At 71.6% G+C, this 115343-nt stretch carries 78 protein-coding genes and 1 pseudogene (1 of these 79 running past the window's edge); 33 read left to right on the forward strand and 46 right to left on the reverse strand.

The features are described 5' to 3' along the window. The 3 genes and pseudogenes from OG767_RS20345 to OG767_RS20355 all read right to left on the reverse strand — a co-directional run. Window positions 1–1320, reverse strand: the 5' portion of a protein-coding gene (locus OG767_RS20345; RefSeq protein ID WP_405090012.1) for an ATP-binding protein. Its footprint begins 1113 nt before the window's first position; the window shows 1320 of its 2433 coding nt (coding positions 1–1320); the start codon lies at window positions 1318–1320; the stop codon falls past the left edge of the window. A 13-nt stretch (window positions 1321–1333) separates the two neighbouring features. After that, entirely contained in the window at window positions 1334–2692 is a 1359-nt protein-coding gene (gene tnpB, locus OG767_RS20350) for an IS607 family element RNA-guided endonuclease TnpB (RefSeq protein WP_405090013.1), read from the reverse strand. Continuing rightward, window positions 2689–2949, reverse strand: a pseudogene (locus OG767_RS20355) (IS607 family transposase); the annotation flags it as partial. The pseudogene OG767_RS20355 and the gene tnpB, both read right to left, overlap by 4 nt. Window positions 2950–3370: 421 nt before the next feature. Here OG767_RS20355 and OG767_RS20360 point away from each other — a divergent pair. Together OG767_RS20360 and OG767_RS20365 are read left to right on the forward strand one after the other, a co-directional pair. Then, window positions 3371–6127: a glycosyltransferase gene (locus tag OG767_RS20360; RefSeq protein WP_405090014.1), complete on the forward strand. Its 2757-nt coding sequence runs from the start codon at window positions 3371–3373 to the stop codon at window positions 6125–6127. Next, on the forward strand, window positions 6127–7581 hold the full coding sequence (locus OG767_RS20365; RefSeq protein ID WP_405090015.1) for a radical SAM protein: 1455 nt from the start codon (window positions 6127–6129) through the stop codon (window positions 7579–7581). The genes OG767_RS20360 and OG767_RS20365 overlap by 1 nt, the downstream gene beginning before the upstream one ends. A gap of 4 nt (window positions 7582–7585) precedes the next feature. Here the strand turns inward: OG767_RS20365 and OG767_RS20370 are convergent, their stop codons facing one another. The 10 genes from OG767_RS20370 to OG767_RS20415 are packed head-to-tail and all read right to left on the reverse strand — an operon-like array spanning window position 7586 to window position 18990. Further along, window positions 7586–8827: an MFS transporter gene (locus OG767_RS20370; RefSeq protein ID WP_405090016.1), complete on the reverse strand. Its 1242-nt coding sequence runs from the start codon at window positions 8825–8827 to the stop codon at window positions 7586–7588. Further along, on the reverse strand, window positions 8824–10587 hold the full coding sequence (locus OG767_RS20375) for a carbamoyltransferase (protein WP_405090018.1): 1764 nt from the start codon (window positions 10585–10587) through the stop codon (window positions 8824–8826). Before OG767_RS20375 ends, OG767_RS20370 begins: the two co-directional genes overlap by 4 nt. A 37-nt stretch (window positions 10588–10624) precedes the next feature. After that, the gene (locus OG767_RS20380) at window positions 10625–11983 is read right to left on the reverse strand and encodes an acetyl-CoA carboxylase biotin carboxylase subunit family protein (protein WP_405090019.1); all 1359 of its coding nucleotides are present in this window, start codon (window positions 11981–11983) and stop codon (window positions 10625–10627) included. Continuing rightward, a complete protein-coding gene (locus OG767_RS20385) occupies window positions 11971–12216 on the reverse strand; it encodes a hypothetical protein (RefSeq protein WP_107155089.1) in 246 nt (81 codons plus the stop codon). Before OG767_RS20385 ends, OG767_RS20380 begins: the two co-directional genes overlap by 13 nt. Window positions 12217–12227: 11 nt before the next feature. Next, the gene (locus OG767_RS20390) at window positions 12228–13154 is read right to left on the reverse strand and encodes an ornithine carbamoyltransferase (RefSeq protein ID WP_405090020.1); all 927 of its coding nucleotides are present in this window, start codon (window positions 13152–13154) and stop codon (window positions 12228–12230) included. Further along, window positions 13151–14209 carry a hypothetical protein gene (locus tag OG767_RS20395; protein ID WP_405090021.1) on the reverse strand — a complete coding sequence of 353 codons (1059 nt, stop codon included), beginning with the start codon at window positions 14207–14209 and terminating at the stop codon, window positions 13151–13153. The genes OG767_RS20390 and OG767_RS20395 overlap by 4 nt, the downstream gene beginning before the upstream one ends. After that, window positions 14206–15126: a diiron oxygenase gene (locus OG767_RS20400; RefSeq protein WP_405090022.1), complete on the reverse strand. Its 921-nt coding sequence runs from the start codon at window positions 15124–15126 to the stop codon at window positions 14206–14208. The genes OG767_RS20395 and OG767_RS20400 overlap by 4 nt, the downstream gene beginning before the upstream one ends. After that, a complete protein-coding gene (locus tag OG767_RS20405) occupies window positions 15123–16133 on the reverse strand; it encodes a pyridoxal-phosphate dependent enzyme (RefSeq protein WP_405090023.1) in 1011 nt (336 codons plus the stop codon). Before OG767_RS20405 ends, OG767_RS20400 begins: the two co-directional genes overlap by 4 nt. A gap of 4 nt (window positions 16134–16137) precedes the next feature. Then, complete coding sequence (locus tag OG767_RS20410) at window positions 16138–17541, reverse strand: amino acid permease (RefSeq protein ID WP_405090024.1); 1404 nt, start codon at window positions 17539–17541, stop codon at window positions 16138–16140. A 3-nt stretch (window positions 17542–17544) separates the two neighbouring features. Further along, the gene (locus OG767_RS20415; RefSeq protein ID WP_405090025.1) at window positions 17545–18990 is read right to left on the reverse strand and encodes a coproporphyrinogen-III oxidase family protein; all 1446 of its coding nucleotides are present in this window, start codon (window positions 18988–18990) and stop codon (window positions 17545–17547) included. 472 nt (window positions 18991–19462) lie between these two features. On the opposite strand from OG767_RS20415, the gene OG767_RS20420 reads away from it, so the two are divergent. Then, a complete protein-coding gene (locus OG767_RS20420; protein WP_405090026.1) occupies window positions 19463–19954 on the forward strand; it encodes a YbaK/EbsC family protein in 492 nt (163 codons plus the stop codon). Window positions 19955–19957: 3 nt separating this feature from the next. Here the strand turns inward: OG767_RS20420 and OG767_RS20425 are convergent, their stop codons facing one another. Together OG767_RS20425 and OG767_RS20430 are read right to left on the reverse strand one after the other, a co-directional pair. Next, window positions 19958–21169, reverse strand: a complete 1212-nt coding sequence (locus OG767_RS20425) for an MDR family MFS transporter (protein WP_405090027.1) — start codon at window positions 21167–21169, stop codon at window positions 19958–19960. Further along, window positions 21166–22131 (reverse strand): GNAT family N-acetyltransferase, encoded by a 966-nt coding sequence (locus OG767_RS20430; protein WP_405090029.1) that lies wholly within the window; start codon window positions 22129–22131, stop codon window positions 21166–21168. The genes OG767_RS20425 and OG767_RS20430 overlap by 4 nt, the downstream gene beginning before the upstream one ends. A gap of 494 nt (window positions 22132–22625) precedes the next feature. On the opposite strand from OG767_RS20430, the gene OG767_RS20435 reads away from it, so the two are divergent. The 7 genes from OG767_RS20435 to OG767_RS20465 are packed head-to-tail and all read left to right on the forward strand — an operon-like array spanning window position 22626 to window position 31859. Next, complete coding sequence (locus tag OG767_RS20435) at window positions 22626–23642, forward strand: hypothetical protein (protein ID WP_405090030.1); 1017 nt, start codon at window positions 22626–22628, stop codon at window positions 23640–23642. Further along, on the forward strand, window positions 23639–24247 hold the full coding sequence (locus tag OG767_RS20440; RefSeq protein ID WP_405090031.1) for an anthranilate synthase component II: 609 nt from the start codon (window positions 23639–23641) through the stop codon (window positions 24245–24247). Before OG767_RS20435 ends, OG767_RS20440 begins: the two co-directional genes overlap by 4 nt. Further along, window positions 24240–25646 carry a coproporphyrinogen-III oxidase family protein gene (locus tag OG767_RS20445; RefSeq protein ID WP_405090032.1) on the forward strand — a complete coding sequence of 469 codons (1407 nt, stop codon included), beginning with the start codon at window positions 24240–24242 and terminating at the stop codon, window positions 25644–25646. The genes OG767_RS20440 and OG767_RS20445 overlap by 8 nt, the downstream gene beginning before the upstream one ends. A 7-nt stretch (window positions 25647–25653) precedes the next feature. After that, window positions 25654–26976 (forward strand): chorismate-binding protein, encoded by a 1323-nt coding sequence (locus tag OG767_RS20450; protein WP_405090033.1) that lies wholly within the window; start codon window positions 25654–25656, stop codon window positions 26974–26976. 14 nt (window positions 26977–26990) lie between these two features. Continuing rightward, a complete protein-coding gene (locus OG767_RS20455; protein WP_405090034.1) occupies window positions 26991–28787 on the forward strand; it encodes a carbamoyltransferase in 1797 nt (598 codons plus the stop codon). Beyond that, entirely contained in the window at window positions 28777–30576 is a 1800-nt protein-coding gene (locus OG767_RS20460; protein WP_405090035.1) for an anthranilate synthase family protein, read from the forward strand. Before OG767_RS20455 ends, OG767_RS20460 begins: the two co-directional genes overlap by 11 nt. Then, entirely contained in the window at window positions 30561–31859 is a 1299-nt protein-coding gene (locus OG767_RS20465) for a hypothetical protein (RefSeq protein ID WP_405090036.1), read from the forward strand. The genes OG767_RS20460 and OG767_RS20465 overlap by 16 nt, the downstream gene beginning before the upstream one ends. Here OG767_RS20465 and OG767_RS20470 read toward each other — a convergent pair. Genes OG767_RS20470 through OG767_RS20485 form a run of 4 tightly spaced genes read right to left on the reverse strand, consistent with a single transcriptional unit; the run spans window position 31824 to window position 40511 of the window. Continuing rightward, window positions 31824–33371, reverse strand: a complete 1548-nt coding sequence (locus OG767_RS20470) for an amino acid adenylation domain-containing protein (protein ID WP_405090037.1) — start codon at window positions 33369–33371, stop codon at window positions 31824–31826. The genes OG767_RS20465 and OG767_RS20470 overlap by 36 nt on opposite strands. Next, window positions 33368–34129, reverse strand: coding sequence for a hypothetical protein (locus OG767_RS20475; RefSeq protein WP_405090038.1), 762 nt, complete (start codon window positions 34127–34129; stop codon window positions 33368–33370). The genes OG767_RS20470 and OG767_RS20475 overlap by 4 nt, the downstream gene beginning before the upstream one ends. 14 nt (window positions 34130–34143) lie before the next feature. Further along, the gene (locus OG767_RS20480; RefSeq protein WP_405090039.1) at window positions 34144–37119 is read right to left on the reverse strand and encodes a type I polyketide synthase; all 2976 of its coding nucleotides are present in this window, start codon (window positions 37117–37119) and stop codon (window positions 34144–34146) included. Next, window positions 37074–40511, reverse strand: coding sequence for an amino acid adenylation domain-containing protein (locus tag OG767_RS20485; RefSeq protein WP_405090040.1), 3438 nt, complete (start codon window positions 40509–40511; stop codon window positions 37074–37076). The genes OG767_RS20480 and OG767_RS20485 overlap by 46 nt, the downstream gene beginning before the upstream one ends. 295 nt (window positions 40512–40806) lie before the next feature. Here OG767_RS20485 and OG767_RS20490 point away from each other — a divergent pair, with 295 nt between their 5' ends. Further along, complete coding sequence (locus OG767_RS20490; RefSeq protein WP_405090041.1) at window positions 40807–42003, forward strand: MFS transporter; 1197 nt, start codon at window positions 40807–40809, stop codon at window positions 42001–42003. Between the two features lie 87 nt (window positions 42004–42090). After that, window positions 42091–43146 carry an alpha/beta fold hydrolase gene (locus tag OG767_RS20495; protein ID WP_405090042.1) on the forward strand — a complete coding sequence of 352 codons (1056 nt, stop codon included), beginning with the start codon at window positions 42091–42093 and terminating at the stop codon, window positions 43144–43146. Window positions 43147–43205: 59 nt separating this feature from the next. Here the strand turns inward: OG767_RS20495 and OG767_RS20500 are convergent, their stop codons facing one another. Together OG767_RS20500 and OG767_RS20505 are read right to left on the reverse strand one after the other, a co-directional pair. Then, entirely contained in the window at window positions 43206–43745 is a 540-nt protein-coding gene (locus OG767_RS20500) for a copper resistance protein CopC (RefSeq protein WP_405090043.1), read from the reverse strand. After that, window positions 43742–44215 (reverse strand): hypothetical protein, encoded by a 474-nt coding sequence (locus OG767_RS20505; RefSeq protein WP_396773445.1) that lies wholly within the window; start codon window positions 44213–44215, stop codon window positions 43742–43744. The genes OG767_RS20500 and OG767_RS20505 overlap by 4 nt, the downstream gene beginning before the upstream one ends. A 252-nt stretch (window positions 44216–44467) precedes the next feature. Between OG767_RS20505 and OG767_RS20510 the strand changes: the two genes are divergently transcribed. Beyond that, the gene (locus tag OG767_RS20510; protein ID WP_405090044.1) at window positions 44468–45820 is read left to right on the forward strand and encodes an FAD-dependent oxidoreductase; all 1353 of its coding nucleotides are present in this window, start codon (window positions 44468–44470) and stop codon (window positions 45818–45820) included. A 73-nt stretch (window positions 45821–45893) separates the two neighbouring features. On the opposite strand, the gene OG767_RS20515 is transcribed toward OG767_RS20510, so the two are convergent. The 8 genes from OG767_RS20515 to OG767_RS20550 form a co-directional block, all read right to left on the reverse strand. Next, on the reverse strand, window positions 45894–46742 hold the full coding sequence (locus tag OG767_RS20515; protein ID WP_405090045.1) for a maleylpyruvate isomerase N-terminal domain-containing protein: 849 nt from the start codon (window positions 46740–46742) through the stop codon (window positions 45894–45896). 220 nt (window positions 46743–46962) lie between these two features. Further along, window positions 46963–48018, reverse strand: a complete 1056-nt coding sequence (locus tag OG767_RS20520; protein WP_405090046.1) for an enediyne biosynthesis protein — start codon at window positions 48016–48018, stop codon at window positions 46963–46965. After that, window positions 48015–49985: a CRTAC1 family protein gene (locus tag OG767_RS20525; RefSeq protein ID WP_405090047.1), complete on the reverse strand. Its 1971-nt coding sequence runs from the start codon at window positions 49983–49985 to the stop codon at window positions 48015–48017. Before OG767_RS20525 ends, OG767_RS20520 begins: the two co-directional genes overlap by 4 nt. A gap of 87 nt (window positions 49986–50072) precedes the next feature. Further along, window positions 50073–51401, reverse strand: a complete 1329-nt coding sequence (locus OG767_RS20530) for a cytochrome P450 (RefSeq protein ID WP_405094258.1) — start codon at window positions 51399–51401, stop codon at window positions 50073–50075. Window positions 51402–51430: 29 nt separating this feature from the next. Continuing rightward, the gene (locus tag OG767_RS20535; protein ID WP_405090048.1) at window positions 51431–51964 is read right to left on the reverse strand and encodes a flavin reductase family protein; all 534 of its coding nucleotides are present in this window, start codon (window positions 51962–51964) and stop codon (window positions 51431–51433) included. Next, the gene (locus OG767_RS20540; RefSeq protein WP_281942478.1) at window positions 51961–52401 is read right to left on the reverse strand and encodes a thioesterase family protein; all 441 of its coding nucleotides are present in this window, start codon (window positions 52399–52401) and stop codon (window positions 51961–51963) included. Before OG767_RS20540 ends, OG767_RS20535 begins: the two co-directional genes overlap by 4 nt. 2 nt (window positions 52402–52403) lie before the next feature. Next, window positions 52404–58190: an SDR family NAD(P)-dependent oxidoreductase gene (locus OG767_RS20545; protein ID WP_405090049.1), complete on the reverse strand. Its 5787-nt coding sequence runs from the start codon at window positions 58188–58190 to the stop codon at window positions 52404–52406. Further along, complete coding sequence (locus OG767_RS20550) at window positions 58187–59182, reverse strand: DUF1702 family protein (protein ID WP_405094259.1); 996 nt, start codon at window positions 59180–59182, stop codon at window positions 58187–58189. Before OG767_RS20550 ends, OG767_RS20545 begins: the two co-directional genes overlap by 4 nt. A 948-nt stretch (window positions 59183–60130) precedes the next feature. Between OG767_RS20550 and OG767_RS20555 the strand changes: the two genes are divergently transcribed. The 4 genes from OG767_RS20555 to OG767_RS20570 all read left to right on the forward strand — a co-directional run bounded on the left by OG767_RS20555 (window position 60131) and on the right by OG767_RS20570 (window position 65024). Continuing rightward, on the forward strand, window positions 60131–60958 hold the full coding sequence (locus tag OG767_RS20555) for a helix-turn-helix domain-containing protein (protein WP_405090050.1): 828 nt from the start codon (window positions 60131–60133) through the stop codon (window positions 60956–60958). Between the two features lie 888 nt (window positions 60959–61846). Further along, window positions 61847–63391, forward strand: a complete 1545-nt coding sequence (locus OG767_RS20560; RefSeq protein ID WP_405090051.1) for an MFS transporter — start codon at window positions 61847–61849, stop codon at window positions 63389–63391. Beyond that, window positions 63369–64019 carry a MerR family transcriptional regulator gene (locus OG767_RS20565; RefSeq protein WP_405090052.1) on the forward strand — a complete coding sequence of 217 codons (651 nt, stop codon included), beginning with the start codon at window positions 63369–63371 and terminating at the stop codon, window positions 64017–64019. Before OG767_RS20560 ends, OG767_RS20565 begins: the two co-directional genes overlap by 23 nt. A gap of 129 nt (window positions 64020–64148) precedes the next feature. After that, entirely contained in the window at window positions 64149–65024 is an 876-nt protein-coding gene (locus OG767_RS20570) for a S41 family peptidase (protein ID WP_405090053.1), read from the forward strand. A gap of 202 nt (window positions 65025–65226) precedes the next feature. On the opposite strand, the gene OG767_RS20575 is transcribed toward OG767_RS20570, so the two are convergent. The 6 genes from OG767_RS20575 to OG767_RS20600 form a co-directional block, all read right to left on the reverse strand. Beyond that, the gene (locus tag OG767_RS20575) at window positions 65227–66819 is read right to left on the reverse strand and encodes an alpha/beta hydrolase (RefSeq protein ID WP_405090054.1); all 1593 of its coding nucleotides are present in this window, start codon (window positions 66817–66819) and stop codon (window positions 65227–65229) included. 196 nt (window positions 66820–67015) lie between these two features. After that, window positions 67016–67735 carry an enoyl-CoA-hydratase DpgB gene (dpgB, locus tag OG767_RS20580; RefSeq protein WP_405090055.1) on the reverse strand — a complete coding sequence of 240 codons (720 nt, stop codon included), beginning with the start codon at window positions 67733–67735 and terminating at the stop codon, window positions 67016–67018. After that, window positions 67729–68919 carry a 3,5-dihydroxyphenylacetyl-CoA synthase DpgA gene (gene dpgA / locus OG767_RS20585; RefSeq protein ID WP_405090056.1) on the reverse strand — a complete coding sequence of 397 codons (1191 nt, stop codon included), beginning with the start codon at window positions 68917–68919 and terminating at the stop codon, window positions 67729–67731. The genes dpgB and dpgA overlap by 7 nt, the downstream gene beginning before the upstream one ends. Before the next feature lie 490 nt (window positions 68920–69409). Further along, a complete protein-coding gene (locus OG767_RS20590; RefSeq protein WP_405090057.1) occupies window positions 69410–70570 on the reverse strand; it encodes an epoxide hydrolase family protein in 1161 nt (386 codons plus the stop codon). A gap of 124 nt (window positions 70571–70694) precedes the next feature. Continuing rightward, complete coding sequence (locus tag OG767_RS20595; protein WP_281942499.1) at window positions 70695–71876, reverse strand: acyl-CoA dehydrogenase family protein; 1182 nt, start codon at window positions 71874–71876, stop codon at window positions 70695–70697. A gap of 137 nt (window positions 71877–72013) precedes the next feature. Beyond that, window positions 72014–73396 (reverse strand): FAD-dependent oxidoreductase, encoded by a 1383-nt coding sequence (locus tag OG767_RS20600; RefSeq protein ID WP_405094260.1) that lies wholly within the window; start codon window positions 73394–73396, stop codon window positions 72014–72016. A gap of 479 nt (window positions 73397–73875) precedes the next feature. Between OG767_RS20600 and OG767_RS20605 the strand changes: the two genes are divergently transcribed. Continuing rightward, the gene (locus OG767_RS20605; RefSeq protein WP_357299445.1) at window positions 73876–75438 is read left to right on the forward strand and encodes a hypothetical protein; all 1563 of its coding nucleotides are present in this window, start codon (window positions 73876–73878) and stop codon (window positions 75436–75438) included. A 533-nt stretch (window positions 75439–75971) separates the two neighbouring features. Continuing rightward, window positions 75972–77093, forward strand: coding sequence for a pyridoxal phosphate-dependent aminotransferase (locus tag OG767_RS20610; RefSeq protein ID WP_405090058.1), 1122 nt, complete (start codon window positions 75972–75974; stop codon window positions 77091–77093). Window positions 77094–77167: 74 nt separating this feature from the next. On the opposite strand, the gene OG767_RS20615 is transcribed toward OG767_RS20610, so the two are convergent. Then, the gene (locus tag OG767_RS20615) at window positions 77168–82162 is read right to left on the reverse strand and encodes an amino acid adenylation domain-containing protein (RefSeq protein ID WP_405090059.1); all 4995 of its coding nucleotides are present in this window, start codon (window positions 82160–82162) and stop codon (window positions 77168–77170) included. A gap of 822 nt (window positions 82163–82984) precedes the next feature. Between OG767_RS20615 and OG767_RS20620 the strand changes: the two genes are divergently transcribed. Then, window positions 82985–84712, forward strand: a complete 1728-nt coding sequence (locus tag OG767_RS20620) for a hypothetical protein (protein ID WP_405090060.1) — start codon at window positions 82985–82987, stop codon at window positions 84710–84712. A 93-nt stretch (window positions 84713–84805) separates the two neighbouring features. On the opposite strand, the gene OG767_RS20625 is transcribed toward OG767_RS20620, so the two are convergent. Both OG767_RS20625 and OG767_RS20630 read right to left on the reverse strand, forming a co-directional pair. Then, on the reverse strand, window positions 84806–86560 hold the full coding sequence (locus OG767_RS20625) for a hypothetical protein (RefSeq protein ID WP_405090061.1): 1755 nt from the start codon (window positions 86558–86560) through the stop codon (window positions 84806–84808). 437 nt (window positions 86561–86997) lie between these two features. Continuing rightward, window positions 86998–87153 (reverse strand): hypothetical protein, encoded by a 156-nt coding sequence (locus OG767_RS20630; RefSeq protein ID WP_405090062.1) that lies wholly within the window; start codon window positions 87151–87153, stop codon window positions 86998–87000. 428 nt (window positions 87154–87581) lie between these two features. Here OG767_RS20630 and OG767_RS20635 point away from each other — a divergent pair, with 428 nt between their 5' ends. Both OG767_RS20635 and OG767_RS20640 read left to right on the forward strand, forming a co-directional pair. Continuing rightward, a complete protein-coding gene (locus OG767_RS20635) occupies window positions 87582–88766 on the forward strand; it encodes an NAD(P)/FAD-dependent oxidoreductase (RefSeq protein WP_405094261.1) in 1185 nt (394 codons plus the stop codon). 106 nt (window positions 88767–88872) lie between these two features. Further along, entirely contained in the window at window positions 88873–89670 is a 798-nt protein-coding gene (locus tag OG767_RS20640) for a hypothetical protein (RefSeq protein WP_405090063.1), read from the forward strand. A 413-nt stretch (window positions 89671–90083) separates the two neighbouring features. Here the strand turns inward: OG767_RS20640 and OG767_RS20645 are convergent, their stop codons facing one another. Further along, entirely contained in the window at window positions 90084–91079 is a 996-nt protein-coding gene (locus OG767_RS20645) for a DUF1702 family protein (RefSeq protein WP_405090065.1), read from the reverse strand. A gap of 57 nt (window positions 91080–91136) precedes the next feature. Continuing rightward, entirely contained in the window at window positions 91137–92216 is a 1080-nt protein-coding gene (locus OG767_RS20650; RefSeq protein ID WP_405090067.1) for a carboxymuconolactone decarboxylase family protein, read from the reverse strand. Between the two features lie 311 nt (window positions 92217–92527). Between OG767_RS20650 and OG767_RS20655 the strand changes: the two genes are divergently transcribed. Both OG767_RS20655 and OG767_RS20660 read left to right on the forward strand, forming a co-directional pair. Continuing rightward, the gene (locus tag OG767_RS20655) at window positions 92528–93340 is read left to right on the forward strand and encodes a TIGR03084 family metal-binding protein (RefSeq protein WP_405090068.1); all 813 of its coding nucleotides are present in this window, start codon (window positions 92528–92530) and stop codon (window positions 93338–93340) included. A gap of 349 nt (window positions 93341–93689) precedes the next feature. Continuing rightward, a complete protein-coding gene (locus OG767_RS20660) occupies window positions 93690–94586 on the forward strand; it encodes a helix-turn-helix domain-containing protein (RefSeq protein WP_405090069.1) in 897 nt (298 codons plus the stop codon). A gap of 74 nt (window positions 94587–94660) precedes the next feature. On the opposite strand, the gene OG767_RS20665 is transcribed toward OG767_RS20660, so the two are convergent. Beyond that, window positions 94661–95110: an SCP2 sterol-binding domain-containing protein gene (locus tag OG767_RS20665; RefSeq protein ID WP_405090070.1), complete on the reverse strand. Its 450-nt coding sequence runs from the start codon at window positions 95108–95110 to the stop codon at window positions 94661–94663. Between the two features lie 298 nt (window positions 95111–95408). Between OG767_RS20665 and OG767_RS20670 the strand changes: the two genes are divergently transcribed. From OG767_RS20670 to acs, 7 genes are all read left to right on the forward strand, one after another. Continuing rightward, window positions 95409–95939: a DUF5987 family protein gene (locus OG767_RS20670; RefSeq protein ID WP_405094262.1), complete on the forward strand. Its 531-nt coding sequence runs from the start codon at window positions 95409–95411 to the stop codon at window positions 95937–95939. Then, window positions 95936–97573 (forward strand): FAD-dependent oxidoreductase, encoded by a 1638-nt coding sequence (locus tag OG767_RS20675; protein ID WP_405090071.1) that lies wholly within the window; start codon window positions 95936–95938, stop codon window positions 97571–97573. The genes OG767_RS20670 and OG767_RS20675 overlap by 4 nt, the downstream gene beginning before the upstream one ends. A 70-nt stretch (window positions 97574–97643) precedes the next feature. After that, a complete protein-coding gene (locus OG767_RS20680) occupies window positions 97644–98732 on the forward strand; it encodes a carboxymuconolactone decarboxylase family protein (RefSeq protein ID WP_405090072.1) in 1089 nt (362 codons plus the stop codon). Window positions 98733–99164: 432 nt separating this feature from the next. Next, entirely contained in the window at window positions 99165–99605 is a 441-nt protein-coding gene (locus tag OG767_RS20685; RefSeq protein ID WP_405090073.1) for an SgcJ/EcaC family oxidoreductase, read from the forward strand. A gap of 275 nt (window positions 99606–99880) precedes the next feature. Continuing rightward, a complete protein-coding gene (locus tag OG767_RS20690) occupies window positions 99881–101221 on the forward strand; it encodes an extracellular solute-binding protein (RefSeq protein ID WP_405090074.1) in 1341 nt (446 codons plus the stop codon). Window positions 101222–101678: 457 nt separating this feature from the next. Continuing rightward, window positions 101679–102497, forward strand: coding sequence for a methyltransferase domain-containing protein (locus OG767_RS20695; protein ID WP_405090075.1), 819 nt, complete (start codon window positions 101679–101681; stop codon window positions 102495–102497). Window positions 102498–102638: 141 nt separating this feature from the next. Continuing rightward, a complete protein-coding gene (gene acs, locus OG767_RS20700) occupies window positions 102639–104618 on the forward strand; it encodes an acetate--CoA ligase (RefSeq protein ID WP_405090076.1) in 1980 nt (659 codons plus the stop codon). Between the two features lie 238 nt (window positions 104619–104856). Here the strand turns inward: acs and dpgD are convergent, their stop codons facing one another. Beyond that, on the reverse strand, window positions 104857–105648 hold the full coding sequence (gene dpgD / locus OG767_RS20705) for an enoyl-CoA-hydratase DpgD (protein WP_405090077.1): 792 nt from the start codon (window positions 105646–105648) through the stop codon (window positions 104857–104859). Further along, on the reverse strand, window positions 105645–107117 hold the full coding sequence (locus OG767_RS20710; protein WP_405090078.1) for an FAD-binding oxidoreductase: 1473 nt from the start codon (window positions 107115–107117) through the stop codon (window positions 105645–105647). The genes dpgD and OG767_RS20710 overlap by 4 nt, the downstream gene beginning before the upstream one ends. A 479-nt stretch (window positions 107118–107596) precedes the next feature. On the opposite strand from OG767_RS20710, the gene OG767_RS20715 reads away from it, so the two are divergent. Continuing rightward, window positions 107597–109207, forward strand: coding sequence for a condensation domain-containing protein (locus OG767_RS20715; RefSeq protein WP_405090079.1), 1611 nt, complete (start codon window positions 107597–107599; stop codon window positions 109205–109207). 262 nt (window positions 109208–109469) lie between these two features. Here OG767_RS20715 and OG767_RS20720 read toward each other — a convergent pair whose 3' ends face one another. From OG767_RS20720 to OG767_RS20730, 3 genes are all read right to left on the reverse strand, one after another. Further along, entirely contained in the window at window positions 109470–110459 is a 990-nt protein-coding gene (locus tag OG767_RS20720; protein ID WP_405090080.1) for an LLM class F420-dependent oxidoreductase, read from the reverse strand. 66 nt (window positions 110460–110525) lie between these two features. After that, entirely contained in the window at window positions 110526–112076 is a 1551-nt protein-coding gene (locus tag OG767_RS20725) for a 4-hydroxyphenylacetate 3-hydroxylase family protein (protein ID WP_405090081.1), read from the reverse strand. A gap of 731 nt (window positions 112077–112807) precedes the next feature. Next, window positions 112808–114100 (reverse strand): MFS transporter, encoded by a 1293-nt coding sequence (locus OG767_RS20730; RefSeq protein ID WP_405090082.1) that lies wholly within the window; start codon window positions 114098–114100, stop codon window positions 112808–112810. 584 nt (window positions 114101–114684) lie between these two features. On the opposite strand from OG767_RS20730, the gene OG767_RS20735 reads away from it, so the two are divergent. Further along, window positions 114685–115272 (forward strand): dihydrofolate reductase family protein, encoded by a 588-nt coding sequence (locus OG767_RS20735; RefSeq protein WP_405090083.1) that lies wholly within the window; start codon window positions 114685–114687, stop codon window positions 115270–115272. Window positions 115273–115343 lie beyond the last annotated feature (71 nt).

Consider the following 115343-nt stretch of genomic DNA (forward strand, 5'->3'; position numbering starts at 1 on the left):
GTCGTGCGCCCTGGTCCGGGAGCCCCGGTGCTCCTCGGCGTCGAGGCGCTCGGAGGCGTAGAGCCGAACCAGGTCGTGGAACTGGTAGCGGTCCCCCACGGTCAGGAGCACCCCGGCCTCGACCAGCTCCTCCAACGCCGCCGACGCGGTCTCCTCGTCGGTGCCGGCCACGGCGGCGACCAGCGCGGCGGCGAAGTCGGCGCCGGGAATCAGCGAGGCACGTCGGAACACCCGTGCGGTCATTGGGTCCAGTTGCCGGTAGGAGACCTCGAACGCGGACCGGACGTCCAGGTCACCGGCGGTCAGCACGGTCAGTCGCCGACGCTGGTCGTGGAGCAGGTCGACGAGCCGGCCGACCGTCCACTCCGGTCGGCTGGCGAGGCGGTTGCCGGCGATCCGGAGGGCCAGCGGCAGCCGGCCGCAGAGCTTGACGAGTTGATCCGCGGCGGCCGGCTCGGCGGCGATCCGGTCGGCGCCGACGATCGCCGTGAGCAGCAGTCGACCGGCCGCCGGCGAGAGCAGGTCGAGCGGCTGCCGGACCGCGCCGGCCAGACCGGTCAGCGGACGCCGGCAGGTGACCAGCACGAGGCACCGGTGCCCGGCCGGCAGCAGCGGACGCACCTGGGCCTCGTCCGCGGCGTCGTCCAGGACCAGCAGCAGCGGCCGGTCCCGCGAGAGGGTGCGGAACAGCCCACCCCGTTCGGCCGGTGACACCGGCACCCGGCTGTCCGGCACCCCGAGCGACCGCAGCAACCCGGCCAGCGCCTCGGCCGGGTCGACCGGTCCGGCCGGTGGGCCGCCCCGCAGGTCGACGAAGAGCTGCCCGCCGGCGAAGGCCGGACCGAGTCGTTGTCCGGCCGCGACGGCGAGGCTGGTCTTGCCGATCCCCGGCGGGCCGTGCACCACCACCACCACCGAGGCGGTGTCCGGCCGCCCGGCGGCGACGTCGGCGGCCAGCGTCGCGAGCCGGTCCAGGATCTCCGCGCGACCGGCCAGGTCCGGCAGGGGCGCCGGAAGTTCCCCCGGCACGGCCACCGCCGGGTGGTCCTCCGGCCCGACCGGACGGTCGGACGACTGCCGCTCGGCCCGGGCCAGGGCGACGAAGCGGTCACGGTCCGCCCCGGCCAGCCGCAGCGCGTCGGCGAGCAGCACCACCGTGCGCCGTTGCGGGTTGCGGACCCGACCGCGTTCCATCTCGCGGATGCTGCGGACGCTGGAGCCGGCCGCCTCGGCCAGCTCCTCCTGGGTCAGCCCCCGCTCCCGACGGAACGCCCTGAGCACCGCCCCGAACCGGTCACGCTGCACCTGACTTGTCGGCATGTTCCGTTACCTCTCAGTGCGCTCTAGCGAGCACACGAGTAGTAGTCCCGCCTTGCGGTGGGACGGTCCCGGTCTTGCCCGCCGTGGCGGTGCCGGGTTGACGCTTCGTCGCCGCCTGCCCCGCGAGCGGGGTCTTACGGTCGGCTCCACGTCCAGCCACCGGGCCACTCCCGGCGGTGTCGATCTCAGCCGCGAGCGCGGACAGGTTACGGGCGGCGTTGAGATCCCGATCGAGGACCAGGGCGCACGCCTCGCAGGTGTACTCACGCTGGGACAGGGCGAGTTTGGCTTTCACCGCGTCACAGCCCGAACACGTTTTCGATGAGGGGTACCAACGGTCGGCGACGATCAGCCGGCCGCCGTTCCACGAGGTTTTGTAGGCGAGTTGCCGGCGGATCTCGGCGAACGCGGCGTCGGCGATGTGTCGGGCCAGCCGGCGGTTACGCAGCATCCCGGCGACGTTGAGGTCTTCCACCACGACCGTGCCGTGTTCGCGGGCGAGGCGGGTGGTGAGCTTGTGCAGGCCGTCGCGGCGTAGGTTCGCCACCCGGGCATGAGCGCGGCCGAGCCGGTCGGCGGCGCACTGCCACCGCTTCGACGGGCGGTGCCCGGTTCGCCGGTTCGGGCCAGCCTTGCGGGTCATCGCCCGGCCGAGCGCGCGTAGACGCCGCTGGGCGTCGCCGAGGTGCCGAGGGTTGGGCACCAGCTCGCCGGTGGACAGGACCGCGAGGTGCTTCACGCCGACGTCCACGCCCACCACCGAGGCGGGGCGGGCTGGTTGGCGCTCGGCGCGTTGCACCTCGACGCAGAACGACACGTGCCAGCGTCCCCCGTCACGGCGCACCCTCGCGGACATGATCCGGGCGGTGCCGTTTTCGAGGCGGCGAGCCAGCTTGCGCGCCGACTCGTACAACGTCAACCGACCCAACCGAGGCAACACCACATGCATGCGGTCAGGCTCGACGCGGATCGCGCCCGTGGTGAACCGCACGGTCGGGGTGGCGCGGCGGCGGGACTTGAACCGGGGGAAGCCGACCAGCCGGGAGTCCGCCCAGTTCTTCAACCCCCGGGCGAGGGCGTCCAGGCCGGTGTTGAACGCCTCCTTGGAACACTCCCGCCACCACGGCGCGACGTCGTCCTTTGCCGCGTTCCAAGCCCGGCGCAACGCCGGCAGCGTCCATGACACACCCGGAGTTAGTTGGTGATCAGAAAGGCCGTAGGTGCGTTCCGCCGCCCGCTGGTCCATCACCGCTTTGACCCGGGCAAGCGCCCAGTTGTGGGCGACCCGGGCCGCCCCGGCGTGCGCGAGCACTGCGCGTTCCTGCGTGGGGGTGAGATCCAGGGCGAACCGATACGCTTGGATCGTCTTCACGCCGGCCCCTCGATGGCGGCCTCGACCGCGCGACGGGCGCGGTTCACCGAAGCGCGGCGGCCGTACAGGCGGACACAGAGGGATGTCAGGATCTCGGTGACGTCACGCACAAGGTCGTCGTCCACCTCGGCGGTGTCGACCACCAGGAGGCGGCGACCCTGCGCTTCGAGGGCGGCCTCGACGTACTCCGCGCCGAAGCGGGCGGATCGGTCCCGGTGCTCAACCACGATCGTCGACACAGCAGGGTCGCGTAGCAGGGCGAGCCGGTACGCAGGAACAGGCAACGTCCCGGACTCGTACCGCCGCCGTGCGGTTGCGTACGAGATGCCGGTGGCCACTGCCCACTCCTTCAGGTTCATCGTGCCGACTATTGCGAACTATTGAGCGCTCATGACGCCTGGAACGGCATCAGCATCCAGCCCTCACCACCCGACGCCCCACAGTGACGTAACGCGGATCGATGATCCCACGGTGGTGACCCTCCGCAGGGCACTGTGGACGGACTGTGATCATTGCCATGTCGGACAGCGCACCACCCGTAACGCGTCCTAGGAACCTGGTTCACCTGCTGGCCGATCGGCCGCAGAGCATCGGTCGGTGGGTCGTCGTAGGCTCGGCGGAACGCCACCGCTGCGGGGCGTGATCGCCGTCCGTGCCGTTCGGACAAGGGAGATCCGGATGCACCTGCCCCTCGACGCACCACTGTCGAGCGCGCCGAAGACCGCCGTCCTCTGGGGTGTCTCCTTCGACGGCACGCCGATGTCCGGAGTCGTGGTCGAGTTCGTCAAGCTCGCCGACGTGTTCCGCCAACGCGGCCACCGCGTGCTGCTGGACATCGGGTACGACATCAAGGAGGACAAGAACCGCTTCTTCGACCCCTACACCGACGAGGCCCGATACCTGCCGTCCTGGATCGAGCTGACCCGGGTGGACGGGCTCGCCGACGTCGCCGGCTACGACCCGGCGTTCGTCCGCGACACGCTGCACGCGGTACGCCACGGCGAGCCCCTGCCGTCCCGGACCGACGCGGTCAGCGACGCGATCGCCGACCGGATCGTCGCCACCTGGCGTCGCCACTCGGTGACGGCCGTGCTGGTGGAGAACGGCACGCTGCCGGAGAACGTCGCGTACACCCGGGCGCTCTACCGCGCCATCGAACGGTACGGCCGGGAGACGGGCCTGGGCACCTACGTGCTGTGGCGTGACCACGACCTGATGTGGACCAGTGAGCCGGCCAGCGGGAAGTACGGCGTTCCGCCCTACCCGCACGCGGTGCGCCCGGTCGACTCGCCGCACATCCGCTACCTCGCCCTGCACGAGCAGGCCCGCCGACGCACCCTGGACTGGTCCCCCGGGCTGCGGGACATCCGCGTGCTGCACAACTCGTTCCGGTTCGAGCCGGCGGAGCCGGACCCGGTCGACCGCCGGTTCCGGGCGCACCACGGGATCCCCGACGACGCGGCCCTGATCGCGCGCTTCACCCGGCTGGTGCCGCAGAAGCGGATCGACCGCGACATCGACCTGCTCGCCCGGCTGATCCGGTGGTTCGCCGACCGAGGGGTCGACCGGCCGGTCTACCTGTTCGTCGCCGGCGATCCCACCGAACACCCGGCCACGGCCGCGGCGCTGCGGGCGTACGCCGCACACCGGCAGGTCGCCCACCGGGTGGTCTTCGGTGGCCGGCTGGCGCCCCGTGACGTGCCCCCCGGCCCGGAACGCGGCCACACGGTGGGGGACCTGCTCGCGCAGGCCGACCTGACGTCGTTCCTGACCTCGTACGACTACGAGAGCTACGGGAACCCGATCGGCGAGTCGATCGCCTCCGGGGTGCCCTACCTGACCACCCGCTACGAGATGTACGACGCCGTGTACGGCAGCAAGGGGCTGCACGCGCCGGTGCTCGACGTGACCCCCACCGATGAGGCGCCGATCACCGACGCCTTCGTCGCCGAGGTCGCCGAGCTGCTCACCAATCCGGTCCTGCACCGCCGGGTGGCGGCCTTCAACCACGCCCGCGGCAAGCACTACTTCGCCGCCAACCGGGCCACGGAGCTGGTGGACGAGTTGCTCGGCGCCGCGCCGGCGCCCGTCCCGCGGCCCGGGCCGGCGGCCCCCGAGGTGTACGGCCGGGCGGGGCGGGCCGCCGTGCCCGCCCTGACGGCGGAAACCCGGATGACGGTCGTCCTGCCGGTGCTCGACGAGGCGGCCAACCTCGCCGCGGTGCTCGGATCGCTGGCCGGCCAGCGCGGGCCCGACGGCCCCCTCGACCGAGCGCTGTTCGACGTGCTGCTTGTCGACAACAACTCGACCGACGACACCGTGGCCCGGGCCCGCCGACTGGCCGCCGCCCATCCGGGGTTGCGCGTGCACGTCATCGGGGAGTCCGCGCAGGGCGTGTCGTGCGCCCGGAAGGCCGGCATGGACCTCGCCGCCGAGCGGGCCCGCCGGCGCGACGCGGCCGACACCGGCCTGCCCCCGTTCTACCTCGTCTCGGCGGACGCCGACTGCCGCGTCGACAGGTACTGGTTGTCGGCGCTGCTGACGGCGATGGACGGCGGCAAGGCCGCGATCGGGGTCTGCGACTACCACTACGACCGGGAGCACTTCACCGACCGGCCGTTGCTCTGGGACGCGATCGACCGGACGCTGCGGTGCCGGGCGGTGACGTTCGGCCTGTTCGGCGGCTTCCCCGACGGCAAGGGATTCGCGGTGGAACGGCAGGCCTACGAGCGGGTGGGCGGCATCGAGCTGTCCTACCAGGTCAAGGACGGCCGGTTCGTCAACCACCTCTCCGACGACTGGGACTTCGGCATCCTGGTCCGGGCCAGCGGTGACGACATCACGTACGTGCCCCGGTCCCGAGTGGAGATCAACCCGCGCCGGGTCGACCACGCGATCGACGAGGTGATCGCCGGGCGGGCGTACGGCGCCGGCGGCATCATCACCATGCGCGACATCCGCCCGGACGCCGCCCACTCCCCGGCCGTCGACCTCACCGAGGACGAGGCGGTCCAGGCGTGGGAGTTCTCGATCAAGGACTTCGTGCCGAAGAACATGATCCTTCCGGTGCTGCTGACCCCGGCCCTGCTCGACGAACGCGCGGTGATCGAGTTCTTCACGCCCGCGCTGGCGGACCGGCTGGCGCGACGCATCGCCGAGATCAGGGCCGAGAGCCGGCTGATCGACTTCGTCCCCATCCACTCCTACAAGTCCCCCAGCTTCCGGCTCTACTTCGAGTTCGCGGCGGAGTTGTTCGCCCGGCTCCGCGCCACGGTCGGGCCGGACATCGGATATCCGCCACCGCTGCCGGACTGCCTCCAAAAGATCCGGGAGGAGGGCGACCCCGGGCGGTTCCGCGACTTCGTCCGCCACTACTGCGAGGACCGCGAATCCGGCGCGGCCCACGACTACTTCGGCAACGGAGGGGTGTTCTGATGAGCGACGCCTACGAGGACGCGCTGGCCTCGCTGTCCCACCTCGACCCCGACCATCCGCGGCCCGCCGTCGTGGACGTGCTCGCCGCGCCGGAGAACCGCCGGCTGCTCGAGTACGTCGCCCTCGACCCGTTCGGGTCGCACGTCTTCCCCGGCGACATCCCGGACGCCCCCGTGGACTCCTTCCTCGACGACCTGAACGCGCAACTGGCGAACACCCGGCCCATCCACCTGTGGTCCTACATCCCGACCTGCAGCTACCGGTGCCGGTTCTGCCAGTACCCGGTGGTGCTGGTGAAGGGCGACCCGACGGTCACCCGGGCGAAGGTGGACCGGTGGGTCGACCTCAACATCCGGGAGGCCCAGCTCTGGCTCGACCGGGTGCCGAACCTCCGCGACGCGCCGATCGGCGAGTTCAACGTCTTCGGCGGCACCCCGTCCCTGATGTCGCTCGACGCGGTGGCCCGGCTGCTCGACTTCTACCGCGCCAACTTCGCCTTCGCCCCGGACACCGCCGTCCGTTTCGAGGGCGACCCGACCACCTTCACCGAGCCGCTGTTGGAGTTCCTGCTGGAGCAGGGTTGCCGCAAGCTGTCCTGCGGGGTGCAGTCGTTCGACGACCCGGTGCTGCGGCTGTCCGGGCGGGAGCACGAGGCCGTCGAGTGCCGGGCCTTCCTGGCGAACACCCGCCGGCTCGGCTTCGACTGGGTGACCGTCGACCTGATGTACGGACTGCTCGACCAGACCGTCGACAGCGTGCGGCGTGACCTCGACACCGTTCGGGAGTACGAGGTGCCCGGCCTGGTCTGCACCAAGCTGCACCTGCGCTCGTACGCCGACACCCGCACCGGTGTCGCCGGTGACCGGCCCGCCGCCTGGCAGTTCGCCGGCTACCGGGACCGGCTCGCCGCCGCCGGCCACCACTGGCCCACGCTCGGCGAGCAGTACCAGATGCGCGACGTGCTGGCCGGTGGGTTGACTGCGGCGGGCTACCGGGAGCACCCGACCATGTACTTCCACCGGGCCGGGCACGCCCCGGAGATGTGGAAGGCCATCATGGTGGACCAGGACCGGCAGGACGCCGAGGTCGCCATCGGCCTGGGCGGCAGCTCCAGTTGCCGGCGCTCGGAGGCGATGACCGAGGTCAACGAGCGGCGTTACGTCGAGGCGGTGGAGGCCGGTGTGCTGCCGCTGGCCTCGGCCACCCGGTTCGGGCCACTGGCCACCGAGTCCCGCTCGATCAAGATGGCCCTGTCGACGCTGCAACCGCTGCGGGACGACCTGCACCGGGAACGGTTCGAGGGCCGGTCCCTGTTCGACGAGCCGTGGGGCAGCGCCTTCGCCGCCCTGGAGCGCCGCGGCCTGCTCACCACGGACCGCGACGCCGGCTCCGTCACGCTGACGTCCACCGGCGAGGTCCTGGTGGAAGCCATCATGCACACCGAGCTCGGGTAATGCCTCACTGATCCGCGCCTCGACGGCGGAGCCCGACGTGCGACTGGACCAGGTATGTCATCCCGGCCAGGAGGGAGAGCACGCCGGAGAGGACGACGGCCCCCCGGTAGCGGCCGGCGGACATCAGGGTCCCGTAGGCGAGGGAGGCCGCGGCGCTGCCGGCGAAGATGCCCATCCGCTGGACCCCGTTGACGAACGCGCGGGTGCCCTGCGCGGCCCGGCTGTTGGCGAAGTTGTCGAGGACCGGCATCTGGGCGTAGTGCGCCCCCTGGCGCAGCAGGTACCAGAGCACGAAGAAGCCGGCCGTGCCGGCGGTGGCGCTCAGGATCTGCAGGAACAGGGCCGCGATCATGGCGAAGCCGGCCACCCGGAGGGCGCCGCCGCGCTTCATCAGCGGGAACAGGACGAAGATGCCCAGGACGCTGGCCAGGCGGTCCGCGACCAGGAGCCAGCCCAGCGACTCGGTGGCCAGGTGCAGGTAGTTGACGGCCACCAGGTTGATGAAGCGGATGGCGAGGACACCGGCGCCGCCGACGAGGACGGCGAGGACGAACAGGCCGGCGAGGTGACCGGCGTTGGCGCGCAGGGCCGGCAGCACCGGGGGGCGGGGCTCGCCGGGCACGACGGCCGGCGCGGCGTCGCGGCGCCACATCGCGATGCGGGCCACGCCGATCAGCACCGCCAGGACGGCGGAACACAGCAGGTCGAAGCGGTACCAGCCGGCGGTCTCCGCGCCGACGCGGGCGAGCAGCACGCCGGCCACGTTGCCGACCGCGGAGGCGGTCAGGAAGGCGACGAAGCCGGTGCGGAACAGCGCGAAGCGTTCCTGCTCGTCGTGGATGGCCGAGGCGAGCACAGCGTTGACGCTGACCAGCATCAGGGCCGAGCAGACGCTGTTGAGACCGAACAGCAGCAGGTGGGCGGAGAGGCTGTCGACGAACGGGATCGCCAGCATCGTGCCGGCGAAACCGAAGCTGCTGAGCAGCATCATCGGTTCCAGACCGAGCCGGTCGGTGAAGGCGCTCAGCGGCAGCACGATCACCGCCATCACGGTGAAGCCGACCGAGAAGACCTGCCCCGCGCCGGCCGGCGGGATGCCCACCTGCCCCAGGAACAGGGCGTAGTACATGTCGAACAGACTGGTCGCCAGGCCGAAGAAGACCTGGCTGAGCACGAAGCCGGTGCGGACCCGCCGCAGGTGGTGCTCGCGGCGGGTCACGGAACCGGTGTCCGGAAGCAGAGTCACCGAGCAGAGTCTCCCGTCAGCGGGGTGCGCGCCGGGTGCGACGCGCCGAGCTCTCGCCCGGCCTTGGACACCAGGATGCCGTCGAGGTAGAGGTGGTCGAGTTCGGTGCGGACGAAGGTGCAGAGCGCGTGCAGCGGCGTCTCGACGATCGGCTCCCCGGCGTCGTTGTACGACGTGTTCAGCACGATCGGCACCCCGGTCAGCTCGTGGAAGGCGGAGATCACCGCGTGGTAGGCCGGGTTGTCGTCCGCCGAGACCGTCTGCAGGCGGGCGGTGCCGTCGACGTGCGTGATGCTGGGGACGCTCTCCCGGCGGGCCGCGACGACCTGCGGGACGAGCAGCATGAAGTTGCTGTCACCGGTGAAGTCGAACCACTCCCCCGCGTGCTCGGCGAGCGCGGACGGGGCGTACGGGCGGAACGGCTCCCGGTGCTTGACCACGTTGTTCAGGTAGTCGCGCATCGCGGGGTGCCGGGGGTCCGCCAGCATGCTGCGGTTGCCCAGCGCGCGCGGGCCGATCTCGGAACCGCCGTTGAACCACCCCACCACCCGGTGCGCGGCGAGCAGCTCGGCGACGTCCCGGGGGCCGGCCTCCCGCGAGGTCAGCTCGACCCCGGTGTGGTCGGCGACCCGGCGCACCGCGTCCAGCACCTCGTCCCGGGAATACGCCCGGCCGAACGACGCCGTCCGCATCACCGAGGGACGCCGGTTGCCGAGCAGCTCGACGCTGCCGTAGAGGGCCGCGCCGATCGCGACGCCCGAGTCGCCGGCCGCCGGCGGGATGAAGAGGTCACGGAACGGCGACTCGGTGCGTACCCGCTCGTTGGCGACCGAGTTGAGCATGACGCCACCGGCCATGCAGAGGTTGTCCGAGCCGGTCAGCTCGTGCGCCACGCCGGCGAGGTGCAGCATCGCCCGCTCCAGCTCGGCCTGCACGTGGTGGGCGACGTCCTCCGCGAACGGCGACTGCCAGCGCAGCGGGTCGGCCGGGTCGTAGTCGGCGCCCTCCTCGGCGAGCAGCCGTTGCCAGATGTCCTCGAGATCCTTCTGGGCGGAGCGGATGTCGAACCCGTCCAACGTCAGCCAGTGCCCCCAGTCGGGACGCGGCCGACCGTAGGGCGCCAGCCCCATGGTCTTGCCCGCCTCGGGATAGCCGCCGCAGCCGAACACCCCGAAGTCGGGGGTGCCGTACCGGGTGACGAAGCCCAGCCGGGCGGTGAAGAAGTCGTAGAACAGGCCGAGGCTCAGGTCGGAGTAGTCGGCCGGGTAGCGGCAGGCGGTCACCGGCGCCAACCGGTCGCCGTCGCCCCGGAAGAGGGTGTGCTTCTCGATGCTGCCGTCCGGGAACCGGGCGCCGGCCTGGTCCACGACGAGCACGGCCGCCTCGTCGTACCCGGACGGGTGGTAGGCGACGGCGGCGTGGGCGCGGTGGTGGCCGGGCAGCGGCAGCGCGCGGACCTTGCTCTTGTCCTTGATGGGCAGCTCGCGCAGGATGCGGTGGACGGCGCCGTCGCCGAGGGGTCGGTTGCCGACCACGAGGTCCACGTCGTCGATCCCGGCGCCGACCGCGTCGAGGCAGTAGGCGATCGCCTTCATCGGCAGGGTCTTGGTGATGCGTTCGAAGTGGCCCTGCACGAGGAAGCCCTCGGAGTGCTTGATGCGGTCCAGGCGCTCCTCCTCGACGGCGACGGCGATCTCGCCGTCGCGAACCAGGCAGGCGGAGCGGTCGTGGCTGAGGTTCAGACCGAGCACGAGAGACATCGGACTCCATTTCCTAAGTCGGAGCGGTGCGGGCTGGTCAGGGCGTCGTGCGGCAGCGGTCCATCGCCTCGGCGAGGCCGTCGAGGATGCGGACCGCGTCGTCGCGCAGCGTCAGCGGGTCGGTGGTCCGCAGGAAGAGCAGGCCGGCATAGCCCAGAACGCCGGTGTTCGGGTGGTAGCGGGGCATCGGGCTGCCCGGCTCCTGGGACTGGCCGCGCACCAGCTCGACGCTGGTGGCGGGTGACACGAGCGACGACCAGTCGACCCGGTCGGGGTCGAACGGCGGCAGGACGGGCCAGGGCTTGCCCGCCGAGTCGGACGCGATGACCGAGAGGGACGCGGCGGCGCAGGTGGCGTCCGAGGGCAGGAGCAGCCGCCCCGGCAGCTCGGGCCGGTCGCCGAGCGCGGCGGCGTGCTGGAGGGCGACGAGGTCGACGCCGTAGACCTCGAGCAGCTCCCGGGTGACCGCCGCACCGCCGGCGCGGGCCGCCGACTCCAGCAACCGCACCGTGCCGTCGGCCATCAGTTTGAACTCGGTGTGGGTGGCGCAGGTGTCCAGGTCCAGCGCGTCGACGGCGCGGCGGGCGACGTCCGCGATGCGCTGTTGCAGCTCCGGCGCCAGCACGCACGGCGCCTGGTTGCTCAGCTCCACGTACACCGGGATCGTCGGCAGCCGCGCGGTGATCGCCAGGGGGTGGTAGGTGCCGCCGGTCACCAGCCCTTCGACGCTGAGGTAGTCGCCGAAGCCCGGCTCGGTGTACCAGCCATCGGTGCTCGACTCGATGACCTCCTCGGCCAGGAACCGGGGTCCGCTGGAGCTGCCGTGCTCGTACATGCCCGATCTCCTCGCGGCGTCGACGGCCGCCGCGAGTTCCCGCCACACCGGTTCGACGTCGTCGCCCGGCTGGATCGTGGCCTGCCCGATCGAGCCGGCGCCCAGCACCGACTTGACGATCACCGGGCCGGCCAGCTCGGCGCAGGCCGCGGTCAGGTCGTCGAGCGAGTCGACCGGGCGGAACGCCGGGTTCGGCACCCCGGCTGCCGCCCAGGCGCGGCGCATGAGCAGCTTGTTGCGGGAGGTCGCCGCGCCCGGACCGGGCCCGGGCAGGCCGAGCCGCCGGCAGGCCGCCGCGGTGGGCACCACGCAGTACTCGGAGAAGGTGAGCACGGCGTCGGCGCGGACGGCCGTGGCGTGCGCGACGATCTCGTCGGCCAGCGGGGCGTCCGGCCGGGCGTGGTGGAGCCGCCGGCACAGCCGGAACAGGAGTTCGCGTTGCCAGGGCTGGGGCTCGCCGACCAGCAGCACGTCGACGATGGCCCGGCTGGTCAGCCTCGGCAGCAGGTATTCCAGCGCCGGGCCACCCTTGCCGTACACCAGCAGGGTCACTGGTTGCATGCGTCATCGCTCCTGTTCGCGGGGGCCGACCTGGAGAAGCCGGTCGGCGTCTGCCAGAGATGGGTACGCAGGGACGTCCGCATGGCCCGCAGTTGTCCGTCGATGGTGTGCAGGTCCTCGCGGCTGGGGCGCCGCGGCGCCGGCCCGAGCAGGGGCAGCAGCACCTCCACCGCTTCCAGCAGGCACAGCACCGCGTCCCGCTCGGCGGTGACCGGCCCGGCGTGCACCGCCACCGTCAGGCGGCTCAGGTGCCCCAGCAGGTCTGCAGGACCGCCGTCGCGCTGTCCAGTTTCATCCGGGCCTGCTGCCACACCAGGCTCCGCGGCGACTCGAGGACGGCCGCGGCCACCTCCTCCCCGCGGTGCGCCGGCAGGTCGTGCAGGAACACCGCCTGCGGCCAGCGGCTCAGGAAGGCCTCGTCGATGTGGAAGGGCCGGAAGGTCTGGCGCCACAGCGGGTCCTCCTTGACGGTTCCGGTGGTCTGCCACCGTGTGGTGTACACGCAGTCGGCGACGTCCGGCAGGTCGTCTCGTTCGTGGGTCTGGCGCACCCGGGCGCCGGCCACGGCGTCCTCCGCCGCCGCGGCCAGGGTCGCGGCGTCGAGGCCGTAGCCCGGTGGGGTGTAGAGGGTCAGCTCGGCACCCGGGATCCGGGCCAGCGCGTGCGCCAGCGCGGAGGCGGTGTTGTTGCCCTCACCGACGTACACCACCCGGATGCCGTCCAGCGGGCCGAGGTGCCGTCGCAGCGTGGCCAGGTCGCACACCGCCTGGGTGGGGTGCTCCTCCCGGGCCATCGCGTTGATCAGCGGCAGGTTTCCGGCGTCGCGCATCCGGGCCAGCTCGGCGACGGTGCGGGTGCTGCGGATCACCACCCCGTCGAGCATCAGCCCGAGGATCCGCGCGGTGTCCTCGGCGGACTCGCCGGTGTTGGTCTGCAGGCTCTCCGGCCCGTAGGGCAGCACCTGCGCGCCGAGTCGGAGCGCCGCCACGCTGAACGCGGTGCGGGTCCGGGTCGAGGTGCGTTCGAAGAGCGTCGCCACCACCGCGCCGGTCAGGCTCGGCGGCACCGCGGCCGGGTCGTCGGCGACCCGGACGGCGGCGTCGACCAGGTCGGTGAGCTGCGCGGCGGTGAGGTCGCGCAGGGAGATGAGGCTGCCCCGACGGCCGGTCATCCGAGGTCCACCGTCGACCCGAGACCGGCGCGGACGGCGTGGCGACGCACCGCCTCGATCAGGGCGACGTCGAGCACGCCCATCCCGAAGGGGTTCACCACGGTGTAGGAATCCGTGCGGACGAGCCGGTGCCGGCCGGTGACCAGGCCGCCGATCGTGCCGTCGATCGCCCGGCCGGTGGCCGACCCGGGGCGGGTGACCCGACCCTGCGCCATCAGCGCGCCGAGCGGGCGCCGGGGATTCTCCGCGACCAGGTCGACGTCGTCGACGTAGAGGGCGCCGGCGGCGAGCAGCGCCTCGACGGTCAGGTCGGCCAGCGACACGTTGACCACCAGGGCGCCGGCGGGTATCCACGCCGGCGGCAGGTAGCCCGCGTCGGCGGTGGTCGTGGCGATCGTCACCTGGCTGGCCGCGACGGCGGTGGCCGCCTCGGCGGTGACGCGTACGTCCAGCTCGGGGCGGAGCCGGCGCAGGCGTTCCGCGAGGCCGTGGGCGGAGGCGCCGACGTGGTCGTGGAGGGTGACCCGGGACAGTCGCGGGAGGGTCTCCAGGAGCAGGGCCGCGTGGGTGCCGCCCTGCGCGCCGCAGCCGAGCACGGTCAGGCTCTCCGCGTCCGTGTGTCCGGTGAGGTCCACGGCGAGGGCGGAGACGGCAGCGGTGCGTACGGCGCTGACGATCCCGACCTCCACGACGGCCATTATCCGGGCGGTCTCCGGGTCGAAGCAGAGTCCCACGCCGCCGGCGCGTTCCAGTCCGACCTCCGGATTGGAGACGCTGGCGTTGATGATCTTCATGCCGTAGGCGCCCGGCACCGCGCCGGGCATCCCGATGGACCGGGTGTACGCGCCGCGGCTGTTGTCCCAGCGCAGGTACGCCTCGCCGGGCAGCACGCACCGTCCCGCGTCGTGGTCGGCGAGGGTACGCCGGACCAGCGCCACCACGTCCAGCGCGTCGAGGCAGCGCAGGACGTCCGCGCGGGACAGCACCGCGACACTGCCCGGCCCGCGGAGCCCGGGCAGCCCGGCCGTGAACCATCGGTCGACGGAGGTGGTCACAGAAGTCCCTCCTCGTGGAAGGCGTCGAGCCCCTCGGGCAGGTCGAGGACCCCGCAGGAGCGGAACAGTCGGACGGACTGGACGGCCTGGTCGCGCGTGGTCCGACGCACCGACTCCGGTGGGTAGACGTCGCGGACCACGTCCTCGACCTGCGTGGGGGTGAGCCCGGCGGCGGCGAGGTTGGCCCGGGCGGGCCGCAGGTCCGGCCGCAGGCTGTGGCCGATCAGCCGGGGCAGACAACGCGCGGTCTCCCGGCGGGCGGCCGAGTCGAGCCCGGACCACACCTCGCGGAACAGGTGCGAGAAGAAGACGTGGTGCCTCCCCTCGTCCCGGGCGTGGTCGCGGACCGTCTCGCGGACCAGCCCGACCACGTCCGGGTCGTTCGGCAGCTCCGCCAGCAGCGTCGTCACCAACGTCTCGAAGACGACGACCTGGAGCAGTTGCGGCAGCGTCCCACGGTGCGGCATCGCGCCGGAGGAGATGTCGTCGAGGCGGTTCAGGAACGGGGTGAAGTCGTACGGCAGCGCCTCGACCCGGCTCGCGGACTCCAACTGCCGCACCACGTCGAACGAGTAGAGCGCGTGGTACGCCTCGTCACAGTAGATCTTGAACGCGTCGAGCCGCACGTCCCGGCGCAACGGCGCGTCCACCCGGCCGTTCGCGAGCATCTCCGCGGCCCGGTTGACCACCCTCGTCTCGAAGTGGGCGGTGAACGCGAAGTAGTGGTAGGCGTGCCGGGCCACCAACGCGGTCCGAGCCTCGTCGGCCAGGCCGGCCAGCAGCTCGTGGTCGAGGTAGGGGATCAACCTGGCCGGGAAGAGCACCTTGCCGCCGTCCATCTCGTCGGCCAGCACCCGGCGCGGATCCACCCGCACGCCCGCCCGGTCGAACCAGTCCCGCAGCGGATCGGCGTTCATACGGTGCTCCATTCCACCGGACCGCGGACGACAGCCGGCGGGTCGGTCCGGAACCCGTGCGCCGCCCGCCAGTGCGGGGAGTACACCGTGTCCAGGTAGTTGCCGGCGCCGTCGGCGCAGACGCAGACGACGTCGGTCAGCCGGTCCCGCTCGATCAGCCGCAGGGCCGCCGCGACCAGCGCGCCGGAGCTGGCGCCCACCCCGATGCCGGTCTGCTCCAACAGCCAGACAGCGGCGGCGACCGCCTCGGCGGGACGGACCCGTTCGACCGGTCCGTCGGCCGCCGAGACGAAGCCGGAGCACTTGCTGGAGCCGATCCCGGACAACAGTCGCGGACCGTCGGTGTGCCCCACCGCGTGCGAGCCCGGCACGTCGACCCCGACGACCGTCCACTTCGTGGCGCGGGCGGCGTAGCTGCGCAGGCCGGACAGCGTGCCGCCGGTGGAGACGGCGGCCAGGACGACGGTGTCGGCGGGAACCTGCCGGGCCAGCTCCGGCGCGGTGCCCCACTCGTGCGCGGCCGGGTTGGCGGGATTCTCGTACTGGTTGGTCCAGCGCAGGGTGGGCCGCTCGGCGAGCATCCGGTCGACCAACGCGAGGCGGCTGAGCAGGTAGCCGCCCCGACCGTCCTCGTCGGTGGCCACCACCACCGAGGCGCCGAAGCGCCGCATCTCGCGTACCGCGTAGGCCGGGGTGCGCGGGTCCACGACCGCCGTGAACGGCACGTGCGCGGCGGACGACAGCGCGGCCAGGGCCACCCCGAGGTTGCCCGACGTGGACTCGATGATGCCGGTGACCGGGTCGACCTGGCCGGCCAGGGAACCGAACAGGGCGACGGCGGTGCGGTCCTTGATCGATCCGCACGGGTTGAACGACTCGAGTTTGAGCCGCAGCGTCCCCTCCCGGCCGCCGGCCGTGACCGGCACGGAGACCACGGGGGTGTCGCCCACCAGGAGCGGGATCAGTCCGGTCCGTGGGGTCGGGACGGCGAGGTCGGGACCGGTCATCGGGTCACCGTGCCCCGACGGGCTCGGGGGCGTCCGGGTCCGGCGCCCCGGCCGCCCGACGGCGCCGGGCGTGGACCGCGTACGCCACCAGAACCCCCACCAGCAGCGGCACCCCGCTGAGCATCGGCAGGCCGAACGTGTCGCTGAACGCCATGGACACGAGCACCGCGGCCAGCACGACCATGGCCAGCACCACGGCCACGGTCAGTCCGCCGTCCGCCGGACGTTCCGCGCGCCGGTAGGCGAGGTAGGTGGCGAGGATGAGGATCCAGGTCAGCAGCGCGCCCGACAGCGAGAACCCGATCAGCGCCAGGAACGCCCGCTCGGGGGCGACCGCCGCGAGCAGGGCCGCCAGCAGCAGCCCGGCCCCGGAGACCAGCAGCGCGGGCAGCGGCACGCCGCGCCTGTCGACCCGGCCGAACAGCCGTGGCGCCTGGCCGCTGCCGGCCAGTCCGTGCAGCGTGCGGCTGGCGACGTAGACGTTGGTGTTCATGGCGGACAGTGCCGCGGTCAGCACCACCGCGTTCATCACGTGCACCGCGGCCGGGACCCCGGCGATGTCGAACAGTCGGACGAACGGGCTGGCGTCCACCGAACCACCGGCCGCCGCCTCGTTCCAGGGTACGAGCGAGACGACGACCGCGGTGCCGAGGACGTAGAACAGCAGCAGCCGCAGCACCACACCGCGGGTGGCCGCGACCAGGTCCCGGCCGCCGGCGCGCGCCTCGCCGGCGGCCACGGCGAGCGCCTCGGTGCCCATGTAGCTGAAGGTCACCAGCACCATGGCGAGCCAGATGCCGCCCACGCCGTGCGGCGCGAACCCGCCGTGGTCGGTCCAGGCCGACAGCCCGGTCGCCGACCGGCCGCCGAGACCGACGAAGATGGCGACGGCGCCCAGGCCGACGAAGACCACGATCGTGATCACCTTGATCATCGCGAGCCAGTACTCGAACTCGCCGAACACGCCGACGGTGAACGAGTTGACCACCAGCACCAGCGTCGCGAAGAGCACCGCGGGCACCCACAGCGGCAGCCCCGGCCACCACAGCTTCAGGTAGATGCCGACCGCCAGCGCCTCGCTGCCGATGTTGACGACGCCGGCGATCCAGTACCACCAGCGCTGGGCGAACGCGGGGCCCGGGCCCAGGTAGCGCTCGGCCATGCCACCGAACCCGCCCGCGTCGGGATGTGCGGCGATCATGCGGGTGAGCGCGTACGCGAGGGTCACCGCGACGGCGCCCCCGATGGCGTAGGCGACGGTGACCGCCGGACCGGCGGTCGAGATCGCCTGACCCGAGCCGAGGAAGAGGCCGGTGCCGATCGCGCCGCCGAGGCCGATCATCCTCAACTGCCGCCCGGAGAGCTCCCGCCGCAGCGATGCGCCACCGGGGGTCGACTGTGTGGTCATGGCCTAGTGCTCGACAGTCGGCAGCAGGGGGCGACGGCCGGCGGTGGCCACGCCGGCGCCGACCGGGTCACGCTCCAGCGGCGAGAAGTCGTACCTGTCGAGCGGATCCCGCTTGAGGTCGACGATCCGCGAGTTGGCGTCCTGGACCCGGGCCAGGACCTGCGGGCTCACCAGACGCAACGCGATGCTGTCGGCGACCGGTACGCCCTTGTCGGTCAGCCGGATGGCGTCGTCGTCGATCCGGATCAGGTCGTGCTCCCGGTACGGCGCCAGCTCGGCGGCGAAGTGCTCGGCGGGGTCGACGCCGTAGCGGCTGCGGAAGTCGTCGCGCCCGACGCCGCGCGAGCGCAGGTTGAACATGACCGCCCGGCGCATCCGCTCGTCGGTCGACAGGTGCACGCCGTGCCAGACCGAGGGGCGACCCGCCTCGACCCGCTGCATGTAGCCGTCCATGGTGCAGTCGTTGTAGTACTGCGTGTTCCCGACGTAGCCGAACCCGGAGACGCCGAACGGCAGCAGGTTGGTGTCCTCGATGGAGTCGTACTTGTTCTCCTGCTGGCGGGAGTGGGTGGCCGCCTTCGAGTAGTAGAAGAGCGGACCGCGCCGGAAGCCGAGCCGCCGGGTCAACGCCTCGGTCATGAAGTGCATGCGCAGCCGCTGCCGCAGGTCGGGGAAGATCCCCGGCTCGTTGCGGTAGTGCGCCGAGATCGGGTCGGCCTGCTTGAACATCAGCGGGAAGATGTTGAACTTGTCGACGCCGTACCCGATCAGGCTGGTCAGCGTGGTGTACCAGTTCTCCTCGGTCTGGTACGGCAGCCCGAAGATCAGGTCCACCGAGTGGTTGTCCAGGCCCCGCTCGTGCAGCAGGTCGAGCAGCCGGTAGACGTGGGACGCCTCATGCCCACGGTTGAGCTTGCGCAGCACCCGGTCGTCCATGGACTGCACGCCGAAGACCCACCGGTTCACCCCGGCGTCGCGCAGCGCGTCGAGCCGGTCGGTGTAGTCGGGGGCGTCGATGACCGACGGGTGCAGCTCGAAGGTGATCTCGGCGGTGCCCGGGATGTCGATGTGCTGCCGCAACCGGGCGAAGAGCGCCGTGATCTGCGCGGCGGACAGGTAGGACGGGGTGCCGCCGCCGAAGTAGACCGTTTCCGCGGTGACCCGGTGCGGAAGCATGCCGGTCACGATCTCGAGCTCACGGTGCAGCGCGGCGAGGTACCGGGTCACCCGGGGCGAGTCCGGCCGGATCTCCTTGGCGAAGTGGCAGAACGTGCAGCGCTGTTCGCAGAACGGCAGGTGCAGGTAGATGTTCGCGTTCCGGGTCAGGCCGGTGAAGGTTTCGGCCGGGGTGATCTCCCCCATTGCCTTGAGCGGCGGGTAGGTGCCGACCAGATAATAGTTTTCGATCGGTTGCAGAATGCCGATGTCGGCAAGCTGGTCGACCGGCATCGCGGCCAGGCTGCGCTCAGCTTCCGCGCGGATTTCCGAAAAGGGCGGAAAGGATTGGGACATGGGTAAGCCTCCTGTTGTCCCGGACGGGCGGAACGGCATGTGTGGCGGCTTCGGTCATGCGGTGGCCGCCACCGCGATGTGGTGGCCGTACCTGCGAGAGAGCAGGAAGAAGCTGTCGCCACGGCGACAGCCAGGGCGACGTCAACAGGTTGACAGATAACTCAGGTCTGCCGAATGGCGTGGCTCATGCGCGAGAACTCCCCGTGTCAGCGCTGCGTCGAGTTACCGCGAAGACCTCGCGGCTCACTCCGGTGGCCGGGAAATAGTTAACCCCCGCCCCTCGGGTGGTGTCAACGGAACTTCCATGATCCTTTGTCGGCATTGCCTCGCGGCACTGACACTTCCCCATCCAACATACAAGTCGGACATTGTCCGGATACTCTTGCACCGGACCGGTAGTGTCGGCGACATGACACATTCCCGCGATGCGGTACCGACGCCGATGCGCATTCTCGACCGGGCCGGGGCCACCTATGCGGTGGCCACGCATCGGGCCATCCGCACCAGCGACGACGTGGCGGCGTTGCTCGACTTCCCGGTGACACGATCGGTGAAGACCCTGGCCTTCCAGGGCCCCCCGGACACCGTGGTGCTGGCGGTGCTGCCCGGGCCGGCCCGGCTCGACTACCGAGGGCTCGCGGAAGCCGTCGGCACCTCACGGTCGCGGCTGCGCCCCGCCGACCCGGCCGTGCTCGACGCGCTCGACATGGAGCCGGGCGGCGCCAGCCCGCTCACCGACGCCGACGGCGTGATCACCGTCTTCGACGTCGCGGTCGCGGGCATGGGCCCCGTCTACTGCGGCAGCGGCCGCAACGACCGCACCCTCCAGGTCGACGGTCGCGACCTGCTCCGGCTCGCCCGCAACCCCCGGGAGGCACCCATCACCCGTGCCGCGGACTGACGCTCACCCGGGCCGGGCGAGGGCTGTCCGCCGGGCCATCGCGCCGCGCAGCGCGAAGGCCGCGGCAGCCGCCGCGAGGCCGGCCACGGCGCAGGCCACCCAGAGCGTCGTCGGCCCGGCCGCCGCCAGCACCGTGGTGCCGGTGAGCGGCCCGACCAGGCTGGAAGCGCCGTACGCCATGCCGAACAGACCGCTGTAGCGCCCCTCCGACCCCGGCGGGGCGAGCTCGGTCACCAGGGTCGGCCCGACCGTGGCCACGCCGATCTCCCCGATCGTCCAGATCAGCACCGCCAACGCGTAGACGGGCACGGTCCGCGCGGCGGCCAGCAGCCCGAAGCCCAGTCCCGTGACGGCGAGGCTGCCGGCGTAGACGGTCGACCGCGGCCAGTCGGCCAGCCGTCCGGCGAGCAGCGGCTGGAGCACCAGGATCACGATCGGGTTCACCGCGATGACCAGCCCGTACGCCGTGGGCGGCAGCCCCTGGTCGAGCATGGTCAGCGGCATCGTCACGTACGCCTGCACGAGCAGCACCGCGAACACCAGGAAGGTGCCGGTCACCGCCCACAACAGGGCGTCGGAGCCCGGGCTCGCCGGGCCGCCCCGGCCACCGTCGTGGGCGGGCCGCCGGTCGGGCGGCAGGAGTCGCGCCGCGACCAGCGCGAAGATCACGCAGCTCGCGGCGTCGACGGCGAACAGCAGCACGAAGCCGCGCGCCGCCATCAGGCCGCCGGCCAGCCCGGCCACCGCGCTGCCCAGGTTGACCGCCCAGAAGATCAGGCCGAAGGCGCGCGCCCGGTGCTCACCGGGGACCGTGGCGACGACGAGCGCGGCGAGGGCCGGCCGGTAGAGGTCCACGGTGAGGCCGTAGAGCACCACGGCGCCGACCAGCACGGGCACAGTGCCGGCCCAGGGGATCAGCATCGCCGTCACCGCGGTGGCCAGCAGGCCGGCGACGAGCGTGCGCCGCCCGCCCCAGCGGTCCGCCAGCCAGCCACCGAGCGGCTGGGACACCACGGCCCCGGCGCCGAAGCTCGCCAGCACCAGGCCGACCGTGCCGGGCGAGAGACGCCACTGACCCGACAGGTACAGCGCGAGGAACGGTTGGATCAGGTAGCCGAGCCGGTTCACCAGGCTGCCCGCCCAGAGCACCCAGAAGGCACGCGGCAGCCGGCGCCGCCCGGTGGCGGAGCTGCTCTCCTCGACCAGGTCCGTCATCGCCGCACGGTCACCCGGTCACCGCCGGTGGACTCGAGTTCGCCGATCACCCGGTCGAAGAAGTCGCGCAGCTTGGCGCGCATCGGCGCGAACCCGGCCGGATCGGCGCCGGACACCCCGCGGATGTGGTTGGCCAGCAGGTGGTACGTGTTCGCGCCGACGTCGAGCTTCTTGACCTCGTTGCCGCGACCGAGGCTGAAGACGCCGATGCCCTGGCCCTCGCCCCACCGGAAGATCTCGTAGAACGCCGCGCGGTAGACGTTCTGACCGGGCGTCACCAGGGCGGGATCGATGCCCTGGGCGAGGATGGTCAGCTCGGTGCCGGTCGGGTCGAGGAAGCAGAGCACGGCCTGGACGGTCGCGCCGTCGGCCCGTGACTGCCGCAGGAAGAGCCGCATGCGGTCGCGCAGCGGCGAGTCCAGGACCAGTTCGAGGGCGGTGGACGACAGGTGGTTGAAGCGGTGTCCGTACTTCGCCAGGTTGAGCGCGTGCAGCCGGTCGAAGTCCTTGAGCGCCGCGGGGTCGGCCGCCGCCCCGGCGCCGTCGAGGACGCGGTGGTCGTACTCGGCGGCCGCGCGGCGCACCAGCCGGCGCAGGTCCCGGTAGCGGGAGTTGCCCAGTTGGGCCCGCAGGTCGTCGTCGACGCCGGCGCGCACCCGGTACTGGGCCTCCATGAACCAGGGCAGATCGAGGAAGCCGTCGCGGGCGAGCGCCGTGGTGTCGTCGGTGGTGCGGATCTGCGGGTACAGCAACCAGTCCGCGCCGGCCTGCCGGGCGCGCTCCCGATCGGTCCGCCGACGTTCGTCACCGGGCGCCGGGATGTGCATCTCGTAGAAGTGTCCGGCCGGCACGAAAGCCGTGCCGAGATTGCAGTCGTCGTCCTGCATTCCGACATCGGCGGTGACGGCCCACCAGTGAATTATCTTGCGCAGCGGCACCGCCGGATCGGCAACGCCGTACATTCTGCAGAACATTTCCTGGAAAGCCGACCCGGCCGTTTCCCACATGGTCAGAGAACCCTTTCTCCGTACACTTTCCACGGAGCCCCCGCCGCGCGCTCCGCGTCCATGATGTCAAACCACCCTCCGACCCGCGCCCCCGCGCGGAGGGTGTTTCATCCATTTCTGCGGCTTTTTGGCTCACCGGTTGGGGTTTGCCGATCACGCTGGCGGACCTTCCCGGGCCACGACTTCGAGCGTGCTGAACTGGCGAAACCGCCGTTGCATAGATCAACGACTAACTGCCGCCCGACTATCGGGTGGACGCCGCTGCCGTCGCGTGTCAGGATGGGCGAGCCGTCGCGGCGTTGACCGGAGTGGGACACGACGACGTTCCCCACGGTTTCGCAGAGCCAGATTACTCGTTCTGGCGGCCAGCCCTGCCGCCGAACGCGACAGTCACCACGGGGGAGGGCGTCATCGTCATTCGACGTGTCCGCGGAATCCGGTACGACGAGGTGCAGGCCTACCAGCCGGCGGCCCGGGATGTCATCACGCAGGCCGAGGTCGACGCCGCCGTCGAACACATCACCAGGGAGCCGGGCGCCGAGTGCCTGCGCGTCGTGGTCTTCGGTGCCGCCGAGCTGGCGCCCGAGGGCGAACGGTCGCTGCGGGCCCTGACCGCCGGCCCCCAGTACCCGGCCACCGGCCGGCCCGGCATCGAGGTCACCGCGATCGTTCCGCTGCCCGGTGCGGAGGTGGAGGTGGTCGCGCTCGACGCCGGCACGCGCCTGGTCCGCACCCACGAGGACGGGGCCGAGGTCCGACGGCTGGTGCACGTCGCCGCGCCCGGTCGCGACGGGTCCACCTTCGAGCAGGCGCTGGCGGCGCTGCGCGGACTGGAGGCGGTGCTGTCGCGGGCCGGCATGGCTCCCGACCACATCGACCGGACCTGGTATTTCCTCGCCGACATCGAGGAGACCTACGGCGACCTGAACAAGGCCCGGGACGCCACGTTCGACAGGTGGAAACTCACCACCTACCCGGCGAGCACCGGCATCGGCGCCGGGCTGCCCCCCGGCCAGGCGGTGGCCGTGATGGCCGAGGCGGTCGCGCGGGACGGCGTGGCGGCGGCGACGCCGTTCGGCACCGACCTGCAGTGCGCGCCCTACGACTACGGTCCCCGCTTCGTGCGCGCCAACCGGTCGCGTCGCAACGGTTGCCAGGTGGTGCACGTCTCCGGGATCTCCAGCATCGACAAGCAGGGCGTCTCCCTGCCGCAGCACGACGTGCGGGCCGCCGTGGACTACGCGATGGCCAGCTTCACCGACCTGCTGGCCGGCGCCGACCTGTCCCCCGCGGACCTGGTGAGCTGCTACGTCTACTGCAAGGACGCGGAGGCGCGGAGCGCCTTCGAGGCACACTGCTCGGACGCCGGCCTCACCCTGCCGCACCTGTTGAACACCGTGGACGTCTGCCGCCCGGAACTGCGCTTCGAGATCGAGGGCCGGGCCGTACGGCGGGAACCGGCATGAGCCCCCGCGTCGTCGTGCTGGACAACTTCGACTCGTTCACCTACAACCTGGTGCAGTACCTGGCGGTCGCCGGCGCGCGACCGACGGTCCTGCGCAACACCGCGGAGCTCACCGAGATCGCCGCGCGGCACCCCACCCATCTGGTGCTGTCGCCCGGTCCGGGCTCCGTCGAGAATCCCGGTTCCTACGGCGTCTGTCTCGCCGCCCTCGCCCACTACACCGGTCGGATCCCGGTGCTGGGCGTCTGTCTCGGGCACCAGGCCATCGGCCGGTTCTACGGGGCGCGCACCACGCGACTCGCGACCGTGCGGCACGGCCACGTGTCAACGATCCGGCTGCGCCGAACCAGCCGGCTCTTCGCCGGGGTGCCCAGTGGCTTCCCCGCCATGCGTTACCACAGCCTGGCGATCGCCCCGGCCACCCTGCCGGCCGACCTGAGGCTCGTCGCCAGCGCCGACGACGACGAGTGCGTGATGGCCGTCGAGCACGCCAGGCAGCCGGTGTACGGCGTCCAGTTCCATCCGGAGTCGATCGGCACGCCGGCCGGGCAACTGATCATCGAGAACTTCCTGTCCCTGACAGGTTCGAGGAGCGACCGTGGCTGAGGAATTCATCTTCGATCTGACAGACGCCGGCCGGTCGGAGGTCGTCGACCAGCTCATCGAGGCCGCCGAACACATCCCGGGGCTGGTGTTCACCTATCCGCCGATCTCCCTCTGGGAGCCGCGGGACGCCACCGCCTCGGACCCGGACACGCTCTGGGCCGGCAGCGACACGTTCTCGCACAACCTCTACATCCACATTCCGTTCTGCCGCCAGAAGTGCAGCTTCTGCTACTACAGCGTGGCGGTCGTGCAGAACGACACCCAGGTCATCTGGGACTACCTGCACTGCCTCGAGAAGGAGGCGCTGCAGTACCTGCCGATGATGCGGACCAAGAAGATCGAGACGGTGTTCATCGGGGGCGGCACGCCCAGCCGGCTCAACCCCGAGCAGATCGACTTCCTCTTCGAGCGGGTCATCCGACGCTTCGACCTGTCCGAGTGCCGCGAGATCACCTACGAGTGCTCGCCGGACTCGGCCACCGAGGACCGCATCGCGACCATGGCGGCCAACGGGACGAACCGGCTCTCCATGGGGGTGCAGTCGCTCGACCCGGAGATCCTGCGCAAGTCGCGCCGCGCCGACACCCCGTCCAGTGTGGTGCGCACCTATTACCACATGGCCGACAGCGGGGTGCCCAACGTCAACATCGATCTCATCGCCGGCATCGAGCGCGAGGCGTTCGACAACATGCAGCGGACCATGGACGCGGTCACCGCGCTGGAGCCGATGCCCACCCAGATCACCCTCTTCACGCTCTCGGTGCGCAAGGGCGCGATCAACGACACCACGCTGCGCGAGGAGGACCACGCCAAGCTCTTCCGGCGCAGCCTCGCCCTGTTCCGGTACGCCAAGCGCCGGATGACGGCGAACGGCTACTGGCAGTACTCCCGCAACCTCTTCCCGCGCGACAACTGGATCTTCCACTACCAGGACAACCACTGGGGCAACAACGGCTACGTCCTCGGGCTCGGCGCCAGCTCCTACAGCCACTCGCACGGCTACACGTACGGCAACGCGTTCACCTTCCGCGAGTACATGCGCCGGATCCAGGCGGGCGGGTCGGCGGTGGAGAAGGCCTTCCCGCTCTCGGAGGACGAGTCACTGCGCCGGCACCTGGTGCTGGCGATGAAGCACCGCGAGCTGGACGTCGCGCGGTTCAACTCGTTCTATCCGGCGGGCTCCGAGCCGCTTCGGCAGTTCCGGCCGGTCTTCGACGCGCTCGCCGCGCTGGGCATCGTCACGGTGGAGGACGGGCGGATCGCGTACACGGAGGACTATGCCGACCTCAGCGACCGCTACACCCGGTTGTTCTACTCCAGCGGCGTCAGCGAGGCGGTCCGGCGCGGCGTCGGGCAGCTCACCGGCGCCGGCAGCAACGCCTTCAACTTCACGCTCTAGGGCGTCGATGTCGGCGCCCACGTCCACCGCCACGACCGCCCGCGTCTCCTTCGCCGGCGACCCGCACGATCTCGTCGAGCCGCTGACGGAGCGGTTCGGATCGCTGTTCTGCTATCGCCTGCCCGGGCGGGAGCGGCGCACCCTGTTCGCGTCGCTGTCGGACGTGTGGCGGGTCACGGCCGACGGGATCGAGCGGGACGGCGAACGCTTCGACGGCGACGTCGCCGCCCTGCTCGACCAACTGCTGGCCGAGGCGAGGCGTGGTCCGGGCCCCGACGTCGCGTTCGCGTTCTCCTACGACCTGTCGCTGCGGCTGCGGGCCGAGGCCGGCATCCCGGGCGGTCCGCCACCGGCCACGGCCCCCGGGCGGCTGCTCGGCTTCGCCGGGCCGCTGCGGCGCGCGGTGGTCCACGACCCGGCCACCGGCACCCTGAGCTGCGCCGCGCAGGACCGGGCGGACGTGGTGGCGGCCTGCGCCCGGACCACCGCCCGGACCGCGCCGCCGCTCACCGCGCCGCTGACCGAGGTCGTCGTCGACATCGACCCGGTCCGGTACGCGGGGCAGCTCGCCCGGGCCCGCGACCACCTGCTGGCCGGCGACGTCTACCAGGTCGTCCTCTCGGTGCCGGTCCGGGTACGCCCCCGCACCTCGCTGCCGCGCTACTACGCCGACGTGGCCGCCCGGTACGCGACGGCCGACTACTCCTACTGGTTCGACCTGGCCGGGACCCGGGTGTTCGGCAACTGTTCCCTGCCGCACGTGCTGGCGCGCGACGGCCGGGTGAGCAGCCGGGTCTTCGCCGGCACCCAGCCGGCCGCGCGGACCGACCGGGAGCGACAGGATCGGGGCGCGCTGCTGCGCGGCGACCCGAAGTACTTCGCCGAGCACATCATGCTCGTCGACCTCGAACGCAACGACCTCGGCTCGTACTGCGAGCCCGGAACCGTGGTGGTCGACCGGTTGTGCGATCCGTTGGTGATCGGACCCACCACGTATCTGGCCAGCGACGTCTCCGGCCGGTACGACCCGGCGCGCGGGCTCGGCCGGGTCCTGCTGGCCAGTTTCCCGCGCGGGGTCGTGGTCGGCGCGCCCAAGCTGCGCGCCCAGGAGGTGCTGGCCGAGATCGAGGGCGAGCCGCGTGGGTTCTTCGCCGGCGCGGTGGGGCTCTACGACGCGGCCGGCGACGCGTTGACCTCCAACACGATCGTCACCTGCGCCGAGCAGGACGGGCCGGACGTCCTGCTGCGCTGCGGCGGCGGCGTGGTGGCCGGCTCGGAGGTCGCACAGGAGCTGGCGGAGTTGGAACTCAAGCTGCGGTATCTGCGATAGCGGGGTGAGTTGGCATGATCGTCGTCGGGTTCAACGGTTTCACACGGTCCGCGGAGCTGTTCGGTCGCCTGTACCGGCGCTCGGGCCTGGACCGGTACCGGGTGCTGGGGCACGACGCGGCCGTCGCCGTGGTGGTCGACGGCGAGCTGGTCGCCGCCGTGGAGGAGGAGCGGCTCAGCCGGGTCAAGAAGACGTCGGACCTGCCGGTCAACGCGCTGCGCTGGGCCCTGCGGGAGGCCGGCGTCGAGCTGGCCGACGTGGACCGCTTCGCCTTCCCGTGGAGTTTCACCGCGGAGGTCTGGGCGACCGAGCGGGCCGGGATCCTCCGGTCGGCCGCCGCCGAGCAGGAGCGGGCCGACCGCCTGGCCCGGCTGGAGGAGCTGCGCACGACGCTGCTGACGCCGGAGGCGATCAGGGCGGACTTCGCCGCGCGGACCGGCTTCACCATCCCGCCCGACCGGCTCCGGCTCGTCCCGCACCACCTCGCCCACCTGTCGTGCGGCTACCACACGGCCGGCTGGCGGGACGCCGCGTTCCTGGTCAGCGACGGGCGCGCGGAGCGCTACTCGTCGATCATGGGAGAGATCCGGGACGGCGAGGTGACGATCCTGGCGGACGCCACCGTCGACATCGCCAACAGTCTGGCGCTGCTCTACAGCAAGGTCACCCGCTATCTCGGCTTCGTGCCGAACAACGACGAGTACAAGGTCATGGGGCTCAGCGGCTTCCATCCGCCGCTCGGCGCGGACAATCCGCTGCTGCGCGAGGTGGTCACGCTGGAGGACACCGGCGGCTACCGGCTGCGGGTCGGCAACCCGCTGCTGGACACCCAGGCGTACTACCCCTTCTTCGATCAGATCTTCGAGTGTGCGGGCGACCGCACCGACTGGGACTTCCGGTGCCGGGTGGCCCGCGCGGTCCAGGACACGGTCGAGGTGGTCACCCGACACCAGGTGGCGGCGCTCGAACGGCGGACCTCCGCGCGGCATCTGATCATCGAGGGCGGCCTGGCGCTGAACTGCGTGAACAACACCAAGCTGCTGGAGGGCTCCCGGTTCGAGGACGCCTCGGTCAGCTTCGGCGCCAGCGACCCCGGCGTGACGATCGGCGCGGCGGTGTACGCGTCGCGGGAGCTGGGTCGTCCGGTGCGCCCGTCGCCCGTCCCCTACCTGGGGCCGAGGTACACCGACGACGACGTCCGCACGGCCCTCGCCGCGGTGGGCGACCGGGTCGAGTGGCGTGAGCTGGCCGAGGACGAACTGTTCGCCGAGGTGGCCAAGCTGCTCGTCGACCCGGTGGTGATCGGCTGGTTCCAGGGCGCCGTGGAGTACGGCCCGCGCGCCCTCGGCAATCGCAGCATCCTGGCCAACCCCGCGTTTCCCGATATTCAGGACGTCATCAACATCCGCGTGAAGCGGCGGGAGCCGTTCCGACCGTTCGCGCCGGTGCTGCCCGCGGCCTCGGCGCCGCGCGTCCTGGAATTGGGCAAGAAGAAGGCCTCCCCCTACATGACATTCGTCTTCCCGGTCCGGCCCGAATACCGGACGCTCGTTCCGGGCGCCGTGCACGTGGACGGCACGGCTCGCGCCCAGACCGTCGACGAGGCGGACAATCCGCTGCTGGCGGGCCTGCTGCACGCCTTCGAGCAGGTCACCGGCGTGCCGTGTCTGATCAACACTTCGTTCAACGTCGCGGGGCAGCCAATCGTCGGGTCACCGGCCGATGCGCTAAGCTGCTTCCTCGATACGGAAATCGATTACCTGGTGCTACACCACTTTCTGATCAGCAAGGTGGCTTCCGGTGAGTCTTGACTTTGTCGGCCCTTATTGCCTCATTCATTCCGAGGGCAAGGTCAACTACGCCCGCGGCGAGACCGTACGGTCCTGGTCACTCGCCGAGGTGCCCCGCCCGGCCACGCACCCGGTGTTGACCATGGTGCCCTACGCGCAGCTGCGCGAGCGCGGCTACGTCTGCCACGACGACAACGAGCCCCTGATCTCCCTGGTGCCCAGCGAGTTCCGTGAGGTCGAGCTGGAGTCGTTCGCCGACGCGCACGCCGACGTCCGGGTGGTCTCCGACCCCGTGCACACCCCCGGCGACGAGGAGTTCGCCGCCCGGATCGACCGGGTGATCAAGGAGGAGATCCAGCGCGGCGAGGGCTCCAACTTCCTCATCTCGCGGCGCTGCGACGTGACCATCGGCGACTTCGGGCCCGACGTCGCGCACACGATCTTCGCCCGGCTCGCCCGCAACGAGATCGGGGCGTACCTGACGTTCTGCTTCTTCGACGGGGAGCGCTACTTCATCGGGTCCTCACCCGAGCGGCACCTGACCTACCGTCGTGGCACGGTCACGATGAACCCGATCTGCGGCACGCTGCCGCGGGCGGCGCTGCAGAAGCGGGCCGACCTCATCGAGTTCCTCTCCGACCGCAAGGAGGTGAACGAGCTCTTCCAGGTCGTCGACGAGGAGCTCAAGATGATGTCGCGGATCTGCGGCGAGGGCGGCGTCGTGCACGGGCCGTACCTGAAGGAGATGAGCGCGCTCGTCCACACCGAGTACGTGCTCGAGGGCACCGCCACCATGAGTCCGCTCGACGCGTTCCGCGAGTCGATGTTCGCGGCGACCATGGTCGGCAGCCCGCTGGAGAACGCCGCCCGGGTCATCCACCGCCACGAATCCGAGTCCCGCGGGTACTACTCGTCGGCCCTGATGATCCGTGGTCTCGAGGACGACGGCCAGGAGTGGCTGGACAGCGCCATCACGATCCGGACGATGGCGGTGGACACCGACGGCCACGCCGTGATCCGCAGCGGCGCCAGCGTGGTGCGCGACTCCGTGCCCGCGAAGGAGTGCCGCGAGGTCCGCACCAAGGCCGAGGGGCTGCTGAAGGCGATCACCACCGCGGCGCCGCCCGGCCCCTTCCTCGACCGGTTCGTGGACGACAAGGTCATGGAGGTGCTCAACAGCCGCAACCGCTACCTGTCGCGCTTCTGGATCAACAGGCAGTTCGACGACCGGTACGCCGCGCCCGAACTCATCGGCCGCTCGGTGCTGATCGTCGACAACGAGGACCAGTTCACCGAGATGCTCAAGCACATCCTGGAGCACCTCGGGCTCAAGGTCACCATGCGCGACTACCGGGAGTCCGGCATCGGCCTGACCGGTTACGACCTGGTGCTGGTCGGGCCCGGGCCCGGCGACCCGAACCAGCTCGACGACCCGAAGATCGCCCAACTGCACCGCATCGTGGGCGACCTGATGGCGGCCGGCACGCCGTTCCTCGCGGTCTGCCTCGGCCACCAGATCCTCTGCCGTCTGCTCGGCATGACCGTGCACCCGGTGGACCCGCCGCTGCAGGGCGTGCAGGAGACCGTCGACCTGTTCGGGCGGGCCGAGCCGGTCGGCTTCTACAACACGTTCTTCGCCGACGCCCCGGCCGAGGCCCCCGCGGGGGTGACCATCGCGGTGGAGCCCGACGGCCGGGTCGTGGCGCTGCGCTCCGAGGGCTTCACCAGCTTCCAGTTCCACGTCGAGTCCGTCCTCACCACCAACTGCATCACCATCCTCCGGGAGGCGCTGTTGTGGCTGTTGACCTGAGCCTGCCGTTGTCGGCGGGTTACGGCGATCTGACGCTGCTGGTCTGTGGGTTGTCCACGGACGGCACACGCGAGCGGTACCTCTTCGTCGACCTGGGCGCCCGCACGGTGCGGGAGACCACGATCGACATCGGTGACCTGCGCGCCCGCCAACTGGCGGTGCTGCGGGACCGGCTCGGCGACGGTCCGGTGCCGTACGGGCTGGGTCGGCTCGAGGACCTGCTCTCGTACTTCCTGCACCCGCACAGCTTCGTGCAGACCGCGGACGGCGAGGTCGTCGTCTCCTTCAAGCAGGCGCCCTACCTGCGCCGACTCGGCCGCGACGGCGGCTCGCACCTGTGGCCGCCGGCGACCGAGCTGGACTTCGCCGCGATGCAGAGCTCCACCAAGTGCGAGGTCGAGCCGGGCGTGATCGGGTTCGCGATGACCGACACCGAGGACCGCCTGCGCCGCTACCAGGACCCGGAGCAGCCGTTGCGCAGCAGCGCCTGGCGCTACGACCTGCGCACCGGCGCGGCGAGCCGGCTGGGCGACCTGCCCGAGTTCGCCTGCGACACCATCCACGAGCTGGAGGCCTCGCCGAACGGGTTCATGGTCGGCGTCGACATGGACCTGTCGGTGCGCCCCGGTCCCGACGGCCGGGTGCGGGGCACCGACGGCGGCAGCTTCGACGTCGCGCGGTACGCGGCCAACGAGTTCCCCACCGGCCGATTCGTGGTGGCGGACGAGAAGCTGACCCGCGCCTCGGTGCACACCACCGGCGCGAGCTGCTCGGCGCACGTCGACGTCGACCTGGACGACCCGAACGTCTTCTACGTCTCCTGCAACAACATCTCGAAGTGGCAGAACAACGTCGTCGTGCACGGGCCGGGCGTGCTGGAGCGGTGGCGGTACCAGGACGGCGCGGCGGTCCGGGAGGCGGCCCACACCGGGCCGACCTTCCTGCGCATCACCTCGCAGCAGCTGTTCCACCGCGACGGTCGACAGCTGATCGCGGTCACCGGCTTCCCGAACCGGCTGTTCGTCCTCGACCCCACCGACATGTCCACGGTGTTCGACCTGGAACTGTTCGCGCACGAGCCGGTCCAGCCGCCGTTCATCTGCGCGAAAAACAGCCAGTCGCCGCTCTACCTGGCGGTCGAGCCCAGTGGCCGGTACGTCTTCATGACCGGCGCCTCGACGCTCTTCGTCGTGGACCTGGACGAGGGCCGGGTCGTCGAGCAGGTGCCGTTCTGCGAGCCCGGCTCGCTAATGGCCACCGCCCACATCGGGTTCGTGCGCTGACGGACGCCGGCGCCGTGGTGGTTCCGGCAGGGCCCGTCGATCCAGCTTGCCGTTCGCGGTGAGAGGGAGGGCGTCCAGGCGCACCACCCGGGCCGGCACCATCGACGCGGGCAGCCGCTCGGCGAGATAGGCGCGCAGGTCCCGCTCGCCGGGGCCGTCCGGCGGCCCCACCACGTAGCCGACCAGACGTTCGGCGCGTCCCTCGTCCCGGCGCAGCACGACCACGGCACCGGTCACCGCCGGATGCCGACGCAGTGTCTCCTCGATCTCGCCCGGCTCGATCCGCTGCCCGCGCAGCTTGATCTGGTGATCGAGCCGACCGAGGAACTCCAGCATCCCGCCGGGCAGCCAACGCACGAGATCGCCGGTCCGGTACAACCGGGCGCCGTCGCCGAAGGGGTCCGCCGGGAACCGTTCCGCGGTGAGACCCGGCCGGCCGAGATATCCCCGGGCCAGGGCGTGGTCCCCACCCAGGTGAAGCTCCCCCGGCACGCCCTCGGGCACCAGGTTCCCGTCCGCGTCGAGGACCCGCACCACGACGTTCGCGATCGGCCGGCCGATCGGCACCGAAGCACCGTCCTCCACCGGGCGGCACGGCCACCAGGTCACGTCGATCGACGCCTCGGTCGGCCCGTACAGGTTGTCGATCCGGGCCCGGCTCCGCGCCCGGAACCGGCGCACCGCAGCCGGTGGGAGGGCCTCCCCACTACAGACGACCAGCCGCAACGCGTCGCACCCGTGCCAGCCGGGCTCGTCGAGCACCGACTCCAGCATGGACGGTACGAAGTGGACGACGGTGATCCGCTCCCGCCGCATGACGGCCATCAGGTATTCCGGGTCGCGCTGCCCGCCGGGCCGGGCCATGACCAGACGGGCGCCCTGCGCGAGCGGCCAGAACAGCTCCCACACCGACACGTCGAACGTGGCGGGGGTCTTCTGCAGGACGGCGTCGGCGCTGGTCAGGGCGTACTCGTCCTGCATCCACCGCAGCCGGTTGACGATGCCGCGGTGCGGCACGGCGACGGCCTTCGGACGCCCGGTGGAGCCGGAGGTGAACAGGACGTAGGCCAGCCCCAGGTCCGAGCGGAGCGGCACCGGCGGCGCCGGGACGCCCGCGCGCAGCTCGGTCGCCGAGACCGTCAGCACGGGACGGCTGCCGGCGACGGCCTCGGCCGCGGCCTTCAGCTCGGGTTCGGTCAGCACGAGGACCACACCGGCGTCGTCCAGCATGCCGGCGAGGCGGGGCGCGGGGTCGCCCGGTTCCAGGGGAAGGTACGCGGCGCCGCTGAGCAGCACCCCGAGCAGCAGCACCGGGAACCGGGCCGAGCGTTCGGCGTGGACCGCCACCACGGCGTCCGGTTCCACCCCCGCCGCGGTGAGCAGCCCGGCCACCACGCCGGCCCGCTGGACGAGTTCCTCGTACGTCAGCGACTCACGCTCGTCCACGACGGCACACGCCCCGGGTGTCCGGGCGGCCTGCGCCAGCACCAGCTCGGGCAGGAACGCCGTCACCGGGCCACTGCCGTCGGTTCGGCCAGCGCGCTCAGGGCGGCCCGGGTGGCGGGCGCGGTCGGCATCTCGTCGGCGGACAGGTCGAGCCGGAGCGTCTCGACGCCGGGGTGCTCGCCCGGGTAGTCCCGGCTGGCCAGCACCACGTCGGCGGGCCGGGGCGGCACCGGGTCCGCGGACGCCGAGAGCAGCACGTGCAGCCAGGCCACGTACCTGTCGACGAGTTGTTCGCGGGTGTCCTGACGTTCGTCGTCCGGCAGGTCGTTCGCCCGGGCGAACGCGTCGAGGTCGTCGTCCAGCGTGCTCGTGATCACCGCGAGGGCCCGGGCCGGGTCGGCGTCGAGCGGCACCGCGGCCGGCTCGCCCTCCCGCAGGGTGGCGCGGAAGGCGCGGAAGTCGTGCTCCACGGCGCCCCGGTCCTGCCAGGTGGGCTCCACCAGGACGAGCGGCACGCCGGTCCGCTCGGCGGTGCGGATGGCCGTCGGCGCGGCGCTGCAGTATCCCACGATCAGGGCCGGGCGTACGGGCAGCCGACGCACGGCCGCGGCGTACTCCTCGGCGAGGTCGGTGGTGGCCCGGAACCCGGGCCCGCCCAGGAGCGTCTCGACCGGGTCGGCGCGGTACACGGGCCGGTCGCGGGGCGCCGAGGCCAGCAGCTCACCGAGCCCGGCCCCGGCGGAGATGCGGATGAAGTCGATGATGACGAGCGGTGCGCCCGGACCGTCCGCGAGGACTTCCAGGGTGGGCGCCGGTGCGGTCACTGTCTCTCCCTGTGTCACTGGTTCGCGCCGGCCGGCAGGCGGTCGAGCGCCGCCCGGGTCAGCCCGCGCACGGTGGGGTCCTGCGCCAGGATGCGCAGCGGCACGCGCACGCCGCACCGCTGTCGCAGCCGGCTGAGCATCCGCACGGCGACCAGCGACTCCCCACCCAACGCGAAGAAGTCGGAGTCGGGTGCCACGTCGGTCGCCCCGAGCAGGTCCCGCCACGCCGCGATGATCTCCCGTTCCACGGTGGCGGCGGGCGTCTCGGGTTCGTCCGGCTCGGCGGGCGGCTCCGGAGCCGCGGTGTCCGCCGCCGCCTCCCCCGCCGCCGGCTCGGTGAGGTCGACCCAGTGCCGGACGCGTTCGAAGGGGTACGTCGGCAGCGGCACCCGCCGGGCGTCCGGGTCGAGCCGGAACGCGGCCCAGTCCGGCTCGACGCCGGCGGTCCAGGCGGTCCCGAGCGCCCGCAGCAGCACCGGCAGCGCGGCGGTGCCCGGCTCGGCCGGCATGGTGGGCGCCACCGGCACCCGCCCGCCGCCCGCCGCCCGGACCAGCGCGGTCAGCGCCCGGCCCGGCCCTACCTCGAGGACGACCGGGTGGCGCGTGGTCAGCAGCTCGGCGGCGGCCTCCCGGAACCGCACCGGCTCGCGCAGCTGCCGCACCCAGTGCTCCGCCGGACGGGTCGCGCCCTCGACCACCGACCGGCCGGTCAGCCCGCAGTGGACGGTGGTGGTGACCGGGTGGTGCGGCACCGCGCCGACGACCGCCCGGAAGTCGTCGAGGACGGGGTCGAGCAGGCTGGAGTGGAAGCCGTGCGCGGCGGGCACCGGGCGTACCCGGAGGCCGGCGGTGGCGCACCTGTCGGTCAGCTCCCGCACCCCGGCCGGCGAGCCGGAGACGACGGTGACGCCGGGAGCGTTGTCGGCGGCCACCTGCACGTCCGGCGGCAGCAGCGCGGCCACCCGGTCCCGGTCGGCCAGCACGGCGGCCATCCGGCCGGGCGGGGTGCGCTCCACCAGCCGCCCGCGCTCCACGAGCAGCACCAGGGCGTCGGTCAGGCGCAGGCCGCCGGCCAGGCAGAACGCGGCGTACTCGCCGACGCTGTGCCCGATCATCCGCTGTGGTCGCAGGCCCCAGTCGAGGAGTTGGGCGCCGAGCGCGTACTCCACCAGGAACAGGGCGGGCTGGGCGATCGAGGGACGGGCCGCCCGGTCGGCGGCGTACGGGTCCAGGAGCGCGGCGCGGACCGGATCGGCGGTGCCCGCCGGCAGTGCGTCCAGCCCGGCGTCGAGCCGCTCGCGGACGCCGGGGAGAAGGGCGTGGAGGTCGGCGGCCATCCCGGGGAACTGGCTGCCCTGCCCCGGGAAGGCGAACGTGAGCGTCGCCCGGCGGGGCACGACGACCGGCTCCGGATCGGTGCCGAGCTGCCGCAGCAGGTCGGCGCGGTCGGTGGCGACGATCGCCCGCCGGACCGGCCAGGCGGTACGGCCGACGCGGCTGGTGTGCGCGACGTCGGCGAGTTCCCGCCCGGGTGCCGTCGTCAGGTGGTCGGCGAGCCGCCGCGCCGCCGCCCGTACCGCCTGCGGGGTGCGCCCGCTCAGCACGACGAGGTCGGCGGCCGGCGCGGACCTGGACGTGCCCGGGGTCGGGGGCGCCTCCTGGAGGACCACGTGGGCGTTGGTGCCGCCGATGCCGAACGAGCTGACACAGCCCCGGCGTGGCCCGCCCCGCGCCGGCCAGGGCTCGGCCGTCGGGTTGACGCGCAGGCCGGCGTCGGCGAACGGGATGTCGGGGTGGGGCCGGTCGTGGTGCACGGTGGGCGGCACGACGCCGTGGCGCAGGGCCAACAGCATCTTGATCATCCCGGTGATCCCGGCGGCGGCGTCCAGGTGGCCGAGGTTCGGCTTCACCGACCCCAGCAGGCGTCCGCCCGCCGGCCCGCCCGGCCCCAACGCCACGCCGAGGCCGGCGACCTCGATGGCGTCGCCCATCTCGGTGCCCGTGCCGTGCGCCTCCACCACGTCGACGTCCGCCGGGTCGAGGCCGGCCCGGGCCAGGGCCATGCCGATCACCTCGGCCTGACCGGCGACCGCGGGCGCGGTGTAGCCGACCTTCGCGGCCCCGTCGTTGTTGACCGCGGAGCCGAGCACCAGCCCCAGGATCGGATCGCCGTCGGCCAGCGCGTCGGCGAGGCGTCGCAGCACGACGATCCCGGCGCCGTTGCCGGCCACCGTGCCGGCGGCGTCGCGGGAGAAGGCCCGGCAGTGCCCGTCCGGCGCGCCGATGCCGTTCGGTTCGTAGCGGTAGCCGCGCTGCTGCGGGGTGCTGACCGTCGCGCCCCCGGCCAGGGCCAGGTCGGTGTCCCCGCTGTGCAGGCTCTCGCAGGCCAGGTGCACCGCGACGAGCGAGGTCGAGCAGGCCGTCTGGACGCCGATCGCCGCGCCGCGCAGGCCGAGACGGTACGCGATCCGGGTCGCCGCGTGGTCCTTCTCGTTGCCGATGATCATCGGGAGCGCGCCCAGCTCGGCGAGCAGGTCCGGTCGCCCGAGCAGATGGTTCGTCAGGTAGGTGTTGACGCCGGTGCCGACGAAGACGCCGATACGGCCCGGTTCCCGGCCGGGCGGGTGGCCCGCGTACTCCAGCGCCTCCCACGCGCACTCCAGCAGCAGTCGGTGCTGGGGATCGGTGATCATCGCCTCCCGGGGTGGAAGGCCGAAGAAGGCGGCGTCGAAGTCCTCGATGCCGTCGAGCACACCACGCACCGGCACGTAGTCCTCGTCGTCGCGCTCCGGTTCGGGGACGCCGGCGGCGGCGAGCTGCTCCGGCGTGAACCGGGTGAGCAGCTCCCGGCCCTCGACCAACGCGTCCCACAGTTCGTCGAGCGACGCGACGCCGGGAAAGCGGCCGGCGACGCCCACCACGGCGATCGGTCCGCGTCCGGCGCTCACCGCGTCGCCGCCGTGGTCGCCGGGCCCGCGCCGCGCAGCCACCCGGCGAGCGAGTCCACGGTGGGGTGGCGGTAGAGGTCCAGCAGGACGATCGACCGGTCGGGCAGTTTGTCCCGCAGCAGCCGGTGCACCCTGGCCAACTGCAACGAGTCGCCGCCCACCTCGAAGAACGGCTCGTCGAAGTCGAAGTCGTCGTCGCCGAGCACGGTGGCCCAGACCTCGGCGATCAGCGACTCGAGGTCCTCCGCCGGTGCGCCGGGCGGTGTCGGGGCGCGGTGCGGCGCCGGGGCCACCTGCTCCTCGACCCGGCGCAGGATCGCCCGGGCGTCGACCTTGCCGTTGCCGGTGAGGGGAAGCGCGTCGAGCAGCACCCAGCGTTTCGGCACCGCGTACGCCGGCAGGCTCCGCGACACCGACGCGCGCACCTCCTCGACGAGACCGTCCTCCGGCGGGGCGACCAGCGCCGCCACCAGGAAGCGGCCGTTCTCCGCGTCGCCGGCGACCACGACCGCCGCGTCGGACACCCGTGGGTGCGCCGACAGCCGGTGGGTCACCTCGTCCTGCTCGACCCGGTGGCCGTCCAGTTTGACCTGCTGGTCGCGGCGGCCCAGGAAACGCAGTCGGCCCTGCTCGTCCCAGCGTACGAGGTCGCCGGTCCGGTAGCAGCGGGTGCCGTCGCCGAGCAGCCGGAACGCCTCCGCGGTCCGCTGCGGGTCGTCCAGGTAGTCCAGGGCCAGCCCGGCGCCGACGGCGCACAACTCGCCCACCGCGCCGGGCGGCAGCAGCTCGCCGTCGTCGTCGACGACGAGGACGCCGGTCCCGCACACGGGCCGCCCGATCGGGACGTCGTCCGGCAGCTCGCACGGGTCGTCGACGTGGTGCACGGTGGTGAAGACGGTGTTCTCGGTGGGGCCGTAGCCGTTGGTGACCCGCAGCCCCGGACAGGCCCGTAGCACGGCCGCGACCGGCCCGGCCGGCACGACGTCGCCGCCGGCGAGCAGTTGCCGGAGCCCGCCGAACGCCGCCGGGTCGTAGTCGGCGAGCACCCGGAACAGCCCGGCGGTCAGCCAGGCGACGGTGACCTCACGCTCGGCGAGGAAACGGGCCAGCTCACCGGGGTGCGGCACCGGGCCCGGGAAGATCTCGACCCGGCCGCCGGTGAGCAACGGGACGAACAGCTCCATCGTGGACGCGTCGAAGGCCAGCGGCGCCAGCCGCAGGAAGCCGTCCCCGGGCTCGGACCGGAACACGTCGGGGTCGTGCACGAGGCGCAGCACCGCGGCGTGGGTGATCCGGGCGGCCTTGGGCTCGCCCGTCGACCCGGAGGTGAACGCCAGGTAGGCGACCCGCTGCGGATCCGGCGCGGCCACGGCAGGGACGGCGGCGCCGGCGGGCCGGGACGGCCCGCCGAGGGCCGGGCCGACCCCGGCGAGCCGGGCGATCCGCGGATCACCCACGACGGCGGCGGGGCGGCACCGGGCCAGCTGCGCCGCCACCCGCTCGTCCGGGGCGTCGGCGTCGAGGCCGGTGTACGCCGCCCCCAGCCGCAGCGTCGCCAGTACGGCCACCACCTCGGCGGTGGCGGGCGGTGTCGCCACCACCACCGTCGATCCGGCCGTCACCCCGGCCTCCGCGAGGTCGGCGGAGAACCGCTCGGCCAGGTCGAGCAGCTCGGCGTACGTGGTGCTGCCCTCGGGGCCGCGCACGGCGATCGCCCCGGGTCGCCGGTGGGCCTGCTCCGCGAACGCCTGCCACAGCCCGGTGACCGGGGCGGCGTCCGGGCCGCGACCCCACTCGTCGAGCCGGGCGCGCTGCCGCTCGGACATCCCCCGGACCGTCCGTAGTGGCAGGTCGCGGGCCTGCGCCAGCGCCACCAGCGTCGCCTCGAACGCCTCGGCCAGCTCCGCCGCGCCGGCCGGGGAGAGCGCCGCCAGCCGGTGCTCCAGCGCGAACCGGGGGCGCTCCCCCCAGGCCTGGAGGTAGAGCATCGCGTCGAAGACCGAACCCCCGTCGTGACCCTCGTGAACGGTCGCCGTCCCGGCGGGACCCGGCAGCTCGGCGGGGATCAGCTCGTCGTGGGCGGCGAACCCGATCTGGACCAGCGGGTTGCGGTCGATCGCCCCGGCCGCGCCCAGCTCGGACACGAGCGCTTCGAACGGCAGCTCGGCGGCGGCGACCGCGTCGGCGAGGGCGTCGGCCACGGCGGGGCCCAGCGCGCTCGCGGGCGCGTCGTCGTCCCACCGGCAGCGCACCGGCACGACGCGGGTCGCGAGGCCGACCACCTCGGCCAGCTCGGCGGTCGGACGCCCGGCGGCCGGCACCCCGACGAGCAGGTCGTCGACCCCGCACCGGCGGCCGGTGACCAGCGCCCACGCGGCCAGCAGCACCGCGGGGCGGGTCACGCCGGCGTCGCGCGCCAGGTCGTCGCACGCGGCGGTGGCCCCGGGTCCGAGCGTGAAGGTCAGCCGCGAGCCCGGGCGGCCCGGCCGACCGGTGGCGCCGGGCCGACCGGGTAACTCCACCACCTGTGGCGCCCCGGCCAACTGACCCGCACGGTGCCGGCGCAGCTCGTCGGCGGGGCGGGCGTGTTCGAGCAGGACGTCAGGGGGGACACCCGGCTCGGCCGGTGGCACGGCGCCGCCGAGGTAGGCCGCGGCCAGTTCCCGCAGGAGGAGCCCGACCGCCCAACCGTCGAGCAGGGCATGGTGGGCCAGCAGCGAGACGACGTGGCTCCCGCCGCCGGGCAGCTCGGTCAGCAGCCACTCGGCGGGCGGTCGGCGGAACGGGTCCAGCCCGGACGCCAGCTCGGCGAGGTGGGCGTGGGCGGCCGCGACCGGGTCGCCGTCCGGGGTGTAGTGCCCCTGTTCCCGCAGCACCGGGCGCCACCGGCGCAGGACGCGACGCCCGGGCTGGTCGGCGTCGGCGTCGGCGTCGGCGTCGAACACGGTGCGCAGCGTCTCGTGGCGGGCGGTCAACGCGTCCAGGCAGTCCCGCAGGTGGCGGGCGCGGGCCGGACCGGGGCAGCGGAGGCTGAACAACAGGCGGTAACCGACGCCCGGCCACTGCTGCTCGTGCACCAGCATCGCGTGCTGCGCGGGCAGCAGGGGACGCCGGTCCGCCGCCGGGCGCTCCCGCCGCCCACCGCGCTCCAGCGGCCCGCTGCGGCCGAGCGCGGAGACGAGCGGCCCGGGACGCAACAGGTCGGCGAGGTCGATCCGCAGGCCGAGCTCGCGCTCGGCCCGGGCGACCAGCCGCATCGCCCGCAGCGACGTGCCGCCCAAGGCGGCGAAAGATTCCTTCGAATCAGCGGGAAACCGATTCTCGGAAATGCCGAGAACATCGCGGGACAACTCAAGGAGGGCAGGGGAAAATGCATTTTCCAAGACGTCAGAACCCCCGTTTTGACGACGCCTGCGCGAGTGTGGGCCTCCCATTGAGAGGCCCGCACCGGACCGTAGCACGCGACCGCAGCACCGAGCAATCCACGCGGGTCAGTGCCGCGGCGCGGGTGCGGAGTGCTGTTAGAATCGCTCGCGTCAATGCGCGTGTTCAGGTGTCCCGTCCCGGGGCACAGAAAGATCAATGAGCCGGGATTCGCCATCTCGCACGCGGAACACGCAGCTCAAACGGGGGAACGGCATGGCGTCACCGCAGTCCACTCTGTCCGGCGCCGGAGGCGGCGGGGTGCCGCGAGGGCGCCTGGGAGCCGCGCTCGGCGCCCTCCTCCCGGTGAGCGGCCCCGCCCGCTGGCTCGCGGCCGCCCAGTTGGCCGGCAGTGTCGGCGCCGGGCTCTACCTGGCCGGAGCACCGGTCTACTTCCTCCGCGCCGGTGACCTGACCGTCGGCCAGGTGGGAGCCGGTCTCTCCGCCGCCGCCCTCGCCGGCATCGCGGCGAGCGTCCCGGCCGGCCGGTTGGCGGACCGCTACGGCGCCCGCCGGATGTCCGTCGTGTTCGTGCTGCTCCAGGCGCTGTTCGTGCTCCTGCTGTTGGCGGCCGACCGGTTCTGGCTCTTCGTGCCGCTGGTCGCGCTGGTCGCCGTCGCCGAGCAGTCCTGGGACGTCAGCCGCGACGGCATGATCGCCGCCGCGGTCACCGGAAGCGACCGGGTGCGCGTCTCGGCGTACCTGCGGAGCGTGTTCAACGCCGGCTTCGCGCTCGGCACGCTGGCCGCCGGCCTGGTGCTCGCCGTCGACTCGCGGGCGGCGTACCTCGGCATGCTGGCGGCCGTGGCCGCGTGCTGGGTCGCGGTCGCCGGCCTCTACCTGCTGCTGCCGGCCTGGCCGCGGCCCGCCCCGACGGACGGCGCCCGGGAGCGCGTCCGGCCCCTCGCCGACCTGCCCTACCTGCTGGTGGCGCAGGTGAGCTGCCTCACCCGGATCGGGGAGACGATCCTGCTGGTCGGGCTGCCCCTCTGGATCGTCTCCGCCACCGACGCGCCCCGCCCGCTCGCGGCGTGGCTGACCGGCATCAACACGGTGCTGGTCGTGCTGCTCCAGGTCCGGGTGTCGCGGGCCGGCGACACCATTCCGTCCGCCGCCCGCCTCCAGCGGTTCGCGTTCCTGCTGCTCGCCGCCGCCTGCCCGGTGGCCGCGCTCACCGGCCGACTGCCGGCGGCGGCGGCGATCGCGGTGCTGGTGCTGGTCGCGGTCCTGCTGACCTTCGCCGAACTCGGCGGCGAGACGGCGCGGTGGACGATGCAGTTCGGTCTCGCCCCGGAGCGCGCGCAGGCCCGCTACGCCGGGGTGTTCCGGCTCGGCCAGGCGGTCCCGGCGGTGGCGGGCCCGGCCCTGGTGACCGGCCTGACCGGCGGTCTGGGCGCCGCCGGTTGGCTGGTCCTCGCCCTGATCCCGCTGGCCGGCGCCGCGCTCAGCGGCCCGGTCGTGGCCTGGGCCCGCCGCACCCGCCCGGAGCCGGCCCCCTCCTGACCCGTCGGGCCACGTCGCGGGTCCGGACACCAGCAACGCCGCGGACCTCCGGTCCGCGCCAGTCGACCGCCAACGGGGGACACCGGAATGACACAGACGACCACGGCCGTCCGGGACGGCCGACCACGAGACGCCATCGAACTGGTGCTGCTGCGCATCTGGCGCGACCACCTGCGCAACCCCGCCCTCGGCGTCGACGACGACTACTTCTCCCACGGCGGCACGTCCCTCCAGGCGGTGCGCACCCTGTCCGAGATCCGACGACGCACCGGGGTGTCCCTGCCGCTGCCCGTCATGGCGCGGGCCAGCAGCGTCACCGCGATGGCCCGGCTGCTGCGCGACGGGTTCACGGACACGCCCACCCCCGTCGTGCCGATCCGGCCCGGGGACCCCGGCGGTCCGGTGGTCGCCTGTGTGCACCCGCTCGGCGGCAGCGTCCTGTGGTACAGGCACCTCGCCGACGCGCTGCCACCCGGCCACACCTGCCTCGGGTTGCAGGCGCGGGCCCTCGACCCACGGATGCAGCCGGACCACACCATCGGCGAGATGGCCGCCGCCTACCGCGCGGAACTGGCCCGCACCTACCGCCCGGAGCAACTCGTCCTGGTCGGCTACTCGTTCGGCGGGCTGGTCGCGTACGAGATGGCGAGCCGGATGGCGGACGACGGCGAGCGACCCGCCGCGGTGGTGCTGCTGGACACCGCCGTGACCCGCCGCGCGCAACCACCGGCCTCCCGCGCCCGGCTGCTCTGGTCCCTGGTCAACCACAATCTCGGCCTCGACCTGCCGGCGGACGAGTTGGCCGGGCTCTCCCCCGAGGCGATGTGCACGCGCATCCTCGACGAGGGGACCGCCCGGGGTGTCCTGCCGCCCGGCTTCGGCGCCGAACGGCTGCGCCGCCTCGTGGAGATCTATCCCATCAACGCCGAGGCGGAACGCGTCTACCGGCTGCCGTCCTACCCCGGCTCACTGGAGCTGGTCCGCCCGCAGGAGCCCCGCGTGGACGAGGAGAGCCTGGAGATCTGGTCGGAACGGTGCCGGGGCGGCGTGCGCGTGCACCGGGTGCCCGGTTCCCACCTGGATCTGCTCGCCCCGGCCCACGCCCCGGCGGTCGCCGAGGTGATCGCCGGGCTGCGAGCCTGACGGGCCGCCGTCCCGACGCCGCCGCCCCGGGGACCGGGCGGCGCCGCCGGGTGGCCGGGTCAGCGCACCCGTGGCCGAAGCAGCAGGACCGACACCAGGCCGGCCACCAGCACCAGATCGATCAGGACGAGCACCAGGGTGCTCGTGTCCCGCTCCAGGTGGTGTTCGTGCGCCGGGGCGGCGGCCTCGACCGGTCCCGTGGGGGTCCCCGTCCCCTGGCCGACCGTGAACGTGGCGATCCCGGCGACGGGCGTGCCGTCGTCGAGTTCGACGTGGTAGCCGACCTGGTAGGGGCCGGGGCGGCTGGCCGAGACCGGGACGCTGATCCGGTTGTCGTTCAGGACCGGATCGCCGGTGGAGACCTTGTCCCCGCCGGGACCGATCACCGTGAGGTGCATGACGCGCGGGTGCGGGGCGGCGTCGAACCGCAGCGCCACCTGGGTGGGCGAGACGGCGACCGACGCGCCGTCGACCGGCTCGACGGCCTCCAGTTGGGCCGGCGCCGCCCGGCCGAAGACGAGGTAGACCACCAGCAGCGCCAGCCCGACGCCGGCAGCGCCGAGGAGCAGCCGGCGACGGGTCGGTGACACGGAGGTCATGCCGGCAGTGGACGGCAGCTGCAGATCATGTCCCGCGACTCGGCCCGCGATGGGCGCAGGTGGTAGTACATGGCGACGACCATCGGCAGGAACACCACCGTGTTGTAGAACAGGTGCAGCTCGACGCGGGGCAGCACCAGTTGCAGGATGCTGGTCGGCACCGTACGACCGGCCAGGAAGTGCCCACTCTGCGCCTGGACCAGCAGCAGGAAGTGCTCGATGTGGTGCCAGAACTGGATGGCGAGCGCGACCGTCCACCAGGTCCGGCTGCGGCCGACGAACCCGGGGCGCAGCAGGAACAGGAAGACCAGCATCACGATCGCGTACCCGTAGTGCAGCCATTCGGACTTGATGAGCCACGGGAACGGCATCCCGAGCACGCCGCGCGCCTGCGCGGGCGTCCAGCCCAGCACCCAGATCTGGTACGCCTGGGTGAGGTGCTCGGCCCAGTGCGCCAGGACGATGACCATGAAAATGGAGAGAGCGGCTCGGTGGTGGCGACCGTTGAGCCCCCAGGGGCGGCCGGTTCTGGTGGCCGGCGAAGACTCCACGAGGTTGGACACGGCGACTCCCAATGTCAACGAACACGAATCGCTCCATTGTGCTATGTCATCGACACGGAACGCTATCTTCATGCGTGCGGCCCTGACGGGCGGGGCACGCCGTCAGGTGCGCACGTCGAGAGGCGGAGGGGTCCGTCCGGTCCGCCTAGCATTCCGGTCATGGTCTCCGCAGGCGACGCCGTGGTGCTCGGCGGCAGCATGGCCGGCCTGATCGCCGCCCGGGTGCTGAGCGAGGCGTACGACACCGTCACCGTCGTCGACCGCGACCCGCTGCCCGAGGCGGCGGCGGCCCGGCGCGGGGTGCCGCAGTCCCGCCAACTGCACGTGCTGCTGGCGCGCGGCCGGCGGGCCCTCGACGAGCTCTTCGAGGGGCTCAGCGACGAACTGTCCGCCGCCGGCGCGCCCCTTGTCGACCTGCACGATCAGGTGCACTGGTGCAACGACGGCCACCCGATGCGGCGCGCCGCCTCGGACCTGGTCGGCGTGGGCGTCAGCCGCCCGTTGCTGGAGAGCACGGTGCGCGCCCGGGTACGGAACCTGGGCAACGTCCGGTTCTGCCCGCCCGCCGAGGCGACCGCGCTGCTGAGCACCGAGGACCGCAGCCGGATCATCGGCGTCCTCGTGACGCCGCGCGTCGGGGCCGCGTACCCGATCCACGCCGACCTGGTGGTCGACGCCTGCGGTCGGGCCTCCCGCAGCCCGGTGTGGCTGGCCGAACTCGGCTACCCGACCCCGCCGGAACAGCGGGTCCCGGTGGACGTCACCTACGTCACCCGCGTCTACCAGCGCGAACCCCGGCACCTCGACGGACTGCTCGGCGCGCTGACCAACGCCGTGCCGGGTCGCCCCCGCACCGGCATCGTCGCCGCGCAGGAGGACGGCCGGTTCGCGGTGGCGCTCAGCGGGATGCTCGGTGAGCAGCCGCCGTCGGACCACGAGGGTTTCACCCGCTTCGCCGAGTCACTGGGCATGCCGGTGATCAGCCGCTTCGTGCGCGACGCCGTCCCGGTGGGCGGCCCCGCCCAGATGCGCTATCCGGCGAGCGTGCGCCGACGCTACGAGCGGCTGCGCCGCTTCCCGCTCGGCTACCTGGTGGTCGGCGACGCCGTGTGCAGCTTCAATCCGGTGTACGGCCAGGGCATGACGGTCGCCGCCACCGAGGGCCTGCTGCTCCGCTCGCTCCTGTCCGGCGGCCCGGACCGGCTGGCCCGGCGCTTCTTCCGCGGCGCGGGCAAGCTGATCGACGGCCCGTGGTCCATCGCGGTCGGCACGGACCTGCGGTTCCCGCAGGTGCCGGGCCCGCGCTCGGCGCGGGTCCGGCTGGTCAACTGGTACGTGCACCGGCTGCACGCGGCGGCCCGGACCGACGCGGTGCTGGGCGAGGCGTTCCTGCGCGTGCTCAACCTGGTGGACCCGCCGACCCGACTGCTCCGACCCGCGATCGCGCGTCGGGTCCTGCGCGGTGGCGGCGCCGACCCGGTGCCGTCGGCGGGTGTCGCGGGCGGCCGGTGACCGTCGCGGGTCGCCGGGCTCATCACGGCGTCGACGCCCCCACGCCGCCGGGTCGCCGGCGGCGTGCGCACCGTCAGCTCGGGCAGCGGACCTTGCGCATGAACGCGAGCATCAGCCACGGCCTGGGGCCGCCGACGCGGACGCCGCGGGAGAGCATCGCCCGCACGGGTGAGACCCGGCCGAAGAGCATCAGGTTGAGGACCACCGGGTCGTAGCTGACCCGGACGTCCGGTCGGGTGCCCGGCTCGGCGACGCTCACCACGTTCCGGTCGAGCAGCAGGGTCACCGGGCGCGCGTGCCGCGACTCGAAGGCGACCGCCACGCGCACGTCGGGCAACGGTTTCGGGGTGTCGAGCAGGTGACCGTACCCGTCGCGGACCAGCCCGACGAAGAAGACCTCGAAGAACGCCGCCGCCTCGCCGGGCGGGATCTCGTGCGGGAGACCGGCGGCCCGGGCGATGTCCCAGCCGTGGATGTTGAACTCGTTGACGATGTGGGCGAACAGCCCCGCCATGGTGAGCGTCGAACTGCCCAGCCAGGGCAGTGGCGCCGACGGGTCGACGTCGCTCGTGGCGTCGAGCATCGCCGCGCAGTTCGCGCGGATCCGGGCCGCCAGCGCCGCCGGGTCACGCTCCTCGCACAGGCGCATCACCTCGACGTTGAGCAGGGCGAGATCGTCGACGTTGGTGCGCTGCCACTGCTCGTACAGGCCGGGGTGCGGAAACGCGGGTTCGGGGTAGGACCGGGTGATGACGGCGTCGAGGTCGGTCACCGTGACGAGGTGGACCGCGGTGTCGACGACCGACCACTCCCGGGTCGCCCGCACGTCCGCCGGGGCCTTCTCGACCAGGGCGGCGAACCGTTCGCCGGCGGCGGTGACGTCGTCGCGGATCGACTCCCACTGCTGGGTGGACACTTCCATGCCGGTGCCTCCGTCCGGTTGCCGAGCATCGTGGGAAGCCCGCGGTGACCGAACATCACGGGTACCCAGTGTGCACAGTAGACGACGGAGGGAGCATCCGGGGGGAGCTGTCCGCAATGCGCTGACGAGCACCTGTCGGTGAAGCGACCGGACCGCCCTCCGCACTGCGGTGCCCCGCAGGGTGGAGGACGGTCCGGTCGGTGTCGCGCCGGGTGGCGGGTCAGCGGGCGATCGGTAGTTCGACCGCCGCGGGCGGCGGCACCGGCTGCACCGGGGTGCGCTGGCCACGCCGCTCCATCAGCCACTTGCCCCACCAGAACAGGCCCCGGGCCAGGCAGACGATGGTGACCGCGAAGAACAGCGTGTAGACCACGTTGAAGACCATCAGGACGCCGTACACCATGGCCACCGAGGAGCCGAACATGAACTGGTTCCGCGCCTTCGACGGCGTGGTGCCCGGGTCGGTGATCATGTAGTTGGTGAACAGCACGAACGCCACCCCGGTCATGATGCTCAGCGCCGACCAGAGCTGCACGTCCCAGACGTAGTGCCGGATCAGCGCCTGGATGACGAAGCCACCGACCCAGCCCACGATCAGCGCGACCTTCTTGGTGAGCATCGCGTTGAGGATGGTGCCGGCGGTGAGGACCACCATCGGGATGAACATCCGGAACACGTCCGGCACGTTCTCCGTGAAGTGGTACGGCGGTGCCACGTTGACCCACGAGAACGTGATCAGCGCGATCGTGATGCCGAAGTTCGACGGGTTCATGAAGTGCCGCATGCGCCCGCTGATCGGCGCCTGCAGCACCGCCTTCTGACCGATGGCCACCACCACCGCGAAGGCGATCGGCCAGAACATGTCGTTGGCGTAGAGCAGCATGTTCACCGCGAGCGCGGTGATGTGGGTGGGCAGCAGGAACGTGTAGACGCCCCATGCGCCGTTGCCGCTGTAGGCCGGCCGGCGGCCCAGGGACCGGGCCGCGACCGCTTCGATCACCAGCTCCACCGTGTACCCGAGCGCCAGGACGAACAGCGGCCAGGTCCAGGGCTGCTCGAACCCGAGGATCGTGTAACCGAGGATGTTGAGGATGGACATGGAGATGGCGAAGTTCCGCAGGGCGAGGTAGCGGGGGTCACGCTTGTCCACCCGGGGTACGGGCGGCCGGGTGTCGACGCCCCGGTGGGCCCCGGCCGGGCCGGCGCCGTTGCGGGCCGCGTCGGCGGCCTCGACCGTGGTGGTCGCGCCTTCCGGGGCGCGTTTGACGTCCGTCATGGCTTGGTCAGCTCCTGGGCTCGGTCGGTGAGCATGAGGTCGTGCCACCCGGCGGAGAGGGACAGCGTCTGCTGGTGCCGGGCGCCGGAGAGATCGCGCCAGCTCAGCTCGACGGTGACGGGTGCGGCGCCCTGGGCGCCCAGCCCGAAGAACACGTCGAAGCTGCGCTTGCCCGAGTGCCCGCCACCGCCGTCGAGCTGGGCGAGCTGGGTGCGGCCGTCGGCCGTGGTCACCCGCGCCTGCGCGCCGTACGCCGGGGTGCCGGCGTCGCCGGACTGGCCGGCGCCGAGCGCGGGCCGGTGCAGCCGCAGCCCGAGGAAGTTGCCGATCTCCGTCTTGGTGTTCTTGTAGAAGGCCGGTGGCCCCCACTGCCGCGCCACCGCGAAGTCCTGGCGGCCGTCGCCGTCGGTGTCTCCCACGGCGACCCCGCGCGTCGGGGTCCGGTCGGCGAGCCCGAGCTGCGGACTCAGGTCGACGTAGCGACCATTGCCCTCCGGCGCCCAGAACGCCAGCGCGTTGGAGCCGGCGATGTCGTCGCCGGGCTGGGCGTTGGGCCACATGTCGGGCTCGCGCAGCATCAGGTCGTTGCTGGCGGCCAGCTCCTGGAGCCAGTTGAACCGGTTGATCGTGCCCTTGACGAAGCCGCAGGACTGCACCACGACGAGCCGGCCGCTGTTGTCGAAGTCGGCCATCTTCGCGTCCCAGCCCCAGCCGACCCAGGCGAGGTTCTTCGCCGCGGCCTCGTTCTCGAAGGGCGCGATGCCCTTGCTCATCCGGTCGCGCGCCTCCTGCGGGGTCTTCGCGGTGTTCAGCCAGACGAAGTTGCTCTCCTCCAGCCCCCACGACTCGGTGATGTTGCTGACGAAGGCGTCGAACCGGCCGGTGCCGGACAGGTCGGCGAAGTCGACGGACATCCCCTTGAACGAGTCGTGCCCCATCACCAGCGACTTCGGGTCCAGCGGGCCACGGCGTCCCTCGGCCAGCTTGAACCTGATCCGGCCGGGCGTCGACACGTTGTGGAAGAACCGGTCGTTGCCGAAGTCGTTGGCGAGGTACAGCTCGGGCAGCAGGTCACCGTCGAGGTCGGCGGAGGCCGAGGCCAGCGTCCACCCGGTGGCGTACCGGGGGTCGATCGCGCTCTGCACCTCGTAGGTGGCGGTCGGCTCGGCGCCGCTGGTGGCCCCGGTCCAGCGCAGGATGTGCGCCCCGCCCGCGTTCTGCGCGCGGGACATGGAGTGGTTCATCTGCACGTTGGGCAGGCCCTGCGGGTCGAGCACCTGCGAGTCCGGGAAGTAGTTGAAGATGCCGATGTCGGGTCGGCCGTCGCCGTCGAAGTCGGCGACCGCGGTCGCGTTGGTGTTCCAGAGCGGCCCGCGGTAGAGGCCGTCGGTGGTCTTCTGCTGCGGGATCAGCTCGACCGGGTGGTACGACGCCAGGCTCAGGCCCCGCGCGTCGCTCTTCTGCAGGAACAGCACGGGCGTCCGACCCCAGTAGTTGACCAGCAGGTCGGTGCGGCCGTCGACGTTGAAGTCGCCCGGCACGCATCCCATCGGCGCGATCGCCGGACCCATCGGCAGCGGCGCCGGCTCGACCACGAACGGCGCGTACGTGGCGCCGCCGCCGGGCGCGGGGGTGACGACGACGCTGTCGCTGCGCGGATCGACGAGGCACAGGTCGTTGGCGCCGCCCTTCCCGTCGAGGTCGTTGAGCGCCACACCGGCGCCGACCGACGAGATCCAGGAACGGATGTGCTTGTACTTCGGGTTCACGGTGCGGACCGTGCGCTGCGGCAGGCCCGGCGGGAACGCGATGGGCAGTTCGGTGAACGCGAACCGCGATGCCATCGCCTCCCGGTCCGCCGCGGACGCGGACGGCAGTCGCGAGATCGTGAACAGCCCCGCGACGAGCACCAGAACGAAGATTGCGGGAATGAGCCGGCGCAGCGGACCCACTGGTTTCGGTGGCAACGCTCCCCCTCGGGGTGACGCCCGTCGAGGACGGGCTCCTTGTGTGGTGCGGTCACGGGTGACGGCGGTCCGTCACCCGGTTGTCCGTCAGTCGGCCGAGCTGATGGTCATCGGCATGCCACCGCGCATGCGCAGCGACAACATCGGCTCCGGTACGACCTGGTGGGTGGCGACCTTGGTGAGCCGCAGCTCCCGGACCAGCATCGAGAGCACGAAGGCGGCTTCCATCAGGCCGAGATGGTTGCCGACGCAGAACCGCGGTCCCGCGCCGAACGGGATGTAGGCGTACCGCGGGCGGTCGGTGGACCGGACCGGGTCGAAGCGTTCCGGGTCGAACTCCTCCGGGCGGTCCCAGAAGGCCCGGTGCCGGTGCAGCGTGTAGGGACAGATCAGCACGTCGACGCCGGCCGGCACGTGATACCCGCCGACCACGTCGTCGGCGAGCGTCTTGCGCGGCAGGATCCACACCGGCGGGTACAGCCGCACGACCTCGTCGATGACCATCGCGGTGTACCGCAGCCGGCCCAGGTCGTCGAAGGTCGGCAGCCGGTCCCCGAGCACGGTGGTGGCCTCCTCCCGCAGCCGCTCGCGTACCTCGGGATGCTTGTCCACCAGGTAGAGCGCCCAGCTCAGCGTGCTGGCGGTGGTCTCGTGCCCGGCGAGCAGCAGCGTCACGAGTTCGTCCCGCAGCCGCTGCCGGCCGACCCGCGGGTCGGGCTCGGCCCGGGCGGACACGATGAGCCGCGACAGCACGTCGTCGCGGTCGCCGGAGTGGTCCCCGCGCTCGTCGACGAGCTGGTCGACGATCGTCTGCAGCCGACGACGGGCGCGCCGGAACCGCAGCTGACGCGGCAGCGGCACCCAGGGCGGCACGGCGCTCAACGTCGCCAGCTCGAACATGGCCTGGTCCTGCACCGCCGTGAAGTCACGGCCGATCGACGGGAACCGGCCGAGGTCGGTGTCGAGCAGGGTGCGCCCGAGCACCCCGAGCGTCAGCCCGGTCATCTCGTGGAACACGTCCACCGGGCCCTGGCGGCCAAGCGTCCGGAGCCGGTCGACGAGGGCGGCCGCCTCCTCGGCGACGATGCCGGCCTGCGCGGCGATGCGTCGGCTCTGGAACGCCGGCTGCACCACCTTGCGCTGTTTGCGCCACAGCTCACCCTCGCTGGTGAGCAGTCCGTCGCCGAGCGCCCGGCGGGCGTGCACCAGACCGATGCCCTTGTGGTAGTTGGCGGCGTTGTCCGCGAGCACGTGCTTGGCGTGGCCGGGGTGGTTGAAGAAATAGAGCGTCTTCGGTCCGACCGGCAGCCGGGCGGCGTCGCCCCAGCGGGCCGCCGCGGTGGTCATCATGCCGAGCCGGTCCCGGTTCATCATGATCAACATGTTGACCGCGGCGGCGCGCGACGGCCCGTTCATCGACGGCGACGCCGGGCGCACGACCGCGGTCACGACGTCACCACCGCGGACGGCGCCATCTCGAGCCGGCGGAACCGGCCACCGAGGAAGACCAGGGCCTCACCGTCGCCGTACCGGCGCATGCCCCGCGGACGACCCAGGAAGATCGTGTGGTCTCCCCCGTCGTACGACCGCCAGAGCTCGCACTCGAAGTGGGCGACGGCCCCGGCGAGCAACGGCGCGTCCGTCCGCCCGCCCGGCCGCCAGTCGGCGAACTCGAACTGTTCCGGGCCCAGTGGCCGGCGCCGGTCCGCGTAGTAGCGCGCCACCGCCTCCTGGTCGGGCGCCAGCACGGAGATGCCGAAGGTGCCGGCGCGGCTGAGCGCCTGGTGCATGAGCGCGTCCCGGTCGATGCAGACCAGCACCAGCGGTGGGTCGAGCGACACGGCGCTGAACGAGTTCGCGGTCATGGCGTGCGGCTCGTCCCCACCGACACTGACCACCGTGACGCCGGTGGCGAAGGTTCCGTAGACGCGACGCATGTGCGTCGAGTCGGTCACCTCTTCGGTGTCGAAGGTCGTCATCGCCGGGCTCCGACGGCGAGGTACGGCTCAAGGGCGTCCTCGAGCGCCTCCGGAACCCGGGTGGGCACGGTCCGGTTGTTCGGGCCACGCATGCAGGCGACGCGCTGGATCCCCCGGGCGGCGAGGACCTCGCCGGCCGGGCCGAGGCGCACGTAGTCGAAGCCGAACTCGAGTTGCGTCTGCGCCCGCTCGATCAGCCGCATCCGGACGGCGATCTCGTCGAACGCGGTGAGTTCGGAGAAGAACTCGCACTCGACCTTGAGCGTGAAGAGCTTGAGGTCGGCCTGCAGGTCGGCGAGGACGGCCGGCGCGCGGTCCTTGAGGAACATCTCCCGGCACCGGCCCTGCCACCGCAGGTAGTTGACGTAGTAGACGTTGCCGACGATGTTCGTCTCCTCGAACCCGACGGTGTGCCGCAGCTCGTAGTAGCTCTCCATGGTCATCCCTTCGCACCAGCCAGAACAGTGATCACCACTTGCCCCTCGCCGCCGCGCAGACTGGTGACGAAGGAGGCGGCCCGGGCGCCGCCGGCGCCGAAGAGCACCCAGCCGGGACGATCCGCGTCGGCCACGACGAGCGGTCCGTGCATCGGCAGTCCGGCCTTCTGCATCGCCTCCATCGCGGTCCAGACGCGGGTGGCGGCGATGTCCGGGGTCTCACCGGGCCGGCCGGCGAGAAGTTCCGCCACCCCGGCGTGCGGGCCGAGCAGTCCCTGCCACTCCTCGGGGCCGCGCGGCGCCACGCTCTCGACGTCGCAGCCGAGCACGCCCTCCGCGGCGACGGCCAGCGTGATCCCGGCGCCGTGCGCGATCGAGACGGTGCGCTCGCCGGCGACCTCGGGTCTCCCGTCGGGCCGGTACGTGATCTCGACCGGCCGTCCCAACGCGTGCCCGGCGGCGACCGCGCTGGTCCGGCGACGCGCGGCGGTCCGCTCGGCCGGGTCCGCCGGCGCGGGCGGGTCGGACTCGATCGCCACCGCCACGTCGGTGATCCCCAGGTCGCCGAGCCCACGCTCCAGGAAGGAGCCGAGCAGCGGGGGCACCCAGGGGCCGGATCCGTCCTGTTTCCGGACCGCGCGCAGCCGCAACCCCTCCCACCGCTCGACGGTGGTCCCGGCCTCGTCGCGCAGGGCGATGTCGTAGATGTACGTGTCGCCGTCACGCTCCCGTTCGGTGGCGCAGTAGCGCAGCTCGCGGGCCTCGAAGAGCTTCGCGCCGCCGGGGTGGATCCGTTCCACGCCGGCGGGCAGCAGCGTGGCGTCCGGCACGCACACCTGGTTGCCGTGCATGAGCGCGTCGCGGACGCCCGGGTCACCCAGCAACAGCGTCGGGGAGACGTACGGGGCGAACCAGGTGGTCGACTCGTCGGCCGCCACGACCGCGTCCACGTGACGGGCCGCGGCCCGGTGGTACTGCCGGAGCCGCTGGAACCGGGCGCCCTGGAAGAGGATCTCGCCGTACAGGTCGTCGGACGGCGTGATCGAGGCCGGCGCCAACCCGTCCGGCACCTGGTCCGGCGGCCCGTCCGGGGCGGCCTCGCCGCTCAGGCGCAGTCGCGCGGTGAAGTGGTCGGCGGCGAAGCCGGTCTCCTCGCTGCGGATCGCGACCTCGACGGTGTCGTCGTCCGTCACCAGCGCGGCCACCTGGATCTTCGTGTGTCCGTGCGGCGAGACGATGATGGGTCGCAGGAACTCCGCCCGTTCGATGACCGGGACCGCGTCGACGCCCGAGACGGCCGTGGCCACCTGCGCCATGGCCTCCATCCCGAACACGGCCGGGAACAGCAGGTTGCCGTCGAGATCGTGGTCCGCGAGGTAGCGGTCGGCGCCCACGTTCAGCTCCGTCTCCACCACCAGTTCGACCTGGTGGTAGCGGATCAGCACGCGGTCGACGAACCGCAGCAGCGGCAGCGACGGCAGGTCGTAGCGAACCGTGTGGACGCTCTCGGTGCGCCCGCTGATCACCACCACGCCCGGCGTCGCCGGGTCGGTGACCAGGCGCCGCAGGATCGCGATGCCCTGGTCGGGAGTGATGGGCATGACGCCCTCACGGCTGAGCGACTCGACGACCGACAGTCGCTCGCCCATGCCGACGCCCGACCAGACCGACCACTCCAGACACATGGTGCGGCAGTCGGGGTACGCCCGGGCGAACGCCGTGGTCTCCTCGGCCAGCCAGTCGTTGGCGGTGGCGTAGTGCGCCTCGCCGCGCAGCCCTGCCCGGCCGATGATGCTGCCGAGCGTCACGAGCAATCGGAGCCGGGCCGGGTCGACCGCGTCGAGCACCGCCCGCAGACCGTCGACCTTCGGCGCCAGGGCGGCGCGGAACGCGGCCGGGTCGAGGCTCGGCAGTGCGGCCGGCTCGTTGCGGCCCGCGCCATGCAGGACCGCGGTGACCGGCCCGAGTTCGGCGGAGAGGTCCCGCACCGCCTGGCCGACGGCGGCGGCGTCGGTGACGTCGGCGCGGGCGTACCGCACGGTGACGCCGGCGTCCGCGATCCGGGCCAGGTTGGCTGCCAGCTCGCTGTCCTCGGCGGGGTCGGAGCGGCCCAGCAGCGCCAGCCGGGCACCGCTGTCGCTGGCCAGGGCCAGGGCGCACTCGGCGGTGATGCCCTTGCCCCCACCGGTGACCAGCAGCACGTCGTCCGCGCCGAGCGGGGCCACCGGGGTGCCCGGCCGCACCGGCATCGCGCGCAGGGTCGGGACCCGCCGGACGCCGTCGTCGTGGTGCACCTCGGTGAAGGAGGTGGTGGCGGCGACCTCCTTCACCACCAGCTCGACCGCGGCCTCGGTGGCGGCGGGCAGGTGCACGACGGTGACCAGCACGGTCGGCGCCTCGAGGTGCAACGTCCGGGCGATCGCCGCCGCGCCGCGGCCGTGTCCGACCAGGACGAAGCGGGTGCTGCCGGCGGTGAGCGCCTGCTGGGCGCCCCGCAGCGCGGACTCCAGTTGCTCCTCCGTGCAGTCCGGCGGCAGGCAGACGAGGACTCCGCTGCCGAGCCCGGACTGTTCGAGCGTGCTCGCGAGCTCCGCGGCGAACGGGTGGTCCGCGTCGGCGTGCAGGTGCCACGGGCCGTTCTTCGCGGTGGCGTCGGCGGGCACCGCCGGCAGCGGCACCTCGTCGAGGTCGACCCGCCAGGGTCGGGCCCAGGCGGCCACCCCGGACACCACCGGGGTGGCGGCGGCATCGCTGTCCCGGGCCGTCTTCGCGAGGTTCTCCATCGTCTCGGCCAGCTCGCGGATGGTGGCGGTGGCGAAGTTGATCGGCATCTGGGCCGGCGGCACGTCCAGACGCTGGGCGAGCTGGTTCACCACCTGGCCGACCGTGATGGAGCTGAGGTGCAGGTCGTCGAGGAGCCGGCTGTCCGGGCCGACGAGCTCGAGCGGCAGCTCGGCGCGGTCCGCGGTGAGCCGCCGCAGCAGGTCCTGGGTGGATTCCCCGTCCGGCCCGGCGGAGTCGGCGACGACGGACGGCGCCGCCACGGCGGGGCCACGCTCGATCGCCGGGTCGAGCTCCGGCGCCCGCTCGCACGGGCTGGTCAGGAACGAGAACGTGGCGCCCACTTCCAGCGGCCGCACGAGCCGGCCGTCGAACAGCGCCGCCGGTGCGGGCGCGGCGCCGGTGACGTACGCGGCGCCGGCGACCCGGAGCAGACTCGCGAGCGATTCGCTGTCGGTGTCCAACGCGACCACCGGAACATCGGTGACCGTGCCGGCCAGTCCGGTGAGCACCTGCCCCGGCCCGACCTCGACGAACAGGTCGGTGTTCTTGGCGGCCAGCGCGACGGCCTGGTTGAACAGGACCGGGTCGGTGATCTGGCGGCGGAGCAGGGCCCGCACGTCGGTCCGGGCGGGGAGCACGTCACCGGTGACGGTGGAGACGACCCGGGCCCCCACCCGCTGGAACGTCTCGTCCGCGAGGGTGTCGGCGAAGGCGTCGGCGGCCGGAGCCACCAACGGGGAGTGGAACGCGTGCGAGACGCGCAGCCGCGTCGCGCTCAGTCCGGCCGCCTGGGCGTTACGGCAGACCGCCTCGACCGCGTCGACCGATCCGGAGACGACGGTGTGCTCAGGCCCGTTGTAGGCGGACACGACGACCGGCAGGTCCCCGATGATCGTGTCGAGCATCTCGGGAGGCGCCCCGATGTCCGCCATCGTGCCGGCCCGGCTGTGTCCGGCCATGGTCCGGCCCCGCAGGCCGGCCACCCGCAGCAGGGTCTCCTCGTTCATCGCGCCGGCCCACTGCAGGGCCACGATCTCACCGAGGCTGTGCCCGATCGCGGTCGACGCCTCGATGCCGAGCAGGGCCAGGGCGTGCTGCCCGGCGACGGACCCGGTGACGATGCGCGGCTGGGCGACCTCGGTCGCGACGACGTCGCTACCGGTCGGCAGCGCGGCGCGCAGGTAGACGTCCTCGACCTCGGCGAACCGCCGCCGCAGCGCGCCGCCGCTGACGCCGCGTCCGGAACCCTGCCCCGGGAAGAGGAAGCTGATCCGGGCCGGGCCGCTGACGTGTCCGAGCAGGAACCGGCCGTCCGGGCGGATCAGCTTCGCCTCGCCGGACTCGACGGCCTCGCGGGCCGCGGTCAGCAGTCGCTCGGCCTCCTCCGGCGACGAGGCGACGATCGCCGCGCGGAACGGCCGGCCGCGCAGGTCGCGGTGCAGCGTCGCGGCGAGGTCGCCGAGCTGCGCGTACGAGATCGCCGGCACGAAGGCGCTCAGCTCGGCGAGCCGCTCGGCGAGTTCCTCCGCCGAGGCGGCGTCGACCAGCAGCAGCTCGGCGTCCTGGACCGAGGTGGCGAGGGCCCGCACCCGGCGGTCCGGCACCGACCGGCGCGGCCCGTGCCGTTCGAGCACGACGTGCGTGTTGATGCCCCCGAAACCCATCGCGGTGATCCCGGCCCGCACCGCCACCTCGGCCGGCCACGGCTCGGCCTTGCGCAGCGTGCGCAGCCGGGCCCCGTCGTCGGTGAGGATCTCGTGCGGGTCGACGGAGCCGACGCTCGGGGGAAGCACCTCGTGGTGCACGGCCATCGCGGCGCGGATGAACCCGGCCACCCCGGCGGCGGCCTTGGTGTGGCCGATCATGCCCTTGACCGAGCCGATCACGGCCGGCGGCGCCTCCGGGTTCGCCGCCTCCCGGGCGCTGGACAGCGCCGTCAGCTCGGTGGCGTCCCCGACCTTGGTGCCGGTGCCGTGTCCCTCGAAGAGCCCGACGGTGTCGACGCCGAAGCCGGCCCGGGCGTACGCGCGGCGCAGCGCGAGCCGGTAGCCGTCGACCTCGGGCCTGGTGATGCCGCCGTGGCCGTCGGAGGAGATTCCCCACCCGGCGACCGAGGCGTAGATCCGGTGACCGGCCTCGACGGCCCGGTCGGTGCGCATCAGCACCACCATGCCGCAGCCCTCACCGGGCCAGAACCCGTTGGAGGTCCGGTCGTAGACCCGCATCTCACCGGTGGCCAGCGCGCCGGTCTTGGCGAAGCCGATGACCTCGAACGGGTCGATGGACAGGTCGACGCCGCCGGCGATCGCGACGTCCAGGTCCCCGTCGAGCAGCGCCCGGCACGCGGTCACCACGGACAGCAGCGACGAGGAGCAGGCGCCGTCGACGGTGTAGCCGCCGCCCTTGAGGTCGAAGTAGTTGCAGATGCGGCCGGCGATGGTGTTCGACAGCGCGCCCGCGAGGGTGTCCTCGTCCAGCGGCGGGAACGGGCTCTTGTACGCCGCCTCGTAGCTGGCGAGGAAGGTGGAGATCCGCTCGTCGTCCCAGCCCTCCGCCCGCAGCGCCGCCGCCACGGTCCGCCGCACGTACGGCCAGCGCAGGCGCATCTGGTTGGCGCGGGAGAACTCACCGGTCAGGGTGTTGCCGACGACCACACCGGTCCGCTCCTGCGGCAGGCCCTCACCCATCGGGAACCCGGCGTCGGCGAGCGCCGTCGCGGCGGTGTCCAGGGCCAGCCAGTGCGCCAGATCCGTGGACCGGTAGGTGCTGCCGGCGACCTTGTAGGCGACCCGGTCGAACTCGTAGCCCTCCAGGACGGCGGCGTTGCGCGCGTAGAAGCGGTCCGGGGCGGCCGGATCGGCGTCCCAGTAGTCGTCATGGTTCATGCGGACGTCGGGGAGCCGCCGGAACGCCCGGCGACCCGCGACGGCGTTCTCCCACAGCTCCTGCGGCGAACGGGCGTCGGGGTAGTGGCACGCCATCCCGACCACGGCAATACTGGTCATTGCTCACTCGGCTTTCGTGTCGCTACCAACGGAATGAAGGCGCTCTTGATGCGCTGGCGCCAGACTTCGTAGGCGGGCAGGACGTCGTCGGTGGGTAGCCCGACCCGCGCCTCATCGGTCACTCGTGTGGCCTCGTCCACCGACATTCCACACAGGACGCCGGTGGCCAGTTCGTTGTGCGGCATCACCAGGCCGGCGCGGACGCGGGCCGCGGCCCCGAACGCGGCGCCCTGCGCGAGTTCCAGCCGGTACTCCCCCGTGGTCCGGGCGAGCCAGTTCAGTTCCTGCTCACTCCCGCCACCGGCGTAGCAGACGGCGAGCCCGGCGCCGGCGTACAGGTCGGAGCGGCGGTGCGCGGGGAACGCGTCGAGGAGGCGGACGAGCTGCTGGGCGTCCGTTCCGGCCACGAACCAGCAGGCCCGCCCGATGCCCTGGTCGATCGCCCGCAGGGAGTAGTCCCGGGAGTAGTCCCGTGGACCGTCGGTGGGCCACGGAAACGCCGACGGAGCGTCCCGCCGGCGAACGTAGCGGTCGGTCTTAAAGTAAGCCTGGTGGAACCCGTACCCGTCGAGGACGAGCCAGCGCAGCAGGGGATCCGGGGCGTGCAGGCGCGACCACAAGGGACGCGGCAGGCGGGCCATCGCCCAGCCCACCCCGACGTACGCCATGTAGACGTGCTCGTCGTGGTCGGCGAGGAAGCGGGCGACGTGCCGCGACCGCCCGGGCAGGGCGTCGCGGATCGCGAACGCCATCGCCGCGCCCTCGTAGGCGAAGCCCCGGAACGCGGCCGGCGACGACTCGACCACCGGCGCCGCCTCCGGCGGGCCGTCCGCCTCCGCGGCGGCGGCGAAGCCGTGCAGGAACGAGCTGCCGACCGTTTCGAGGCGGTCGCGGGCCTGCTCGTCCTTGAGGTGGAATCCTCGCGTACTGAGTTTTGTCTGCCCCACATCGGGGGTCAGAATGCGGCGTCGAAGCTTGTTCCAAGCAGTCATCATCTTCTCCGGTCTGCCCACTTGAGCCTCATTGTTACGCATCCGTGGGCAGAAAATTCTCCTGCATTGCGGTCGTTCGCATTCGCCACGGCGATCGCGCCGGTAAACCGCAATAAAATCGACTCCCCACACCACAAAAACGGGAACTGGAGAGTACGCATTACGGTTTCCCGCAGATCAGCGCAATGCAGGAGACGGATGCGGAGGCTCCGCCGATACCACGATGGCCGTCGTCGGCCCCCGTCCGGAAGCGGCATCCGGAACTTGGCGAGGGAGCGTGCCGTGGATTCCGACGGAGCGGCAGCACACCGGGTACGCACGAATGGTTCTGCGGGCACCCACCATCGCGGCCAATCACGGAATGGACTTTCCGCAAATCTACGCAGCGGCCAGTGGACCGTCATCTTCAAACTTGCCTATCCGGCAACCCTCCGCAATTACGGGATGACCAGCGGAGACACCAGTCGACAGGCGGCGACGGAAGGCTCACGAGACGCACCGGACAGATCCGTCCATTCCCGAACATCCACCCCGCGACAAGGCGGCACCAAGTGCGGCGCTTCGGGGAAAATGGACCTGGCTAATTATGGCGACTGGAGATTCGTACTATCAGCAGCGGAGTGTGCCGCTATCCGCCCGCCGCCATCCGCCAATGCGGCTCTGACGTGCGAGGACAGCACTTCTGTGCATGCCACTCCATGACTGCGCTCCGTGCTCGCGTCGTCATTGACGGTGTTGCCATCGCCCGATGGCTCGGCTAACCTCGACGCCAGCAATACCGCCGGTCTCGGGAGGTGGGAATAGGCTAATTTCATGGATAGCCCGCATAAATGCCAGCGGCGGTGACCACCGCCAATATTCGCCACATCAAAGCAGACTGGACTCACGGGGGCCGTCCGCTAGGCAGTGTCAGCATGATGAGATTTGCAGGTCATTGGGGGAACCGCTGTGGACGATCCAATCGAGAAGGCTGTGCGGCGAGCGATCGCCGCCATGCACGAAAAGCTAGGCGAGCAGCTCACCGTCGACGACATGGCCCGCGCTGCCATGTTCAGCAAGTTTCACTTCACGAGGGTCTTCCAGCGAGCCACCGGCGTGACGCCGGGCCGCTTCCTCTCCGCCCTGCGTCTGCAGCGCGCCAAGCACCTGCTCGTCTCCACCTCGTTGAGTGTCGCCGATATCAGCATGCGAGTGGGATACAACAGCGTCGGGACTTTCAGCTCCCGATTTACCCGGAGCGTGGGAATGCCACCCACGACGTACCGTCGACTGGCCGGCTTCGCCCCGCAGATCGCGACCGACCCCGATTACCGGATGGGGCACTCGCACAACGCCCGGGTGCAGGGCCGCGCCTGGGCCCCGGAATCGCATGTGGACAGTCCGGTGTTCCTGGGCCTGTTCCCGGACCGCATCCCGGAAGGGCAGCCGGTCCGCTGCACGGTCCTGTCCCGCCCGGGCGCATACCAGCTCGACGGCGTACCACCGGGTAACTGGTTTCTCCTCGCCCAGTCGGTCAACGGGGAACTGGACGCCGACATGGTCGCCGACGACGGAGACCAGACCGTCTGCGTCGCCACCGTCGGTCCCCTGCACATGCGGGGCGACGGCGTGCTGCACGCCGACCTCGACCTGCAACCGGTCCGCGCGATGGATCCCCCGGTTCTGCTGGCGCTGCTCGACCAGCGCAAGTTCGCGCTGGCCCGGGTGGCCGAGGAGCGGATGGGCGCGGTGTCGTCGATCGGCGCCGCGGTCGCGGCGGGCCGCTCCGCCGCGTGAGCGGTCCGATCTGATTCCGATCCGACGAGGTCGACGGTCCAGCCCGAGCAGGTGAGGCGGGCTGGCCACGGAACGACCCGGGTGACGGTCGACCGGATCGCCGCGCCCCGACTCCCACCGCGGCCGCCCGCCGTTCACCGTCGCCGCCGCGCCCGTCGGGCCGGCCGGCGTGACCGAATGCCGCCCCGAGCGCTCGGGCCGTGGCCCGCGAGGCCGTCGCGCCTTCGCCGCGAGGGCCGCCCGCGCAGCGCGTCCGGGAGGCGGCGGCCACGCCCCGCGCATTCCGCCCGGATGGCGGACGCCCACCGTCGCGCCCTCGCGCCCTCGCGTGGTCCCGGCCCGACGAGGTCGCGCCGGCGCTCGACCGTCCACCGGTCGCGGCGGTTCGGCGGGCGACCCGGGCTCACCCTTCCCGGCGGTTCTCGCGCGACGAGTACGGCGTGGGAATCTCCCGCGCGTCAAAGACTGCCGCCTGGCGAAAAGGCGTTGTCATCCACTGTCGTCAATGGGAAGCAACCACGGAGGTGCACCCGATCCGGGCCTCCCAGACGATTGATCCGCAATTCCTGATCCCACCGACAGGGGGCGACGCCGTGACACCCGGCAGACCGGCGACGTAACCATCGCCGACCCTCGGCCGGCAGGGGCGCCGCCACGGCCGGCGCGTCGGACCGGGTCGCCGGGTCGCCGAGGCGCCACCGGTCGGCGCACGCACCCGGGTCGACGTGACGTACGCGGGCGACGGCCCGCGGGCGCGCGGCCGGGACCGCCCTCCCCGATGTCCACGGCCGGCGGCCGGGCGCCGTACCCGCGGATCCGTCGCCGAGCGGCGCGTCGAGGAGTGACAACCCCTCGGCACCGTGGCCGGGAATCGATCCGAGGAGTGACATGCCCCACCGAACGGCGCACCGCAACCCGTGGTCCGTCCTTGCCGTGCTGTGTCTGGCGAACTTCCTCATCCTGCTGGACACCACGATCGTCAACACCGCGGCGCCGCACATCATGGCGGAGCTGCGCACCCCGGTGGACGGGGCGTTGTGGGTGCTCAACGGATACCTGCTGGCCTTCGCCTCGCTGCTGATCACATTCGGCCGGCTGGGCGACCGGGTCGGCCCGCGCCGGGTCTTCGTCGTCGGCCTCGCCGTGTTCACCGTCGCGTCGGTCTGGTGCGCGTCGTCCCGGCACACCGGCGAGCTGGTCGCCGCCCGGGTGTTGCAGGGGGTCGGCGCCGCGGCGTTGCTGCCCCAGGCCCTGGTCCTGATCTCCGCCGTCTTTCCTCCCCAGCGCCGCGGCGCCGCCTTCGGCATCTTCACCGCGGTGGCCGGCGTCGCCGCGGTCAGCGGCCCCACCCTGGGCGGTCTGCTCGTCACGGAGGCCGGCTGGCAGTCGATCTTCTACCTCAACGTGCCGGTGGGTCTGGCCGGACTGCTGCTCGCGGCACGGTACCTGCCCCGCCTGCGGCCCGACCGGGCGCACCGGTTCGACGCGGTGGGCGTCGCGCTCGCCACCGGGGGCCTGCTGGCCATCGTGTTCGGCCTCGTCGAAGGACAGCGGTACGCGTGGGGTCGGGTGCTGGGACCTGTCGGCATCCCACACGTCCTCGTCGCCGGCGTGGTGCTGCTCGCGCTGTTCGTCTGGTGGGAGCGGCGGGCCGCCGAGCCGCTGCTGCCGCTGGACCTCTTCGGTGACCGGAACTTCACCATCGCCACGGTGCTGACGGCCATCAGCTCCCTCGCCCTGTACGGCTTTCTGTTCGTCTTCGTGCTGGAGACCCAGAACATGCTCGGCATGAGCCCGCTCGCCTCCGGCCTCGCCGCACTACCGTGGACGGTCACGCTCAGCGCCGTCGCGCCGGTCGCCGGCCGGCTCGCCGACCGGGTGGGCGGCCGGATCCTCCTCGTCGTCGGCCTCGCGCTGCAGGCCGTCGGCGTGCTCGGAGTCGCGCTGCTGCCCGGCCCCTCGTCGTCGTGGCGCACCTTCGCCGGGCCGCTCGTCGCGATCGGTATCGGCATGGGCCTGTCCATCGCGCCCACCACGACCGAGGCGATGCGTCGTATCACCTCGCGACGCGCGGGGGCGGCGTCCGGCCTGCTCAACACCGCCCGCCAGGCCGGTGCCGCACTCGGCGCCGCGCTGATCGGCGCCGTGCTGCAGAACCGCCTGCCCGACTCCACGCACCGCGCCGCGTTCCACGACGGCTTCGCCACGGCCAGCCGGCCGGCGCTCTCGGTGGTCGCCGGCGTGCTGTTCGCCGGCGCCGGGCTGGCCACGGCCATGCGACGCCACCCGCGGGCACCGGCGCGTATCGTTCCGCGGGAGCAAGTTGCACCAAACGCAACATCGAAGGTGACGAACATGCAGCCCGACCCTTACTCTGGTCTGGCCGGTGCTGTCGACAGCGGGGAACCTGATGCGTATCTCAGATCTCAGTAGGCAGACAGGCGTACCGATCGCAACGATAAAGTTCTACCTGCGGGAGCGCCTGCTCCCGCCCGGCACCCCGACCGGCCGCAACCAGGCGGCGTACGGCGAAGCGCATCTGCGACGGCTGCGGCTCATCCGGGCCCTGACCAACATCGGTCAGCTGGAACTCACCTCGGTGCGGGAGCTGCTGACCGCGATCGAGAACGACAAGGTGCCGCTGCCCGCGCTGTACGCGCTCGTCGACCGCGCGTTGTTTCCGCAGGAGCCGGCGCTGCACAGCGTGGACGGCGCGAAACAGGTGCGCGCCGACGTCGACCGTTTCGTCAAGGAACTCGGCTGGTCCCTCGACATGGATGCGCCCAGCCGGGACCGTCTCGCGCTCGTGGTGCTCACCCTGCAGCGGCTGGGCTGCGAATGCGGGATGGAATACTTCCTCCCGTACGCGGAGGCGGCCGAGAAACTCGCGGTCCAGGATCTCGACCTGCTGCCCGCCGACGGGGTGGGTGCCGACCGGGCCGCCGTGGTGGTGCGGGGGGTCCTGCTCGACGTGGCGCTGTCGGCGTTGCGGCGGATGGCCCAGGAGCACCACGCGACACTGCGCTTCGGCCCGAAGACGGCCGACGCCCGGCCTGCGTAGCGCCCGGCCCTGACCCGCGGTCACGCGCAGGCGCGCACCGCCGGGCACCGCCCGGCCGACCGTCCGGGCCGGTCGGCTGCGGCGACGACGCCCGGCGCCGGCCCCCCACCTCGACGAATGTGAGTTCTCATGATCGTCACCCAACCCGACACGGTGCGCGTGCACCCGGTCGAGCGGGCGATCGAGCTGCTGCGGGAGCGCTACGTCTCCCCGGAGCGGGCCGAGGCGGCAGCCACGGCGCTGCGGCAGCGACTGACCGCCGGCGCCTATGACGGCCTGGACGACTCGACGCTCGCCGAACGCCTCACCGAGGACCTGCTCGACGTGTGCCCGGACACGCACCTGTGGGTCCGGGTGCGGGACGAGCGCCGCGCTCCCGCCGGCGCCAGCGTCCGTCGGGTCGAGATCCTCGACGGCAACATCGGCTACCTGGACGTACGCCGCATGAGCGGCTCCACGAACGGCGGCCGGGCGATCATCGGCGCGATGGAGCTGGTGTCCCGCACCGACGCGCTCATCCTCGACCTGCGGGAGAACGGCGGCGGCTCACCGGACGGCGTCGTGCTCTGGAGCAGCTACCTCCTGCCGGCCGGACCGACGCACCTCAACAGCATCTACGACCGGGTCACCGACCAGACGCGACAGTTGTGGAGCCTGGCGTGGCTGCCCGGCGAGCGGTACCTCGACCGCCCGGTGTACGTGTTGACCAGCGACCGGACGTTCTCCGGCGCCGAGGATCTCTGCCTGAACCTGAAGGTGCGGGGCCGGGCCCGGTTGGTCGGCGGGACGACGCGTGGCGGAGCGAACCTCGCCACCGTCCACGAGCTGACGCCGACGATGGAGATCGCGGTGCCGCACGCCTACTCGATCAACCCGATCACGGGCGGCAACTGGGAGGGCACCGGTGTCGAGCCCGATCTCCCGGTGCCGGCGGCGACGGCGTTCGACGTGGCGTACGCGGAGTTGCTCGACGCGCCGGGTGAATCGGGGCGGCGGGGGCACTGAGCAGCGGCGCCGGGGATCGGCCATCGGCCGCGCCCCGGCGCCGCGTCGCCACCGGTCCCGCGGTGCGCCGTCCACGGCCACGGGCAGTCCTCGACCGGCCCGTCAGCGGCGGCCCGGCGCGCGGGCCTGTCCACCCGCGTCCGCGCCGACGGCCACGCCGCGGCACGCCACCCGGAGCCGCGCGGCGTCGACCGGCGACACCTCAGCGTCGCGCGCGGAACCCCGGCGCCCATGCCGCGCCGGTGTCGACCAGTCGGGACAACGTTTGCGACGACGTGGCCGTCGGGTCGGGCGGCGGCAGGGCGTCGCAGGTCGCGTCGGGTCGGTCACCGGCCTTGCGCTTCGGCAGCCGGCCCGTCGTGAGGTAGTCGGCGATGACGCCGGTGACGCACGGATTGCCGCTGAACGAGAGGACGTGCGTGGTCTGGCCGACCTCCGCCAGCAGCGACCCGTTCGGGAAGCGGCGCCGGGCCTCGAGGCTGCCCTCGAACGGCGTGGCCGCGTCCAGCGTGCCGCCGACGAACAGCACGCTCCGGACCTTCGAGCCGTCGACCTCGACCGGCGTGGAGACCTTGCCGGGCCAGAAGAGGCACGGTGCGTTGCCCCAGGCGTTGTACCAGGTGGCGAACGGTGCGCCGCGGAACGTACGCCAGTTGTCGCGCCGCCAGGTGGCCCAGCTCCGCGGCCACCGGGTGTCGGTGCACTGCACCGCGTTGAAGACCGCGAAGACGTTGTCGTCGGCCGGGCGGAAGGAGCTCTCGTACGCCGCGACCAGCACCTCGGCGTCGGGGTCGTCGACGGCGCTGACGAACAGGTCGGCCAGGGTCGGCCAGATCGCCTGGAAGTAGCCGGCGTAGATGAAGATGTCGGTGAACTCGGCCGGGCCGACGACGCCGCCGGCCGGCGCCGTACGCAGCTTGTGCTGCGTCGCGTACCAGCGCTTCCGGACCTGGTCGGCGGTGCTGCCGAGGTGGTAGACGTGGTCGAACGTCGCCACCCACGCGAACCACATGCGCAGGCTGCGTTCGAAGTTCACGTCCTGGGCCAGGGCGGCCTGGTACCAGACCTTGCGCGGGTCGATGTTGCTGTCGAGCACCATCCGGCGCACCGTCTTCGGGTACACCGTGCCGTACACCTGGCCGAGGTAGGTGCCGTACGAGATGCCGTACAGGTTGACCTGGCCGATGCCGAGCGCCTTGCGGATCGATTCCACGTCCCGGACCGTGTCGAGCGTGGTCATGTGGTCCAGCAGCGCGCCGCCGGCCACCCGGCAGGCTTCGGCGTAGTTCCTCGACCGGCGGAGCCAGGTCTGCTCGATGCTCGGGCGCCAGGGGACGTACTCCGGGCGCGGCCCGTGGAGGTAGTCCTCGTCACAGGACAACGCCGGAACGCTGGCGCCGACGCCACGCGGGTCGAAGCCGATCCAGTCGTAGGCGCCGCCGACGGCGGCGGGGACGCACACCGCCGCCGACGTGCACAGCCCGGCGTTGCCGGGCCCGCCCGGCAGGGCGATGATGACGCCCTGGTAGTCCTCGGCGGGCACCGTCGCCCTGATCCGCGAGACCGCGATCTGGATCTTCCTGCCGGTCGGCTTGCGGTAGTCCAGCGGCACGTCGAGCAGGCCGCACTCGGCGCCGCCGTCGTGCGGCTCGGGCGTCCCGCAGGGTTTCCAGGTGATCCTGGCGGTCGTCGCCGGCTCCACCGCGGGCGCCGCCGAGCCGCCCGCCGCGGGCGTGACCGCCACGATCACCGCGGTGACGACGAGGGCGAGGCCCTTCGCGATCTTTCGATCCACAATTCCCCCTCATCGCGGGACTCGTCTCTCCGCCCGGGAGAGGTCCACTGTAGATGGAGCGACGGGCCGACAATTCTCGCAGAGTGCGGCGTCAGCATCCGGAGACAGCACACGCGGTGAGTGGGGCCGGCGCCGTCTACCGGCTCCGGCCCCACTCCCACCCCGGCTCCCTTGCGTCGCGCGGGAGCGGATCCGACTACCGTGCCCCGGGGCCGGCCGACCGCCGCAGGGCTCTGTCGCAGGCCGCGAGGTGACGGCCGAGGGCGTCCTCGAAGCTGGTGGTCGGCGCGTCGAACATCAGTTGTCGGCGGACGGCCACCTCTCTGCCGGAGAGACCGCTCACCATCTCGGCCGCGGCGGTCAGGGCCATGCCCGGATCGCTTGTCACCTCGTCGACGATGCCCAGGTCGACGCTCTCGGTGGCGTCCAGATGGGCGCCGAAGAGGATCGCCCGGCGCAGCCGGGTCCCGCCGGCCTGCTGGGCGAGTCGGAAGATCGCCATGCCGGGCCAGGTGGCTTCGCCGTCGACGTACAGGGACAGCCGGACGTCGGGCGTGGCGATGCGGTAGTCCGTCGCCAGCAGGGCGTCCAGGGCGAGACCCCCGCAGTCGCCGGAGGCGACCGCGACAGTCGTGACGGTGAGCCGCTCGAGCCGGCGCAACGACCGCTCCCACTTGCTGACCAGCGCCACCTCCAGGCCGTGCGTCCAGTCCTTGCCGGGGGTGCCGGTCAGGTGCACCGCGAGCAGGGTGGTGGCCTTGGTCGACTCGGCCACCGTGCAGGCGGCGTCCACCGCGGCGACGGACTCCATCGTCAGGGGTTTCGAGCCGTCGATGCGAAGCTCGACATCGCCTCGCGTGCCGTCGCCGGCGCCACGCTCGCCCCGGCCGGTCCGGACGGTTGCCGCGCTCACCACTGGATCAACGCTGTCTCGATCGTGGAACCAGGACCCATGGTCATCAGCACTCCATAATCGCCCGGGGCCGTCACTCTCTCCTGCTGGAGCCGTTCGTACGAGAAGATGAACGAGCCGCTTGATACGTTGCCGTAGTCACGTAGCACGCTGGTGGTGTGCCGCACCTCGTGACGGTTCAGTCCGAGATTCACCGTCACCGCGTCCACGACCTTCTTGCCGCCCGCGTGCACGAGCCAGTGCCCGATGTCGCTACGACGCAGGCCGGTGTTCGCCAGCAGCCGGTCCGTGACGATTTCCGCGTGCGCGCCGACGACGTAGGGAATCTGCGGGTCCAGGAAGAAGCTGAACCGGTTCTGGACGCCGTCCCAGTCGTAGCGCATGGCGTCGATCGCCTCGGGGATGATGCAACTCGCGAACTTGAGGATGCGAGGACCGCCGCCGGCGGCGCCCGAGGAATCGCCGCCGGTGGCGTCCAGGAAGTCGCCGGCGGGGCGGCCGACAAGGGCCAGCGCGGCGGCGCCGTCGCCGAACAGACTGTTCACCACCGCGGTACGCATGGTCGAGTCCATCACGTACGCGGCAGAACACGCCTCGGTGCACAACACCACGGCGAGCTCGCCCGGATTGGCCACGGACCAGCTCGACACGACGTTCAGCGCGTTTAGCCCCGCGTTGCAGCCCATCCCCACGATGTCACTCCGGCTGCAGTGCCGGTCGATGCCCAGCTCACGGATGAGCAGGGCACTGAGCCCCGGCGTGAGGAATCCGGTGGACGTCACGCAGCAGAGGTGGCGGATGTCGGAGAGCGACGCCCCGGCATCGTCCAGGCAGGCCTGCAGGGCACGCCGCCCCATGTCCACGGCCAGCCGCTTGTGCCGGTCGAGCAGGTCCGCCTGGGTCTCCGGGGACGGCAGGCCGTCGTCTCCCGGCGACGGCAGGTCGAGGAAACGCCGGCGGATCGCGCTGTTGAGGAAGACCGACCGGATCTTCGGATCGGAGATCGCGAAGGTGTCCAGCAGGTCCTGCTGGGAGAAGGGTGTGGAGGACGAGGCCGTGCCCACCCCGACAATTGTGGACTCGCAGGGGCTGGACTGGAAAATGGGAGACTCTGCTGCCAGTGTCCGAGCGTACGGCCTCTGGGTGTTGGCGATGTCAACGGTCACGCGCAGATCTTCCTTCCGCATCTCAGCAAGCCTGGCTTTTGGGCCAGGCGCATTATGCTCGTACGCCTACGGTGCGGTCCCAGGTTGGGACGCCGCATCTTGGAGGTTGCGCGGTGTCGGCTCGAATGAGTCACGCTCGCACCTAATCAACAGCTAAGACTCTATCGTCCGACGGATACCCGATCACATCCCATAGTGCGCCGTCGAATATGACCGGCGCCCATGCCGGCGTAGTCAGGAAATGTGTTTCCGATGTCCGCCGGAGTCGCCCGAGGCTTCGGCGCGGGGATTGTCGGAAAGCCTTTCCGAACGCCCTGTCGGTCGCGTGGGCGCCACCTCGGCGACGCCGGATCGGTCAGGTGCGCAGACCCGCCGGCGCACGATCCGGGGCCCACTCGCCGAAGCGGCCACCGCGTCCCTGGTCCTTCGTCGACGTGGTCGTCGTGAAGGACCGACGCGATGGCCGCCTCTCATCCCGCCGATCCGCCCGGTCCTGGGCGGAACCGGGCGGTCAGCGTGCGAGCGAGCGGACGAACGTGCGGACGTCGTCGACCAGCAGCTGGGGCTGCTCCAGAGCGGCGAAGTGCCCGCCCCGGTCGAACTCGGTCCACCGGGTGAGGGTCGGCAGGATCTGGTCGGCGAACCGGCGCACCGGCCGCACCGCGTCCTTGGGGAACGACGCGACGCCCACCGGCATCGTCAGCGGCCACGGCCCGGCCCAGGTCCGGACGAAGTCGGCGTCCATCCGGCTGGACTCGTAGTAGAGCTGGGCGCTGGACCCGGCCGTCGCCGTGAACCAGTAGATCGAGACCGCGGTGAGGATGTCGTCGCGGCTCACGGCGTCCTCCGGCACCTTCGCCGAGTCGGTCCATTCCTTGTACTTCTCGGCGATCCAGGCGAGCTGCCCCACCGGCGAGTCGGTCAGCGCGTAGGCGAGCGTCTGCGGCCGGGTCGACTGGATCCGCTGCCAACCGGTCCCGTCCTGCATGAACGTGCCGGTGAACTGGAGGCGGGCCAGGTCGGCCTCGCCCAGACCCTCCATGGCCGCGGGGTCGGGCGGCGGGAACGCCACGCACATGTTGAGGTGGATGCCGATGACGTGCTCGGGATCGGCCAGCCCCAGTCGCAGCGAGATCGGCATCCCCCAGTCACCGCCCTGCACGGCATACCGCTCGTAGCCCAGGCGGCTCATCAGCTCCTTCCACGCGCCGGCCACCCGACCGGTGTCCCAGCCCACCTGACCCGTCGGACCCGAGAACGCGTAGCCGGGGATCGACGGGATCACCAGGTGGAAGGCGTCGGCGGCGTCACCGCCGTGCGCGACCGGGTCACTGAGCGGCCCGATGACGTTCAGGAACTCGGCCACCGTGCCCGGCCAGCCGTGGGTCAGGATCATCGGCGTCGCGCCCTCCTCGGGCGAGCGGACGTGCAGGAAGTGCACGTTCACGCCGTCGATCTCGGTGACGAACTGCGGGTACGCGTTCAGGCGCGCCTCGGCCGCCCGCCAGTCGAAGCTGTTCCGCCAGTGGTCGGCCAGCTCCTTGACGTACTCCAGCGGCGCACCGCGATCCCAGCCCACACCCGGCATCTCGTCCGGCCAGCGCGTGTGGTCGAGCCGCCGGTGCAGATCGTCGAGATCGGACTGCGGCACGTCGATACGGAACGGACGCATCTAACAACCTCCCTGTGTCGGTCGAGAGCCGCCAGGAGCGGCGCTGGGCTCAGATCGAGGACGGCGGCGCGCCGGAGCCCGAGGCGCTGACGAGAGCGCCCCGGGCGGCCGGCGAACGCGCCGATCAGATGAACGGGGTGTTCGGGCCCAGACCGCAGACGATCCGGCCGTAGAGCTCCAGGTTGGTGCTCGGGTGCAGGATGGCGTGCAGGTTGAGCGTCTGCACGTCCCGCTGGATGCGCTGGATCGGCACGTCGCGGTAGATCGACGAACCGCCACTGGCGCCGACGAGGATGTCGACCGCCTCCTTGGCCCGCTGGCACGCCGCGCCCAGGTCGAGCCGGACGCGCGCCCGCTCCTCAAGCGTCCACTGCTCCCCCGCGGCCCCCTTGGTGTCGAGCATGCGGGCCGCCCGGTGGGCGTGGAACCCGACCTCGTCGATCTTGGTGACCGCCTCGGCGATCTCCAGGTGGGTGACCGGCGCCTCGCTCTGGTTCTCGTATGCGGTGTAGGTGATCTTCCGGCCGGGCAGCCGCTCCAGGAACACGTCCTTGGCGCCCATCGCGAGGCCGAGCGCGGGCGCGCTGATCGTCGCGCACGCGGTCGGCATGAACGGCGCCTTGAAGATCGGCGAGTCCGCGTTCAGCTTGGACATGTGCTGGCCCTGGAGCACCGGCCCCATCTGGAGCACCCGCTCCTTCGGGATGAAGAGATCCTTCGCGATCGTGGTGACGCTGCCGGAGCCACGCATGCCCGAGGTGTGCCAGTCGTCGACGACCTGCAGGTCGGAGTTCCGGATGAGCGTCATGACCGGCGCCATCCCGCCGTCCTCGGTCGGCGTGACCGCCGCGTTCGTGTTCCACGTGCTCTGCTGCACGCCGCTGTTGAACGACCACTTGCCGTTGACGATGTAGCCGCCGTCCGTCGGCACGGCCACCGCGCCGGGGCTGAGGATGCCGCTGATCCGGACGTCGGGCGTCGCGAACACCTCGTCCTGCACCTCGTCCGGGAACAGCCCCATCATCCAGGTGCTGATCGCCCACACCGAGGCCGTCCAGGCGGTCGAGCCGTCGCCCCGCCCGAGCTCGGCGATCACGTCGACGACGGTCTCCATGTCGGACTCGAAGCCGCCGTAGCGGGTCGGCACCCGCATCTTGAGCAGGTCGGCGCTGGTCAGCGCTTCGATGACATCGGGATGGATCCGCCGGTTCTCGTCCATCCAGGGCGCCTTCTCCCGCAGGAGCGGAACGAGCTCGGACGCGCGCTTGACGAGTTCGGTCTTGCCCGGTGCGTGAACAGTCACCATCGTGTTCCTCCTAAACGGACGTCCGCTGACGCGGGGTCGCCTCGCAACGGGCGACGCGGGGTGGAGCTGAGCAGGTGGCTCGCTCGGAAGGGAGAAGCAGAAAATCGTGGCGCACGCGCGGACGGCACGTCCCGGCGCTAGTCGCGGCCGGCGCCGAGCGGCGCCGCTGCCGGGACCCGGTTCGGCCGGCGACCGGCCTGCCGCAGCACGCGGAGCATCCGGCCCGGGCGGAGCAGGGACGTCGGCTCGTCGATGAGGCCGGCCACCCGCATGAGGGCATTGGTGAGGCTCGGGTCGTGCACGGCGGCCCGCTGGACCTTCGCCACGTAGGCGTTGATCATGCGGATCTTGGCGGTCCGCCGGCCTTCCACGCCCGCGTAGCCGAGGTCCGCGGTCGCCGCGAACTCCCAGGGCGAGTCGATCTGGCGGGAGATCTCCTGGAAGAACTCGAGCGGATCCGGCACGGTCGTGCTGCTGAGCTTGTCCGCCAGGACGCGGGACTCGACCGCGGCGATGGCCATGCCCTGCGCGTAGATGGGATTGAAACTGCAGACCGCGTCGCCGATGACCAGGAACCCGGCCGGGAAGCGCGTCAGCCGCTCGAAGCGGCGGCGAACGCTCGCCGGAAAGCGGAACATCACCGGGTCGTTGAGCGGCTCGGCCTCGCGGACGGACTCGTAGATCTCCGGCACCGGAACCGACCGGACGAACTCGAGGAACTTGTCCGGGTCGGTCGGCGGATGGTCGCCGAGAACGCCGGTGAGCGACAGCTCGACCCGTCCGTCGTCGCCGGGCAGCCGGTAGTAGAACGCGCCGCGCGGATGCGTGGGTGTCGCCGCCGCGATGACGGCGATGTCGCTGCCGAACGGGTCGTTACGCACCCGGTAGTGGCGGGTGGTGTAGGCCAGGTCGACCTTCACCCGGTCCTCCTCCGGCCGGGAGTAGCCGAGCTCCTCCAGCCAGGTCGGCGTCCTCGACCCCCGCCCGGTGGCGTCGATCACCAGGTCGGCGTGGAGCACCTCGGGGTCCGAACCGCCGTCGCGACGTTGCACCCGCGCGCCGACGACCCGGCTCTTGTCGGGCGTCGCCTCCACCCCGACGATGTCGTACCCCTCCAGGAAGCGTATGTTGCTGACCTTCTCCACCCGGTTCCGCACCTGGTGCTCGATGACCGGCCGGGTGCACGGCACCGAAAGCAGGCCGGTATTCGCCTGGCGGAGCTGCATTCCGTTGAAGTACCAACGAATCGCGCCGCTGAAGTCGCCCGGCTGGACGCCGGCGGCTTCCATGTCGGCCGTCAGCCCGGGAAACTGCTTCTCCAGGATCTGTTGCCCGCGGGCGACCAGACCATGGGCGTGCCGACCGTGCGGAACGCCCTTCCGGTAACCCGCCACTCCGGCCAGTTCGTCGCGGTCCACGACGAGCACCTCGGGATACACCTCGGCGAGCACATTGGCGGCGAGCAGGCCGGCCAGGCTGCCGCCGAGTACCACCGCGCGGCCGACAGGCTGTTCAGGCATCGCGATCTTCCTCCTCTGCGAACCAGAAACGTGCGCCTTCCCCATGCCGTCAGCCGTGGTGTCGGACGAGCGAAGCCGCTGCCCGCTGCGTGAGCCCGGCAGGGCCGACTGGGTGTCAGAGCCATCTTCGGCGCTACCGGCACCGATGGCGTCTTTCTCATTGCGGAGCCCGCCGGGGCGGGAACGACGACCAGGTGAGCAGGGATGCGTGCACCCCAGCAAGCTGCGAGATGCCGCCCTCCCTGGTCGCTCTGAAGAATGGGGGCTTGAATACTTTCGGCCGGACAGTCCCGCGTCGGGAGACGTGACGCTTTTCAACGAGATATTCGGGACAGGGCCACAGGACCTGTGAATAGTCGGAGGTAGTGGCCATGAAAATGAGCCTCAAGCCCATTCAGGAAATCGTGGGGGCCGATCCTCGCTACCGCTGGGACTATCCCGGTCCCTCGGTGCAGGCGCCATCGAAGAAGCTTCGATCGGTGTGGTATTTCGGTCTGCCGCTCACCTCCGCGCATCGCGATGCCCACGACGCCGGCAACGCCATGCTCGACGGGAGGTCCGAGGAGGAACGGCACCTCAACGAGGGGTCCGTGTACCCGCACGCCGCCCTGGTCGAGATGATCACGTATCAGGACAGGTGCTTCCCGGACCTCCCCTGGCGCTACATCGACATGAGCCACCTGGACTGGCAGCACGTCCGGACCGCCATCAACGAGGACCCGCCCGACGTCGCCGCCTTCACGGTCTACACGGCCACCACGCTGTGGGCCATGATCGTCGCGGCGGAGATCAAGCGGGTCAACCCCAAGGCCGTCGTGGTCTTCGGCAACGACCACGCCGGCATCCTCTACCAGGAGACCCTGACCGGGAAGTACGGCAGTCGCCTGGTGGACTTCATCAGCACCGGCAACAACGGCCCGTTCACCATGATGGGCCTGTTGACCCACCTGCAGGGCGGGCTGGAGCTGAGCAAGGTCCCCTCCGTGGCGTACCGGTCGGCCGGTGGTGAGGTCGTCAACCAGGACGCCGGCACGTTCCCGCTGGACCGTCGGATCCTGCCCGACTACCGCCTCATCATCGACCAGCTCGAGAAACACTACGACCGTGCCTTCAACGTCTGGTACTCCCAGCACTACGACCTCAAGCGGATGGTCACGGTGCCGCTGGACGGCGGGTGCACCTGGGGAAAGCGGCCGGGCCGCCGGTGCAAGCACTGCTCGATCCAGGGCCTGACCCCGAAGACGACGGATGTCGCGTCCGCGATCCCGGTGCTGGAGAACATCGTCGGAGACATCGGCGCGAACGTGTACGCCGCCGGCGACTCGACGCTCGGCTTCTCGCGTGAGCAGTGGGAGGGGAACATCTCCTACCTCAACGACATGGCGGAGGCCTGCGCCAAGTCGCCGATCCTGCAGAAGCACCGGTTCATGCTGGCCTACGGGCTGGTCTACGAGTTCCTCGAGTCGGCGGAGCTGTGCAAGGGGTTCGTGCGCACGTGGAACGTCGGGCTGGAGGCGTTCGACCCGAAGCTGCTCAAGGCCGACTCCAAGGGGATCAACAAGGGACCGGAGCGGATCGGGGAGGCGCTGGAGCTCGCGCGCGACCTCGACTACAAGCTGTACGCGTCGGGCATCATGGGCCTGCCGGGCACGACCATGAAGAACCTCAAGACCGAGGTGAACAGCTGGCTGTCGATGGCCGACGAGTACCGCGACCTGATCACCAGCATCTCCGTCGCGGCGCCCGGGATCATTCCCGGCTCGCGCATGTACTGGGACACCTACAACGAGTCCCCCCAGGTGCGGGCCTGGCACGGTGAGATCCTTCCCGCGCGACGGATGACCGCCCTCTACATCCGCGAGAACACCGAGGTGGAGCTCGAGGACGTGGAAGCGGCGATCACCGACCTCCGGAACGGGATCCTCCAGATCAACGGCCCGATGGAGCACATGAAGTTCGGCTACTACATGCTGGGCGGTCGGGACGAGGACGAGGCGGCCGAATACCGCCTCCTCGAGGAGATCTGCGCGCAGCTCGACTAGTCACCGGTGCCACCCCCTCCCGTCGAGATGGTCCACGAGCCGCGTCGTCGTCCCGGGCTGCTGCCTCGGACGGCCCGGCTCGTGGCCGGATCCGCCGCGCGGTCGGCCCCGCGGCCGGCGACCGTGCCGTGGCCGTCCGCCCGCCCGGCGCCGCGATCCGCGCGCCCCGCCCGCGATCCGGCCGTCCCGACCGAACCGCGGCCACCGCGGCGGCGCGTGCGCCCCCTCGCCGGGCCCGCGCCGGACCGCCCCACCACTCCGCGCGTCCCGGCGCACGACGGCCGGCGGCACGAGCCGGGGACCGCCGTGGCAGGCTCGGGGAAACACATCGATCGAAACCTTCGTGATCCCCCCGCGGGACCGACCCCTCGAACATCACGCGCGGCGGCGGCTCGACCGCGCAGACCGTCGTGGTTCCACCCCGGCGCCACGTCAATCCCGGAAGGAAGCAGCTCATGTCGGTGACGTCAGATCTGGAGAACATATTCAGGTCGCCAGCGAACATTCCCGCTGGCGAGTCGGTGATCCGCGGGATGACCCGCGCGTGCCTGGCGGCAGACGCGGTGAACCTGGCCCAGGGCATCCCGAGCTATCCGCTTCCGCTGAGCCTTCAGGAGGCCGCCGTGGCGGCCATCCGCTCGAACGACAACCAGTACACGTCCCCCCGCGGCAGCGAGCCGTTCCTCCAGGCCATCAGTGACTTCGAGCAGCGGCGCTGGGAGATGCCGACGCCCTACGACCCGGAGACGCAGATCTGCGTCACGTGCGGGGCGACCGAGGGCATGCTGGCCACGCTGCTCGCCGTGGCGGAGAAGGGCTCCAACGTCATCATCGTCGAGCCGGCCTACGAGTCCTACGCGGTCAACCTGCGGCTCATCGACGTGGAAGCCCGGTACGTCCAGCTCAAGGGGCCGGACTGGGTGCTGGACCCGGCCGAGATCGCCGCCGTCGCCGACCGGAACACCCGCGCGATCATCATCAACTCACCGCACAACCCGACCGGGCGCGTCTTCACCCGGGAGGAGACCCAGGGCCTGGCCGACGTCTGCCTGCGGCTCGGCATCATCGTCATCCACGACGCGATCTACGACGAGCTCTACTTCACGAACGAGCGGCCGCCCAGGATCTCCGACATCCCCGGGATGGACCAGCAGTCGATCACGATCAACGCGCTCTCCAAGATGTTCTCCGTGACCGGTTGGCGGGTCGGCTGGGTGACCGGGCCGCAGCGCCTCATGGAGCGGGTGGCCCGTGTGCACGACTTCCTCACCATCGCGGCGCCGACCCCGTTCCAGGCGGCCGGCGCCGCGGCACTCTCGCTGCCGGGCAGCTACTTCGAGGAGCTGCGGGAGGTCTACGGCAAGCGGCGCGACATCCTCGTCACCGGCCTCGAGAAGTGCAACATCGAGTTCCAGCGCCCGGCCGGCGCCTACTACGTCATGTGTGACGCCACCTCGTTCGCGCGCCCCGGCGAGGGGGAAGCGGAGCTGACCCAACGCCTGCTGCGCGAAGGCGGCGTCGGCGTCGTGCCCGGCCTCTGTTTCTACGGCTCGGACCGGAGCGGCCCGCCGCAGATCCGGATCGCGTTCGCGAAGGGCGAGGACACCGTCGCCGAAGGCGTCCGCCGCCTCTACAACTACCTCAGCGCGGGCTGACCGAGCCCGCCGGCGCACCACCCAAACGCACCGGGCCTGGTGGAATCTCCACCAGGCCCGGTGCGTTTCCGCGTTCAGACCGCGTTGACGCGGGCGTCGGGCTCGGGCGCGTCGGCCGACGACACGTGGCTGGTGACGCCCTTGACGGAGGGGTTGGCGAGGAACGCCTTCAGCCCGATCTTGATGTCGAGCTGGTCCTCCAGCCGGGCCAGCAGGATGGCGGCGAGCAGGGAGTGGCCGCCCAGGTCGAAGAAGTTGTCGTCGACCCCGACCCGGTCGACGCCCAGGGCCTGGGCGAACAGGTCGCACAGCACCGACTCGCGCGCCGTGCCCGGCGCCTGGCCGCTGGCCACCGCGCTGTAGTCCGGCACCGGCAACGCGCGCCGGTCCAGCTTCCCGTTCACCGTCAGCGGCAACGCGTCCATCACCACCACCGCCGACGGGACCATGAACTCCGGCAGCGTCCGCGCGATCTCCTGCCGGGCCGCCGCCGGGTCCACCCGACCGCCGGGCGTCGGGACCACGTACGCCACGAGCCGCCGGTCACCGGGACGGTCCTCCCGGGCCACCACCGCGGCCTGGCCCACCTCCGGCTGCGCGACGAGCACCGCCTCGATCTCGCCCGGCTCGACCCGGAAGCCCCGGATCTTCACCTGCAGGTCGACGCGTCCCACGAACACCAGCAGACCGTCGGCGTTCCACCGGACCAGGTCGCCGGTGCGGTACATCCGCTCGCCCGTCTCGAACGGGCACGCCACGAACCGCTCGGCGGTCAACCCGCGTCGGTTCATGTACCCGCGCGCCATGCCCGCGCCGGCGATGTACAGCTCACCCGTCACGCCCACCGGCACCGGCCGCAGGCTGTTGTCGAGCACGTACAGCCGCATGTTGGCCATCGGGCCGCCGATCGGCACCGGCTGCGCCGCCTGCTCGTCCGAGAACTCGGTCATCGCGTGCAACGTCGTGAACGTGGTCGACTCGCTCGGCCCGTACCCGTTCACCATCAGCACGCCCGGACACCGCTCGACCACCCGCCGCACCGCGGTGCCGGACACCGCGTCGCCGCCGACCACCACCATCCGCAGCCCGGCGAGCGCCGACGGCTGCTCCGCCGCCACCGCGTCGAACAGCGCCGACGTGAGCCACATGGCCGTCGGGGCCGCCCAGGCGATCACCTCCGCCAGGCGGGAGATGCTCATCTCCTCCGGCGGCGCCGCCACGTGCGTGCCGCCGCGCAACAGCGCGATCCACAGCTCGTACGTCGAGATGTCGTACGAGTGCGGCGAGTGCACCAGCATCCGTTCGTGCACGCCCTCCGGCCACCCCGGATCCCGCACCATGTCCACCACGTCCTGATGGGTCACCGCGACGCCCTTGGGCACCCCGGTCGACCCGGACGTGAAGATCACGTACGCCAACTGGTCCGGGTGGATCTCCGCGTCCCGGAAGTCCTCCCGCGCCCCGGTGGCGGCGTCCCCGGCGGTCGCCAACAGGATCGGCGCCCCGTCCGGGCGCACCCGCTCGGCGAGCTCCGTCAGCTCCTCGTCGCACAGCACCGCCACGGTGCCCACGTCGCCGGCCACGAACGCGATCCGCGACTCCGGCCAGCTCACGTTGACAGGCACGTACACGCCGCCCGCCTTCAGGACCGCCAGCAGCGCCACCCACAGCTGCGACGACCGCCGCATCACGACGAGGACCCGCGACTCCGCGGTGACGCCCGCGTCCACGAGCATCGCCGCCAGCCGGCTGGACCGCTCGTCCAGCTCCCGGAAGGTCAGGCTCGTCCGGCTGTCGACCACCGCGACCGCCTCCGGGTTCCGGGCCACCTGCGCCGCGAACACCCCGGGCACCGTCGCCGCCTCCACCTCGAGGGCGGTGTCGTTCCACCGGTGCAACACCAGCTCCCGCTCGGCCGGCGTCAGCAGGTCCAGCTCGCTGATCCGCCGGGTCGGGTCGGCGGCGGCCTGGTCCAGCAGTCGCGCCAACCGACCGCCGAGGGCGTGCACCGTCGACTCGTCGAACAGGTCCCGGGCGTACTCGAACGAGTAGCGGATCCCGGCCGGCGAGCCGTCGGCTTCGTACTCCGGGCGGAAGAACATGCTGAGGTCGAACTTGGCCGTCTCACCGGCCAGCGACTCGGCCCGCGCCTCGATGCCCGGCACCTGCCACTGCTGGCTGGTGTCGTCGTCGATGGTGAGCATCACCTGGAACAGCGGGTGCCGCGAGGCGGACCGGACCGGGTTGAGCTCCTCCACGAGGCGCTCGAACGGCACGTCCTGGTTGGCGAACGCGGTCAGGTCCAGCTCCCGCACCCGGCCCAGCAGCTCGCCGAAGTTCGGATCCCCGGACAGGTCCACCCGCAGCACCAGCGTGTTGCCGAAGAACCCGACCAGATCGTGGAGCGCCTCGTCGGTGCGGCCGGCCACCATCGTGCCGATCGGGATGTCGGTGCCCGCCCCGGAGCGCGACAGCAGCATGGCCAGCCCGGCCTGCAACACCATGAACACCGTCACCCGGTTGGCGCGCGCCACCTCCTCGAGACCGCGGTGCAACCCGGCGTCCAGCTCCAGCTCGACCAGGCCGCCACGATGCGACGGCTGCGGCGGGCGCAGCCGGTCGGCCGGCAGGTCGAGCTGGTCGGGCAACCCCGCCAGCGCGGAGCGCCAGAAATCGAGCTGCCCTGCCAGCACGCCGTCGGAGTGGCGGTCCTCGCCGAGCAGCCGGCGCTGCCACAGCGTGTAGTCGGCGTACTGCACCGGCAGCGGCGCCCACTCCGGCGCCCGCCCCGCCAGCCGCGCCCGGTACGCCTCGCTCAGGTCCCGTACCAGCACCTCGGCCGACCAGGCGTCGCTGGCGGTGTGGTGCATCACCAGCACCAGCACGTGCTCGGTGGGCCCGGTCCGGAACAGCCACGCGCGCACCGGCAGCTCGCCGGCCAGGTCGAAGACGTACCGCACGGCCTGCTCCAGCAGGCCCGGCAGGCTGGCCTCGTCGGCCACCGCCATGGTCACCTGCGGCACCGCGACCGCGGCGTCCACCACCCGCTGGTACGGCTGGCCGTCGGCGACCGCGAAGACGGTACGCAGCGCCTCGTGCCGGCCCACCACGTCCCGCAGCGCGGCCATCAGCGTCTCCGCGTCCAGCCCGCCGCGCAGCCGCCACGCGAACGGCACGTTGAACAACGGGCTCGGGCCGTCGTACTCGTTCATGAACCACAACCGCTGCTGCGCGAACGACAACGGCAGCCGCTCCGGCCGGTCCACCACCCGGGTCAACGGCGTACGCGCGCCGGTCGCCTCCCGGAGCGACCGGGCCAGCGACTGGACCGTCGGATTCTCGAACACCGTCCGGATGTCCAGCTCCACGCCGAGCGCCGAGCGCACCCGGCTGATCAACCGGGTCACCATCAGCGAGTGACCGCCCAGGTCGAAGAAGTTGTCCTCGACGCCGACCCGGTCGACGCCCAGCACCTGCGCGAACAGCTCACCCAGCACCGCCTCCTGCGGGGTGGTGGGTTCCTGACCGCCGGCGGCGGCGCCGAAGTCGGGCGCCGGCAGGGACAGCCGGTCCAGCTTCCCGCTCACCGTCAGCGGCAGCGTGTCCAGCACCATCACCGCGGCCGGCACCATGTATCCCGGCAGCTTGCGGGCGGCCTCCTGCCGCAGCGCCGCCGGATCCACCTGACCGCCGGGCCGGGGCACCACGTAGCCGACCAGCCGCGGGTCGCCGGGGCGGTCCTCCCGCATCACCACCACCGCGCGGCCCACTCCGGGCTGCGCGGCGAGCACCGCCTCGATCTCACCCGGCTCGATCCGCAGTCCCCGGATCTTCACCTGGTCGTCGGCGCGTCCGAGGAACTCCAGTTGGCCGTCACCGGCCCACCGGACCAGGTCCCCGGTGCGGTACATCCGCTCCCCCGTGCCGAACGGGCACGCCACGAACCGGTCCGCCGTCAACGCCGGCCGGTTCAGGTAGCCCCGCGCCAGCCCCGCGCCGGCGAGGTACAGCTCGCCGGTCCCCCCCATCGGGACCGGCCGCAACCGGTCGTCCAGCACGTACACCTGCGCGCCCGGCAGCGGCCGGCCGATCGGCACCGGGCGGTCGTCCCGCTCGGGCCCGGCCGCCAGGTCCCCGGTGGTGGCGGTGGCGTACACCGTGGCCTCGGTCGGGCCGTACGCGTTGATCACCTGGGCGCCGGGCACCGCCGCCCGCACGGCCCGCAGCACCGGCCCGGTCAGCGCCTCGCCCGCCAGCACGACCGTCTGCGCGGTCGCGGACGTCTCCGCGGCGGCGAGCACCCCCGCCATCGCCGACGGGGCGGTGCTGATCAGGCTGCCCGACCAGCCGCCCCGCGCGAGCACCAGCACATCCTGCACCACCTCGATACACCCGCCGCAGGCCAGCGGTCCGAACACTTCGAACACCGACACGTCGAAGCTCAACGACGTCGACGCCAGCACCCGGCGGAACCGGTCCGCGCCGAACGTCGACGCCGCCCACGACACGAACCACGCCGCGGAGTGGTGCTCCACCGTGACGCCCTTGGGCCGGCCCGTCGAGCCCGACGTGTAGATCACGTACGCCGGGTGCCCGGGCAACAGCGGCGCGACGCGGTCCGCGTCGGACACCGCGGTGTCGGGCAGCGCGGCCACCTCGGCCTGTACCGCCGGGTCGTCCAGCATGATCGTCAGCCCGTCGCGCCCGCCCGGCTGTCCGCCGTCCGACGCCGCGCCCGGCGTGGTGGTGGCCAGGGCGCGCGAGGTGAGGATGGCGGCGGGGGCGGCGTCGGCGAGCATGAACGCGATCCGGTCGGCGGGGTTGGCCGGGTCGATCGGCAGGTAGGCCGCGCCGGACTTGAGCACCCCCAGGACCGCGACGATCATCTCCGCGGACCGTTCCGTCGCCACCGCGACCAGCCGGCCCGGCCCGGCGCCGCGCGCGGCCAGGTACCGGGCCAGCCGGTTCGACCTCGCGTCCAGCTCCGCATAGGACAGCGACACGTTCCCGGACACCACCGCCACCGCGGTGGGGGTCCGGGCTGCCTGCGCCGCGAACAACTCACCCAAGAGCTCCTCCGCCGGAGCAGCAGAATCCGGCGTTTCCTGATCACTGACGCGCGTTGTCACGGCTGCTCCACTCACGCTCGACTTTGATTGGACTGTTGAGCCATATGGCGGTCCGATGCTCTGCTCCGCACCTGAGGCAAGCGGCGCTGGTTCTCGTTATCACGAGAACCAGGTAAAGGACATCGCTCGCTCACACCGGTCGATGACCCAGGATCACACTCTGTTTCCGGCGGCGCATCTCCGGGAGTGCTCGCCCGTCGTTTTGTCCGCAGCGACCCACATCCTGGCAGGTCCGACGGCCAGCGCCGCGGTATGCGTACCGGCCTGCGACATGTCATCACCGATGCGCCCCGACCAGCCATCGGACGCGCATGTCCGCCATTGCCCTCGACAATAGGAGACACGTGTGAGCGGTGTCGTGACACGGGCGTTCAAATGGTGTTTCGAGAGGCGTGGCGACTCGCGGTGCTCCATTTTACGGCTCGAATCGTCAGGCCGGCGCGGCTGCCGCTGAATACGACGGTGAACGGGATCGGCGGCGCGCCCGCCGGCACACGGCCGTACGCCCCGACCGCCGGCGGCGCCACTCGGCGGGCCGGGAACCGCGCGCAGGCGGTGGTCGACGGGCCGGCCGGCGCCACCCGGACCGGTCCGGGCCCGCCCCGGACGCCCACCGCCCCACCGGCGTCGCGGACGGACGACATGGAATTCCGTGCCCGCGTTGTCTATGGTGCGGGAGGTGATTGACCGTCGTAACTGCCTGGGACTGGAGTCGCCGGTGTCGATCAGCGTGCGCCGCGTCGTCAGCAGTCAGTCCGTCCGATGAGGACCCGCGTCCACCACGCCGGGACGGTGACCGTCCTGGCCGCCGTGGCGGTGGCAACCAGCACCGCCCCGGCCTGGGCGCAGGCGCACGATCACGAGGCCCCGGCCGGCGCGGCCCCGAGCGGTGGCCTCGCGGTCGTCATCCACTGCCTGAGCCTGCTGGCCACCGCGGCCGCCGTGGCGACGGCCTGGGGCGGCGGCCGGGCGGAGCGGTCGCGGACCTCCGTCGCCGCGGTCGTCGCCGCCGTCGCGGACATCGGCGCGATCCAGGCGTGCGGCACCGCGGTGGTGCCCTCGGTCCTCCTCGCGCTCGGGACGCTGGCGCTGCCGTGGCTGGTGACCCGCCCCCGGGCAGCGCTCGCGCTCGGCGCGGTCATCGGCGCGGGTCGCGTCCTGCAGGCCGTGCCGGACGGGTCCCCGGCCCGGGCGCTCACCGCCGTCGGGCTCCTGGCCGCGATGTGCTGTGTGGGCGCGATCTCCGCGATGCTCGCCGGTCGCCGTGGCGCCGGCCCGGTCGCGTTGGGTCCGGTGGCCACCGGGGCGGCGTTGGTCACCGCCGGCGTCGCCACGGCGTCCTGCGTGCGCGGCGAGGTGCGGCTGGACGCCACGCTGCTGTGGTTCACGTTCGGCTGGCTCAGCGTCGCGTACTTCGGGCTCGCCGCCGTGGCGGTGACGGTCGGGCCCGCGTCGCGCCGGCTCCAGGCGGTGACGGCGGCGGCGGCGCTGGTGGCGGGCGTCGGGCTGGTCGGTGTCCCGCTGCCGCCCGCGCCGGCCGACGTCGGGATCCCGATGGTGCGGCAGGTCGACGCCGCCGGCCATCGGTTGCCCGTGCTCGTCACCCCGCAGCGCCCGGGCTGGAACCTCGTCCACGTCGGCGCCGACGACGTGCGGGTCGGCCTCGATCCGGGCCGGCTGGCCGCGGCGGGCGCCCGGCCCGGCACCACCGGGTCGTGGGGGCTGGTCCGGCTGCCGGCCGGCCGCAGCCGGCTCTGGCTCGCCCATGGCGGCGCCACCGCCTCCCTCGCCGTCGACACGGGCCGGGCCGGCCCCGGCCCGGACGTGACCACCCCTGACGGCCCCGAGTGCGCCAGCGCGAGCCTGGGAGCCGTGCTCGCCGGCGCCGGGCGGCCCCTGGCGACCTGTCCGGCCCAGGAGCTGACCGCCGAGGACGCCGACGCGCTGCGGGCGATGGTGTCCTTCATCGCGGGGCGTGGCGTCACCGCGATCTCCGTCCGGTCCGACGACTCGCCCCGGGGCGTCGCGGCCCGGCAGCTCGTCGAGGCCGCCGCTGCCGCCGAGAAACTCCGCGTCACCGACCCCGGCGACCACCCGCTGCTGGTGGTGTCCGGATGGGCGGCGGCCGAGACGACGCTGCGTGCGGTGGCGGCCGACCGGTTGCCCGCGCAGGGTAGCTACCTGGCGCCGTGGCTGCTCACCGGGCCGCTGCTGGCCATCCCGAGCGGTCCGCTGCTGCCGCTGCGCTTCGATGTGCGCGACGACGCCCCGACGGCGTACCTGACCGAGCTCTCCGAGCTGTTCCCGCTCGAACCGCCGACCGGCATCGGGTACCTGACGTGGATGCGCCAGCGCGCCGTGCCCGCCGGGCCGCTGCGCCTCTACGCGGCGGGCCAGCTGTTCGTTCCGGGCGCCGGTGGCCATGACCACCAGAGCACCACCTGGGTGCCCCACGGCACCGTCACGGCGGTGAGCGGCCAGTTGCCCTGACCGACCCGCCCGCGCCGCGCCCGGACGGCGGACGAGGCGCAGCGGTCGCTGCGCCTCGTCCGGTTCACTGTCTGTCCGGCGTCTGCTACCCGGTCAGCGGAGGACCTTGTCGCTGACCACGAAGAGCACGCCGTGCGGGCGGGCCACGCCGACGCTGCCGTGCGGCCAGTCCTGGCGGTTGAAGCTCACGCACGGCTGGTGCGTCTGCTCGTCCCGGAACGCGTTGTCGGGAGACAGGACGCCGGCGCGGTCGAAGTCGAACATGCAGATGCGGTGGTCACCGTCGAGGCCGGTCTTGGCGACGAAGTAGTTCGAGGTGGCGACCCGCTCGATGTGGTCGGCCTCCCGGTAGAAGCCGTTCCGGTCCCGGGTGAACATGTCCTGGCTGCCCCAGTGCGGCCCGACGCCGATGTTCGGCGTCACCTTGTCGGCGACCGGCACGACACTGGTCAGGGCCGGGCAGTCGGACTCCGCCCCGCCGGCGGCGACCTCCTCGATCGTGTCGATGTTGCAGGCGGGGTTGGCCCCGGACGCGAGGAGTTTCTGGATGTCGAGCACGAAGACCATGCCGCTGGTGACGTCGCGCGGCAACCGCGGGTCCGTGCCCATCACGGTGTGGATCAGGAACCGGTCGTCGGGGGTGACCTGCAACCAGCTACCGCCGGCGTTCGACCCGGTGAGCACTCCGGTCGGATCGAACCTGCGGTACGCCGCCGTGTCGTCGAAGATCTGCCGCCACTTCGGCGAGCGACTGGTGATGTCGGGGGTGTAGAAGATCGCCCCGCCGGCCATCGTGGAGGCGAAGGCGCCCCGGTGCCGACGCTGGTTGGTGAGCGCGTTCTCCATCACCATGCGGTTCTCGTTGACGGCGATCGAGTCGTCCACGCGCGGCCCGTCCGGCAGGTACGACACCGAGCGCAGCGTCGGATTGTTCCGGTTGGTGATGTCCAGGACCCGGATGCTGGTCCGCAGCAGGAGCGGGTCGGTCTCCACGTCGGAGGGCTCGAGGAAGCTCCTGAGCTCGGCGAAGTCGCTCGCGACCAGCACGTTGAGGTCCTCGCGGACCTGGAGCCCGTGCGGGTTGGCGCACGTCGCCGGCGTGATGCTCGGCCGGTTGTGGCAGATCGCCGGGTCCTCGCCGTTCGGCAGCGCCATCGGGATCTCGGCCAGCGTGCGCCCGTCGGCCGACATCCGGACCACCTGGCCGGGCGAGCCGTTGGCGCCGTTGCCGACGCGGACCTGGCCGTTGGTGTAGCGGCAGGGCCCGGCGATGTCGGGGCCGCCGAGGTAGGTGGCGTAGGCGGTGCCGTCGCGCAGGGACCAGAACGCGTCCGGCGCGGAGCCGCACGGCGTGTCGACGGGGAGGTTCACACCGGTCAGGCGAAGCACCGGCAGGCTCCGCGAGTCGAACACGTAAGCGGTGTCGCTCAGGATGCTCGCGGCGAAGATCCGCTGACCCTTGTGCCAGATGTACTGCATGTGGTGCGGCTCGTTCTGACGTTGCGGACTCAACGTCACGGTGTTGACCACCTGTCCGTACGTCCGCGAGCCCCGCGTCGCGTCGATGACGGCGATGAAGTCCTTGGCCGCCGGGTTCGACGCGTCCGCCGCACCGGCCCAGGCCAGCAGCCACTCACGGGGACCGCCGCGGAACGCCGCCGCCGTGAGGTGGTTGGTGGCGGTGTACGTCCGGTGGTCCGAGCCCTGCACGCTCGAGGACACCTGCGTGACGGCGAAGGCCGTGCTGCCGGGCGCCGCGACCAGGCCCGTGCTGGCCACCAGAACCAGCGCCGCCGCGAGGCCGGCGACACGAGGGATGTGCAGTCTCGGCACGTGCTTTCTCCACATGGCTTGCTCCTGTCAGGACAAGTCGGCGGTGAGTTGGATCAGGGGGCCCACTTGACCGGCCGGAATGCCGGCGATGGGCAGCGGGTCGTACGAGGGATCACCCTTGGTGCGCGCACAGCACCCGGCGCCCGTCGGCCGGACCGGGGTATGTCGAACTCCCGCCGCCGACATCCGGCGGCGGCGAATGTGGGTGCACGTTCCCGTCCAGGGTGATCGCAGTCCAATGGGACGACATTCGACGGGACGCGTTGCGTCGTCCCGTCCGGCGCATAGAGCGTAGACGATATTATCATCGCCGAAAGTTGAGTCAAGGGAATGACGATTGCCGACAGAACGCGGAGATCATTGCCCCCGGTCGACAGTCGTCGCCCATTCCGAACTGGCCATTGACCACCAAGCAGTGGCAAAACGTTCGAGCCAGACGCGGACCGCGGCCGTCACTGCTGCCACGTGCTCGTCGGGCCGGTCGCCGCCGCGTGCGGGGCGGCCCCGCACCGCACCAGGCTGTTCGCGCCACCGCCGGTGAGCCGGGCCGGCGACGCGGTGTCGCCGAGGCGTTCGGCCAGCCGGAGCACCCGGAACGTGGGCCTCACCAGATTGGCGACGATCCGCAGCCGGACAAGCCAGTCCGAGGTACGCGAATCTGGGCCAGGTCGGAATCGGGCGCGAATGTCCGCCATCGCCTCCGGCAATGCGATACGCGCCGGCGCGACGTCGCGGCACACCCGCTCGAATGTCATTCCGGACGGCGAGGTGAACCCGGAAGGCCCCTTTTCCTCACGGGAATCATCAGGTAGGGCGACCGCCACCGAATACGACGGCGAACGCGACACCGGTCACCGGGGCCCGGCCGCGCGCGTCGCCCACCCGGCACCGGATACGCCGGCATCGGCCGCTGCGCGCCGCTTCGGCCCGGTTCGACCTCCGGATCGGGGCGACAGCCGGCGGCAGGTCGGGCACGAGCAGAGTTGGTCGGGCCGGTGACCGGCCCGACGATGGAGTGGTGACCTATGACGCCATTGTGGTGGGGGCGCGTTGTGCGGGTGCCACAACGGCGCTCCTGCTCGCCCGAGCGGGACACCGGGTGCTCCTGCTGGAACGTGCCACATACCCGAGCGACACACTGTCCACGTTGTACATTCACCAGTCCGGGGTCGAACGGCTCGCCCGCTGGGGCCTGCTCGACCGGATACGGCAGACCGGCTGCCCACCGCTGACCACCGCCAGCTACCGCGTGGCCGACGTCTACCTGCGCGGGCCGGCACCGACGCTACCGGGTGTGGTCGGCGCCTTCGCTCCCCGTCGATACGTCCTCGACCCCATCCTCGCCGAAGCCGCCGCGGAAGCCGGCGTAGAGGTGCGGGAACAGACGCTGGTCACCGGCCTCACCACCGAGGACGGCCGGGTGACCGGCGTCCGGCTACGCACCGCGAACGGCGCCGAGACGACCGAACGGGCCAACCTGGTCATCGGCGCCGACGGGATGCGGTCCACCGTCGCCAAGTTCGTCGACGCGCCCCACTACGCCGAACATCCCAACCTCACCTGTGTCTACTTCACCTACTGGTCCGGGATTCCGGCCCACTTCGAGATCTACGAACGCACCGGCGGCTGGGTCGCCGCGGTCGGCACCCACGACGACCTCACCCTGATCGCCTCCTACCTGCCCCAGGAGCAGTTCGCGCAGGTACGGCGCGATCCCAAGGCCGCCTATCTGGCGAACATCCAGGCCACGGCGCCGCCCCTCTGGGAGCGGCTCGCCGAGGCGACCATGGCCGAGCGCCTCTACGGAACCGGCGACCAACGCAACTTCTTCCGCCAGGCGCACGGCCCCGGCTGGGCCCTCGTCGGCGACGCCGGCCACCACAAGGACTCCATCAACGCGCACGGCATCACCGACGCGTTCCACCAGTCGGAGCTGCTCGCCGCCGAACTCACCAGCGGCGACGACCCGTCGGCCACGATCAACGACCCGGTCCGCCAGCAGGCCGCCCTGGCCCGCTTCGCCAGCGCCCGGGACACGCAGATGAAACCGACCTACCACACCAACCTCGTCACCGCCCGCCTCGATCCCGACCCCCACCTGCTCAGCCTCCTGCGCGCCGTCCAGGACTCCCCGGAACTCACCGAGCGCTACTTCAGCGTGGTCGCGGGCATCCTCTCGCCGGAGGACCTCTTCACCAGGGATCTGCTCGCCCGGCTGTGAGCGGCGGGCGCGGACCCGAGACCGCAGTTGTCCGACAAGAATCAGCGCGCCGGCACCCGCCGACGGCCGTGAGCGGCGCGCGATGACCCGAGCGGATAAGGATGACATGACCCGTTCAGACCTCGACGAACCGGTGCTGCGACGGCTCAGTCCCGGCGACGCCGATCCCATCCTGGTAGCCGACTTCCAGGCGCTGTCCATGGCGCCGCGTCTGAGCGAGATGCTCAGCGAGCGCCTGCCGGGCCGGCCGGTGTTCCAGATCGACCCCATCGGCGCGCTCAGCGGCAAGCGCCTCTACATTCCGCTACCGGAGCTGGCCGAGGCCTGCGCGGACGAGTTCCTGAAGTCCGGCGCGGACCAGGGCCGGGTGTACGTGATCGGGCACTGCAGTTCCTCGGCGGTGGCCCTGCGCGTCGCGGGCCTGTTGGCGGCCACCCGGCCGGTGACCGCCCTCCTGGTGCAGCCGGGATGGCCCGACGACGAGCTCGTGCGGGAGAAGTTCGACGAGTACCTCGGGAAGTTCGGTCCGGCCACCCGCTCGTGCCCGGATCTGGACGGGGACCCGTCGGCGGTCGTCGCCGCGATGGAACAGGTCTTCCAGGACGAGGTGACCGCGTTGGCGGCCGGCCGGGGGCTCGGCGGCACCATGGGGGCCTTCTCCGACCTGATCGTGTGGTACCGCGGCTGGCTCGCCTTCCTGCTGGCCGGCCGCAACGACACGTCCAGCACGGAGGCCGTCGGTCGGACGACGGTGACGGCGCTGACCGACTCCCCCTCGACGGTCGAGGTGAAGGGCCTGAGCCGGGACGCCTACCAGGTGGTGGAGCTGCCGACGACCCAGCCGGCCGGTCCGATCAAGCCCGAGCTGACCGAGTTCATCGCGACGCAGGTCGAGCCGCGCTGACCGGCGCCGCCCGGGGCGATCCGGGCGAGGACCCGCTCGACACCACGACCTGTGCCGGCCACCGGCCGGCACAGGTCGTCGCGTGTCCCGCCGTTCGACGGATTCCGGCGGGTCGCCATTTCTCGACTGCGATGTCGCCGCGGGGATCAGCTCCTCCGCGGTTTCCCGGAAATCCGTCGGGAGAATGCCACAGTCGCGCTGAATGGAAGGGCCGAACGCGGTCGTCGTCAATTCGATCGACCGCGCCCAGCCCTGCTTCTCAATGGTGCGGTGTCCGATGTCGCGGACACATCTTCAGCGGTGCGGGACGCGTTTCCGGCGCCCCGTGCGCGATGACGCGTCCGGTCGGACCCGCACCGCGCCACCGGCAGGCCGGCGGAGAGGTGCGTCGAGCGGCGCCACCGACGGGCGGCTCAGCGCGCGCCGTGCGCGGTCGACGCCGCGACGGCGGTACGGATCCGCTGACGCCACTGCTCGTACGCGGGTCCGGCGTCCGCGTCCCGTTCGGCCACGGCGACGTCGTCGGCGAGCGCCGCGGCCTTCTCGACGGTGAGCCCGGCCAGCGCGGCGATCGCGGTCTCGGTGTGCGGCGGCACGGTGCCGGAGTAGTGGCGCGCCTTGGCGGCGAACACCGAGCCCTGGGCCACCTCGGTCCACTGCGGCCCGGCCAGTCGTCGTAGCGTCGCCAGGTCGGCTGCCGCGCACCCGCCGGCGAACGTCGACGCCAGGCCGACTCCGCTCCACAGGTCGGCCTGGCGTTCGGTGGCGAAGCGCCCGACCGCCGTGGCCACGTCGGTGACCCGCCCGTCGTGGATGAACCACAGCGCCCGGCCGATGCCCTGGTCCACGGCACGGTGGAAGTAGTCCGGACGGCCCTGGAACGGATACGACGGCGGCACCCGCTGCTCGTCGACCCACCGCCCGGTCTTGAAGTAGGCCAGGTCGAAGCCGTATCCGTCGACCGCGAGCCAGCTCATCGTCGGGTGGTACGGCGTGCCGTCGAGGTCGGGGACGATCCGCTTCCACAGCGCCCGCGGCAGCTTCGCCATCGCGAAGCCGATGCCGATGTAGGCCAGGAAGATGTGCGGCTGGCCCGGCCCGAGCAGCAGGTCACGGGTGCGGTGCCCGCGTCCCCCGCGCATCGCGTCGAGGACGGTGAACGCCATCGTGGCGCCCTCGTAGGCGAACCCCCGCTGCTCCGCCTCGACGAGGCTGAGCCGCCGCTCCACCTCCCACTGGTCGCGGGCGTCGATCCCCCACTCGAAGCCGCAGATCACCGCTTGCGGGATCGCTTCGAGGCGGCTCGCCGCCGACGAGGACGCGCCCGGGAACCCGCGGCGTTCGAACGTCACCTCGCGGAGCGGGGGTGTCAACACCAGCCGGCGTAGCGATCCAAGCGTGGTCGGCATGCGCCCTCCCCATACATCAACATCTCGGTACAGACTTGTGTGTTCGGCACGAAAGAGCTACTCCGGAAGTGCGTTGCTCCCGGCGGTCACCTGCCACGCGCCCACCTGCCTGGCGGCCGCGTAACTCGCCCACGCGACAACCTCCACCAGCGCGGCGTCGCCCGGCTCCCGGGCCCGGAACTCGGCGACCACGGCCTCGTCCACCTGGTACGACGCGAAGGCGGTCAGCAGCGCGAGCCGACCGGCGGCGCGGTCCGCCTCGGGCAGTTCGGCGACCAGCCGTTCGCACCACTCCCGGCTGAGCCCGGGATCCTCGCCCCGCCAGGTCGACAGGCGTTCGCCGACCAGGTGCCGCACGTCCGGGGACAGCGCCCGCGCGCCGACGGCGTCCAGCGCCGCGAAGGAACGCGCCACCGCCGCGGCCACGGCCGGGTGCCCCTCGGCCCAGGCCGCGTCCGCCGGCAGCGGGGCGTCGTGCAGCAGCGCCAGCGCCCGGCCCGACAGGCGGGTCTCGCGCAACAGCGGACTCAGGACCTGACTCAGCCCGTGCTTGAACCGGCGGCGGGCGTTCGGCCCGAACCGGCGAGGGACGAGGAAGCCCGGCAGGAACACGTTCACCACCCGGGTCAGGTAGTGGAACGTGACCGCCACCCCGACGAGTTCCGGCCGGTCGGACGGGGCGAACGGCGGCTGCCGTACGGCCGGCTCGTCCGGTCGGTGCGCGACCCGCGCCCAGCCGGCCACGGCACGCAGTCCCGGGTCCGGGACCTCACCCGCGCGGTCGGCGACGATCGCCTCCGCGGTCTGTTCGCAGGACAGGTCGTACAGGCCGATGCTGTGCATGTCGACGCAGTACGGGCAGGTGTTGGCCACCGACACCGCCGCCGCGACGACCTCCTTGCGGGCGCGGTCGACCCGACCGGTGGCGGTGAGCGTCTCGCGGGTGAGCATCCAGTAGGCGGCCAGCGCCGCCGGCGACGGGGACTGCGCGAGGATCGGCGGAATGACCACCCGCATCTCGTCGGCGGCCTGCGAGTAGACCTCGGCGACAAGGCCGGTGGCGGCCGTGGGCGATACCGGGCTGATGTACTTGACCTGCCGCTGGAGTACGGAGGAGATGACCCGCCTGGCAACCATGACCGGGTCTCACGAACTCGGTGCGGTGAGGCGCGGCGGCGGGGTCGGGACAGGCGGTTCCGATCGGAGAAGCGGATAGGTGACCATGCCCTCAGCATGGGCGCGCCGTACGCGCCACCACGTCTCCGGAAATGCGCAGCGGTCGAAGAATTGCGCAACCGGGAAGACTCCGCGTTCCCGTTGCGGAGACGTGCGCAACGACGGAGATGAATGCCGACAGGGCTCGGTCATGCTGAAATGGACCGCGCCAAGTCCAGGCCCGAATTATTCGTGACGCCGGGGGGCGCGGGCTATCCAGAAAGGACTGTCTGTTGCCCGACCATGAGCAGATCATCTCCGCACTGGTCGCCGACGGCGACGATGTCGACCGCCTGGTGGCGAACCTGACGCCGGATCAGTGGGCCCTGCCCACGCCCGCCGACGGGTGGACGATCAGAGACCAGATCGCCCACCTCACGGCCACGTTCCACCTGGCCGGCACCGCCGCGTCCGACCCGGAGGGCTTCGCCAGGATCGCCGCGAAGCTGACGCCGGATTTCGACGCCAACGTGCGGGGCGCCATGCAGCGCTTCCTCGACGACCCGCCCGAGGTGCTGCTGGGGCAGTGGCGTGCCGTGCGGGCCGCCGCCGAGAAGGCGCTCGCCGCCGCGCCGCCGGAACAGCCGGTGCCCTGGCTGGTCCGGCCGTTGCCGCCGGGCGTCCTCGCCGCCGCCGGCATGATGGAGTTGTTCGGGCACGGCCAGGACATCGCCGACGCGCTGGGGGTGCGGCGCACGTACACCGACCGGCTGCGGGTCCTGGTGGCGTTCGCGGTGCGGGTCTGGGACTTCGGTTACCTCGCGCGCGACCTGACCCCGCCCGACGTGGAGTTCGGCTTCGACCTCACCGCGCCCTCGGGCGCGCACTGGCGGTTCGGTCCGGACGACGCCGCCCAGCGGATCACCGGTCCCGCGGTCGATTTCTGCCTGCTGGTGACCCGTCGCCGGCACCGCGCCGACCTCGCCGTGACCGCGACCGGGCCGGACGCCGAGTCCTGGCTGGACATCGCGCAGGCGTACCGCGGGCCGGCCGGGTCGGGACGTCGGCCGGGCCAGTTCGACCACATCCCGGCCACCGCCGGCTGATCAACACGACGTTTCCAACCGGCCCCGGGGCCCGGGGCCGGTCGACCGTACGGCATTGTCGTGTGCCGATACCGAAAGCCCTGACGACCGCATCCGCGCGTCGATTGTGGCCATATCATCGGAAAGCGGTCACGCGGTTATAGTGCACGTGAAAGCAATCCTAAAGATGCGCCCCGGCCGATTGGCTCAGAGACTCAGTGGTGGGGCGGCAGGCAGCCGTGGGAGATCGCCACCGAACGGTGGCGGTCTCTTTTCTGAAGCCCCGCGAACCATTTTTGCGCTCATCATGTCGATGCGGCCGTGCAGCACGCTACCCCGGGCGGGATCCCTGGGGAACCGGGGAGGCGACATGGACAAGGCAATCGAGCAAGCGGTCCACCGAGTCATCAGGTTGATGAGGGAGCGCCTCGGCGAGCCGCTCACGATCGACGACCTGGCCCGCACCGCGATGTTCAGCAAGTTCCACTTCTCACGGATCTTCCAGCGGGCCACCGGCCTGTCCCCGAGGAAGTTCCTCTCGGCGATGCGGCTCCAGGAGGCCAAGCAGCTCCTCGTGTCGACCTCCCTGAACGTCGTCGACATCAGCCACCGGGTCGGCTACAACAGCGTCGGCACGTTCAGCACCCGGTTCACCAGCAGCGTCGGGGTGTCGCCGACGACCTACCGGCGGTACGGCGGTTTCGTACCGCGGATCGCCGTCGACGACCGGTCCGACGGGGCGCGCAGCCCGTCGGCGACCGTCGGCGGCACCATCTCCTCGGCTCCGGACATCCCGCTCGGCCACACGTTCATCGGTCTGTTCCCGCAGCAGATCCCGCAGGGGCGGCCGGTGAGCTGCACCGTGCTCGAGCGACCGGGGCCCTACCTGCTGGACAAGGTGCCGCCGGGATCCTGGTTCCTCCTGGTGCACGCCCTGCCGCCCGGCGTGGTCAACGAGCCCGCCGCCCGTGGCGTGCGGCCGTACGTGTTACGGCACGGGCCGATCCGGGTCCACGACGACGGCGAGGTCGCCCTGCCCGACCTGGCGCTGCGTCCGCTCCGGCTGCTCGACCCGCCGGTGCTGCTGGCGTTGCAGGACGTCCGGTCGACGGCCCGGCGCATCGTCGAGGCGCGCTCCCGGCAGGGGCACGGGTTCGGCCTGCCGACACCTGGCGAGCCCGCCACCGACAGGCCGGAACACGGGGGCGTCGGCGGGCACCTCGGCCCGGCCACCCGCGCGCCGAACGACGCCGCCCGCGCCGCCTGACGCCCGGCACCGCGACGCCGTCGGCGCCCCCGGATCCCACCGGGGGCGCCGACGGCGTCGGCGCGATCGGGCCGTCAGGGCTTCGGCACGTCGAACAGGGTCGGGAACTTGGCGGTCAGCGCGAGGTCGCCGGTGGTCTTCAGCTTGCCGCGCATGACAAGCGCCACCGCGTGCGCGTTTCCGGTGACCAGGTTCAGGAAGTCCACCGCACCGAGCGCCAGGGTCAGCCTGGGTTCCGCGTGGGGCGCCGGCGACAAGGCACACGCACCATTCGCGATCACCATTTCATAGGTGTCCGTACCGCCGTCGGGCCGGTCGCCGATGACCCAGTGAATCACCGCGTTGAGGGTGCGCGCCCGATCGGCCCGGAACACCCCGGGCATGCTGCTGAACAGCTCGTCGAGGACGGCCGTGCGCCGCTCGCCGTGCATCATCTGGCGCAACTCGGCGGTCGGGGTCTTCTTGACCAGCCGGGCGAACTCGCGCGGATCCATCGTGGCCGGATCGGCATCATTTACAGCCATAGGAACTCCTCAATGGGAGACGATGTGCGCACTGGTGCTGCTGCCGATTGTTGTGCATCGGTCACCATGATCCGACTTCGAGGTTGCGTGACCCCGGCTAACGCCGGCGACGCAACGCGGGAGATGCATCAGCCTGTTTATCCCCGCCACGATGGGTCCATCGCGAACGGAACCGCCCACTCTGGTCCACGCCCACCGGCCGCCAGAGACTGCGTGCAATCCCGTCCAAACGGCAGCACGACCTACTGGGAGAGACGCCGTGCAACCCGAAACCCTAGACGCCGATCCGGCGCGCACAATGACAATCGAGGCGTTCGCCGACACGATCGTCCCCGGCGAGAAACGTTCGCCCGACGACCGCGCCATCGCCGGCGCCGCTACCGGCGGCGGCGCTGTGGCATCGGGCGCGATCGACCTCCTGGAACAGCCCGGCGGTGGCCTGGCGCCCGCCCTGGACGCACTCGCCGTTTCCCTCAACGACCACGCCACCGAGTACGCGCAGAAGCGCGACCTGGTGCTCGACGACGACGTGCCGCCGTTCGTGGCGTTGTCGTTCGCCGACCGCACGGAGCTCGTCCAGCTCCTCACCGCCCCGGAGCACCCGGAGCGACAGATGTGGGTGTCCCTCGCGCTGTTCAGCAACATGGCCTTCGACAGCGCCGCGCATCTGGGCACGCTGGACGCGCTCGCCGCCGGGCATCCGGGTCTGCTGAGCATCGGCTACTTCCGGCCGGACACCGACGGTGTCTGGCGCTTTCCCCAGTTCTCCTACGGCCGGCAACTGGCCGACATCCATCCGAACACCACCACGACGGGCAGCCCAGCGTGACCGCTATCGAGTCAACCGACGTCCTCGTGATCGGCAGCGGCTTCGGCGGCGCGATCGCGGCCTACCATCTCGCTGCCGGCGGTGCGCGCGTCACCGTTCTGGAGCGCGGCCCCTGGCTCACCGCCGAGGAGTTCGACCACGACTTCCTGCTCGGCTCGTCCTACACGCGCATCTTCGACTTCGTGGTCGGCGACGGCATGAGCGTGCTCAGCGGCAACTGCGTCGGCGGCGGCAGCGTCGTCTACTTCGCCACCATGCCGCGGGCGCCACGGTTCGTCTTCGAACGCCGGGGCAGCATCGGCCGGCGGATGTGGCCGGCCGCCATCAGCCGGGACACCCTCGAGCCGTGGTACGACCGGGTCGCCGAGGCCCTGCCGGTGCGGCTCACCCCCTGGGACCAGGTGCCGTTCGCCGGTGGGCTCTTCGCGGCGGCCTGCGCCCACGCCGGCCGCACCGCGAATCCGGCGCCGTCCGCGATCGACCTCGACCTGTGCACCAACTGCAACTGGATGATGGCCGGCTGCAAGTTCGACGCGAAGCGTTCGCTGCTGCTGAACTACCTCCCGGCCGCGCTCGCGCACGGCGCCGAGATCCGGCCCATGCACGAGGTCCAGTACCTGTCCCGCAACGACGACGGCGGCTACCGGGTGCACTACCGGATCGTCGACGACCTCGACTACCGGGTCCTGCACGACGAGGGCGCCATCGACGCGAAGATCGTCGTGCTGGCCGCCGGCGCGGGCGCCACGCCGGTCATCCTGCAGCGCTCCGAGCCGCGACTGGGCCCGATGCCGCACGCGGTGGGTCGCTACTTCTCCGGCAACGGCGAGCGACTCAACACCGCCGTCTTCGACGAGGACCGGGTGCGCGAGGTGCTCGGCCTCACCCGGGACGGCGGCCAGGCCTACGCCGCCTACCAGATCGGCCGGGGACCCACCGTCGCGAGCTGGGACCAGCTCGACGGCAGCCTCCCGGAGTACGAACGCTTCTCCCTCGAACAGCTCTACTTCCCGCCGGGGCTGGGCACGATCCTGGCCCAGGCGCCCGACGCCACCGGCCCGACCTGGTTCGGCGTGGAGAAGAAGGAGATGATGCGGCGCTGGCAGTCGTGGCTCACCATCTTCACCATGTCCGAGGACGACAACGAGGGTGTCTTCGGTCCGCCGCCCGAGACCGGCAACTCGCACCGGCTCTCGCAGCAGATGCTCGGCAACGGGCCGCTCCGCTACCACCCGACCGCCAACACGTGGCGCGGCTGGTCGCTGTCCGACGCCGCGGTCAAGGACACCCTGGAACGCGACGGGCTCGCCCGCGTCATGCCCTGGACCAACGATCTGGTGGGTGCGTACACCGTGCACCCGCTGGCGTCCTGCCGGATCGGCGACGACCCGGCGACCTCCGCCCTGGACGACGGTCACCAGCTGCGCAACCATCCGGGGATCTTCGTCACCGACGGCTCCGCCGTGCCCGGCGCGCTGACGGTGAATCCGGCGATGACGATCGCGGCCCTGGCCGAGCGGGCCATGCCCGGCATCGTCCGGGCCGCGCAGGAGCGCGGTGTTTCGGTACGCTACGGTGCGCCGTCGCCCGAGGGCGAGACCGCCAGCCGGCGGGCGGTCCCCCGCGCCGCGTAGCTGAGAGGGTGCCGGCGCACCGTGCGCCGGCACCTTGCCGCGACCCATGCCACGTGGAAAGAAGTCCGTTGTGGTAACCCTCTTCGCCCGAGCCACCCGGCGGGTGTCGGTGACGCACATCCGTCACGTCGCCCCGGTTTCGCTCCGCGCCGCGACCGGCCTGACCGCCCGGGTGTACCGGCAGATGGAAGCCGACTTCGGCATGGTCGCGCCACCGGTGATGCTGCACGCCGCCGCACCCGACGCGCTCGCCGCCTGCTGGTCGATCCTGCGCGAGACGATGCTCGCCCCGGGCCTGGTCGACCGGTCCGTCAAGGAGGCGGTGGCCGCCGCGGTGTCGCTGGCCAACCAGTGCCCGTACTGCGTCGAGGTCCACGGTGCCGCCCTGGCCGGGCTGCTCCGTGGACCCGACGCGTGGGCCGTCGCCGGGGACCGGGTCGGCGACCTCAGCGACCCGGACGTACGGGAGTTGGCGCGGTGGGCCCGGGCCAGCGGGAACCCGTCGGCGCAGGCACGGCATCCGGCGCCGTTCGCACCCGGGCAGGCGCCGGAGCTGATCGGTGTCGCGGTCACGTTCCACTACATCAACCGGATGGTGAACGTCTTCCTGCAGGAATCCCCGATGCCGCCGGCTCCCGCCCCGGTGCTGCGGGTGGTCCGGCGGGTCGCCGCCCGGCTCATGCGGGGCATGGCGAGCCGGCACTCCGACCCCGGTCGGTCCGCCGACCTCCTGGCCGACGCTCCGCTCCCGGCCGACCTCTCCTGGGCCGCCGGGCCACCACACATCGCCGGCGCGGTGGCCCGGGTCGCCGCCGCGATCGACGCCGGTGGGGCGCGGAGCGTGCCGGAGCGGGTCCGCCGGTTGGTGTCGGCTCAGCTGGCCAGCCGGACTCCCGAGCCGGCCGGGCTCGGCGGTGACGCGCCGTGGAAGTCGGCGGTCGCCGAGCTCCCGGAGACCGACCGGCCCGCCGCGCGGCTGGCGTTGCTGACCGCGCTCGCGTCCTACCGGGTCACCGACGCGGTCATCGAGGACTTCCGCGCCCAGGGTCACGACGACCGGGCGATCATCGAGCTGACCGCCTGGGCGAGTTTCGCGGCAGCCCGGCAGATCGGCGCCGAGCTGCACCGCGACCTCGCCTCGGACCCGAGCGCACGGTGAGCCGCCGGGTCGCCGCTCCCCCGCCACCGGCCGGCCGGCGGGCGGTGGACCGGCTCGGCCCCTGATCGCACCGCCACCGCCAGGTCGCCACCGGTTCCGCCGACCGCGACACCCGCACGCGCCCGCGCGGGGCGACACGGGCGCGTCCGGCCGGGTTCGGGCCGACCGAGGCGGCACCTGGCGCGCGGCGCCGAACGGCCGGACGGTCGGCGCGGAAGTCGAATTCTCATCCCCTTTTTCCGCGGTTCGGATCGCGTGCCCCGTGCCGTTGACCGGCGCCACCGGGCGCGGCAACACCGAAGATGCACCGATGTGGGCGCGATGCGATTGTCGTTACGTCGGCAGCCGCTGTCCGCGCCCGAATACGCCGACACCCATCCCGCACGTTACGGCCGAAAGAGCCGCCACCGGCCTCATGGAAGCGAGAACGGCATGACGACGAAGAACTCCGCACCGACCGGCGCCAAGACCGCGGACCAGGACGCGGACCAGGCCGAAATCGCCGCCCTCCCCGCCCGCATGATCAAGACGTGGGCGGCGCACGACGCCGACGGTTTCGCCGATCTGTTCGTCGAGGACGGCACGCTCATCCTGCCCGGCGTGTACAAGAAGGGCCGCGCGGAGATCCTGCAGTTCATGGCCACCGCGTTCGCGGGCCCCTACAAGGGCACCCGGGTAACCGGGCAGCCCATCGACATGAAGCCGCTCGGCCCCGGCGCGGTCGCCCTGATCAGCCAGGGCGGCGTCATTCCGGCCGGCGAGACGGATCTCCCGGACTCGGCCGCGATCCGGGCCTCGTGGATTCTCGTGAAGCGCGACGGGCAGTGGCGTCTCGCCGTCTACCAGAACTGCCCGCGCAACCGTCCGGAGTAGCGCGACCGGGCCCGGGTGTCACGGCGGCCGGAACGGCCCGCCCTCCGGCCGACCGCCGTCGTCCGGCGCCTGACCCCGGGCTCGCCACCGCCACCCGGCGCCGCCGGACCGGCTGGAAAGGGCCCTCGACAATACGCAGGCGCGCCACATCAGCGGGGCATACGCCCAGCAAAGTCGAAGTTGCGGCCAGTGCCGCGCCACTGGGACGCTGACCCGAGCCAACTTCCTGTCACCATAGAAATTGACCCACAACAATAACAACGGAGGGTTGGTATATGGCCACGAAGACCGGTATCAGCGTGTGGTTGAGCGATCCTGCCAGCTACAAGATGGCAGATCAGCCGGACATCGCGGTGACCGCTGCCCGCGAGTTCAACGAGAAGCACCCGGAATATCATGTCGAAATCAAGCCCCACGACTTCTACACGATGCCCGAAGCCGTGACCCGAGCCGTGGAGGAGGGGAATCCGCCCGATGTCGCGGAATTCCACTTCACGCTGACACGGACCATGATGGACACGCTCAAGAGCGATGGCTCGCCCCTGTTCACGTCCATCGACCGGGCCATCGCGGGGCGCACCGAGATCCTCGGTGAACCGGTCATGTTCGACGACATGCTGCCGGCGGCCCGTGACTTCTTCCGCTACGCCGGCGAACTGGTCTCCGTGCCCCGGACGGCATCCACCCTGGTGCTCTACGCCAACATGACCATTCTCAACCGCGCCGGCGTGACCAAGCCCCCGCGCACCTGGCGCGAGGTGGAGGCCGCGTGCGAGGCGGTGGCGAAACTCCCCGACGGGCCCGCGCACGGCATCGCCTGGCCGAACTGCTACTGGTTCTTCCTGCAGTCGGTGGCGCAGCAGGGCGGTCTGATCGCGGACCACGACAACGGCCGCTCGGCACGACCCGAGAAGGTGAACCTCGCCTCGGACGAGATGATGGCCTACGTCGAGTGGTGGCGACGCCTCCACCGGAACGGCCACTTCCTGTACACCGGAACCCCGGGAGACTTCCTCGGTTGCTTCAAGGCATTCGAGAACCAGGAGGTCGCCCTGCTCATCACGTCGTCCGTCGACGCCACCCACCTGATCCAGCGAGGCGAGCGGCACGGGTTCACCGTCGCGGCGGGTCGCATGCCGTACAACGACGAGGTCCGGTTCGCCGGCAACAGCCTGGGCGGGTTCTCGCTCTTCCTCGCCGCCGGCCTCAGCCAGGAGAAGCAGGACGGCGCGCTGGCCTTCATGCAGTACCTGAACAGCCCGCGCTACGTCGCGGAGTGGGCCAAGCTCCACTGGCGCATCCCCATCACCAAGCCGGCGCTCGACGCCCTCGACGCCGAGGACTGGTTCGCCCGCAACCCCAATCTGCAGCCGGCCAGTGAACAAGCGGCGGAGACGGACGGCTCACTGGCGTCGCTCGGCCCCCTCATGGGCGACCACGCCGCCATCGTCGCCAAGCTGGTCTCCGCGATGCACGACGTCCTGGTCGACGACGCCGACCCGGCCGCCGCGTTCGCCAAGGCGAGCGACGAGGCTCAGCAGATTCTTGAGGCCTACAACGCGTACGTCGACGGGCCGCCGCGTCGGACCCCGCGCGACTACACCGTCAGCATCTGATTTTCGCGCCACCGTCGTAGCCGCCGGGCCGCATCGCAGAGGAGTCGCCACCTTCCAGATATCTGGAGGGTGGCGACGGCGCTTTCACCGATCGACCGGTTACCGGAGCCGGCTGGCCGGTGGCCGCGATGTCACCCGGCCGCCCCGGCGCCGCTCGACAATTCCCGCACGGTCGGAGATGCCCGCCGGCGATGTTGCGGCTGGACTGAGATAGCACGTCGAAACCGTGAAAGGAGCTTCCACAATGACGACGTCGCTGGGGAGCCTCTCCACCCGGGCGCGGCCGATCGCCGCACCACCCTGAGTGGACCCCGGGGAGACGGACGCCACAGTGGATGGTGCCCGGCCCGCCCCTGACGCGCCGACGTGCCGAGCGGGGGCATGTCGACATCCGAGCAACGGATCCACACCCATCCGGCCGCGCCGCGGCCTCGACCAACGAGGGAAGTCAGCATCGATGATTCTCGAGGACCAGTACTTTCTTGGCTACCGGAGCGCGGAGCACGATCGTCTGCGGGCACAGGCGGAGGACTTCCGGTCCGAGGCGGCATGGTTGTTCGACCAGGTCGGTCCGCTCGACGGTAAGCACGTCGTGGAGCTCGGCGTGGGACCCCGTGGCTGCCTGGACGAGTTGGCCCGACGGGTGGGACCGACCGGGTCCGTCATCGGCGTCGAGCGCGACGCGGAGTCGGTCGAGCTCGCACGCAAGTTCGTGGTGGACCGCACGCTGGACAACGTCGAGGTGCGGCACGGCGACGCGCGTGCGACGGGCCTCCCCGGCGACAGCTTCGACTTCGTCACCGAGCGACTGATCCTGCACAACGTGCCTCGGCCCGAGGAGATCGTCACCGAGGCGGTACGGCTGGCCCGCCCGGGCGGCTGGGTCGCGTTCCACGAGGGCGACCGGGTGGGGCAGGTGTGCGACCCGCCCGCCGAGTCGTGGACCCGGCTCATGGAGGTCTCCCAGCGGTACGCCGACCTCAACAAGATCAACCTGTTCGTGGGCAGGCGGATGCCCGGTCTGCTCCGCCGCGCCGGCCTCGTCGACGTCCAGGTGCGGCCCGTCGTCTACATCGACCACGAGCCCGGACACGAGCGGCGGATGGTGCTCGCCGACTTCGCCGAGAACCTGCGGGACAGGCTCATCGCGAGTGAGCTCATCACCAGGGAAGAGTTCGACGAGCTGCACACGGCGTTGAGCAGTCACCTCGCCGACCCCGGCACCAGCGTGATCTCACACCTGTACGTGCAGGCCTGGGGGCGCAAGCCCGAGTGACCGCGTCCTGGTCCAGCGGAAGCCGGCCCGCGACGGCCCCGCTGGACCATCCCGGGCGTCCCCGCACGGTCGAAGATGACCACCGGCGGTGTTGCGGCTGGACTGGGGTGGCGCGCCGACGCCGCGAGAGGAGCTGCCACCATGACCACGCCGCTGGAGAATCTCTCCACCGAGACGCGAACCTTCGCCCCACCACCTGACCTGGCCGCCCACGCCAACGTCACGGCGGACACCTACGACGACGCCGCCGCCGACCCGCCGGCGTTCTGGGCCCGGCAGGCGGAGCGGCTCACCTGGGCGCGGGAGTGGGAGCAGGTCCTCGACTGGAGCAATCCGCCGTTCGCCAAGTGGTTCGTCGGCGGTGCGCTCAACATCGCCTACAACTGTGTGGACCGCCACGTCGAGGCGGGCCGAGGCGACAAGGTCGCCATCCACTGGGTGGGCGAGCCCGGCGACACCCGCACGATCACCTACGCGGACCTGCTCAAGAGCGTCAGCCAGGCGGCGAACACGCTGACCGAACTCGGTGTGACGGCCGGCGACCGGGTGGCCATCTACCTGCCGATGATCCCGGAGGCCGTGGTCGCGATGCTGGCCTGCGCCCGCGTCGGCGCCCCCCACAGCGTCGTCTTCGGGGGCTACTCGGTGGACGCGCTGGCCACCCGGATCGAGGACGCGGGCGCGAAGGTCGTCATCACCGCGGACGGTGGTTACCGGCGCGGGGAGCCGTCGGCGCTCAAGCCCATCGTCGACGACGCCGTCGCCCGGTGCGCCGGCGTCGAGCACGTGCTCGTCGTCCGCCGGACCGGGGAGGACGTCACCTGGGGCGAGAAGGACCTGTGGTGGCACGAGACGGTCGAGCAGGCCGACGACAGGCACGAGCCGCAGGCGTTCGACTCCGAGCACCCGCTCTTCATCCTCTACACCTCGGGCACCACGGGTAAGCCGAAGGGCATCCTGCACACCAGCGGTGGTTACCTGACCCAGGTGTCGTACACCCACTGGGCCGTCTTCGACCTCAAGGCCGACACCGACGTGCACTGGTGCGCCGCCGACATCGGCTGGATCACCGGGCACTCGCACATGGTCTACGGTCCACTGTCGAACGGCGCCACCGAGGTCATGTACGAGGGCACCCCGGACACCCCGCACCCGGGCCGGTTCTGGGAGATCGTCGACAGGTACCGGGTCAGCGTCCTCTACACCGCGCCCACCCTGATCCGCACCATGATGAAGTGGGGCAGCGACATCCCGGCCAAGTACGACCTGTCTTCGCTGCGCATCCTCGGCAGCGTCGGCGAGCCGATCAACCCCGAGGCGTGGATGTGGTACCGCGAGCACATCGGGCACGACCGGACCCCCGTCGTGGACACCTGGTGGCAGACCGAGACCGGCGGGATGATGATCTCGCCGCTGCCCGGCGTGACCGCCACGAAGCCCGGCTCGGCGATGGGCCCGCTGCCGGGCATCTCCGCCGACGTGGTCAACGACGACGCCGAGTCGGTGCCGAACGGTGGGGGCGGCTTCCTGGTGCTCCGCAAGCCGTGGCCGGCGATGCTGCGGACCATCTGGGGCGACGACAAACGCTTCGTCGACACCTACTGGTCCCAGTTCGGTGCCGGCGCCAACGCCGGTGACGAATGGGTCTACTTCGCCGGTGACGGCGCGAAGCGCGACGAGGACGGCGCCTTGTGGCTGCTCGGCCGGGTCGACGACATCATGGTCATCTCCGGCCACAACATCTCCACCACCGAGGTCGAATCCGCGCTGGTGTCGCACCCGGCGGTCGCCGAGGCGGCCGTGGTGGGCGCGGCCGATCCCACCACCGGCCAGGCCATCGCCGCCTTCGTCATCGCCCGCAGCACCGTGGAGACCGCCGGCGAGAGTGGTGACCAGCTCAAGGCCGACCTGCGCAACCATGTCGCCAAGACGCTCAGCCCGATCGCGAAACCCCGTTCGATCATCTTCGTGGGCGAGCTGCCCAAGACCCGTTCCGGCAAGATCATGCGACGCCTGCTGAAGGACGTCGCCGAGAATCGCACGCTGGGCGACGTCAGCACGCTGATGGACTCGACGGTCATGGACATGATCCGGGCGGGGTCCGGAACCGCCGAGGACTGAGCCGGGACCCGTACGACGCGCCGTCGGGGCGCTCCGCGCCACCGGCGCCGGCGGTATCGCCGGCGCCGGTGCGCCGCGTGGACCTCGGCCGGCCGGGGAGCGCGGCGGGAGCCGGGAGGGCGCCGGCCGCGGCGGGAACCGGAACGATCTCCGTCCCGTCCAGGATCCTGGACGGGACGGAGATCGCGGACCGGGCGCCCCCGGCCGTGGTGACCGGGCGGGCGTCAAGCCTGAACGCTCAGCGCCCCCGCCAGACCGGGTCCCGCCGCTCGGTGAAGGCGAGCGGTCCCTCGGTCGCGTCGGCACTGTGCATGCGCTGCTCCTCCCAGGCGTAGCGGGTGGCGAAGGCGTCGGCGAGGCTCCGGTTCGCGGCGGTGGCCGCGGCCTCCTTGATCGCACGCACCGACAGGGGGGCACAGCGCAGGATGTCCTCGACCCAACTCGCCACGCTCGCGTCGAGTTCGGCGGCCGGCACCACCTCGTTGACCAGTCCGAGCGCGTAGGCGCGGGCGGCGTCGAACCGGCGACCGGTGATCAGGTGCCCGACCGCGACCCGGTAGGGCATCTGCCGGGTCAGCCGGAAGACGCCGCCCGCCCCGGGGATCAGACCGAACCTGGCCTCGGTGAGCCCGAAGACCGACCGGTCCGAGGCGATGATGACGTCACAGGCCAGGGCCAGCTCGCAACCACCGCCGAGGGCGTACCCGTCGACCCGGGCGATCAGCGGTTTGGCGAGGCCGAACCGCTCGGTCAGCCGGGGCCAGCCCGGCTTCCCCCGGCTGCCGAAGGTGGACGGCGTGGCCCGGCCCTGCTCGGTCAGGGCCACCAGTTCCTTGAGGTCCTGACCGACCGAGAAGGCGCGCTCACCCGCTCCGGTGAGCACGCCGACCCAGATGTCGTCATCGGCTTCGAAATCGTCCCAGATCTCGGCGAGTTCCTCATGCGTACGCAGGTCCATGGCGTTCAACACATGTGGCCGGTCCAGCGTGATGTAGGCGACCCGTTCCTCTTTCCGGTAGCGAACGGTCACCTCGGCACAATCGACAGAGCGTGGTGGAACACGTTCCGCGGGTCGTACCGCTTCTTGATCTGCTGCAGACGCGGGTAGTTGGACTTGTAGTAGAGCTCCGCCCACGACGTCCCGGACGTGTTCCAGGCCGGGTCGGCGAGATCGGCGTCGATGTAGTTGATGTAGCTGCCGCCATTGATCGCGTTCGGCACCGGCACGCCGCCCGTCTCCGAGAAGACGTCCCGGTAGAACTCGCGGATCCACTTGATGTTCTTCGCGTCGTCGGCGGGCGAGGTCCACCGGCCACCGGTGAAGTACACCCGCAGGACGCAGTCGCGGTCCGCCGTCGCGGTCGCGTCCGAGGCCACCGCGTTGATTCTGCCGCCGTATCCGGACATGGTGAGCGCGGCGCCCGCGTTCGTGGGCTCCGGGTCGGTCAGCCGACGGTAGATGGTCGCGAGCTGGCTGTCCGAGAATCCCTTGCGCAGGTTGGCAGCCTTGTCCTTGGAACGCGAATCCGGCTCGCTCTGCCAGTTCCGGTCGTCCAGGTACGGCGCGAACTCGGTGGTGTCCGACGCGGGCTGCACGCCCACCCCGGACATGACCGCCTCGACGTGTGCGTCGACGAGGGCCTGGGCATTCGGCACCCCACTGTCGACACCCACGATGAAACCGACCGGCCCGGCCGACTTGTGGAAGGTGAAGAACCCACCCCACAGATTCGCGTTCGGCGAGTCGGGCGCGCTGTTCTGCTCGTACCAGTTGGTGTAGTTCCGGAAGAACTTCAGGAACGAGGTGCGGTCCAACTGGTCCCAGGACATCACGACCGCTCGCCGGATCATGGTCGCGGGCGCCCGGGGCAGCAGGTCGGCGGGGTCGGTGGAATCCGTGCCCGGACGTCGCATCCAGTAGCGCGTCACGACGCCGAAGTTCCCGCCCCCGCCACCGGTGTGCGCCCACCAGAGGTCCCGGTTGGGGTCACCCTCGTCACGCGTCGCGACGACGATCCGGGGCTTGCCCGACTTGTCGACGGTCACGACCTCCACGGCGTACAGGTAGTCGGCCGCGAGACCGTACCGGCGCGACAGGAAGCCGTAGCCGCCACCGGCGATGTGGCCACCGACGCCCACGCCGGGGCAGATTCCGCCCGGAATGGTGACGGCCCACCCCTTGACGAGGGTGTCGTACACCTTGCCCAGCGTCGCGCCGCTCTCGATGGCGAACGCCCGCCGCTTGGGGTCGTAGTAGACATCCGACATCTGCGAGAGGTCGATCAGTTCCTGAATGTCAGGAGAAGAGGTGAGATTCTCGAAGGAATGGCCGCCGCTGCGAACCGCAAATCGCTTGTTCGCGGCGACCGCAGCGCCGACGACCTCGGCGACCTGCTTCGCGTTGTAGACCAGGTGCACATTCTGCGGGCTGCCCTCGAAACGCCTGTTCCACGGCGTGATGAGGCTCGGATAACGCGGGTCGTTGGTCCCGACCACCACCGCGTCGGGCGACGCGCACTGCGCACTCGTTGACGATCCTGCGTGGATAGCCGACGGCGCCGCACTCGCGCTGGTCCCGTTCAGACCAACGGTGATCCCCCCGGCAACCGCACCTGCTAGCAGCCCACGGCGACTTAAATCCGCCATCGTTAGTTCCCCCAATCGTCACAGTGACGGGGTACATGAGAACAGCGAGGTCACACAGGGGTCTACTTCAAAATTGCTCTATCCAGCGATTCAGGTAGCTCTTTTGGAGGTGTATCGCGAAGGGCCGGCCTGCGACAGTGACATGCACAAGTGGCTTCTGACGTGTGCCCCGACGCCCAATTAAGGCCGAATGCGAAGGAGTCGGGCGGCTGTGACACCGAGCATCAATGACCGGGTGACGCCCGACCAGCCGTCGCGCCCCGACACCCACCACCCGGCGCCGGCTTGACCACCAGTTCGTTGAACGCTAATCCACCCTCTAAGGAGCGGGCATGACGCAGCGAGAAGACCTGCGAAGCGACCCCAACGGGGCACTCTCAACGGACGAGCACCCGCGCGGCGAGACAGAGAGCACCATCGCGCGGATATTCGGCGAGATGCTCGGCATTTCCAGCCTGCCGCGCATGGCGTCCTTCTTCGATCTGGGCCTTGACTCCGTAGCGGTGACCGTCGCGTGCGCCCGGTTGGAACAGGCGACCGGGATCCGGGTCCGGTTCACCCAGCTCTTCCGGACCCCGACCGTCGCGCAGCTCGCGACGTGGATCGACGCCCACGACAGCGGAAACGACGCGCCCCGCACCTCGGTCGCGCCACCGGCCGAGCGCAACGCCGAACTCGTGGCGATCACCCCCATGCAGGCGCACACCGTCCCGATGGACATCGTGCCGCGGTTCGCCTGGTGGTTCGACGGCCAGGTCGACGACGTGGCGCTCGCCGCCGCCGCCACCGACGTGCACCGCCGTCACCAGGCCCTGCACGCCAAGTACCTCTACGAGCCGGATCTCGGCCTGGCCGAGGTGCCGGCCGATCCGGGCCAGGCGCGGTTCCAGCGGCTGCCGGAGCAGGACGACGACGGCGCGGCCGGCGACGCGCTCTGGGAGGCGCTGGAACACCCGCTGCACATCGACCAGGGTGAGGTCTGGCGGTGCGTGATCGTGCACAGCCGGCAGAGCAGTCGCACCCTGTTCGGGGTGGCCGCACACCACGCCGCGTTCGACGGCCGTTCGCTGGAGATCATGACGGCGGAGCTGTCGGCGGCCTACTCCGCCCGCGCGGCCGGGAGGGCGCCGCAGTGGTCCGGCCGAACCGCGACGCTCGCCGAGATGGCCGCGGACTACCGTCACCAGCTCAGGACGCAGGACGCCGAGGCCCAGCGCCGGTACTGGCTCAACGAACTCCGCGACCTCCCGCCCTGTCGCCTTCCCGGGCGCAAGGACGGGCCGACGGAGCCGAGCGGACCCGCGGCCGACTTCTCCTTCACCGTGTCGAAGACGCGGCTGCGGGCCTGGGACGACTACGCCAGCGCCAACGGCATGCCGCCGTCGGTGGGGATGGTGGCGGTGTACGTCCAGTCCCTCATCCGGGCGGGCGCCCCGCACGACCTCGGCCTGATGGTGTCGATCGGGAACAAGGCCGGCGCGATGATCGACGCGACGATCACCACCCGGGTCGGCAACATCCTGCTGCGGCCGAACGGGCCGTACCGGTCGGGCCCGCACCTCCTCGCCCGCATCCGTGACTCGTACCTCCAGGGCATGGCCGCGCGCGACGTCCTGCTGGACATGAAGCAGATGGCCAGCATCCTGGGCGCGTTCGGCGGACTGGAGGCCATGTTCATCGGCAAGCCGGCCGTGGTCTACAACTCCGTGCCGACGCTCAGCCTCGGCGAGGTCCCCGGCGTGATGGACTCCCGGAACGACGACTGGACGGCGTCCGTGCACGACTTCGTGCTCGAGGTCCTGCCCGTCCCCGACGGCCTGGAGATGCACCTGGTGGTGCGGACCGACCTCTACGAGGGCAGCCTCGCCAACGAACTCGGCAAGCACTTCGCCGACATCATCGACAACGGGCCGAAGCAGCTCGAAGTGGAGACCGCGGGCTGACCGACGTCCCGAGGTCGGGCGCCACGTGCCGGTGGCCGCTCGACGACGAGGTCTCCGGTCGCGGGGTTCATCGACGATGATGAACCCCGCCACCGGAGACCTCGTGGCATGCACGGGGATGGTGAGCGGCTCGCCCTGGTGCACGCCCCCAGGGTGTGACCGGCCGGGCCGTCCCCGCCCGGGCCCGCGCCCCCGAACCTGGCGGTGCCGCCGGCGGGCCCGAAGGGCTCCGCCGGCGGCCGGTCACCTGCCGTGGGGACGCCTAACCGATCAACTCCGGTATCACCTTGCCGGCGAACAGGTCCATGCTCGTCCGGTCGTAGGCGGCGTCCGCGAAGTAGGCGATCACGTAGCCGACCCCGGCGTCGGCAGCCTTGCGCAACCGCTCGACGATCTGCTCGGGCGTCCCGACCAGGCCACGGCGGAACTCGCCGAGCCAGGATTCGAGCGCCTCGGGCGGCATCAGCGGCTCGTAGTGGGCCCTCCTCCGCGCCATGCTGTCGGCGACGTCCTTCTCGGTCTCGCCGATGGTCACGAGGTAGTAGGCCGAGCGGGTGATCGCGTCGAAGTCGGTGCCCACGTCCTTGCAGTGCTGGGCCAGGACCCGGGACTTGTGCGCGAACTCGTCCAGGCTCAACGGCCCGAAGTTCGTGTACTGCGCGTACTTCGCCGCGGTCCGCAGCGTCTTCTTCTCGCCGGAGCCGCCGATCCACAACGGGATCCCACCGGCCTGCAGCGGAAGCGGATTGCTGACCGCACCATCGAGCTGGTAGTGGCGTCCCGCCAGCGTGGCCGTGCCGGTCGTCCACAACTGCCGCATGATCTGCGCGCCCTCGTCGAGCATGCCGAGCCGATCGGCGACGCTGGGGAAACCGTAGCCGTAGCCACGCCATTCGTCCTCGAACCAGCCCGCGCCGAGGCCGACGTCCAACCGGCCGCCGCTCATCACGTCGACGCAGGCCGCCATCTTGGCCAGGTACGCCGGATTCCGGAAGCCGATGCACGTGCACAACTGCCCGAGCCGCACCCGGGACGTGCAGACCGCGAACGCGGCCATCATCGACCACGCCTCGAACGCCGACTCGTTGCTCGGCGCCGTAATGGTGAGAAAGTGGTCGCTGACCCAGATCGAATCGTACGGCCCGGCGTCGGCGGCCTGGGCGATGTCACGAATCGTGGACCACTGCTCGGCCACCGGTATGTTGACGAGGTCGAGACTGTAGCCCTGCGGCAAGTGCACACCAAATCGCATGTTCAGACCCTTTCTATCGACATACCCGGATGCGTCTCCAGCGTGCCGGGGGTGCCACGGCCGCCCTCACCCGTTGAGTGTCCGGTCCCGCACCTCGTGGAGATCGTCGAACGACGACAGGTCGGGCACCGTCCAACCGTCCAGGTCGTACTCGGAGAGGCACTCCTGCGCGAAGGCCTTGTAGTCGTCGATCTCACCGCTCGCGAGCTGCGCCGAGAGCAGCTCGACCCGGGTGTTCTCGTGGTTGCCCGCGTAGTTGCGCTCGTAGAGTTCGTGCCGCCCGCCGAACTCGGTGCCGACGGCGTCCCACAACAGCTTCATGACCTTCATGCGCTCGACCGCGTCGCTGCCGTCGGAGCCGCGGAGATACCGGTCCAGGTACGGCCGGATCTCCGGGTTCTTGAAGTCCTCGGCGCTGGAGTTGATGTAGATCAACCCGCTGGCGACGTCCTGCTGGACGATCTCCTTGATCCTCGGGTAGCCGATCTGCATGAACCACCGGTAGGCCATCCCGTACCGCGGGTTGGGCAGGACCGCGCCGTTGTGCCAGGGCACCGGGTTGCGGGCCGCCGCGTCCGAGAACGCCCAGAACAGGTTGCGCCAGGCCAGCACCTCACCGATCCGGGTCTGCACGCCACGGAAGTCCTTGGCGCCGGTGAGTTCCACCGCCCGCGCGAGCAGGCCGGCGATGAACTCGAGTTTCACCGCCAGGCGGGTGCAGCCCTGGAACGTGAACCGCTCGGAGAAGCCCGACCGGCTGGGGAACAGTTGGACCTTTCCCAGATGGCCGTAGATGAACACGTTCTCCCACGGGATGAACACCTTGTCCAGCACGAGAATGGTGTCGTTCTCGTCCAGCCGGGAGGAGAGCGGATAGTCGAACGGGCTGCCCATCAGTGCCGCGCTGGCCGTGTAGGACGGGCGACAGATCAGCTTCAGCCCGGGCGCCCCCATCGGAACGGTCGCCACGAGCGCGAACTTCTTGTCCTTGATCGGCAGGCCGTAGTGCGCGATGAAGTTGTAGTGCGTCAGCGCCGAGCCGGTGGCGACCACCTTGGCACCGCTCACCACGAGCCCGGCGTCGGTCTCCTTCTCCACGTGCACGAAGACGTCACCGACCTCGTCCGGGGAGCGGTTCCGGTCGACCGGCGGATGCGCGATCGCGTGGTTCCAGTAGAGGACCTTCTCCTGGGACTCCGCGTACCACCGCCGCGCGTTCTCCTCGAACGGCTTGTAGAAGTCCGCGTTCGCACCGAGCGTGCCGAGGAAGGCCGCCTTGTAGTCGGGGCTGCGCCCCATCCAGCCGTAGCTCATCCGGGCCCAGGCGGCGATGGCCTTCTGGTGCTCGACCAGGTCCTCCGCCGAGCGGGGTGTGGTGAAGAACTTGTGGGTGAAGCCGTCGCTGCCCGTGTCGGTGGGCGAGGTGAGCACGTCATGCGTGCGCGGGTCGTGCAACGCGTCGTAGAGCCGCGCGGTCATCCGTACCGGGTTGTAGAACGCAGGATGACTGGTCATGTCCTTCACGCGATCACCGTAAAGATACAGACAGCGGTCGTCACGCAGCGATTCGATGTACTCGGCGCCGGTCATCGGCCGCGTTTTCCGCGGTTCATGCATCTTCTCTTGATCCGCCATTTCGTTCCTCCGAACAGGCGATCGACGACTGAGCATCAGGGCGTGAGGAAACTGCATGCTGGGCGGCGTTTTACGCTCGAACGGACGCTCCTCGGATCGGCAGGCGAGACGGCAGGACCCAGCTCTCTCTCGCACCGAGGAGCCGGCCGCACGGTCAGACGTCGGAAATGACGGCCACACCGCCGATTCTTCGCGAACTTTCGGGTAAGCGCATCTTCTGTGTTGCAGAGTGCTCCCCCGAAGCGCCGGCCACCGGTAAAATCCGTGTCGGCAGCGGAGAAGTAATCCGCGCCACCCGTCGCCGGGTATGCTGCGCTGATTCGAGTCGGGAACGCCCGGCCGAGGGATCGCCCCCGCAAACCTCGTCCACCATTGTGATGCCCCGGGGCGCAGCCCCGCACACTCGGCTGCCGTCATCGCGCACAGGACAACGCGTGGCCGCCCGGCTTACCGGCCCGGTGTGCTCGGGGGTGTCCACCACGCTGCACCGGCGCCGCGGCGACCCGCGCCGGTCAGCGAAGCCGGGCCCTCACCCTGACGGTGTCAGGGCCTGCGCGGTTGGTTCGGGTCAGCCGCCACCTCGGCGATCGGCTGGTCTGTCTCGCGGACGACCCGGGAGTCCCGCACGGGACTCCCGGGTCGCACCGTCATCTCCTCTCCAGGGACCGTGATCAGGTCGCCGGAGCGTCCACTTCTGGCCGGATCAGATCACCTCAGTCGGCTACGGCCGGCGCGACCTCCGGAGCAGCCGGCGCGGCCTTCTCCTCCGACGGCTTCTCCTCCGACTCGGGTCGGGTCCGCTCGCCCCACCGTGCCACGGCGGGCGCCAACAGGCCCACCAGGGCGAAGAACACGCCGATGCCGACCAGACCCGGCCGGCCGAGGGTCAGGATGAAGCTGAGGAACAGCAACGGGGCGAACGCCTCGCCGATGCCGGAGCCGATCCCGAGGAAGCCCATGTACTGCCCCTGTGCGTGCGCCGGCGGCAGGCCGAAGTTGAGGGCGAAGGAGCCCGCCATGTACCACAGCTCGCCGTAGGTGTGCACGAGGACGGCCGCGATCAGCAGGAGCACCGCGGCCCAGCCGGGAAGCCCGCTCGCGAAGCCCATCCCGGCGCAGCTGAACAGGAGGAGCGCTCCGGCGCGCCGGATCGCGACGCCACCCTGCCGGACCGTCTTCACCTTGTTGCCGACGCGGACCATGAACAAGACGATCAACGTGTTGTTGATGATGTAGAAGACCGCAACCGTCCAGGTCGGTGCGTTGGTGGCATCGACCACCCACAACGGCAGCAGCATGTTGATCATGAAGAGCTGGAGGTTCATGGCGCCGGCGATCGCCGTCCACGCGACGAAGGGCCGGTCGGACAGCACACCCCAGCGGGACGCGGTTTCCGGCTTCGGCAACGGCTCGTAGTCCGGCAGCTTCATGAAGACCAGCAAGGCGCCCAGGAAGCTGAGCGCGTCGAGGGCGATCATCAGGTGGTACGCGGTCGGCGTACCGATCTGGATCACGACGGCACACCCGGCGGTGCCCAGGCCCATGGCGACGAACTGGATGGCGTGCACCTGGGCGCGGAAGCCGACCGCCTCGTCGCCGGCCACCCGACGCAGCAGCGATTCGGACGCCGCCACGGACGCCTTCATCGCCAGCATGTCGAGGGTGGCGGCGATGACAAGTTGGGTGAAATTGTCGATGAAGATGAATGTGGTGGCCGTCAGGGCCTGGATCACCAGCATGACCTTGACGGTCTTCACCGGACTCCACCGGTCGGCCAGGTTACCGACCGGGACACCGCTGACCAGGCTGATGGCGACGCCGATGGTGAGAGCGAGACCCACCTGCGAGGCGGGCAGCCCCACGATTCGGGTGAAATACAGGCTCATACTGACGACCAGCAGCCCGAACCCGAACATGTTGATAAAGGTGCCCAGCGCGTAAACCCGCTTCGGCCCATCCTCGGGAACAAGGGAGCGAAGCTCCTTGATCGGGTTAAACCTCGGCATGCAGTACCACCATCTCTCGCCGTCCGCCAGCGGATGCTACCTATTGGAACCAGACCTTACTACCTTTTAGGCACGGAACCTCCAGCACAACTTCCAGATTGCTCTCCCCAACAGACGAAACGCTCTCCGGTTTGCCTCTCGTCTATTGCGCGGCGGCCTCCCCGAGCAAGCCGCTGACCTGGAAGAAGACAAAGAAGAGTGGCGGGATTCCCACCCATCCGACGTATCTCCCCTTTGGCGCGAGCCCGACTCGACCCCATCGCGACCGCCCGGCGCGGCGGCGAGTCGGCCGCGCCACTCACCACTGCGCGAGTCAGGTCGGGGTTGACACACCGCCCGAAATCCGACAAAGAACCTAAGCTTCTGCATACACTCATCCCGCCCAAGTAGTAAATATGGGAGGGCAACTCCGGCACGTCCACCGCGCCTCATCAATGGGGCCGGCGGAGGGGCGCGACCGGAGGTCCCGAGTGGACCCCGAGCGTCGGCGCACCCATCACGAGGGTTCGCGCCAGACGTGCACCAGGTGGACGCCGCGCCGACGGAGGTCCGGGTGGTGGCAACCGATCATCGAGAGGTGGAGCATGGCAAAGCTGATCTACGTGACGAACGTGTCGCTCGACGGCTACATCGAGGACGAACGCGGCGACTTCAACCTGTTTCCGGTCGATGACGAGGTGTTCGTGTGCTACACCGACATCGTGCGGTCGGCGGGCACGTTCCTCTACGGACGGCGGCAGTACGAGGCGATGGCCGTCTGGGAGACCAATGACGCGCTGGCCGCGCAGTCCGACCTCACCGCCGATTTCGCCAACGCCTGGCAGGCGGCGAGCAAGGTCGTCTACTCCGGGAGCCTCTCCTCGGCGTCAACCGCCGACACCACTGTCGAACGTCGCTTCGACCCCGGCGCGGTCAAGGAGATGAAGGCCACGGCCAACAGCGACCTCACCATCGGAGGCGCCAATCTCGCGACGCAGGCCTTCAAGGCCGGGCTGGTCGACGAGTGCCAGCTGTTCGTCCTGCCCGTCGCCGTCGGTGGGGGCAAGCCGGGACTGCCGACCGGGATGCGTACCGACCTCGACCTCGTCGACGAGCGCCGGTTCCGCAACGGCGTCGTGCACCTGCGCTACCGCCCTCGCGAGCAGGAAGCGCCGGCCCGATCAGCACAGTGACCCACCGGCGTGGCCAGACAATCGTACGGTCGGGGTCGACGCGGACGCCCTCAGCGTCACCCTCGTCGACC

Source organism: Micromonospora sp. NBC_01392, assembly GCF_045040125.1.
Classification (GTDB): domain Bacteria; phylum Actinomycetota; class Actinomycetes; order Mycobacteriales; family Micromonosporaceae; genus Micromonospora.

Coding starts and splice junctions, on each gene's coding strand:
- OG767_RS20360 (WP_405090014.1), top strand. CDS start 3,371: ATGCACCTGCCCCTCGACGCACCACTGTCGAGCGCGCCGAAGACCGCC.
- OG767_RS20365 (WP_405090015.1), top strand. CDS start 6,127: ATGAGCGACGCCTACGAGGACGCGCTGGCCTCGCTGTCCCACCTCGAC.
- OG767_RS20375 (WP_405090018.1), bottom strand. CDS start 10,587: ATGTCTCTCGTGCTCGGTCTGAACCTCAGCCACGACCGCTCCGCCTGC.
- OG767_RS20380 (WP_405090019.1), bottom strand. CDS start 11,983: ATGCAACCAGTGACCCTGCTGGTGTACGGCAAGGGTGGCCCGGCGCTG.
- OG767_RS20390 (WP_405090020.1), bottom strand. CDS start 13,154: ATGACCGGCCGTCGGGGCAGCCTCATCTCCCTGCGCGACCTCACCGCC.
- OG767_RS20400 (WP_405090022.1), bottom strand. CDS start 15,126: ATGAACGCCGATCCGCTGCGGGACTGGTTCGACCGGGCGGGCGTGCGG.
- OG767_RS20405 (WP_405090023.1), bottom strand. CDS start 16,133: ATGACCGGTCCCGACCTCGCCGTCCCGACCCCACGGACCGGACTGATC.
- OG767_RS20410 (WP_405090024.1), bottom strand. CDS start 17,541: ATGACCACACAGTCGACCCCCGGTGGCGCATCGCTGCGGCGGGAGCTC.
- OG767_RS20415 (WP_405090025.1), bottom strand. CDS start 18,990: ATGCCGGTCGACCAGCTTGCCGACATCGGCATTCTGCAACCGATCGAA.
- OG767_RS20420 (WP_405090026.1), top strand. CDS start 19,463: ATGACACATTCCCGCGATGCGGTACCGACGCCGATGCGCATTCTCGAC.
- OG767_RS20425 (WP_405090027.1), bottom strand. CDS start 21,169: ATGACGGACCTGGTCGAGGAGAGCAGCTCCGCCACCGGGCGGCGCCGG.
- OG767_RS20430 (WP_405090029.1), bottom strand. CDS start 22,131: ATGTACGGCGTTGCCGATCCGGCGGTGCCGCTGCGCAAGATAATTCAC.
- OG767_RS20440 (WP_405090031.1), top strand. CDS start 23,639: ATGAGCCCCCGCGTCGTCGTGCTGGACAACTTCGACTCGTTCACCTAC.
- OG767_RS20450 (WP_405090033.1), top strand. CDS start 25,654: ATGTCGGCGCCCACGTCCACCGCCACGACCGCCCGCGTCTCCTTCGCC.
- OG767_RS20455 (WP_405090034.1), top strand. CDS start 26,991: ATGATCGTCGTCGGGTTCAACGGTTTCACACGGTCCGCGGAGCTGTTC.
- OG767_RS20485 (WP_405090040.1), bottom strand. CDS start 40,511: ATGGGAGGCCCACACTCGCGCAGGCGTCGTCAAAACGGGGGTTCTGAC.
- OG767_RS20495 (WP_405090042.1), top strand. CDS start 42,091: ATGACACAGACGACCACGGCCGTCCGGGACGGCCGACCACGAGACGCC.
- OG767_RS20500 (WP_405090043.1), bottom strand. CDS start 43,745: ATGACCTCCGTGTCACCGACCCGTCGCCGGCTGCTCCTCGGCGCTGCC.
- OG767_RS20505 (WP_396773445.1), bottom strand. CDS start 44,215: ATGGTCATCGTCCTGGCGCACTGGGCCGAGCACCTCACCCAGGCGTAC.
- OG767_RS20510 (WP_405090044.1), top strand. CDS start 44,468: ATGGTCTCCGCAGGCGACGCCGTGGTGCTCGGCGGCAGCATGGCCGGC.
- OG767_RS20515 (WP_405090045.1), bottom strand. CDS start 46,742: ATGGAAGTGTCCACCCAGCAGTGGGAGTCGATCCGCGACGACGTCACC.
- OG767_RS20520 (WP_405090046.1), bottom strand. CDS start 48,018: ATGACGGACGTCAAACGCGCCCCGGAAGGCGCGACCACCACGGTCGAG.
- OG767_RS20530 (WP_405094258.1), bottom strand. CDS start 51,401: ATGAACGGGCCGTCGCGCGCCGCCGCGGTCAACATGTTGATCATGATG.
- OG767_RS20535 (WP_405090048.1), bottom strand. CDS start 51,964: ATGACGACCTTCGACACCGAAGAGGTGACCGACTCGACGCACATGCGT.
- OG767_RS20540 (WP_281942478.1), bottom strand. CDS start 52,401: ATGGAGAGCTACTACGAGCTGCGGCACACCGTCGGGTTCGAGGAGACG.
- OG767_RS20545 (WP_405090049.1), bottom strand. CDS start 58,190: ATGACCAGTATTGCCGTGGTCGGGATGGCGTGCCACTACCCCGACGCC.
- OG767_RS20550 (WP_405094259.1), bottom strand. CDS start 59,182: ATGACTGCTTGGAACAAGCTTCGACGCCGCATTCTGACCCCCGATGTG.
- OG767_RS20560 (WP_405090051.1), top strand. CDS start 61,847: ATGCCCCACCGAACGGCGCACCGCAACCCGTGGTCCGTCCTTGCCGTG.
- OG767_RS20565 (WP_405090052.1), top strand. CDS start 63,369: ATGCGTATCTCAGATCTCAGTAGGCAGACAGGCGTACCGATCGCAACG.
- OG767_RS20570 (WP_405090053.1), top strand. CDS start 64,149: ATGATCGTCACCCAACCCGACACGGTGCGCGTGCACCCGGTCGAGCGG.
- dpgA (WP_405090056.1), bottom strand. CDS start 68,919: ATGCGGAAGGAAGATCTGCGCGTGACCGTTGACATCGCCAACACCCAG.
- OG767_RS20590 (WP_405090057.1), bottom strand. CDS start 70,570: ATGCGTCCGTTCCGTATCGACGTGCCGCAGTCCGATCTCGACGATCTG.
- OG767_RS20595 (WP_281942499.1), bottom strand. CDS start 71,876: ATGGTGACTGTTCACGCACCGGGCAAGACCGAACTCGTCAAGCGCGCG.
- OG767_RS20600 (WP_405094260.1), bottom strand. CDS start 73,396: ATGCCTGAACAGCCTGTCGGCCGCGCGGTGGTACTCGGCGGCAGCCTG.
- OG767_RS20610 (WP_405090058.1), top strand. CDS start 75,972: ATGACCCGCGCGTGCCTGGCGGCAGACGCGGTGAACCTGGCCCAGGGC.
- OG767_RS20620 (WP_405090060.1), top strand. CDS start 82,985: ATGAGGACCCGCGTCCACCACGCCGGGACGGTGACCGTCCTGGCCGCC.
- OG767_RS20625 (WP_405090061.1), bottom strand. CDS start 86,560: ATGTGGAGAAAGCACGTGCCGAGACTGCACATCCCTCGTGTCGCCGGC.
- OG767_RS20640 (WP_405090063.1), top strand. CDS start 88,873: ATGACCCGTTCAGACCTCGACGAACCGGTGCTGCGACGGCTCAGTCCC.
- OG767_RS20645 (WP_405090065.1), bottom strand. CDS start 91,079: ATGCCGACCACGCTTGGATCGCTACGCCGGCTGGTGTTGACACCCCCG.
- OG767_RS20650 (WP_405090067.1), bottom strand. CDS start 92,216: ATGGTTGCCAGGCGGGTCATCTCCTCCGTACTCCAGCGGCAGGTCAAG.
- OG767_RS20660 (WP_405090069.1), top strand. CDS start 93,690: ATGGACAAGGCAATCGAGCAAGCGGTCCACCGAGTCATCAGGTTGATG.
- OG767_RS20665 (WP_405090070.1), bottom strand. CDS start 95,110: ATGGCTGTAAATGATGCCGATCCGGCCACGATGGATCCGCGCGAGTTC.
- OG767_RS20670 (WP_405094262.1), top strand. CDS start 95,409: ATGACAATCGAGGCGTTCGCCGACACGATCGTCCCCGGCGAGAAACGT.
- OG767_RS20685 (WP_405090073.1), top strand. CDS start 99,165: ATGACGACGAAGAACTCCGCACCGACCGGCGCCAAGACCGCGGACCAG.
- OG767_RS20690 (WP_405090074.1), top strand. CDS start 99,881: ATGGCCACGAAGACCGGTATCAGCGTGTGGTTGAGCGATCCTGCCAGC.
- OG767_RS20695 (WP_405090075.1), top strand. CDS start 101,679: ATGATTCTCGAGGACCAGTACTTTCTTGGCTACCGGAGCGCGGAGCAC.
- acs (WP_405090076.1), top strand. CDS start 102,639: ATGACCACGCCGCTGGAGAATCTCTCCACCGAGACGCGAACCTTCGCC.
- OG767_RS20715 (WP_405090079.1), top strand. CDS start 107,597: ATGACGCAGCGAGAAGACCTGCGAAGCGACCCCAACGGGGCACTCTCA.
- OG767_RS20720 (WP_405090080.1), bottom strand. CDS start 110,459: ATGCGATTTGGTGTGCACTTGCCGCAGGGCTACAGTCTCGACCTCGTC.
- OG767_RS20725 (WP_405090081.1), bottom strand. CDS start 112,076: ATGCATGAACCGCGGAAAACGCGGCCGATGACCGGCGCCGAGTACATC.
- OG767_RS20730 (WP_405090082.1), bottom strand. CDS start 114,100: ATGCCGAGGTTTAACCCGATCAAGGAGCTTCGCTCCCTTGTTCCCGAG.
- OG767_RS20735 (WP_405090083.1), top strand. CDS start 114,685: ATGGCAAAGCTGATCTACGTGACGAACGTGTCGCTCGACGGCTACATC.